The 110640-nt window shown below is 68.8% G+C and carries 109 protein-coding genes and 11 pseudogenes; 61 read left to right on the top strand and 59 right to left on the bottom strand.

Annotated elements, in window-relative coordinates:
* The coding region (locus AQJ84_RS39385; protein WP_225889269.1) for a methylmalonyl-CoA mutase family protein at nucleotides 1–679 on the top strand (679 nt) is incomplete at its 5' end.
* A 30-nt stretch (nucleotides 680–709) separates the two neighbouring features.
* The gene (locus AQJ84_RS39380; RefSeq protein ID WP_030045772.1) at nucleotides 710–1132 is read left to right on the top strand and encodes a cobalamin B12-binding domain-containing protein; all 423 of its coding nucleotides are present in this window, start codon (nucleotides 710–712) and stop codon (nucleotides 1130–1132) included.
* Between the two features lie 195 nt (nucleotides 1133–1327).
* On the opposite strand, the gene AQJ84_RS39375 is transcribed toward AQJ84_RS39380, so the two are convergent.
* The 4 genes from AQJ84_RS39375 to AQJ84_RS39360 form a co-directional block, all read right to left on the bottom strand.
* The gene (locus AQJ84_RS39375; RefSeq protein ID WP_078632507.1) at nucleotides 1328–1777 is read right to left on the bottom strand and encodes a pyridoxamine 5'-phosphate oxidase family protein; all 450 of its coding nucleotides are present in this window, start codon (nucleotides 1775–1777) and stop codon (nucleotides 1328–1330) included.
* Nucleotides 1778–1840: 63 nt separating this feature from the next.
* On the bottom strand, nucleotides 1841–3331 hold the full coding sequence (locus AQJ84_RS39370; protein WP_053192203.1) for an MFS transporter: 1491 nt from the start codon (nucleotides 3329–3331) through the stop codon (nucleotides 1841–1843).
* A 97-nt stretch (nucleotides 3332–3428) separates the two neighbouring features.
* A complete protein-coding gene (locus AQJ84_RS39365) occupies nucleotides 3429–3914 on the bottom strand; it encodes a MarR family winged helix-turn-helix transcriptional regulator (protein ID WP_030045774.1) in 486 nt (161 codons plus the stop codon).
* A 126-nt stretch (nucleotides 3915–4040) separates the two neighbouring features.
* Entirely contained in the window at nucleotides 4041–4976 is a 936-nt protein-coding gene (locus AQJ84_RS39360) for an SDR family oxidoreductase (RefSeq protein ID WP_053192219.1), read from the bottom strand.
* Nucleotides 4977–5403: 427 nt separating this feature from the next.
* On the opposite strand from AQJ84_RS39360, the gene AQJ84_RS39355 reads away from it, so the two are divergent.
* Nucleotides 5404–5619: a hypothetical protein gene (locus tag AQJ84_RS39355; RefSeq protein ID WP_030045775.1), complete on the top strand. Its 216-nt coding sequence runs from the start codon at nucleotides 5404–5406 to the stop codon at nucleotides 5617–5619.
* Nucleotides 5620–5763: 144 nt separating this feature from the next.
* Here the strand turns inward: AQJ84_RS39355 and AQJ84_RS41855 are convergent.
* The 3 genes and pseudogenes from AQJ84_RS41855 to AQJ84_RS39345 form a co-directional block, all read right to left on the bottom strand.
* Nucleotides 5764–6057 (bottom strand): annotated as a pseudogene (locus tag AQJ84_RS41855) (alpha-L-arabinofuranosidase C-terminal domain-containing protein); the annotation flags it as partial.
* A 189-nt stretch (nucleotides 6058–6246) separates the two neighbouring features.
* Entirely contained in the window at nucleotides 6247–7050 is an 804-nt protein-coding gene (locus AQJ84_RS39350) for a maleylpyruvate isomerase family mycothiol-dependent enzyme (protein WP_053192205.1), read from the bottom strand.
* A gap of 123 nt (nucleotides 7051–7173) precedes the next feature.
* Nucleotides 7174–7971: an amidohydrolase family protein gene (locus AQJ84_RS39345; protein ID WP_053192207.1), complete on the bottom strand. Its 798-nt coding sequence runs from the start codon at nucleotides 7969–7971 to the stop codon at nucleotides 7174–7176.
* 122 nt (nucleotides 7972–8093) lie between these two features.
* Here AQJ84_RS39345 and AQJ84_RS45205 point away from each other — a divergent pair, with 122 nt between their 5' ends.
* Both AQJ84_RS45205 and AQJ84_RS39340 read left to right on the top strand, forming a co-directional pair.
* Nucleotides 8094–8252, top strand: a complete 159-nt coding sequence (locus tag AQJ84_RS45205) for a GntR family transcriptional regulator (RefSeq protein WP_404818006.1) — start codon at nucleotides 8094–8096, stop codon at nucleotides 8250–8252.
* Nucleotides 8249–8773 (top strand): GntR family transcriptional regulator, encoded by a 525-nt coding sequence (locus AQJ84_RS39340; protein WP_374935419.1) that lies wholly within the window; start codon nucleotides 8249–8251, stop codon nucleotides 8771–8773. The genes AQJ84_RS45205 and AQJ84_RS39340 overlap by 4 nt, the downstream gene beginning before the upstream one ends.
* Nucleotides 8774–9340: 567 nt before the next feature.
* Here AQJ84_RS39340 and AQJ84_RS39335 read toward each other — a convergent pair.
* From AQJ84_RS39335 to AQJ84_RS39320, 4 genes are all read right to left on the bottom strand, one after another.
* Nucleotides 9341–10351, bottom strand: coding sequence for a transporter (locus tag AQJ84_RS39335; protein WP_030045778.1), 1011 nt, complete (start codon nucleotides 10349–10351; stop codon nucleotides 9341–9343).
* On the bottom strand, nucleotides 10348–11244 hold the full coding sequence (locus tag AQJ84_RS39330; RefSeq protein ID WP_030045779.1) for an ABC transporter ATP-binding protein: 897 nt from the start codon (nucleotides 11242–11244) through the stop codon (nucleotides 10348–10350). The genes AQJ84_RS39335 and AQJ84_RS39330 overlap by 4 nt, the downstream gene beginning before the upstream one ends.
* The gene (locus AQJ84_RS39325; RefSeq protein ID WP_030045780.1) at nucleotides 11241–11645 is read right to left on the bottom strand and encodes a GntR family transcriptional regulator; all 405 of its coding nucleotides are present in this window, start codon (nucleotides 11643–11645) and stop codon (nucleotides 11241–11243) included. The genes AQJ84_RS39330 and AQJ84_RS39325 overlap by 4 nt, the downstream gene beginning before the upstream one ends.
* Nucleotides 11646–11861: 216 nt before the next feature.
* Nucleotides 11862–12128 carry a transposase gene (locus tag AQJ84_RS39320; protein WP_107082769.1) on the bottom strand — a complete coding sequence of 89 codons (267 nt, stop codon included), beginning with the start codon at nucleotides 12126–12128 and terminating at the stop codon, nucleotides 11862–11864.
* A gap of 20 nt (nucleotides 12129–12148) precedes the next feature.
* Here AQJ84_RS39320 and AQJ84_RS43330 point away from each other — a divergent pair, with 20 nt between their 5' ends.
* Nucleotides 12149–13651 (top strand): hypothetical protein, encoded by a 1503-nt coding sequence (locus tag AQJ84_RS43330; protein ID WP_053192209.1) that lies wholly within the window; start codon nucleotides 12149–12151, stop codon nucleotides 13649–13651.
* A 228-nt stretch (nucleotides 13652–13879) separates the two neighbouring features.
* Here the strand turns inward: AQJ84_RS43330 and AQJ84_RS45290 are convergent.
* Nucleotides 13880–14151: pseudogene (locus AQJ84_RS45290) on the bottom strand (IS630 family transposase); the annotation flags it as partial.
* Nucleotides 14152–14531: 380 nt separating this feature from the next.
* On the opposite strand from AQJ84_RS45290, the gene AQJ84_RS39310 reads away from it, so the two are divergent.
* Nucleotides 14532–15878 carry an FG-GAP and VCBS repeat-containing protein gene (locus tag AQJ84_RS39310; RefSeq protein ID WP_053192211.1) on the top strand — a complete coding sequence of 449 codons (1347 nt, stop codon included), beginning with the start codon at nucleotides 14532–14534 and terminating at the stop codon, nucleotides 15876–15878.
* 85 nt (nucleotides 15879–15963) lie between these two features.
* Here AQJ84_RS39310 and AQJ84_RS39305 read toward each other — a convergent pair.
* Nucleotides 15964–17667, bottom strand: a pseudogene (locus tag AQJ84_RS39305) (hypothetical protein); the annotation flags it as partial.
* 126 nt (nucleotides 17668–17793) lie between these two features.
* On the bottom strand, nucleotides 17794–18381 hold the full coding sequence (locus AQJ84_RS39300; protein WP_030039896.1) for a TetR/AcrR family transcriptional regulator: 588 nt from the start codon (nucleotides 18379–18381) through the stop codon (nucleotides 17794–17796).
* An 81-nt stretch (nucleotides 18382–18462) separates the two neighbouring features.
* On the opposite strand from AQJ84_RS39300, the gene AQJ84_RS39295 reads away from it, so the two are divergent.
* Both AQJ84_RS39295 and AQJ84_RS39290 read left to right on the top strand, forming a co-directional pair.
* Nucleotides 18463–19680: an FAD-dependent monooxygenase gene (locus AQJ84_RS39295; protein WP_030039897.1), complete on the top strand. Its 1218-nt coding sequence runs from the start codon at nucleotides 18463–18465 to the stop codon at nucleotides 19678–19680.
* Entirely contained in the window at nucleotides 19677–20153 is a 477-nt protein-coding gene (locus AQJ84_RS39290; protein WP_030039898.1) for an LIC_13387 family protein, read from the top strand. The genes AQJ84_RS39295 and AQJ84_RS39290 overlap by 4 nt, the downstream gene beginning before the upstream one ends.
* Before the next feature lie 323 nt (nucleotides 20154–20476).
* Here the strand turns inward: AQJ84_RS39290 and AQJ84_RS41845 are convergent, their stop codons facing one another.
* Nucleotides 20477–20677, bottom strand: coding sequence for a DUF1737 domain-containing protein (locus tag AQJ84_RS41845; RefSeq protein ID WP_079022712.1), 201 nt, complete (start codon nucleotides 20675–20677; stop codon nucleotides 20477–20479).
* Between the two features lie 216 nt (nucleotides 20678–20893).
* Here AQJ84_RS41845 and AQJ84_RS39285 point away from each other — a divergent pair, with 216 nt between their 5' ends.
* Nucleotides 20894–21394 carry a hypothetical protein gene (locus AQJ84_RS39285; RefSeq protein WP_030039899.1) on the top strand — a complete coding sequence of 167 codons (501 nt, stop codon included), beginning with the start codon at nucleotides 20894–20896 and terminating at the stop codon, nucleotides 21392–21394.
* A gap of 281 nt (nucleotides 21395–21675) precedes the next feature.
* Nucleotides 21676–21828, top strand: a complete 153-nt coding sequence (locus tag AQJ84_RS44620) for a hypothetical protein (RefSeq protein ID WP_225877206.1) — start codon at nucleotides 21676–21678, stop codon at nucleotides 21826–21828.
* 265 nt (nucleotides 21829–22093) lie between these two features.
* Here the strand turns inward: AQJ84_RS44620 and AQJ84_RS39280 are convergent, their stop codons facing one another.
* Nucleotides 22094–22528, bottom strand: coding sequence for a MarR family winged helix-turn-helix transcriptional regulator (locus AQJ84_RS39280; protein WP_107082770.1), 435 nt, complete (start codon nucleotides 22526–22528; stop codon nucleotides 22094–22096).
* 72 nt (nucleotides 22529–22600) lie between these two features.
* Between AQJ84_RS39280 and AQJ84_RS39275 the strand changes: the two genes are divergently transcribed.
* From AQJ84_RS39275 to AQJ84_RS44600, 7 genes are all read left to right on the top strand, one after another.
* Complete coding sequence (locus AQJ84_RS39275; RefSeq protein WP_051869800.1) at nucleotides 22601–23455, top strand: SDR family NAD(P)-dependent oxidoreductase; 855 nt, start codon at nucleotides 22601–22603, stop codon at nucleotides 23453–23455.
* A gap of 231 nt (nucleotides 23456–23686) precedes the next feature.
* Nucleotides 23687–24178, top strand: a complete 492-nt coding sequence (locus AQJ84_RS39270) for a hypothetical protein (RefSeq protein WP_030039902.1) — start codon at nucleotides 23687–23689, stop codon at nucleotides 24176–24178.
* A 64-nt stretch (nucleotides 24179–24242) separates the two neighbouring features.
* Nucleotides 24243–24896, top strand: a complete 654-nt coding sequence (locus AQJ84_RS44615; RefSeq protein ID WP_445585618.1) for an IS701 family transposase — start codon at nucleotides 24243–24245, stop codon at nucleotides 24894–24896.
* Nucleotides 24897–25450: 554 nt separating this feature from the next.
* Nucleotides 25451–25690: a hypothetical protein gene (locus AQJ84_RS44610; RefSeq protein WP_225877207.1), complete on the top strand. Its 240-nt coding sequence runs from the start codon at nucleotides 25451–25453 to the stop codon at nucleotides 25688–25690.
* 162 nt (nucleotides 25691–25852) lie between these two features.
* Nucleotides 25853–26143, top strand: coding sequence for a transposase (locus AQJ84_RS44870; RefSeq protein WP_063753089.1), 291 nt, complete (start codon nucleotides 25853–25855; stop codon nucleotides 26141–26143).
* Nucleotides 26064–26366, top strand: coding sequence for a transposase (locus AQJ84_RS44605; RefSeq protein WP_259294356.1), 303 nt, complete (start codon nucleotides 26064–26066; stop codon nucleotides 26364–26366). The genes AQJ84_RS44870 and AQJ84_RS44605 overlap by 80 nt, the downstream gene beginning before the upstream one ends.
* 104 nt (nucleotides 26367–26470) lie before the next feature.
* Nucleotides 26471–26845 carry a transposase gene (locus tag AQJ84_RS44600; protein WP_225877208.1) on the top strand — a complete coding sequence of 125 codons (375 nt, stop codon included), beginning with the start codon at nucleotides 26471–26473 and terminating at the stop codon, nucleotides 26843–26845.
* Between the two features lie 56 nt (nucleotides 26846–26901).
* On the opposite strand, the gene AQJ84_RS43815 is transcribed toward AQJ84_RS44600, so the two are convergent.
* Nucleotides 26902–27426, bottom strand: coding sequence for a hypothetical protein (locus AQJ84_RS43815; RefSeq protein WP_051869802.1), 525 nt, complete (start codon nucleotides 27424–27426; stop codon nucleotides 26902–26904).
* Between the two features lie 164 nt (nucleotides 27427–27590).
* A pseudogene (locus AQJ84_RS45285) lies at nucleotides 27591–27677 on the bottom strand (IS21-like element helper ATPase IstB); the annotation flags it as partial.
* 156 nt (nucleotides 27678–27833) lie between these two features.
* Here AQJ84_RS45285 and AQJ84_RS39245 point away from each other — a divergent pair.
* Nucleotides 27834–28589 (top strand): class I SAM-dependent methyltransferase, encoded by a 756-nt coding sequence (locus AQJ84_RS39245; RefSeq protein ID WP_030039905.1) that lies wholly within the window; start codon nucleotides 27834–27836, stop codon nucleotides 28587–28589.
* A 74-nt stretch (nucleotides 28590–28663) separates the two neighbouring features.
* Here the strand turns inward: AQJ84_RS39245 and AQJ84_RS39240 are convergent, their stop codons facing one another.
* The 4 genes and pseudogenes from AQJ84_RS39240 to AQJ84_RS39225 form a co-directional block, all read right to left on the bottom strand.
* On the bottom strand, nucleotides 28664–28987 hold the full coding sequence (locus AQJ84_RS39240; RefSeq protein WP_030039907.1) for a hypothetical protein: 324 nt from the start codon (nucleotides 28985–28987) through the stop codon (nucleotides 28664–28666).
* A 106-nt stretch (nucleotides 28988–29093) separates the two neighbouring features.
* Nucleotides 29094–30540 (bottom strand): annotated as a pseudogene (locus tag AQJ84_RS41825) (NF041680 family putative transposase).
* Nucleotides 30541–30752: 212 nt separating this feature from the next.
* Nucleotides 30753–31613: an alpha/beta fold hydrolase gene (locus tag AQJ84_RS39230; protein ID WP_225877209.1), complete on the bottom strand. Its 861-nt coding sequence runs from the start codon at nucleotides 31611–31613 to the stop codon at nucleotides 30753–30755.
* Between the two features lie 98 nt (nucleotides 31614–31711).
* Nucleotides 31712–32095: an AQJ64_40280 family protein gene (locus AQJ84_RS39225; RefSeq protein WP_030039910.1), complete on the bottom strand. Its 384-nt coding sequence runs from the start codon at nucleotides 32093–32095 to the stop codon at nucleotides 31712–31714.
* 113 nt (nucleotides 32096–32208) lie between these two features.
* Between AQJ84_RS39225 and AQJ84_RS39220 the strand changes: the two genes are divergently transcribed.
* The 3 genes from AQJ84_RS39220 (at nucleotide 32209) to AQJ84_RS40345 (ending at nucleotide 33992) form a co-directional block, all read left to right on the top strand.
* Nucleotides 32209–32811, top strand: a complete 603-nt coding sequence (locus AQJ84_RS39220; protein ID WP_051869803.1) for a phage/plasmid primase, P4 family — start codon at nucleotides 32209–32211, stop codon at nucleotides 32809–32811.
* A complete protein-coding gene (locus tag AQJ84_RS41820; RefSeq protein ID WP_159042804.1) occupies nucleotides 32778–33095 on the top strand; it encodes a pentapeptide repeat-containing protein in 318 nt (105 codons plus the stop codon). Before AQJ84_RS39220 ends, AQJ84_RS41820 begins: the two co-directional genes overlap by 34 nt.
* 369 nt (nucleotides 33096–33464) lie before the next feature.
* The gene (locus AQJ84_RS40345; protein ID WP_225889272.1) at nucleotides 33465–33992 is read left to right on the top strand and encodes a hypothetical protein; all 528 of its coding nucleotides are present in this window, start codon (nucleotides 33465–33467) and stop codon (nucleotides 33990–33992) included.
* A gap of 1039 nt (nucleotides 33993–35031) precedes the next feature.
* On the opposite strand, the gene AQJ84_RS39210 is transcribed toward AQJ84_RS40345, so the two are convergent.
* Nucleotides 35032–36792: a S8 family peptidase gene (locus AQJ84_RS39210; RefSeq protein ID WP_030039914.1), complete on the bottom strand. Its 1761-nt coding sequence runs from the start codon at nucleotides 36790–36792 to the stop codon at nucleotides 35032–35034.
* A gap of 866 nt (nucleotides 36793–37658) precedes the next feature.
* Here AQJ84_RS39210 and AQJ84_RS43690 point away from each other — a divergent pair.
* A complete protein-coding gene (locus tag AQJ84_RS43690; protein ID WP_164873057.1) occupies nucleotides 37659–37958 on the top strand; it encodes a hypothetical protein in 300 nt (99 codons plus the stop codon).
* 154 nt (nucleotides 37959–38112) lie between these two features.
* Here AQJ84_RS43690 and AQJ84_RS39200 read toward each other — a convergent pair whose 3' ends face one another.
* Entirely contained in the window at nucleotides 38113–39159 is a 1047-nt protein-coding gene (locus tag AQJ84_RS39200; RefSeq protein WP_078631828.1) for an AraC family transcriptional regulator, read from the bottom strand.
* On the opposite strand from AQJ84_RS39200, the gene AQJ84_RS39195 reads away from it, so the two are divergent.
* The 5 genes from AQJ84_RS39195 (at nucleotide 39149) to AQJ84_RS39175 (ending at nucleotide 44567) form a co-directional block, all read left to right on the top strand.
* Nucleotides 39149–40213, top strand: a complete 1065-nt coding sequence (locus AQJ84_RS39195) for a helix-turn-helix transcriptional regulator (protein ID WP_198536355.1) — start codon at nucleotides 39149–39151, stop codon at nucleotides 40211–40213. The genes AQJ84_RS39200 and AQJ84_RS39195 overlap by 11 nt on opposite strands.
* Before the next feature lie 173 nt (nucleotides 40214–40386).
* Nucleotides 40387–41292, top strand: a complete 906-nt coding sequence (locus tag AQJ84_RS39190; protein WP_030039919.1) for an alpha/beta hydrolase — start codon at nucleotides 40387–40389, stop codon at nucleotides 41290–41292.
* Between the two features lie 80 nt (nucleotides 41293–41372).
* A complete protein-coding gene (locus AQJ84_RS39185; RefSeq protein WP_030039920.1) occupies nucleotides 41373–41813 on the top strand; it encodes a tautomerase family protein in 441 nt (146 codons plus the stop codon).
* A 328-nt stretch (nucleotides 41814–42141) separates the two neighbouring features.
* Nucleotides 42142–43026 carry an MBL fold metallo-hydrolase gene (locus tag AQJ84_RS39180; RefSeq protein WP_030039921.1) on the top strand — a complete coding sequence of 295 codons (885 nt, stop codon included), beginning with the start codon at nucleotides 42142–42144 and terminating at the stop codon, nucleotides 43024–43026.
* The gene (locus tag AQJ84_RS39175; RefSeq protein WP_225889267.1) at nucleotides 43023–44567 is read left to right on the top strand and encodes a class I adenylate-forming enzyme family protein; all 1545 of its coding nucleotides are present in this window, start codon (nucleotides 43023–43025) and stop codon (nucleotides 44565–44567) included. Before AQJ84_RS39180 ends, AQJ84_RS39175 begins: the two co-directional genes overlap by 4 nt.
* Before the next feature lie 520 nt (nucleotides 44568–45087).
* On the opposite strand, the gene AQJ84_RS39170 is transcribed toward AQJ84_RS39175, so the two are convergent.
* Genes AQJ84_RS39170 through AQJ84_RS39155 form a run of 4 tightly spaced genes read right to left on the bottom strand, consistent with a single transcriptional unit; the run spans nucleotide 45088 to nucleotide 48450 of the window.
* A complete protein-coding gene (locus tag AQJ84_RS39170; RefSeq protein ID WP_030039923.1) occupies nucleotides 45088–45714 on the bottom strand; it encodes a TetR family transcriptional regulator in 627 nt (208 codons plus the stop codon).
* A gap of 35 nt (nucleotides 45715–45749) precedes the next feature.
* The gene (locus AQJ84_RS39165) at nucleotides 45750–46508 is read right to left on the bottom strand and encodes an SDR family NAD(P)-dependent oxidoreductase (protein WP_053192213.1); all 759 of its coding nucleotides are present in this window, start codon (nucleotides 46506–46508) and stop codon (nucleotides 45750–45752) included.
* A 16-nt stretch (nucleotides 46509–46524) separates the two neighbouring features.
* Nucleotides 46525–47262, bottom strand: a complete 738-nt coding sequence (locus AQJ84_RS39160; protein WP_030039925.1) for an SDR family oxidoreductase — start codon at nucleotides 47260–47262, stop codon at nucleotides 46525–46527.
* Between the two features lie 42 nt (nucleotides 47263–47304).
* The gene (locus tag AQJ84_RS39155) at nucleotides 47305–48450 is read right to left on the bottom strand and encodes an acyl-CoA dehydrogenase family protein (protein WP_030039926.1); all 1146 of its coding nucleotides are present in this window, start codon (nucleotides 48448–48450) and stop codon (nucleotides 47305–47307) included.
* 324 nt (nucleotides 48451–48774) lie between these two features.
* On the opposite strand from AQJ84_RS39155, the gene AQJ84_RS39150 reads away from it, so the two are divergent.
* Together AQJ84_RS39150 and AQJ84_RS39145 are read left to right on the top strand one after the other, a co-directional pair.
* Nucleotides 48775–49992: an acetyl-CoA C-acetyltransferase gene (locus tag AQJ84_RS39150; RefSeq protein WP_030039927.1), complete on the top strand. Its 1218-nt coding sequence runs from the start codon at nucleotides 48775–48777 to the stop codon at nucleotides 49990–49992.
* Nucleotides 49993–50543: 551 nt separating this feature from the next.
* Nucleotides 50544–52124, top strand: coding sequence for a DUF2716 domain-containing protein (locus AQJ84_RS39145; RefSeq protein ID WP_128092246.1), 1581 nt, complete (start codon nucleotides 50544–50546; stop codon nucleotides 52122–52124).
* A gap of 235 nt (nucleotides 52125–52359) precedes the next feature.
* Here the strand turns inward: AQJ84_RS39145 and AQJ84_RS39140 are convergent, their stop codons facing one another.
* A complete protein-coding gene (locus AQJ84_RS39140) occupies nucleotides 52360–54123 on the bottom strand; it encodes a hydroxysqualene dehydroxylase (RefSeq protein WP_030039929.1) in 1764 nt (587 codons plus the stop codon).
* Nucleotides 54124–54442: 319 nt separating this feature from the next.
* On the opposite strand from AQJ84_RS39140, the gene AQJ84_RS39135 reads away from it, so the two are divergent.
* The 4 genes from AQJ84_RS39135 to AQJ84_RS39120 are packed head-to-tail and all read left to right on the top strand — an operon-like array spanning nucleotide 54443 to nucleotide 60256.
* The gene (locus AQJ84_RS39135) at nucleotides 54443–55732 is read left to right on the top strand and encodes a glycosyltransferase (protein WP_030039930.1); all 1290 of its coding nucleotides are present in this window, start codon (nucleotides 54443–54445) and stop codon (nucleotides 55730–55732) included.
* 17 nt (nucleotides 55733–55749) lie between these two features.
* Nucleotides 55750–57945 (top strand): ArnT family glycosyltransferase, encoded by a 2196-nt coding sequence (locus AQJ84_RS39130; RefSeq protein ID WP_030039931.1) that lies wholly within the window; start codon nucleotides 55750–55752, stop codon nucleotides 57943–57945.
* A gap of 50 nt (nucleotides 57946–57995) precedes the next feature.
* Nucleotides 57996–58739, top strand: a complete 744-nt coding sequence (locus AQJ84_RS39125) for a response regulator transcription factor (RefSeq protein ID WP_030039932.1) — start codon at nucleotides 57996–57998, stop codon at nucleotides 58737–58739.
* Nucleotides 58736–60256 carry a HAMP domain-containing sensor histidine kinase gene (locus tag AQJ84_RS39120; RefSeq protein ID WP_053192215.1) on the top strand — a complete coding sequence of 507 codons (1521 nt, stop codon included), beginning with the start codon at nucleotides 58736–58738 and terminating at the stop codon, nucleotides 60254–60256. Before AQJ84_RS39125 ends, AQJ84_RS39120 begins: the two co-directional genes overlap by 4 nt.
* 131 nt (nucleotides 60257–60387) lie before the next feature.
* On the opposite strand, the gene AQJ84_RS39115 is transcribed toward AQJ84_RS39120, so the two are convergent.
* Nucleotides 60388–61449: a hypothetical protein gene (locus tag AQJ84_RS39115; protein ID WP_128092247.1), complete on the bottom strand. Its 1062-nt coding sequence runs from the start codon at nucleotides 61447–61449 to the stop codon at nucleotides 60388–60390.
* Nucleotides 61450–61801: 352 nt separating this feature from the next.
* Here AQJ84_RS39115 and AQJ84_RS39110 point away from each other — a divergent pair, with 352 nt between their 5' ends.
* Both AQJ84_RS39110 and AQJ84_RS39105 read left to right on the top strand, forming a co-directional pair.
* Entirely contained in the window at nucleotides 61802–62206 is a 405-nt protein-coding gene (locus AQJ84_RS39110) for an imine reductase family protein (protein ID WP_030039934.1), read from the top strand.
* A 50-nt stretch (nucleotides 62207–62256) separates the two neighbouring features.
* Entirely contained in the window at nucleotides 62257–62925 is a 669-nt protein-coding gene (locus AQJ84_RS39105; RefSeq protein ID WP_051869809.1) for a class I SAM-dependent methyltransferase, read from the top strand.
* A 118-nt stretch (nucleotides 62926–63043) separates the two neighbouring features.
* Here AQJ84_RS39105 and AQJ84_RS39100 read toward each other — a convergent pair.
* Together AQJ84_RS39100 and AQJ84_RS39095 are read right to left on the bottom strand one after the other, a co-directional pair.
* Nucleotides 63044–63382 (bottom strand): annotated as a pseudogene (locus AQJ84_RS39100) (YciI family protein); the annotation flags it as partial.
* On the bottom strand, nucleotides 63381–64289 hold the full coding sequence (locus AQJ84_RS39095) for a helix-turn-helix domain-containing protein (protein WP_053192217.1): 909 nt from the start codon (nucleotides 64287–64289) through the stop codon (nucleotides 63381–63383). The pseudogene AQJ84_RS39100 and the gene AQJ84_RS39095, both read right to left, overlap by 2 nt.
* Before the next feature lie 299 nt (nucleotides 64290–64588).
* Here AQJ84_RS39095 and AQJ84_RS44595 point away from each other — a divergent pair, with 299 nt between their 5' ends.
* From AQJ84_RS44595 to AQJ84_RS43325, 9 genes are all read left to right on the top strand, one after another.
* Nucleotides 64589–64738, top strand: coding sequence for a zinc-binding dehydrogenase (locus tag AQJ84_RS44595; protein ID WP_079022713.1), 150 nt, complete (start codon nucleotides 64589–64591; stop codon nucleotides 64736–64738).
* Between the two features lie 188 nt (nucleotides 64739–64926).
* Nucleotides 64927–65388 (top strand): ester cyclase, encoded by a 462-nt coding sequence (locus AQJ84_RS39090; protein WP_030039937.1) that lies wholly within the window; start codon nucleotides 64927–64929, stop codon nucleotides 65386–65388.
* A 600-nt stretch (nucleotides 65389–65988) separates the two neighbouring features.
* Nucleotides 65989–66564: a TetR/AcrR family transcriptional regulator gene (locus tag AQJ84_RS39085; protein ID WP_030039938.1), complete on the top strand. Its 576-nt coding sequence runs from the start codon at nucleotides 65989–65991 to the stop codon at nucleotides 66562–66564.
* The gene (locus AQJ84_RS39080; protein WP_030039939.1) at nucleotides 66564–68009 is read left to right on the top strand and encodes an MFS transporter; all 1446 of its coding nucleotides are present in this window, start codon (nucleotides 66564–66566) and stop codon (nucleotides 68007–68009) included. Before AQJ84_RS39085 ends, AQJ84_RS39080 begins: the two co-directional genes overlap by 1 nt.
* A 290-nt stretch (nucleotides 68010–68299) precedes the next feature.
* On the top strand, nucleotides 68300–68716 hold the full coding sequence (locus AQJ84_RS39075) for a DUF6281 family protein (protein WP_063753091.1): 417 nt from the start codon (nucleotides 68300–68302) through the stop codon (nucleotides 68714–68716).
* Nucleotides 68717–69233: 517 nt separating this feature from the next.
* A complete protein-coding gene (locus tag AQJ84_RS39070) occupies nucleotides 69234–69716 on the top strand; it encodes a GNAT family N-acetyltransferase (RefSeq protein ID WP_051869811.1) in 483 nt (160 codons plus the stop codon).
* Between the two features lie 325 nt (nucleotides 69717–70041).
* Nucleotides 70042–70584, top strand: coding sequence for a DUF6461 domain-containing protein (locus tag AQJ84_RS39065; protein WP_374935421.1), 543 nt, complete (start codon nucleotides 70042–70044; stop codon nucleotides 70582–70584).
* 322 nt (nucleotides 70585–70906) lie between these two features.
* Nucleotides 70907–71245 carry a hypothetical protein gene (locus AQJ84_RS39060; protein ID WP_037802911.1) on the top strand — a complete coding sequence of 113 codons (339 nt, stop codon included), beginning with the start codon at nucleotides 70907–70909 and terminating at the stop codon, nucleotides 71243–71245.
* A gap of 148 nt (nucleotides 71246–71393) precedes the next feature.
* Nucleotides 71394–71657: a hypothetical protein gene (locus AQJ84_RS43325; protein WP_128092420.1), complete on the top strand. Its 264-nt coding sequence runs from the start codon at nucleotides 71394–71396 to the stop codon at nucleotides 71655–71657.
* A gap of 73 nt (nucleotides 71658–71730) precedes the next feature.
* On the opposite strand, the gene AQJ84_RS39055 is transcribed toward AQJ84_RS43325, so the two are convergent.
* The 3 genes from AQJ84_RS39055 to AQJ84_RS39045 all read right to left on the bottom strand — a co-directional run bounded on the left by AQJ84_RS39055 (nucleotide 71731) and on the right by AQJ84_RS39045 (nucleotide 75314).
* On the bottom strand, nucleotides 71731–72528 hold the full coding sequence (locus AQJ84_RS39055; RefSeq protein WP_030045913.1) for a hypothetical protein: 798 nt from the start codon (nucleotides 72526–72528) through the stop codon (nucleotides 71731–71733).
* A gap of 124 nt (nucleotides 72529–72652) precedes the next feature.
* Nucleotides 72653–73171, bottom strand: coding sequence for a hypothetical protein (locus AQJ84_RS39050; protein WP_030045912.1), 519 nt, complete (start codon nucleotides 73169–73171; stop codon nucleotides 72653–72655).
* A gap of 622 nt (nucleotides 73172–73793) precedes the next feature.
* On the bottom strand, nucleotides 73794–75314 hold the full coding sequence (locus tag AQJ84_RS39045; RefSeq protein ID WP_053193170.1) for an alpha/beta hydrolase: 1521 nt from the start codon (nucleotides 75312–75314) through the stop codon (nucleotides 73794–73796).
* 184 nt (nucleotides 75315–75498) lie between these two features.
* Here AQJ84_RS39045 and AQJ84_RS39040 point away from each other — a divergent pair, with 184 nt between their 5' ends.
* Nucleotides 75499–76380: a helix-turn-helix domain-containing protein gene (locus tag AQJ84_RS39040; RefSeq protein WP_259294373.1), complete on the top strand. Its 882-nt coding sequence runs from the start codon at nucleotides 75499–75501 to the stop codon at nucleotides 76378–76380.
* A 166-nt stretch (nucleotides 76381–76546) separates the two neighbouring features.
* On the opposite strand, the gene AQJ84_RS39035 is transcribed toward AQJ84_RS39040, so the two are convergent.
* From AQJ84_RS39035 to AQJ84_RS39025, 4 genes and pseudogenes are all read right to left on the bottom strand, one after another.
* Nucleotides 76547–77686: a GDSL-type esterase/lipase family protein gene (locus tag AQJ84_RS39035; protein ID WP_053193180.1), complete on the bottom strand. Its 1140-nt coding sequence runs from the start codon at nucleotides 77684–77686 to the stop codon at nucleotides 76547–76549.
* 115 nt (nucleotides 77687–77801) lie between these two features.
* Nucleotides 77802–78350, bottom strand: coding sequence for a YciI family protein (locus tag AQJ84_RS39030; protein ID WP_030042918.1), 549 nt, complete (start codon nucleotides 78348–78350; stop codon nucleotides 77802–77804).
* Nucleotides 78351–78400: 50 nt separating this feature from the next.
* A pseudogene (locus AQJ84_RS45200) lies at nucleotides 78401–78643 on the bottom strand (aldo/keto reductase); the annotation flags it as partial.
* A 388-nt stretch (nucleotides 78644–79031) separates the two neighbouring features.
* Nucleotides 79032–79217: pseudogene (locus tag AQJ84_RS39025) on the bottom strand (nitroreductase/quinone reductase family protein); the annotation flags it as partial.
* Between the two features lie 361 nt (nucleotides 79218–79578).
* Here AQJ84_RS39025 and AQJ84_RS39020 point away from each other — a divergent pair.
* The 3 genes from AQJ84_RS39020 to AQJ84_RS39005 all read left to right on the top strand — a co-directional run bounded on the left by AQJ84_RS39020 (nucleotide 79579) and on the right by AQJ84_RS39005 (nucleotide 81301).
* Nucleotides 79579–80046 carry a hypothetical protein gene (locus tag AQJ84_RS39020; RefSeq protein WP_030042919.1) on the top strand — a complete coding sequence of 156 codons (468 nt, stop codon included), beginning with the start codon at nucleotides 79579–79581 and terminating at the stop codon, nucleotides 80044–80046.
* An 18-nt stretch (nucleotides 80047–80064) separates the two neighbouring features.
* Nucleotides 80065–80864, top strand: a protein-coding gene (locus tag AQJ84_RS39010; RefSeq protein ID WP_169807757.1) for an IS5 family transposase whose coding sequence is annotated in 2 segments (ribosomal slippage) — nucleotides 80065–80404 and nucleotides 80404–80864 — 801 coding nt in all. Because the reading frame shifts where the segments join, the coding sequence is not laid out codon by codon here.
* 161 nt (nucleotides 80865–81025) lie between these two features.
* Nucleotides 81026–81301, top strand: coding sequence for a hypothetical protein (locus AQJ84_RS39005; protein ID WP_030042921.1), 276 nt, complete (start codon nucleotides 81026–81028; stop codon nucleotides 81299–81301).
* A 580-nt stretch (nucleotides 81302–81881) separates the two neighbouring features.
* Here the strand turns inward: AQJ84_RS39005 and AQJ84_RS39000 are convergent.
* From AQJ84_RS39000 to AQJ84_RS38985, 5 genes are all read right to left on the bottom strand, one after another.
* A complete protein-coding gene (locus AQJ84_RS39000) occupies nucleotides 81882–82346 on the bottom strand; it encodes a hypothetical protein (protein WP_030042922.1) in 465 nt (154 codons plus the stop codon).
* 2 nt (nucleotides 82347–82348) lie between these two features.
* Nucleotides 82349–82846 carry a hypothetical protein gene (locus AQJ84_RS38995; protein WP_030042923.1) on the bottom strand — a complete coding sequence of 166 codons (498 nt, stop codon included), beginning with the start codon at nucleotides 82844–82846 and terminating at the stop codon, nucleotides 82349–82351.
* Between the two features lie 27 nt (nucleotides 82847–82873).
* On the bottom strand, nucleotides 82874–84184 hold the full coding sequence (locus tag AQJ84_RS38990; protein WP_225877365.1) for a hypothetical protein: 1311 nt from the start codon (nucleotides 84182–84184) through the stop codon (nucleotides 82874–82876).
* A 98-nt stretch (nucleotides 84185–84282) separates the two neighbouring features.
* On the bottom strand, nucleotides 84283–84711 hold the full coding sequence (locus tag AQJ84_RS41790) for a hypothetical protein (protein ID WP_078632218.1): 429 nt from the start codon (nucleotides 84709–84711) through the stop codon (nucleotides 84283–84285).
* Between the two features lie 229 nt (nucleotides 84712–84940).
* Nucleotides 84941–85291, bottom strand: coding sequence for a DUF4333 domain-containing protein (locus tag AQJ84_RS38985; protein ID WP_030042925.1), 351 nt, complete (start codon nucleotides 85289–85291; stop codon nucleotides 84941–84943).
* Between the two features lie 125 nt (nucleotides 85292–85416).
* Between AQJ84_RS38985 and AQJ84_RS44865 the strand changes: the two genes are divergently transcribed.
* The 3 genes from AQJ84_RS44865 (at nucleotide 85417) to AQJ84_RS38980 (ending at nucleotide 89481) form a co-directional block, all read left to right on the top strand.
* Nucleotides 85417–85548, top strand: a complete 132-nt coding sequence (locus AQJ84_RS44865; protein ID WP_259294374.1) for a hypothetical protein — start codon at nucleotides 85417–85419, stop codon at nucleotides 85546–85548.
* Between the two features lie 134 nt (nucleotides 85549–85682).
* Nucleotides 85683–85877: a hypothetical protein gene (locus AQJ84_RS41785; protein WP_078632220.1), complete on the top strand. Its 195-nt coding sequence runs from the start codon at nucleotides 85683–85685 to the stop codon at nucleotides 85875–85877.
* 247 nt (nucleotides 85878–86124) lie between these two features.
* Nucleotides 86125–89481, top strand: a complete 3357-nt coding sequence (locus tag AQJ84_RS38980; RefSeq protein WP_157875027.1) for a S8 family serine peptidase — start codon at nucleotides 86125–86127, stop codon at nucleotides 89479–89481.
* A 289-nt stretch (nucleotides 89482–89770) separates the two neighbouring features.
* On the opposite strand, the gene AQJ84_RS38975 is transcribed toward AQJ84_RS38980, so the two are convergent.
* On the bottom strand, nucleotides 89771–90121 hold the full coding sequence (locus AQJ84_RS38975; RefSeq protein WP_030042927.1) for a winged helix-turn-helix transcriptional regulator: 351 nt from the start codon (nucleotides 90119–90121) through the stop codon (nucleotides 89771–89773).
* A gap of 190 nt (nucleotides 90122–90311) precedes the next feature.
* On the opposite strand from AQJ84_RS38975, the gene AQJ84_RS38970 reads away from it, so the two are divergent.
* Complete coding sequence (locus tag AQJ84_RS38970) at nucleotides 90312–91181, top strand: NAD(P)-dependent oxidoreductase (protein WP_159042803.1); 870 nt, start codon at nucleotides 90312–90314, stop codon at nucleotides 91179–91181.
* A gap of 47 nt (nucleotides 91182–91228) precedes the next feature.
* Here the strand turns inward: AQJ84_RS38970 and AQJ84_RS44580 are convergent.
* Nucleotides 91229–91345, bottom strand: a pseudogene (locus AQJ84_RS44580) (SAM-dependent methyltransferase); the annotation flags it as partial.
* Between the two features lie 217 nt (nucleotides 91346–91562).
* On the opposite strand from AQJ84_RS44580, the gene AQJ84_RS38965 reads away from it, so the two are divergent.
* The gene (locus tag AQJ84_RS38965; protein WP_053193178.1) at nucleotides 91563–92546 is read left to right on the top strand and encodes a BtrH N-terminal domain-containing protein; all 984 of its coding nucleotides are present in this window, start codon (nucleotides 91563–91565) and stop codon (nucleotides 92544–92546) included.
* Between the two features lie 260 nt (nucleotides 92547–92806).
* Here the strand turns inward: AQJ84_RS38965 and AQJ84_RS38960 are convergent, their stop codons facing one another.
* Nucleotides 92807–93232: a hypothetical protein gene (locus AQJ84_RS38960; protein ID WP_030042930.1), complete on the bottom strand. Its 426-nt coding sequence runs from the start codon at nucleotides 93230–93232 to the stop codon at nucleotides 92807–92809.
* A gap of 358 nt (nucleotides 93233–93590) precedes the next feature.
* Here AQJ84_RS38960 and AQJ84_RS38955 point away from each other — a divergent pair, with 358 nt between their 5' ends.
* Nucleotides 93591–94202: a TetR/AcrR family transcriptional regulator gene (locus tag AQJ84_RS38955; protein WP_030042931.1), complete on the top strand. Its 612-nt coding sequence runs from the start codon at nucleotides 93591–93593 to the stop codon at nucleotides 94200–94202.
* The gene (locus tag AQJ84_RS41775; RefSeq protein ID WP_037803776.1) at nucleotides 94199–94417 is read left to right on the top strand and encodes a DUF6069 family protein; all 219 of its coding nucleotides are present in this window, start codon (nucleotides 94199–94201) and stop codon (nucleotides 94415–94417) included. The genes AQJ84_RS38955 and AQJ84_RS41775 overlap by 4 nt, the downstream gene beginning before the upstream one ends.
* Before the next feature lie 638 nt (nucleotides 94418–95055).
* On the opposite strand, the gene AQJ84_RS38945 is transcribed toward AQJ84_RS41775, so the two are convergent.
* Complete coding sequence (locus tag AQJ84_RS38945) at nucleotides 95056–95733, bottom strand: response regulator transcription factor (protein WP_198536406.1); 678 nt, start codon at nucleotides 95731–95733, stop codon at nucleotides 95056–95058.
* Nucleotides 95730–96983, bottom strand: a complete 1254-nt coding sequence (locus tag AQJ84_RS38940) for a sensor histidine kinase (protein WP_051870128.1) — start codon at nucleotides 96981–96983, stop codon at nucleotides 95730–95732. The genes AQJ84_RS38945 and AQJ84_RS38940 overlap by 4 nt, the downstream gene beginning before the upstream one ends.
* Before the next feature lie 125 nt (nucleotides 96984–97108).
* On the opposite strand from AQJ84_RS38940, the gene AQJ84_RS38935 reads away from it, so the two are divergent.
* The 3 genes from AQJ84_RS38935 to AQJ84_RS38925 are packed head-to-tail and all read left to right on the top strand — an operon-like array spanning nucleotide 97109 to nucleotide 100448.
* Complete coding sequence (locus tag AQJ84_RS38935; RefSeq protein ID WP_030042937.1) at nucleotides 97109–98056, top strand: ATP-binding cassette domain-containing protein; 948 nt, start codon at nucleotides 97109–97111, stop codon at nucleotides 98054–98056.
* Nucleotides 98053–99615, top strand: coding sequence for an ABC transporter permease subunit (locus AQJ84_RS38930; RefSeq protein ID WP_030042938.1), 1563 nt, complete (start codon nucleotides 98053–98055; stop codon nucleotides 99613–99615). Before AQJ84_RS38935 ends, AQJ84_RS38930 begins: the two co-directional genes overlap by 4 nt.
* Entirely contained in the window at nucleotides 99612–100448 is an 837-nt protein-coding gene (locus AQJ84_RS38925) for an ABC transporter permease subunit (RefSeq protein ID WP_107082853.1), read from the top strand. Before AQJ84_RS38930 ends, AQJ84_RS38925 begins: the two co-directional genes overlap by 4 nt.
* Before the next feature lie 47 nt (nucleotides 100449–100495).
* On the opposite strand, the gene AQJ84_RS45195 is transcribed toward AQJ84_RS38925, so the two are convergent.
* The 4 genes and pseudogenes from AQJ84_RS45195 to AQJ84_RS38915 all read right to left on the bottom strand — a co-directional run bounded on the left by AQJ84_RS45195 (nucleotide 100496) and on the right by AQJ84_RS38915 (nucleotide 103360).
* Complete coding sequence (locus tag AQJ84_RS45195; protein WP_225877367.1) at nucleotides 100496–100582, bottom strand: TniB family NTP-binding protein; 87 nt, start codon at nucleotides 100580–100582, stop codon at nucleotides 100496–100498.
* A 138-nt stretch (nucleotides 100583–100720) separates the two neighbouring features.
* Nucleotides 100721–100839 (bottom strand): annotated as a pseudogene (locus AQJ84_RS43320) (hypothetical protein); the annotation flags it as partial.
* A gap of 174 nt (nucleotides 100840–101013) precedes the next feature.
* The gene (locus AQJ84_RS38920) at nucleotides 101014–102039 is read right to left on the bottom strand and encodes a hypothetical protein (protein ID WP_030042940.1); all 1026 of its coding nucleotides are present in this window, start codon (nucleotides 102037–102039) and stop codon (nucleotides 101014–101016) included.
* 481 nt (nucleotides 102040–102520) lie between these two features.
* Nucleotides 102521–103360 (bottom strand): alpha/beta fold hydrolase, encoded by an 840-nt coding sequence (locus AQJ84_RS38915; RefSeq protein WP_030042941.1) that lies wholly within the window; start codon nucleotides 103358–103360, stop codon nucleotides 102521–102523.
* Between the two features lie 68 nt (nucleotides 103361–103428).
* Between AQJ84_RS38915 and AQJ84_RS44575 the strand changes: the two are divergent.
* Nucleotides 103429–103662, top strand: a pseudogene (locus tag AQJ84_RS44575) (TetR family transcriptional regulator); the annotation flags it as partial.
* Between the two features lie 215 nt (nucleotides 103663–103877).
* On the opposite strand, the gene AQJ84_RS44570 reads toward AQJ84_RS44575, so the two are convergent.
* A complete protein-coding gene (locus AQJ84_RS44570; RefSeq protein WP_310591799.1) occupies nucleotides 103878–104525 on the bottom strand; it encodes a helix-turn-helix domain-containing protein in 648 nt (215 codons plus the stop codon).
* A gap of 1075 nt (nucleotides 104526–105600) precedes the next feature.
* Nucleotides 105601–106188, bottom strand: a complete 588-nt coding sequence (locus AQJ84_RS38905; protein WP_059198913.1) for a TetR/AcrR family transcriptional regulator — start codon at nucleotides 106186–106188, stop codon at nucleotides 105601–105603.
* Between the two features lie 166 nt (nucleotides 106189–106354).
* Between AQJ84_RS38905 and AQJ84_RS38900 the strand changes: the two genes are divergently transcribed.
* Nucleotides 106355–107068 carry an SDR family oxidoreductase gene (locus AQJ84_RS38900; RefSeq protein ID WP_030042945.1) on the top strand — a complete coding sequence of 238 codons (714 nt, stop codon included), beginning with the start codon at nucleotides 106355–106357 and terminating at the stop codon, nucleotides 107066–107068.
* Nucleotides 107069–107634: 566 nt separating this feature from the next.
* Here the strand turns inward: AQJ84_RS38900 and AQJ84_RS38890 are convergent.
* The 4 genes from AQJ84_RS38890 to AQJ84_RS38875 all read right to left on the bottom strand — a co-directional run.
* Nucleotides 107635–108468 carry an enoyl-CoA hydratase/isomerase family protein gene (locus tag AQJ84_RS38890; RefSeq protein WP_030042946.1) on the bottom strand — a complete coding sequence of 278 codons (834 nt, stop codon included), beginning with the start codon at nucleotides 108466–108468 and terminating at the stop codon, nucleotides 107635–107637.
* Between the two features lie 138 nt (nucleotides 108469–108606).
* Nucleotides 108607–109413, bottom strand: coding sequence for a hypothetical protein (locus tag AQJ84_RS38885; RefSeq protein ID WP_051870130.1), 807 nt, complete (start codon nucleotides 109411–109413; stop codon nucleotides 108607–108609).
* A 31-nt stretch (nucleotides 109414–109444) separates the two neighbouring features.
* Entirely contained in the window at nucleotides 109445–110311 is an 867-nt protein-coding gene (locus AQJ84_RS38880; RefSeq protein ID WP_030042948.1) for an alpha/beta fold hydrolase, read from the bottom strand.
* Nucleotides 110312–110377: 66 nt separating this feature from the next.
* A partial coding sequence (locus tag AQJ84_RS38875; protein WP_159042779.1) for a zinc-binding dehydrogenase occupies nucleotides 110378–110640 on the bottom strand: 263 nt, incomplete at its 5' end.

Here is a 110640-nt window from a genome sequence, read left to right as displayed (position 1 = left end):
CGTCCAGCTGACGGCGCAGCAGCCGGAGGTCAACCTGGTCCGCGTCGCCGTCCAGGGTCTGGCGGCGGTCCTGGGCGGCACCCAGTCCCTGCACACCAACTCCTTCGACGAGGCCATCGCCCTGCCCACCGACAAGAGTGCCCGCCTCGCCCTGCGCACCCAGCAGGTCCTGGCCTACGAGACCGACGTGACGGCCACCGTCGACCCGTTCGCCGGCTCCTACGTCATCGAGAAGATGACCGACGACGTGGAGGCGGCGGCCGTCGCGCTGATGGCGAGGGTCGAGGACATGGGCGGCGCGGTCGCGGCGATCGAGCACGGCTTCCAGAAAGGCGAGATCGAACGCAGCGCCTACCGGGTCGCCCAGGAGACCGACTCCGGCGAGCGGGTCGTGGTCGGCGTCAACCGCTACCAGCTCGACGAGGAGGAACCGTACGAGCCACTGCGCGTCGACCCCGCCATCGAGGCCCAGCAGGCCGAACGCCTCGCCAGGCTCCGCGCGGAGCGCGACCAGGCCGCGGTGGACACGGCGCTCAACGCCCTGAAGAAGGCCGCCCAGGGCGAGGACAACGTCCTCTACCCGATGAAGGACGCACTACGGGCCCGCGCCACCGTCGGCGAGGTCTGCAACGCGCTGCGCGAGGTCTGGGGGACCTACGTCCCGTCCGACGCGTTCTGACCGAGCCTGCCCGAAAGGAAGACCTCAGCCGTGACAACCCCCCTTCGCATAGTGATCGCAAAACCGGGCCTGGACGGACACGACCGAGGAGCAAAGGTCGTCGCTCGTGCCCTCCGGGACGCGGGTATCGAAGTCATCTACACGGGGCTGCACCAGACGCCTCAGCAGATCGTCGATACAGCTCTTCAGGAAGACGCGCACGGAATCGGACTGTCGGTGCTCTCGGGGGCGCACTTGACGCTCTTCGAGGAAGTGACGTCAGCACTCCGAAGGGCGGAGGCCACGGACATCACGCTCTTCGGGGGTGGCATCATCCCTGAAGCGGACATCCCGGCCCTCCGTGCTCTCGGTACGGCGGCCGTGTTCACCCCCGGTGTCGCGACCAGCGACATCGTCGCCTGGATCAAGAGCCACGTCAGTTGCTCGGACAACCCGCACGTACGGCCGGCATAGGTTCGTGCGCACATTTGAGGGCGCCCTTCTGGGAGGGCGCCCTCTTCGCGAGCTTGGTGCAGATGCAGCTCGCCGTAGCCACGCGGCGAACGTGGTCAGGTCCGCGGCGGCCCTACCGCGGGGCAGGCCGTCCTCGGGTGCAGGGGGTCGTCGACCGGGGGTCGTCGCCGTGCCACGTATGGGCAGTTCTCGTCCTCAGTTCTCGGCGGGGATATCCAGGGCGGTCCCGTACAGGCGGGAGACGCGGATCAGGATCACCACGCGACGGTCGGGCAGCGGCTGCTCGCCGGGGGCCGCCTCGTCTGCCGGGTCCACTATCTCCGCCTCGCCCTCGGCCACGGCGAACGACCAGACGTCCGGGCCGCTGACGTGCAGTGAGGTGTGCGGGTCGCGGCGCAGTTGGCGGACCTTGAGGCGGTCGGCGGTGGAGGAGACGCGCAGTACGCGCTCCTCGGCGTTCCAGTCGTAGAGGACGGTCGACAGGTGCGGGTGGCCGGTGCTTCTGACGCTCGCGAGTACGCCGAACTGCTGCTGCCGCAGCAACTGGGAGAGCTCCTGGTCGGTGAGCACCCGGGGGGCCGGGCCGTCGTTCTCGGTGGTGCTGGTGGTGCTGGTGGTGCTCTCGGTGGCGGTGTTCTCACTCATGAGGATCAGCCTTTCGAGGTTCGAGGTTCGGGGCTTGGGGTTCGGTGTGGGGGAGAGGGCGGGTCAGACGGCTGCGGCGCGGGAGGGAACCGGTCTGTCGGCGGCCTGCTCCTGGGCGGCCTGCCGATCGGGGCGGCGCAGCATCGTGAAGGCGACGGCGAAGGCGATGACCAGGAGCCCCGCGCCTGCCGCGAAGGCGAGCCGGTAGCCGCCGGTCAGTGCCTCGGCCGCCGTCAGGCCGTCCGACGCGAGGCTCTCGGTGCGGGAGGCGGCCAGGGTGGACAGGACCGCGACGCCCAAGGCCATGCCGATCTGCTGCGTGGTGTTGAACAGGCCGGATGCGAGACCGGCGTCCTCCTCGTTCGCGCCGGACATACCGAGTGTGGTCAGCGCCGGAAGCGCGAGACCGAACCCCGCGGCGAGCAGCATGACCGGAAGGAGGTCGACGGCGTAACTGGCCCGGACGGGGACGCGCGCCAGGAGGGCTAGGGCGCCGACGAGGAGCACGATGCCCGCCAGCAGGACGTTGCGCTCGCCGAAGCGGGCGTTGAGACGGGCGGAGACGCCCAGGGAGACGGCACCGATGACGGCGGCTGCCGGGAGCATCGCGAGGCCGGTCTCCGCGGCGCCGTATCCGAGCACCTTCTGGAGGTACAGGGCGACGAGGATCTGGAAGGAGAAGAGTGCGGCGACCATCAGGATCTGGACCAGGTTGGCGGCGGAGACGCTGCGCGAGCGGAAGATCCGCAGCGGCATCAGCGGGTTCTTCGCGGTGGCCTGACGGACGAGGAACGCGGCGAGCAGTGCGGCGGCGAGGGCGCCGAAGCCGAGGGTGCGGCCCGAGGTCCAGCCGTACTCCTCGACCTTGACGACGGTGTAGATGCCGAGCATCAGACCGGCGGTGACCAGAACCGCGCCGAAGACGTCCGCGCCCGCTTTGAGGCCCAGACCGACGTCACCGGGCAGGACGCGGACCGCGATCGCTAGGACGGCGATGCCGATCGGCAGGTTGATGAAGAAGATCCAGTGCCAGTTGAGCGCGTCGGTGAGTACTCCGCCCAGGACCTGTCCGATGGACGCGCCCGCCGCGCCGGTGAAGCTGAAGACGGCGATGGCCTTTGCGCGCTCCCTGGGCTCGGTGAACAGCGTCACGAGGATGCCCAGGCTGACGGCGGAGGCCATCGCGCTGCCGATGCCCTGGAGGAAGCGGGCGGCGATCAGTACGGCGGGCGAGGTGGCCACGCCGGCCAGCAGTGAGGCGGCGGTGAAGACGGTGGTGCCGGCCAGGAACATGCGCCTACGACCGATCAGGTCGCCGAGCCGGCCGGCCAGCAGGAGCAGGCTGCCGAACGCGATGAGGTAGGCGTTGACGACCCAGCTGAGGCCGGCGGGGGTGAACCCCAGGTCGTTCTGGATGGCCGGCATCGCCACGGTCACGATGGAGCCGTCGAGGATGATCATCAGCATCCCGGTGGCGATGACTCCGAGGGCGAGTCGGCGTGAGCGCGCGGCTGGAGAAGCGGGCGACGGCGCGGAGTCGGATGCGGCAAGCATGCGGTCTCTCCTGTCAGTTGGGGCGACAGGAGAGACCGTAGCAGATGGTTTTGTTGCAGACTATTTCTTTCGGTCTTACTTTTGGCTCCGCCCCCGCCTACCTGGACTGGCGCGCCCGACGGGCGGTGCGCGGGGCCTCGACAGGGGTCGCCAGTCCGTCGTCGACCAGGCGATTCAGGGCCCGCAGGAGGGACTCCCTGTCCGCCTCGGAAAGCGTGGTCAGGGCGTCGCGATGCACGCGGTCGACGATCTTCTGGCTCTGCTCGGCGATGCGGGCGCCCTGGGCGGTGACGGCGATGATCCGGGCCCGCCGATCCGTACTGGACGGGCGGCGCTCGGCCAGGCCCGCCTTCTCCAGAGCGTCCACCGTGACGACCATCGTGGTCTTGTCCATGTCGCCGATCTCGGCGAGCTGGATCTGGGTGCGCTCCTCCTCCAGGGCGTGGACGAGCACGCAGTGCATGCGGGCGGTCAGACCGATCTCGGCGAGGGCGGCAGACATCTTGCTCCGCAGGACGTGACTGGTGTGGTCGAGGAGGAACGACAGGTCCGGTTCGGTGCGCGCGGGCGTCATGGCGGTCATGTCTGCCAGCGTAGAGCAAATAGATCCGAGGTGGATTATCCAGAAGAGACCTTAATCCTGAGGGGTCTGACTCCTGGACCGCTCACCGGCCGCGGTTGCCGCCGCGGCCAGTCAGTGGTCTGCCCGTCACCGATACCCGGTCGCGTCCGCGGGCTTGCCGGCGTCGTCGACCTCGACCAGGTAGCGCCAGCAGTCCGGACGTGAGCCGTCGAGGTCGGTGAAGCCGTATTCCTGTGCGAGTTGCCCGCTGGACAACGACTGGCCGTTCCAGCGGGAAACATCGGCGTCGCCGGAAAGTGCCACGACCGCGCGTCCGACGTACGCCGGGCTCTCCGAGATGCAGAAGTGCGGCACCGTGGTCAGAGCGTCGCGCCAGTTGTCCTCGGTGACGCCGAACGTGTCGAGCATCATCTCCGAACGCAGCCAGCCCGGGGTGAGCGCCACCGCCGTTCCCCCGTGCGGCTTCAGCTCGTGTGCGAGCACGAACGCCATGCGCAGCACGCTGTTCTTGACCAGGTCGAAGAAGTACGAGTTGCGGTAGTTCAGTCCGTTGTATGTCGCGGTGCCGTCGGTCATCTCGACCACGAGGCCGCCCGGTTGCCGCACCAGCAAGGGAAGCAGGAAATGGCTGGTGATCGCGTGGGTCTCCACGCCCAGTCGGAGCAGCCGCAGTCCGTTGTCGAGGTCGTGCTCCCATACCGGCTTGTCGAACTCGAACAGCCGCTCGCCGCCCCAGACGTTGTTGACCAGCACGTCGAGCCGCCCCTGCTCGGCGTCGATGCGCTCGGCCAGCGCGTGGACCTGGTCGGGCACAAGGTGGTCGGTCGGCACCGCGATGCCGGTTCCGCCCGCAGCGGTGACGAGTTCCGCGGTCTCCTCGAACGTCTCGGCCCGGTCGTACTCCGAGCGTCGTTCCCGAGTCGTACGGCCGGTGACATAGACCGTCGCACCCGCCGCGCCGAGTTGGACGGCGATGCCGCGCCCGGCGCCCCGCGTGGCCCCTGCAACCAGCGCGATCTTTCCCTGGAGGTCCGGTGTCGATGTGTCGAGCAGCAGTCCCATGAAAGTCCTTTCTCTCAGTACGACCCGGTCCGCGCCCGCCTCGACGCCGACCGGTGACACCATGCTCACTCCAAAACCCGACAGCTTGTGTCCTATTTCTTCATTCGTCTCGCGGACGCCATCGAAAGCGGCCCCAGTCGGATGCCGCGCACAGCGTCGGCGAGGTGATCCGGACAGTAGGCGGGTCAGCCGGCAGGAACCGCCTCCTACGTCCTGTCGGTCTGCCTGGAGCTATGCGGCGGCGAGTTGGGGGGCTTCCGGAACGCCCGGGGTGCTCTATGCCGTCGACCGGTCACCGCTGCGCAGGCGCACGAGGCACTCGCCCAGGCGTACCCCTCGGTAGCCTCGTGCCTGATCAGCCTACGAGCGCCACGCGACTGGCCCATCACATCGCGCACCACGCCTCCACTGCTCGCAGGCTGGACGCATGGCGTCCGACAGGCCTGTCGTCGTGTACCCGCCTGCCGGAGACGGCGGACGGCGCGTGCGTGTTGGCGACCACTTCGTCGGCATCGCATACGGCCTCCTCGACATCACCGCCTACCTCCAAGAAGCCGGCCTCCAGGACTGGGACAAGATGGACGTGGTTCGATCCGCGTTCATCGAGTGGCGCGGCGGAGGGCCAGAGGTGTGGGAGCCCTGAGCGGCTTGCCGCTGCCCAGCCTCCCTCAGCTCCGCGCGGTCGCGCCTACCGTTCAGGCGTCTGCGGGCCAGTGTCATCACTCAGGAGGAGTGAGAATCAGCCGACGGGGCACGCAGAACTGCTGGAGCACAGGGAGCCGCCGATTCAAGCCCTCAGCCGCCATGCGAGTGGCGTAGGTGTCGTCCTCCGCTGCGCAGCCGGTGGCCGCGGCCATGTCCGTCGCCGCAGGTGGACCGTGAATCGTCCGGTCGGGGGAGCCCGGGACCGGTGCGAGCTCTCCGCCCACGGGACCACAGCAGAGGCCGGTGAACTCGGCACCGGCATCGGCAGCCACTGGGTACGGTCGCGTTTGGCGAGCAGCGGGGCGTAGGAGGCCATCCGGACGACGTCGCCGCTGCGTTTCATGGCGGCCATGTAGAGGGCCTCGGCGAGAGCGCTGCGGCCGTCGTTGCGTCAGCTGCCGTACTCGCCGATGTACAGGTGCGGCCCCGCGTCTTCCGTAAAGAGAGCTGGTCATAAACCGAGGAGCCCCCCCGTTGTCCTGCGGCTGCTCGTCGGTGGTCATCGTGCCGCAGCATGCGGTGTCACGGCGCTGCCATGGCTTGGGTCAGGTAGGGGCCGCGATGCTCAGAAGAGGACCCGGGCCGCAATCAGAGCCGCCGCGGCCTCTCCGTCGCCCGCGAACGTCAGCTCACCCCGCGCCGGCCGACCCGAGAGGTGGCGGGCGAAGTCCAGAGCGTCGGCCCGCAGCGTGACCACGGGCGGACCGCTGCCGAGCCTGTACAGGCCACCGGCCGGGCCCGAAAGCTCCAGCAGACAGGACGGCCCCGTCCAGCCAAGTGCCAGATCCAACAGGACCTGGCGCATGATCTCGCTGTCGTGCCCGTCCAGGGTCAACTCGACACCGGTGGCGTCACTGATATCGATGCGGTGCATCCAGGTGTCGCGGGCGATGAGAACGCTGTTCATATACTCGACGGAGTCCTCGGGAAGCGCCTTCGCCTCCGGGAAGATCATGCTGGTGCGGAGCCGACGCCGTACCGGAATGGGCACATGGGCCAGTGAGCGCACTGCCTTCGGGGCGATGCGAGCGAACTCCGCGACCAGTCGCTCTCCCGGGGCCTGTCCACGATCTTCGACCTGGCTTTCGTTGTGGCCGTCGAGCGCGCCCAACTCGGGATGCGTGCGACGGGCCCGCCGAACTCGCGTGACCATGAGCCAGGGCTTGGGCAGCTCCTCGAACTGGCCGATCTCGTGGGCGACCATGTCCCGGACGGTCCAGCCGGTGCACGCGGTCGGCATCGACCACGCCCCGGAGTCCAACGAGCCCATCATCGCGAGTGAGGCTCGTACCTCGGCGTCGTTGACCGTGCGTGCCCGAGCCGCGGAAGTCCGGGGAATGTCCCTGGCGGAGACAGCAGGCGTGGTCATACCGCACCTCCTCGACCCCCTCATCAAAGGCTACAAGGCACCCACGCCGACGGCACGTACAGGCCTGCAGGGGAGCAGCCGAAGGCAAAGCGGCTCTGGTGACGGTGTCCCGGGCAGCAGTGGTCAGGCGGCTGCCGCGACGGCTTCGCGGTGGCGTTGTGCGGCTGCGGGGAAGAGGTCGAAGGCGCGGTGGCCGAGTGCGTCGACTTCTTCCGGTGTGAGGACGTGGGAGTTCCTGAGTGCGTCGATGTTGCGCCTCATGTTGCTCTCGTTCGAGCAGGGGACTCCGGCGTCGGCGCCGTAGACGATGTGGTCGTGGGGCACCATCGTGACCGCTGCGGCGAGGTTGGCGTCTGTGCCTGCCGCGGCCGTATCGAGGTAGAGCTTCGCCAGGTCGGCGCGGATGTCCTCGGCTGTCAGGCCGAGTGGGTTGAACACGTACTCCTCCGCCCCGAGCAGCCCGAGACGACCGGAGAGCGCGGGCAGGGCGCCGCCGCGGTGGGCGAGGACGACCGTGAGGCGGGGATACCGGCGGAAGAATCCCGTGTACAGGAGGTACACGATGGTCCGGGTGGTCTCGAACGGCAATTCGACCAGGACGGCGGTCTGCCGGAACGTGGGCGGTACGGCGCTCGGATGGATGAACAGCACGGCCGAGCGCCGGTCGAGTTCCTCCCACACCGGCGCCAGACGCGGGTCACCGAGCGGGACTCCTGACCGACGGGTGGTCAGCAGGTAGCCGTCCGGGTGTGTTTCCGTGTCGCCTCGCGCGATCTCGGTCAGGGCCGCGTCCGGGTCGTCGGTGGGCAGGCCGGCGAGCAGGCCGAAGCGGCCAGGGTGGTCGGCGACGAGTTGGGCTCCGTGGTCGTTCCAGGCGCGCAGTTGCGGTAGTGGGGAATCGACTGGTACCGGGCTGAGCATCTGCACGGCGATACCGAGGCGGTCCTATTTCTACTCCAGCAGCTTTTCCCTGGTGCAGTAACTTGCCAACCGCCCCCTGGGAATGACCAACTGCCGCAGACAGGACAACCGGAGGATCATCCATGCCCCGAGAGGCGCCGTACCTCGCCACAGCCGACGTGGTGCGCGCACGGATTATGGCGGGGGAGTGGGGGATCGGGGAGCGCCTGCCGTCCAGGGCACGGCTTGCCGTGGAATACGGGGTCGGACGCAACGTCATGCAGCGGGCCATGGATCGTTGATCGTCGACGGTCTGCTCGAAGGGCGCGCCGGCTCGGGCACGTACGTCCGCATGCCGCGCGAACGCCTGCGCCTGGTCCGCTCGCGGCACCGCGAACGCCGGGAGGGCGCTCCCCCCTGGCCCGACAGGAGGGAACGGGGCAGGGCCGACGCCTGGGACGCACACAGCCAGGTGCGCGTCCCCGTTCCCGAGGCAATCGCCGAGCGGCTCGCGATCAGTCCCGGCGACCTCTGCGTCACCACCCACTACGAGTTCCTCGCCGGCGGGCAACCCGTCCAGCTCTCCGAGTCCTGGGAGCCGATGGCCATCACGGATGGAACGCCGATTGTGCTGCCCGAGATGGGTCCCCTGGCGGGAAAGGGGGTGGTCGAGCGCATGTGCTCCATCGGCGTGGTCATCTCGACTGTGGTCGAGGTACCGCGCCCGGCTCGTGCCACCCAGGCGCAGGCGAAATCTTGGGTGGAGCCTCGGGCTCTGTGTTCGGAGCCACAGGCACACTGTGGATCGGTGCGGCCGGTATGACGCTGAGCGTCATTCCCAACTTGCTGTCACCGCTTCGAACCATGCGCACGGTGCCCATGGAGAAGGCCCCGAGTTCGCGCATGGAGGCATCGCACATGGCTGACAAACAATCGCGTACGCATGACGGGTAGGGCCAAGAGGGCGTGACTCGCACATGAAGTTCGCGCGGTCGAGGGGGATGATGCGGCGGACGAAGCTCATTCGCCGACAGCCGCGGTCCCACTGGCGTTCTCCTCGGAGACCGGTCCGCCACCACCGCGCAGCCAGGCGTTGGACGTGTCGGTGGGTGACCCGCCGTTGGCCGTGCGGGTGAACCGATCGACGCGGCGCCCATCGCCCTTGTGAAGCGTGGGGCCCGGACAGACCGGACCCCGCACAAGAGGGTGCTCACGATCCCTCGTACATCGTGCTTGGTGCCTGTGTCTGATCCAGTCATGCCAAGACTGGCCTCCTCGTGTTCGATGACACGTGATGCTGTGAAACACCGCGAGGGGCAGCCGGATGATCCCGGCTGCCCCTCGCACCTGCTTCAGCGGTCCGGCGTCGCGCTCCGGACCTGCTGCCTGGTCAGGTCAGGCGTCGGCGGATCCACCAAGCGCAGAACCCGGTCAAGGCCAGGGCGAGGCCGAGGTAGAGCCCTGTCTCGGACCATTGAAGGGCCCAGAAGTTCCCGGCGGGCTGGTACGTCACCTGCTGCTTGTAGCCCAGGGCACCGAGGTCGGCGACGCAGCGGTCGACCTGCTGCAGGGTGGGCGGGCCCGACTCGGTGTGCAGGCAGTCGGCGAAGGACGACGGCACGGGGGTCGGCTGACCGGCGGCGTTCAGCGTCTGCTGGGAGGTGACCCAGGCCCCGGGCACTTCTTCGAGGTGCGCCACGATCTGCCTGGCGCCGTCCTGGATGCTGATGGGGGCGCCGTCGGCCTCGATGGGCACGGTAGTCCGGTCTGCGGCGGCCAGGTGGGCCCGGATCCACATCGGCACGACGGTCTGGACGGCGGCGTAGAGGGCGAACGTGGTGGCCATCGCGGGCAGGGCGCGGCGGATGACGAGGCCGAGGGCGACGCCCAGGACGAAGGCGAAGGCGGCATGGGCCATGGGGACGACACCCCGTGCGGCGAAGGCCACGGGGTCGAGCCGCGGGAAGTACGTGTCCGTCGCGCCACCGCCGTTGACAGCCCGGTCGATGGGGCTGCTCCACCAGCTCACCGCGAGGCTCGTCAGTCCGGCAGCGGTCATGGAGGCCGCCGCACCAAGGCCCAGCTTGGTCGCCAGCCAGCGGGTGCGGGTGACGCCCTGGTTCCAAGCGAGGTAGTGGGTGCCGGTCTCCAGTTCACGAGAGATAAGCGGTGCGCCCCAGAACATCCCGATGGCCGCCGGCACGGCGAGCACGACCAGCAGTCCGGTGTAGTAGAGGGTCTGGTCCGCACTGGAGACCTGGTCCACCAGGCTGCTGCCGGCCGTCCGGTAGAGGTCGGCCAGCTGCGGGCCGGTGACCGCCAGGGTGGCGGCGAGGGCAGCCACCGCGGCGAACATCACGGCGGCCTGGGTGCGGAACTGGCGCCAGGTCAGCCAGGTCATCGGAGGACCTCCAGTGCCGGTCGGGTGTCACGTACCGCATCGGCGGGCCGGGTCATGTAGGCCAGGACGATGTCTTCCAGACCGAGCGGGCTGACGGTCCAGGACGGATCGTGGACCGCGGTGTCGGTGCGTACCAGGAGGGTGGTCTGCCGTTCGGTGTGGCTGGCGGTGATGATGTGCTGACCGGCCGGGAGCGTGTCCGGGTCCCGGCGCGGTCCGGTGAGCCGGTGGTGGCAGGCGACCAGGTCGTCGATGTCGCCGGCCACCTGCACCAGGGAGTCGACCAGGACGATGACGTAGTCGCAGGCCCGCTCCACGTCGGAGACCAGATGGGAGGAGAGCACGACGCTCAGCTCGTGTTCGGCGACGGCTTCCATCAGGTCCTGCATGAACTCCCGTCGGGCGAGGGGGTCGAGGGCGGCGACCGGCTCGTCGAGGATGAGCAGTTCGGGGCGTTTGGCGATGCCCAGGGTGAGGGCGAGCTGCGCGCGCTGGCCGCCGGACAGCTTCCCGGCCTTCTGTTTGAGGTCCAGGCCGAGCCGCCGGATCCGGTCACGGGCCAGGACGTCGTCCCAGCCGGGGTTGAGGCGGGCACCCAGCCGCAGGTGATCGGCGATGCTCAAGGCGGCATAGGTCGGGGTGTCCTGGGCGACGAAGCCGACCTTGGCCAGCTGCGCGGGGCCGGTGGCGGGAGGGCCGCCGCACACCTCGATGGTGCCCGCGGTCGGCGTCAGCATCCCGGAGGCCAGGTTCAACAGGGTGGATTTGCCCGCCCCGTTGGGCCCGACCAGCCCGACGACCCGCCCGGCGGGCACGTCCAGGTCGCAGTTCTGCAGCGCCCAGCGCTGCTTGTATCTCTTGCCCAGGGCCTGGGCCCGTAAGACAGCGCTCACGCTACGTCCTCTCCAGCGGCGGTCCGAAAGGTGTTCATGAACAGGGCCTCGATGGACTCCTCATCGAGCCCGGCCAGGCGGGCCTTGGCCAGCCAGCGCCGCAGGTCCTTCTGGAGCGGGCCGTGCGCGGCGAGCGAGGCGTCGGCCAGCGTCCGGGTCACGAACGTCCCCACCCCCGGCCGGGCAGCCACCAGTCCCTGGTGCTCCAACTCCCGGTACGCCTTGAGCACGGTGTTCGGGTTGACCGCCATCTGCCTGGCCACCTCCTTGACCGTGGGGAGCCGGTCCCCCTCCTCCAGCAAGCCCAACCGCAGCGCGTGCCGCACCTGCTGGACCAGCTGCTGGTACGGAGACAGACCAGACCGGCCGTTCAGGTGGAACTCAATCACTGGTTCCTCCATTTATCTAGTTGCCTAGTACTTTAGCTTCCTGGCGTGGTGTTCGGTCAACGGGGAAGGTGCGGCATCGACCGAAACCGATGGAGGAACGGAGTGGGAGGGCATCGGAGAACCGAGGCGGGCTCAGGCCGCTTGTGCGACCGGAGCCCACGTCGCGCCCTGTGGGGCAGGGCGGCTCGAGCGACGGGTCAGGCGTCGAGTCATGAGGGTGATGGCAGCTCATGTGATCAGCGATTCGCTCACCTCAGGGAGACGTTCGTGGTCGCGGCAGTGCCGACGGGTACGCATGATCCACGACCAAGACCGCTCCACCACCCACCGTCGCGGGAGAACAACGAAGCCCTTGGCGCCCGGCGGACGGCGAACGGTCTTGACGGTGATGTCGAGGTACTTCTTTGCCCAGGGCACCAGCTGGTTCTTGGCGTAGGCGGAGTCGGCCCAGACGATGGCGATCCCCGGGTGCAGCAGCGCGAGCGCGTATGCCATCTGGTCGAAAGCTGTTGCCCATGGAACGGCCGGTTCTGCCGTTACAGAAGTTCGCTTGGCTGGTGCGGGCGATCCGCACGTTTCACCAGGATCCAAAGATCAAAGAAACAACTGGTTTCACCGCGGCCCTCAACCGTCACCTGGAAGAGGAGCTGAAACCCGCCACGATCAACCGCCTGGAGAGCGGCAGTGCGGACTTCACGATCGAACGGTGCATGGCCTACGAGAAAGTGCTCGGGTTGGATTCCCTGGATCTTGTCGACTGCTATGTGTATGCCAGCCGGGCGCAGGGCCACATTCCCAAGACGTCGTCAGCGCGGGTGAGTGAGGCGGCGGGTGCAGAGGTTGAGCTGCTCTGGCGCCTGGCCGAGAACGAGTCTCTGACGTCCCCGCAGTGGCTGCGGCTCGCCCACCTCTACCGCAATCGTCCCGACGTGCTGGCCAGTCCCCGCATCCGCGAATGCTTCCTTCACAGGCTTCTGGACAGGGCCGGTGAGAGCTTCGAAAAGGAGGAACGCCTTGTGCGCGAAGTCCTCATCACGGTCGGCGCTGACGTCCTGCCGATCCTTCGGGAGAGGTTGCGGACGGAACCTCTGCGGTACTTCACCACGTGCGAGGCCGCGGGATTCATGACGGGCGAGCAGAGCCGCCAGTTCCTGATCGACCTCGCTCTTGGGATGCGTGACGGGGCGGTGACGGCGACACTGCTCGAGCCCTTGCGCCGTAGGCTTCACGCTGACGGGGTGGGGCCTGAGGGCATGCAGCGCCAGGCGCCTGCGTTCAGGGACTATGCGCTCAGGGTTCTGGACGACACCGACGAGTTCTTCACCGCTCGGGAGGAAGCGCTGTCCTTCCTACGCTGGGGGCGCTTCGCCCTCTCACCGCGGGAGCGTGCCCGCATGGGTGAGATTCGTGAGGACCTCCAGCAGTTGCGGCTGGTGTGCGGCGAGACCTACCGCCGGGACCTTGTCGCCGAGGTGGGGGAGCGCTTCGCCAGGGACCTGTCCGCCTCTGCTTTGGCAGGTCCGGGGACGCCGCTGGCAGTGCCGGGCGTGCGGACCTTCATTCATGACGGCCTCTTCTCGGCTGAGAGGGTCGACCGGCTGACCGCGTCTGTCCTCGTCGGGCCCTGGCAGCTGAGCGGGGTGCTGGGCACTTCCCTGGGTTCAGTGGTCAGTCAGAGTGTCGACAAAAATGACTACGGCGTGCAACGGGCAGCCGTCCGGTTCCTCACGAAGCTCACCCGACCCGAGGCCTTGGAGCCGATCCGCGCCATGGGCTGGTCACAGGTACGCGACGACAGTGTCCGACTCACCATCGGATGGGCACTAGGCGCAGGCTCTCAGGAGCGCGACTGCGCCCTGCTTCGCCACCTCGGCCAATCGGCCACGACCACGGCCACGCGCCGGGTTGTGGCGCTGTCCGCCGCCCGGCTCGGAGCATGGCCCCTTCTTGAGGATCTGGCCAAGACCTGGGACTCTGTCGCCGCCGGGGAAGCACAGCGGCTCATCGGCCAGCAGTGAGGCACGAGAAGCCTCAACCGACCGAGTGAACCCCCATCACTCCAGCCCAGCACGCTGATCAGCGTCGCTACCGCCCCGCGAACATGGCCCCGGAGCCTTCTTGCTGAAGTCGTTGGGCGTCGACCTCGGCGACACCCAAGGGGTTCGGCCGGCCTGCGTTCGCAGGACGAGTGGTGGTCACAACCACGTGACCGCACGCCAGTTCTACCCTCGCAAGCTGCGCGAACGGAGCCAGTCGGCGTTACCCCGAAGAACGCCCTCCAGAGCGCGACCAGGTGCATGTGCAGGTTGTCCCACACCAGAACGATCGGTCCGCCGAGCTGTGTACGGGCGCGGATGACCAGGTCGCGATAGTCCTTCCAGCCGAAGCCCTTCGGCTCCTCCTTGCGGCCCCGGTGCGCGCGGGTCGCGTAGATCAGACGGGACCGCTCACCAGCCCCGTAGCAGGTCATGCCTGCCATCGACACACGGCCCGATCCCCGTCCGCGCACCCGGATGACCATGTAGAGGATCTCGTTGAGAGCGTCGATCGCCGGGGATACCTTCGGGTCGCCGCACTCGCGGGTTCCCTCCCAAGCTGCGTCGCGACATAGTCGCGGGTCTTGGGATGTAGATCTCCACGGCCCTCACGTTCGGCTTCCCTTAGTGCGCGGTGAGCCATTGAGCAAGCGTGCCCGCGCTGAGCCAGTGGTAGAGCCTGGGATGTCTGTACTGGACCGGGCGGGCTACTGCCGTCGACGGCCACCGAAACAAGGCTCCGCCGCCTGCAACCTTTCCCCCCGTCCGACTGTCTCCTGATCATCAACCGCTCCTGTCTCTGGGGTCTCTGAGACATCAATCGGCACAGGAGCGGTCGCACGGAATCATCAGGAGACACTTCATGCGCATTCGCCCCGCAGCCTGCGCGGCACTCCTCGTGGCGTCCCTCGCCCCCGTCCTCACGGCACCTCCCGCCAGCGCGGCGGCGGCCAAGTACGCGGACGACTTCAACGGCGACGGCTACCGCGACTACGCCAGCTACACCTACGAGCAGTACAGCAAGGGCGGCGGCGTCCGGATCACCTTCGGTACCGCCTCCGGACCCGGCACCCAGACCCAGTTGATCACCCAGGACAGCCCCGGTGTCCCCGGCGCCGACGAGACGGAGGACCAGTTCGGCGACGTCCGGGTGCCCGCCGACTTCAACGCCGACGGATACGGGGACCTCGCCGTGTCGGTGTCGCGCGAGGACGTCGACGGCCGCACGGACGAGGGCGGCGTCGTCATCCTCTGGGGAAGCGCGACCGGCCTCTCGGGTGGCACCGCGATCCCCAACGCCGGCGCCAAGGTTTCGAACGCCCGCTTCGGCCGCGACCTCGCCGCCGGGGACTTCAACGGGGACGGCAAGAAGGACCTGGCCGCGATCAGCGGGAGCAAGGCCTACGTCTACCGCAGTATCACGCGCACCGGTGTGGCAGGCTCGGTCACCAGCCACGACAAGACGACGAGATTCGCGCCCACGTCCCTGGTCTCGGGCAACATGAACGGGGACTCCAAGACCGATCTGGTGATCATCGGGATCACCGACGAGCCCGACAACTTCGGCACGGACGCGTGGTTCGTCAAGGGCGGCTCCCCGCTCAGCGCGGGCAAGACCCTGCGCCTCGTCACGAACTACGGCGACCCCAGCGAGGCGGTGATCGCCGACTTCAACAAGGACGGATACGGGGACCTCGCGGCGGGCAGCCAGATGTACAACAACTACCAGGGCCGGGTGTCCATCTGGTACGGCTCCTCCACCGGCCCCGCCACCGCCGTCCGTATCACGCAGGCCACCACCAACGTCGCCGGCACCCCAGAGTCCGGCGACTCGTTCGGCTCCTCCGTCTCGGCCGCCGACATCAACGGCGACGGCTACAAGGACCTCGCGATCGGCGTCTACGGAGAGAAGATCAGCCAGGAGACGACCGAGGGCGGCGTCCACGTCCTGCGCGGCAGCGCGAGCGGGATCACCGGCACCAACTCCCAGTGGCTCGCCCGCAACACCGCCGGCGTCCCCGGCGACGTCGCATGGAACGACTGCTTCGGCGACCCGGTCCGCCTCCGCGACACCAACCGCGACGGCAAGGCCGACCTCTACATCGGCGCCATCAACGGCTCGCTGCGCTTGCCCGGCACGTCGTCCGGCGTCACCACGAACGGTGTGACCGACGCCGACACCGAACTCATCTGGGGCATGCTCCAGTAGGCCCGGCCTCCCGCCCAGCTGCCTGGGGTTCGCCTTGTTCGTACGAGTGCGGCCGCGTCGTTTGCTCGCGCAGTTCCCCGCGCCCCTACGGCTTGTCGAGCACCGTCCCCGTCAGCACCGGCCTGCCGGGCAGCGGCTCGGCTCTGCTGTCGGTCAGCGCGAGGCGCATCGACTCGGTCGGCTCGGCCACCTGGTCCCGCACGATCGGCACGTCGAAGTCCACGCCGGTGCTCCCGGGCGGGATGTTGACCCAAACCCACAGTTTCGCGTCGGACAGCGGCCGCTCGGGGTCGGGCACGTCACCGGACGAGTCCTTGAGCCACTGCGGGTCCACGTCCTTGGTGGACAGCTCGGCGCCCTCGGTGACCGGAAGCTCCCGCACCGGCACCCAGTTGTCCACCGCCGTGGGCGCGTCCACGACAGCCGCCAGGTCAGCGTCTCTCCCTCGGTCACCCGGTCCCGCGACCGGCGACAGAGTGATCACCGGCTCGGGGTCGTCGTTCTCGACGGTGAGCCCTCCCCGGTACTTGCCGACGACGGCGTTGCGGACGGCCTTGACGGCGATGTCGTGCTCAACGTCGTCGCCGTAGGCCGTGTCGCCCTTCACCTCGACCGGCACATCGATCGCGTCGCTGCCGGGCCGTACGGTCACGAGGCGGTGCTCGGCCCGGACGCTGTCGGGTCGAGGACGTACACGCGGACCTGCCCGATGCCGTGCCCGGAGATCTCGACCGGAATCCGGTAGGTGCGGGTGCCCGAGTCGCCCTCCTTGACGATCGTGCGGCCCACGTCGACACGCGGCAGCGCGGCCGCCTCCACCGTCGGAGTGCCGGGCGCCCAGCCCCAGGCGTCCATCAGCCAGGCCCGCCCGGACTGCGAACGGGGCCTCAACTCAAGGGACTTGACATGCCTGAGATCGAGCCCGGCCCGGGTCGCGGCCGACAGCGGGACGCGCAGCTCCTGAGCCCAGTAGGAGGCGGTGATCGCGGAGCCCGGGAGCCCGTCCACCCGGACCGAGCCCAGCTTCACCCGGCGGTCGGAGGAGTCGGTGACGGACACGTCGAACTTCGTGCCGGTCGTGTTCGGCGGTACGAAGACCCGGAGCGCGAGCTTCTGGGAGTCGCGCAGGGAGAGTGGCTCGGCCGGAGTGATACGCGCGGACCACTTCAGGTCCACCGCGCTGCGGCCAATCTCCTGTTCCCTCCCACGACGTGAAGTGCGGTGACGATCCGAGGGTTTCCGGGTCCAGACAGGCCACGGCCGGGTCGGGGTCGATCGCCGAGCACAACCGGGCGCCGGTCACCTTCGCCCCGCCGTCCGGAAGGAAACCACCGCTGCGGCGGCCGCCGACCGCGTGGGTCAGCACCCGGGCCGGGTCCGCGGACGGGGCTCGCTTGCCGGAACCGTCGAGCAGCGGACGCACTCGATCGTCGCCGGCGAGGAAGAGCCGGGCCGCGGTGGCGATGTACGTGGCGCCCGCCTTGTGCTGCTGGGCGGCGGTCAGCCGGGTCGCGGCACCCGGCGTACACACCGGGTCCGGCTGCTCCGGGTCGGTCCTTGAGTCGTCCCTGGCCGGTGCGACGGCCTCGCCCGGGGTCCACTCGCTGTTGAAGTAGTTGTGGTTGGCGCCGACCATGTACACCGCGCTGTGCAGCGCGCTGCTCTTGCCGGTCCCGCGCGTCCCGTCGACGAAGTCCTCACCCTGCAGGTCCGACACGTCGCCGTCGCAGCCCGGCAACAGCGTCACGGACGGCACGTCGGCGACCTGGTTCTGGCCGAAGATCGTCGGTCGCCAAGCCCCGCCCGGTGCCGCAACGAGGCGCGCGAGTTCCTCGAGGAGACGGGAGTCGACGCGACTCCAGACGACCCGGCGTCAGGCCGAGCACGTCCTCACGCCAGCGGAACTGGACTTAGGTCAGGTCGAAAGCGCGGCTTCGAGCATCCGCCGGACCACTGTGGTCAGCTCGGTCACATCGGGCAACGGGCGGGTCGCGGCCAGCGCGCCGGCGAGCTGGTCGTACAGCAGGCCGTCGGTCCAGGCGACGAGCAGATCCGCTGCCGGCGCTGGACGAGGAGCCCCGAGCGCTGCCAGCAGGGCGGTGGCCCTGGACCGTGCGGCGAGGCCGGCGGTCTGCAGGTCGGCACGCAGCTCCGGCCGACGGGTTGCCTCCAGGCTGAGTTCGAAGCGGGCGAGCTGGCGGTCGCGCGCCGCCGTCAGCCAGTGGTGCAGCAGTGCGGCCAGCGCGCCTGCGGCGGAGTCCAAGTCCGAGGGGCGCCCGTGGTCCGCTTCCCAGCGATCCGCGTCGGCGACCGAGAGTTCGGCCAGGCGAAGGTAACAGGCGCTGATCAGAGCGCTGCGGGTGCGGAAGTAGTACGACGTGCTGCCGGCCGGCAGGCCCGCGGCGGCGTCGACCGCGCGATGGGTCAGGCCGCGCAGCCCGGCGGTGGCCACGGTGCTGATGGCGGCATCGGCGATCAGGTCCCGGCGGTCAGGGATGGACATACCCGCACTCTACAGATGTAGAGTGCGGGTATGTCGCCTCTACAGGTGTAGAGGCGGCAGGGATGGAGGGAGGCAGTCGACATGGGTGCTCGTCATGCTGTTGTGGCCGGAGCCGGAATCGGGGGCTTGACCGCGGCGGTGGGCCTGAGCCGCCGCGGATGGCGCGTCACCGTGTGCGAACGGGCCTCCGCACTCACGGGCATCGGCGCCGGCATCGTGCTCGCCCCGAACGCGCTGCGCGCCCTGGACTCGATCGGCCTGGGCCCCGACCTGTGGGCGGGTGACGCTCTGCCCGGTCGGGTAGGGCTGCGTACGCCCGACGGCACTTGGCTGAGTCGTTCCGACAGCGGCGCGGTGTCCGCCCGCTACGGGCTCTCCGCGCGCGCAGTGCACCGCGGCTTCCTGATCGACGCTCTCGCGGCCGCCCTGCCGGCCGGCGTCGTGCGCCTCGGCGTATCGGTGACCGGTGTGGACGACGCGGGGGACACCGTGGTCGTGCGTACGTCGACAGGCGACCTGCGCGCCGACGTCGTACTGGCGGCGGACGGCATTCGCAGCGTGCTCCGCGGACAACTCTTCCCCGCTCACCGCGGGCTGCGTCACGCCGGTGAAGCCGGATGGCGAGCGGTGCTTCCCGGTGCGGGCCTGCCTGCCCAGCAGGCTGCCGAAACGTGGGGGCGGGGCCAGAGGTTCGGCGTCGTTCCACTCGCCGATGGCCGCATCTACGTCTACGCAACCGCCGTTTCCGGCCCCGGCGCGAGGCCGGAAACCGATCATCACGTGGAGCTGACCCGGCGCTTCGGCGCGTGGCACGATCCGATACCCGCACTGCTGGACCGGCTGAACCAGCGGGACCCGGACCCTGTTGACATCCTCCACCATGACTTCCACGAACTCGCCGCGCCTCTGCCCCGGATGCACGTCGGCCGGGTGGCCCTGCTCGGCGACGCCGCCCACGCGATGACCCCCAACATGGGCCAAGGCGGCTGCCAGGCCATCGAGGACGCCGTAGTCGCGGCGCATCTCCTCGCGCCCGCCGACGACGTGCCGGCCGCGCTCGCCGCCTATACGAGGGCCAGACACCGGCGGACCACCAGGATCAGCCACCGCTCCCGGCGCATCGGCGAACTCGCCCGGTTCTCCCACCCGCTTGCCGTGTCCATCCGGAACCTGGCCGTACGAGCCATGCCGGAAGCGCTGTCGCTGAGAGCCCTGGACACGGTCCTGGGCTGGCAACCACCATCCGACCCCGCCCCGGCCAGGGCCTCCGCCCCCGTCAACGTCACGGAGCAACAGTGAAGACCAACGTCACGTCCCGCCCCCTCCGCCGGGCGAACTCCGTCCGACCCTTCACGGTCGGCGCCTACGGCTTCGTCTTCCTGGGGGTCGGCCACCTCGCCCTCTCCGCCGCTTCAGCGTTGGCCACCCAGACCCCCCAACAGCGTGAAACCGACACCGTCATGCGGGAGTCCACCTTCACCCTGCTGGGTCTGGAACGCACGGTCCTCGATGTCTTCAACGGCATCAGCATCGCCATGGCCCTCTTCATCATCGCCAGTGGCCTCCTGATCCTCGTCGCCGTCCGGCACGCCCCCGCCCTCGTCCAGCGCCGCACCGCCTTCGGACGGATCACCCTCACCCTCTCCCTGGCCGCCTTGGCGATCTCCGTTCTCCTGCTGCCCCCGCCGCCGATCGCCGTCCTCACCATCACCAGCTACGCCTTCGCCCTGTCCCTGCGCAGGGCGGTACCCGCTGCTCGCGCGAGCTCGTGAGGAGACGCAGGCCATGAGGAATGTTCGGGTGGTCCGCTCTCCCGTTTCCGCCTGAGAGGCCGTCAAAGGGCGAAGTAGTGACAATGCCGTGGACCGGATAGATCAAGAGGCTGTGCCGCGCGGCTGCCACCGGACTGATCCTTACCGGGACGGTGCCCGCCGTCGTGACCGCAACCCGGCGCAGCAGCCGCACTGGGCAACACCAGTCGATGCTTGGACCCGGTTGCGGCGGCGCGCCGCGGGCCCCCGCCACGTCGCTCGCGCGCGCCGACTCACCCAACCCATGCGGGCCTTCTCGCGTCGAGGGCCGGTCACGACCGCCGCTACTCCCGAGGTGGCTCGGGCAGTGATGGCCAGACCACCGCCTGGGCGATGATGACGCGTTCACCGTTGAAGGTGACGGCAGGTCCTTCGTGCAGTTCGTAGCCAAGACCAATGGCTTCGCTCACACGTCGGCAGAACTCGGCGTCGTCCGGGCCGGTCAGGACTCGGTAGACAGGCAGTCCGTGTGGTGGTGTGCTCATGAGGAGAAGGATCTCAAACCCACCCGTCAACCGCGCCGCCGAGCCTGCTTGCCCTGAACGCAGTCGTTTCCCAGGCCGTTACACCGCTCGTTTGACAGACCTGATCACCCACCTGGTCAGAGTGCCGTCGGCCGAGGATTCGAAAGGAGATTGACGCCGGCCGCTACTCCAGGACACTGATGGGGCGGATACCGGTCCGATGAAGGGTGACTGCGTGTGGGAAGTCTGTTGAAAGGCGTCTCCGGCGTCCGCTGGGGGGAACTGCGCGATGCACGGCAACTCCCCGCCGGGGACATCCCGCCTCTGCTCTCCCGGATCGCGTACGGGGGCGAGGACACGGCCCGCCTCGGGATCGATGAACTCGGCGACCTCGTCTGCGCTTTGGGGTTCGTTGTCGGCGAGGCGACGGCCTCCACGGTCCCATTCCTTCTGGAACTGGCCGGGGCCCCGCAAGTACCCTGCAAGGCCGAGTTGTTGGAACTGCTGGAGAGCATCTACCGGACTGAACAATGGCACTCCTCGGCCGCAGCGGCCGGTGTCCCGAAGCGCACGAGCTTCCACGAGCAGCCGCCCTGGGAGATCGCCTGCAGGGTGGCCGTACGCGCAGGCCGGCCGATCATCGAGGGCCTCGCCTCGTCAGTGCGACCGGAAGAGACCGAACCAGCACGAAAGCTGCTGCGGACGATGGACGAGGTGCCCCCTTTTCCTAAGATCTGAGCGGTGTTACGAGTCCCCGAGCAATCAGCTTCGTTGATGGAAGTGAGCACGACACAGCTCGAAGATCGTTTGCGGGACAAAGCTTGGAGGGCTCGAGCTGGGCCGAACGGAAACATCCCGACCGGGTGCCTACACCTTCTTCGAACAGTGCCAGCACCGCATGGCCTGCGCGCGCTGCGACTTCTACACCTCAGGGGGATGGCCGAGCATCTTCTGCAGGTTCTCCTTTGCCTCCAGGAGCTGGCCCTTGCTGGACGCCTCCGGGCGACGAACGCGCCGCAGTGGACGACGGGCAAGCCGCACTCGACCAGCTACTGGAGCGACTCACCGACATCCCCACGCCGGCCGGGCCGACTCCCCGGCAGATCGGAATCCCAGCCCTGGCCACCCTGTTGCCGGTCATCGAGATCAACCGGAAACCGACCGAGCAGTAGTACTCAGCGGCCCAGTCTGTGTCGGACGTAATCCGGGTGGGCCGCACCGACCTCGATGCCGTTCTCGTCGAGGCCGTTGACGATCCGCAGGCAGTCGCCGGCGAAGACGAATCAAAGCGTGGCGCGGACTGGCCACTCGATACGACAAGACACCCGAGAGCTACCTGGCCGGACTCCAACTACGCGGCGCGGTCATCTGGCTCCGAAGCCTCCGGCTCGCGACATGATCTGCAGCAGGGTCATGCAGAGGCGTTGCATCGCAAGCTCAGCGGTCTCGCTCGATCGCCTGGACGCAGCGGGCCAGCAGGGCGCGGAGAATGTCTTGTTCCTCGGCGGTGAACTCGTCTGCGAGGCGGCGTTCGATGCGCACCGCCTCGGTATCGGCAGCAGTAAGAGCGTGCTGGCCGGCCTCGGTGAGCCGGGTCTCGAGGACCCTCTGGTGCCACGGGTGCGCCGTCCGCTCGATAAGGCCGCGTGTCTGCAGGGTCTTGAGTACCCCGGTCATGGCCTGCGGGGTGACCAAGCAGTCGCGGGCCAGCGCGGCAGCGGAGATCCCGGGGCGCTGGGCGAGGGCCAACAGGGCGGCGTACTGGGCGACGGTCAGGTCAGCCGTGCGCACGGCGCTGCTCTTGGCGGTCATCAGTGCCTGCTCGGCCCGTTTGATGTCCAGGCCGAGCCGGACCTGCGGCAGCATCTCCATGCGTTCAGCTTACCGACCCTTGAGATGAATCAAGACTGGAATATAAATAAAGGCCTTGATATAGCTGCAGGCATGCATGAACACACAGCTACTCCGGGCGACCTGTGCGGAAAGACGATCCTGCTGACCGGGGCCACCCAGGGGATGGGGCTCCACCTCGCCCTCCTCCTGGCAGCCCGCGGCGCCACGCTGCTGCTCCACGGACGCGACCAGCAGCGGCTTGCAACGGCCACCGACAAGGTACGGGCGCAGGCCCCGGAAGTCTCGGTGCGTACCTACCGGGCCGACCTGGCTGACCTTGAGCAGGTGAGCGCGCTGGCCGACGCCGTCCTCGCCGCCGAGCCACGGCTCGACGTACTGGTCAACAACGCCGCCGTGGGCGGTGGCATCGACCCGACCGTTCGGCAGACAAGCCGCCAGGGCCACGAACTGCGGTTCGCCGTCAACCACCTGGCGCCTTACGTTCTCACCCGCCGGCTTCTCCCGCTCCTGGTCGCCTCGGCGCCCTCGCGGGTGGTCAACGTCGCCTCCGCTGGGCAGGTGCCCATCCATTTCGACGACGTGATGCTGGAGCGCGACTACAACGGAGTGCACGCATACTGCCGTAGCAAACTAGCCCTGATCATGGTCACCTTCGACCTGGCAGCCGAGTCGGCGCCCCACCAGGTCACCGTCAACGCACTGCACCCAGCACACCTGATGGACACCTCCATGGTCCGGCAGAGCGGCTTCACCCCCGCCACAAGCCTCGACGACGGTGCTCAGCCGACGCTACGTCTCATCGCTGACCCAAACCTGGAGAACACCACAGGACAGTACCTCGACCGATACGACGACCAGCCCGCACACCCACAGGCATACGATGCGCAGGCCCGCGCCCGGCTGGCAGCACTCACCACGAACCTGACCGAACCGTTCCTTGCATGAGTGCTTCTACGCCGACAACGCGAGCCGCTCCCCAACCCCAGCGATCAAAACAACCCGCCGCGGCATCCCGCGACGACGAACCGAGTCACCGAGCATCAAGGAGAAGCATCAACCCAAGATACGATCCTCACGCTCCGAGGGCCTGCTGATCCCAACCAGGAACACTGCCTAGTACTCCAGCCATAGATCGTGATCATGGATACGGAGGCTGCTCGCCGGTAGCCTGCCTGGGTGGCTGAGATCTGGGGCGAAGAGCAGTTGATCGCGGACGGCTTCGAGCGTGTGTACGTCGAGTTGGAGTGGTACGACGGCCCGTGGGCCGGCCTTGCTGACATCGACGGGAAGCCTCACTACTTCGAGATGCACGTCTACGACCACAGCCATGAAGTCGATGAGTACCAGGTCTGGCCTGCAAGCGAGGCGGTGGCGGAGCTGGAGCGCGAGCAGTGGGCGATCTACGCCAGGTGGTATGAGCGCCAGCAGGCGGGCGAGGTCGGACAGGAGAGCCATCCGGGCCACGGCGGGGTCGACGCCCGCTATGACGAGCTGGAGCTGCTGTTGGCGCCGCACCGCTTGGCGCCGGACGGCGCCCGTCGGCTCGTGTGTGAGCTGCGGTTCGTTGCCGGTGTCGACGTTCGCTACCGAGTCGAGGGACCCGACTACTGGCTTCGGTGGCGTCCGAGGCCGCCGTTGATCATGGGGTGTTGTGTGGACAACCAATGATCACGCGGCGGCCTCGGACGCCGGCGTAGTGCCTGCCCACTGGCAGGAGGCATTCGAAGGACTGATGAGCCGGATCGCCGGCCGGTTCTCCGAGTTGAACCCCGTCGCCGGGTGCGGCGGTTGGTCTCCGGGCTGCTGTCGGACCCTGCCGAGGAAGAACTGCTGGACCCTGGCCGAGCACGCGGGCGATGCCACTCCGGACGGCATGCAGCACCTGCTCCACCGGGCGAAATGGGACGCCGACGCGATTCGTGACGACATACGCGCCTACGTGGTCCCGCACCTGCGCGACACCGAGGCGGTGCTCGTGGTCGACGAGACGGGCGATTTGACGAAGGGCACCGCGACCGTCGGCGTCCAGCGTCAGTACACCGGCACGGCCGGCCGAGTCGAGAACGCCCAGGTCGCCGTTTATCTCGTGTACTCCGCCGCCCGCGGACACGCCGCCATCGACCGAGCCCTGTATGTGCCGCGCTCGTGGACCGAGGCACCGGACCGCTGCCGGAGCGCGGGCATCCCCGACGGCCTGGCTTTCGCCACCAAGCCCCAGCTTGCCGCCCGCATGGTCGAGCGTGCCTTGGACGCGGGAGCACCCGCGCGCTGGGTCCGCCGCTGGACCTCCTGGCACCGCTGGACCACCCTCGCCAATCCGCCCACGCCTTCCTCGTCTGCACTGCAGCCGCCGAACGCCGCGACCGACCCGCCCCCGACGGCCTGATCCCCATAACCGGCAACGAGATCCAGCACCTGTTCGCGGCATTGATCCGCCCAGACCTCGACCTTGCACACCGCCTGCGCTGGTCACACTGGCGACGTCGGCATCAAGCCCGCGCCCGCCAGTGCCACTACCGACATCAAGCGGCCGTCCAGCCATGAAGATCACGATCTACGGCTGGAGTACCAGACCGCGTATGCACCGGAACCTGCCAACGAGCCCAGCTCGGTTAGAGATCCGCAAGGCGGCACTCGTGGACACAACGCCAGCATCGAGGCCAGCGCTGCTCAGAGCCCGGGATCAGTAACACGCACTAAGCTTGTCTCTTAACCTCTGAGACTGTTGGCTTTGACCGTGAATGCTGACGTCGTTCGGCCGAGAAAGTTGACGGCGGTTCGTGGCCTCGGGCCGACTGGATGTTCGTGAATTCTGGGTTCTGGCACGGATCTTGGGGAGCGGTCACGGAGTGTTACCCCGATCGTCGATCGTGAGGAGTCGGGTTCGCGTGAGACCGCGTACGCCTTGGCCTTGGACGGTCAGAATTGACGCTCCCTCAGGTGCCTGTCGACAGCTGCTGCGGTCGGTTGTGGACGGTGATGGTGCTGGTCATGCAGACCGATGCACCGTTCTGGGACTCGCTGGTGTTCGATGGAATCGACGAGGTGGATGTCGAGGCGGTCACGGCCGCGTTGGGCACGGTCGAGGTGGTGGCGAAAGGCCGCCCGGCCGGGGCGGCATGTCCGGACTGCGGCTGCTTCTCAGACCGAGTCCACGACCGTTACCAGCGCAGGCTGTAGGATCTTCCACTCGCTGAGCAGGGCCTGGCCATCCGGCTGACGGTCCGACGCTTCATCTGCGGGTCGGCGGACTGCCCGCGCCGAACGTTCGCCGAACCGTTCTCCCAGCTGACCGCCCCGTACGCACGGTTCACCACGCGGCTCAACCACGCCCTGGAGCGAGTGGGGCTCGCCCTGGCGGGGCGGGCCGGCGCCCGGCTGGCGGCCCAGCTGGGCTTCGGCGCCGGAAGGATGACCTTGTTACGCAGGGTCATGGCATTGCCTGATCCGCAGTTCAGCACGCCGCGGGTGCTGGGCGTGGACGACTTTGCGATCCGCCGCGGCCAGACCTACTCCACCGTCTTGACCAGCGTCGACGACCACCACGTGGTCGATGTGCTCTCGACACGTGAAGCCGGGCCACTGGCCGCCTGGCTGGTCCGCCATCCACGGCCTGGAGATCATCTGCCGTGATCGGGCGGGCGCATACGCCGAGGGCGCCCGGCGCGGCGCCCCCGACGCTCTGCAGGTCGCCGACCGGTTCCACCTGTGGCAGGGCCTCGGCCGAGCCGTGGAGACCTGCGTCGCCACCCACCGCGACTGCCTGCGCAACCCGTCGCCCAACGGCATGCCACCGCATTGGAACGGCGATTCGCCGAGGGATGCACCAGCGTCACCCGACTTCACGGCGAGCTGATAGCCGAGCAAGCTCCTGTCACCTACGGCATGGTCCGCGCGCACATCGCCACTTTGCGCGGGGCTCCATCCGCGGCGCCGCCCCGGCCGCCGACGGTGCGGCAGGTGACCGGCTGGATCACCCGGCACCCCGCGGCCCTGACCGAGGAAGACCGCGCTGGCCTGAAGGAGGTCCTGGCGCGCTGCCCCAAGCTGGACAAGGCCGGCGAACATGTCCGCGACTTCGGCGAGATGCTCACCGACCGCCTCGGCTCCATGCTCCCCACCTGGATCGACGCCGTCGACGCCAGCCAGCTACCCGGTCTCACCGGCTTCGCACTCCACCTGCTCCGAGACCTCGACGCCGTGACAGCCGGGCTCACCCTCGACTGGAGCTCCGGCGGCATCGAGGGTGCCGTCAACCGCATCAAGAAGATCAAGCGGCAGCTCTACGGCCGAGCCGGATTCGAACTACTCCGCAAGATGATCCTGCTTCAGTGACTCTCCGGGATTGCGACCCCAGATGTTTCGGCAGAAACACCTTCTGCCCCCACTCGTCAGAAGCGCGGCCCGACACTGGGATGTGAGACCAAGGCACAGGCCGCGATCTGCAGTTGCGCTTTCCATGCCGCCTCGTCGAGCCCCAGCGTGTACTCGATGCAGCACGCGCATGGCGGGAGTAGCGCCACGAATGCCTGCTCCTCGGCGGTCTCGACCTCCATCTCCGACCACTCGTCCGATGCCAACTCGGCAAGATCCACCTCCCCGGCGCTGAATCGCGCGGCCAGCCTGCGCAGTGCGTATCGTCGGGCCACGTGGTGATCGGGCAGAATGATCCCCAATTCTTCAAGAGCTTGCTCGAATGTGTCACGGATGTCCCGGGGGTCCGCATGACGCGGCAGACCGGCGAGCTCGCACAGGGTCGGCGTGTCCATTCCCATTGCGAGTGCCTGGGCAGCGGTCATCGGCAGGTCTTCCGGACACACCTGATCCGCCTGATACAACCACGCTGCCTCCACCAGGGGCGGATAAGCGCTGCGGTCAGGGCTGTCGGGTTCGGATGTGTCGTCTATCGCTGCCATGATTCATACGATGCCAGCATGGCTCGCGAGAGTGCCCGGAAATTTCGACTGTCCCGGCAAACCGCCCACGGGATGACCCAACCCATGCGGTTGCCCCGGTGACGCTCCGCGACCGCTCCCCAAGGTCTGTGCCAGAACCGAATTCTGACGGTAGTCCGGATGGCTTGGCGGGCGAGTTCGCGGCTGTGAGCGTGGCGGTAGGACTCGGTGCCGGTCTCGAGGATGTTGCCGCCGAAGGTGAGCCGGTCGACGAACAGCTAGCCAGCCGGTGACATCCACTCAGACGGACAACTGACAACCCACAAACACCGTCAGAGCCATCGTCGCGAAAACCATTGGTTCCCGGCTTGCTCCGCTGATGGACTGACGTCCTACCGTGAGTCTGCCGCGTGACGGAGGTAGTGGTTGTGACAGGCTATGACGTGCTTGCCGAGGTGTACGAATGGCTCATCTCGGATGCAAAGTTGCCCCCAGCCGAGTTCGCTGCGTCGTTCGACGACGTCCTCAATCTCCTGCCGTCGAACGCTCACGTCCTCGACTGCTCGTGCGGAACCGGACAGTTGGCGGTTGGCCTCGCCGGTCGTGGCATGCAGGTTGTCGCAACTGACGCCAGCGAGGCGATGGTTCGTCGGACTGCAGAGTTGTCTGAGGAGTTCGGGACATCCGTCCGGGCCGTACGGGCGAACTGGGAAGAGTTGCCCGACCATTTCCAGGACAGCACGTTCGACATGGTGTTCTGCGTTGGCAACTCGCTTCACCATGCCGCGGGCGCGACAGGCAGGGGCGCTGCTCTGGAGTCGATGTCACGGCTTCTGCGCCCCGGCGGGCGCTTGGTACTCACATCCCGCACTTGGGAACTCGTGAGGGCCAGATGTTCCCGGCTGGAGATCAGTGACCGACTCGTCCGCCGGAACGGTCGCGATGCCGTCGTGGTCTACCGCTGGGAGATTGCGCCGCATTGGGAGGAGGAGCACCACATCGAGATTGCGATCGCGCAAGTTGATGCGACCGGGTTGGTTCTTGTCCGCTCGGAACTGCTGTCCTGCTGGCCCTACCGGTACGAGGAACTCGAAGTCGAGCTGCACCGGGTCGGACTCCGAACGGAACTGAGCACGTTCGATCTTGAGGCCGAGAACTACATGGTGGTCGCGAGCAAGGTATGAACACCGGACTCTCAGTCCCTGGCCGGACCGCGCGGTTGCTCGCAGGACGCTTGCGCCCTCTCATCGGTGCGGGTTCAAGTGGTCAACGCAACGCCTCGGACGAGGAGTGCTCGTCGATCAGACGGCGGTAGATCCGGGGTGACGGTGTGGCGCTGTTTCCTGGTCGCGTCCAGAACAATGAGCAGGATCTCGTCGATCAGCAGCGTGAACGGATCCAGCTTCGACGGCCGCGCCGAAGCGGTTGTCGTGCGTGCCTGCGGCCAAGCCGAGGTCAGGGCCTTGTTGACCGTGCTCCAGATGACGCCGTACTTGCACTGCAACGCCCGGTTCGACATGCCATCGCGGGAGTCGCGCCGCAGCGCGGCGTACAACTCGACCTTCGACTGGCCAGGCGGCATCGGGGGAGCTCCTTTACTGAGCACATCCAGCTTGACACCGCAACCCCGATGGTGACGTCAGAATCCGCGAACATCTTTCTGGGCCATCACCTGGTGCCGTCAGCTTTCACGAACAACTGACGCCACCAACCACCGACAGAACCAGGCTGTCGCGCTCGATGATGCTCTCGGGTCCTCTGGTCGTCTTCCCGACGTCACAGCGGGGTGCGGGGCGGCGATTCTTGGCGCCAAGCGGCCTTCCAGGTCCGGATGTTGATGGTTTCGGTGCACGGGCCGGACAGGCCGGGTGCGGGCGGAGGTTCCGAAACCCTCGGCGGAGACGGGCCGGGGTGAGTCGTGCGGGCTCGGCTGGCCTCTCCCAGGGCCGACGGAGATCCGCCGCGGCTTCGCGGGTGAGCCGGAGTTGGGTGTGGGCGGCGATCACGAGCCACGTCCAGCGCTCGCCGGCTTCGGGGGAGTGGAGCTTCGGCCGGGTCCATCCGAGGGTCTGCTTCATCAGCCGGAAGGTGTGCTCCAGGTCGAATCTCCTCAGGAACGCCTGCCAGCGCACATCGATGCCCTCGCCGGTCAGGCCGGTGGCAGAGGACCACAACCAGACAGGCAGCGGGTCCTCGCCGTCCGGGCAGGCGGTCGACCTGGAGTCGGATCAACGTGACCTCAACGGTGGGGAGTTCACCGGTGTGCTCGATCCATGCGGAGCGGGTGGTCAGCCTCGGGTGGATGCGGTCCCAGGCCATCGCGCGGGCGGTGCCGTACCGGTCGGTGACCTGGACCGTCGCCGCATCCGGCTCGCCCCGGGTTTCCGGCTTGGCAAAGCGGAACTCCTTGCCGTGCTTCGGCGGTCGCCCGCCGTGGGGATAGGACAGGGCGTACTCCTGGGGCGAGGGCGTCGGCCGTCGCATGACGCGGTCGGAGCGCATCCGTCCCAGGACCTCGACCGGGAGGCCGTCGAGGAGGTGGGCCATGCGCGGGGCGTCGTAGCCGGCGTCGAAGACGACCAGGATGTCGCGGTCACCCGCGTGCCAGCGGCCCATCTCGATCAGATCCACGACCACCCGGCGGACCTGAGCGGCGGTGACCTCGGCGACGTCGTGGTCCGGCCCGAGACGCACGGCGTCCAGGAGTTGGCACCACGACGTCCGGCCCGATTCCAAAGCGCGACGAAAGAGTACGGCCAGCCGGGCACGAACTGATCCGAGGACCGTCCGCTGCGGCCGTAGACGTGACAGAACAGACGATCCGCGCTGGTCGGCGCGTCCGGGCGCAGCCAGTTGCTCACTTCGACCGCGAGGACCAGGCGGCCGTCGGCTGCCTGCGGCATGGGCAGGCCGGCCAGCACCTGCCGCAGCCGGGGCGCGTCCACGTTTCCGCTGTTGAGTGCGTCGTACATCGCGCCGTGGCCGCGCCGGTGCTCAGCCACCAGCGTCAGATCGACCGGGCGCCGTCACCGGTCCGTCCGCGCACAGCCACGCGTCGGCGAGGTCGAACAGTTCGTCCCCGCGCGCGGTCAGGCAGTCGAATAAGTCCTCCCGGAAGCGTGTCGCTTTCGCGATCGCCTCGGAACAAGAGCAGGCAGCAAACTCACCTTCAACGGCCTTCGTCGTGGTCGTGTGTGTCCTTGGTCGGAGCACATGATCAGACGAAGGCCGCCTCAGCATCCGGCGAACACCCAGGTGAGCGGCCTGGTTCGAGGACCATATCGACACCGGCCCTGTCGCGGTGCCGGCAGCGTGGGATGAGGCCGACCGGCAATCCGGTCGAAGCCCTATGAGCCCAGCGTGCCTTGCACGAATCGGCGAAGGTGCGCACGCACGGTGTTGGGCTGCTCCAACCAGGGCTCGTGCCCAGCGTCTTCGACGCGCCTAAGCGGAAGATCGAGCCTGAGCGCGAGTGATTCAAGAGCTGACACTGGGCGGGGATCGTCGACCCCACCGAGAAGCTCCGCCCGCGCGGGCAGGCATGCGCGCAGTTCGGCAAGATGCTCACCGAGCGGGTCCGCGCGCCCTGCCGCGCCAAGCTCGCTGTTCATAGCCCAGTTGACGGGGCGCCGCCGCCGGGCACCCTGCGCGGCCCAGTGCCACCCCCGTTCGGGATCGGCATGGTCGGTGAACCAGGCCAGTGTGAGCAGCTCGACTTCCTGCTCCTCCGTGCGGTGCGGCAACTCCTCCAATGCGTGGAGCCGCTCCAGCTGCGCTGCGGACATGCGGCGGCCTCGCTCCGCTCGGTCCCCGGTACGCCAATCACCGACGAACGGCCCGCACATCAGAAGCATCGCGGCAACCCGGTCAGGATGCGTCAGGCAGAACCGGCTCGCCAGGTCAGTGCCGTAGGAGTGCCCGATCAGCACAGCTCTGGGCACGTCCCATGCGTCGAGCAGCTCGGCGAGATCGTCGACATGCCGGGCGAAGGAATGGCGCCCCCGCCACGGGGATTGACCCGTGCCCCGCTGGTCGTACCTGTACACAGGCGCGAGGTCCGCGACCATGGGGGCGACATCGCCCAGATAATCCGGCAGACCTGGACCGCCATGGAGCATGACCACGGCCGGCCGCCGAGTCGTGTCCCCCAGCGCCATCCAACGTAACTGCGCCTCGTCGGTCATCGACGTGAGGCCCTGCGTCTCCATCAAGGTCACCGCGGAGAACCTACCGGTGTCACTGAGGCTCCGCCAAAGGTTAAAGAGCAAGCCAAGCACTCGCGCAAGCTGTCCGAGCAGGCTGTGGGTCAGCTGATGGGAGGAAGGCCCCACGCGTCCTGGAGAGCTGTCTTCACGTCCTTCCCGAGAACCACGTGCGTCATGGCGCCTGGCAGGGTGGGCAGCTCAGCCCAGTGAGTCACGGTTTCAGCACTGGCAAGACCGTAGGGCAAACGGACGATCCCGTCGAAGTCGACGAAGCAGTCCCTGTGCTCTGCCCCGTCCTCACTCCAGTGCCGAGTCGTGAAGTACATCGGCCGCACCAGCCAGAATTCCTCACCCAACGTCGCATCGGACTCGGCGACGCTGTCAGCCGGGTACCGACCCGTGATCGCTGCTGCCACGGGTGTACCGCTCCGAGGCAGTCTCTCGCGTGCGTCCACCCACGTCACCACGGTGTTCAGATTCGTCATCTCCACCTTCGTTCAGGCACTCGGCAAGGCGTCTTCTGCCCATATGCCGACCCATCGGCAAGGGCGCTGCGTCGACCTCTTCACCCAGCAAGACCGCTCGGCGTTCGCGAAGGTTGCTTGAGACGACCACCCGCGACTTCCACTCCCGCGCAACCAGCGTCGCCCTCCAGCAGACCGAGACCCCGCGCTGGCACCGCTTCCTGCACGACGCCTTCGGCGACGACCCCGAAGGCCGCGAAATGATCGGCTTCCTGCATCTGCTGCTCGGCTACTCCATCACTGGCGACGTCGGCGCCCAGGTCCTGCCCCTCCTCCACGGCCACGGCAAGAACGGCAAGAGCGTCCTTCTGGACGTCATGATCCAGATCCTGGGGGACTACGCCGACGCCGCCCCGCCAGGCTTCCTGATGGACCGCGGCGCGTTCTCCGAGCACTCCACCGGGCTCACCGAACTCCACGGCCGCCGGCTCATCGTCTGCAGCGAGCTCAACCTCAACGACAAGTTCGACGAAGCAAGGGTCAAGCTCCTGACCGGCGGTGAGAAGATCAAGGCCCGCAGGATGGGGTGTGCGGCGTGGCAGAGCCTTCAGGCGGGTGCCGGTCAGGTGCCATTGTCGTATGAGGATCACCGCTCGCCGCGGGCAGTGCCGACTTGCGGGAGGCCACGTTTGAGGGAGCCAACTTGGCCCGCGCCATCATGGTCGATGCTGACCTGAGCGGCGCTTTCTTGGCCTCAGCCAACCTGCAGGGAGCGCGGCTCAGCGCCGCCGACAAGCGCCTGGCGGATGAACTCGGATCCGAAGACGTGGGTAAGCATGCGTCCTTGAGGAGGGCCGATCTGTCCGGAGCCGATCTCAGAGGGGCGGACCTGCGGGAAGTCGACCTGAGCGGCGCGGACCTGACCCGGGCTGACCTGCGGGGAGCCAAACTCAGCGGCGTGAAGCTGACCGGAGCAACGCTCACCGCCGTACGTGGACTACAGCGCTCACCGGAACCGTAGACATCCCCTCGCCGCCGCGAGCTGCACAGCCATACCCAGGTGCGCCGTGAAGCCAATGGACCGCCTGGGCGCGGGTCCACCGGCGGCTCGGGTGGTGACGAGCTGGCCGCCCTGGAGGCGGTGGGCGGGCTCATGAGCTGCGGGTATACCTCATCGGCGATGGGACACACCCATAGAGGTGGCTCAGACACGCCTCAGTACTGAGCGGACGGCCGACCCCCACACCCGACCTCGGCGACGTCCCAGGAAGTGTCACTGCTCGCGAGCAGCTGCTGGCCTTGACCTTGCCGAGACCGGTGCGACGTCCGTGAGTAGGATGCGGGCATGTACATGGGGGGCCGCAGGCTCAGATTCACAGCGGTGTCGGCGATGGTCGTACTGGCCCTGACCGGCTTCTCGTCGGGCCGTGGCCAAGGAAACAGCAGCAAGGAAAGCAGTGACGGGGGCGGTTGCAGCAGCTCCAGCCAGGACCACGGAAGTTCGACGCGGGGCGGCAGGGACCCGCTCGGCAGTTCGTCCAGCGGCTCGCGCAGCAGTGAATCGCATGGCTCCGGTACGAGTACCAATGACAGGGGTGGCAGTTCACAGCCCACACCCACGGCGTCCAGCAGTACCGCCCAGCCCCTGAAGGACGGCACCGCCGTGCTCGTGCAATGCGCAACCACGGAGGACCCGTACGCGACCGTCGAGATCAGGAATCCGAACGGACGCGACGCCCTCTTCACCGTGAAAGTCAACTTCAAGGACGAGCACGGTTACCCCTTGTTCGACACTGGCGATCAGGTGTCGGTCCCCGCGAAGGACAAGACAACGTACCGGGTGGCCGTTGCCAGTTCGGGGCGTGTGGGCATGATCGAACGGTGTGAGGTCGATCCCAGAGCTGCTGCCGTCCGGTGACGGGAGACAGGCCCAGTCCCGGCAAAGGATGACCGAAGCCGGTTAGCAGACGAGCCAGCCGACCCGGACGAGAGTCACTGCCATCGATACCTCTCCCGAGGCGCGGGCGAAGATCGGACTGCGCCGTCCGCCACGCGCGACCACCCTGGGCCGCCTGCTGTCACGTCTGGACGGCGACGCCCTCGACGACGCCGTGGGCGCCTGTCGGGGCCAAGACCAGTCGGCAACCTGCCCGGAGCGCGCGGAACACCTGGTGGAGTCCGTAGTCGTAGCTCATCGGAAGGCACGAGAAAACCGTGTCGTCCGAGCGCTTGGTCGGCGAACTCCTGGGCGAGCTCACCCGGTTGGATCTGGGCGTGGGGGGCCTGCGACGCGGCGGGTCTGGACGAGGCTTGGGCCGACGGCATCCTGCCCGACCTGGGATCAGTACGGGCCTACGAGTTATGTGCGAGTGGTGGGCTTTGCCCCGGGGCTTGGTCGAAACCGTGCGCGGAACTCGGTGCCCCGGCTCCCTCGCATTTGGCCTCCTTGCCGGTGGGCGTCCTGGGCGGCGTTTTTGCGGCTTGCTTATAGCGGCACTGGAGTCCTCCCGAATCATGGGTGAGGAAAATGCCGCGTGCAGGGTCACTCGCGGGCGCCCAGCAGGAGTTGGTGCGCAAGGCGTAGGCCTCCCGCGGCGAGGCCGCCCCCCCCGGCGGTCCTGGCCGGGACGGTGGCCCGCCGCTCGAGCCGGCCGGCACTCCTCGGGGCTGCGTTCGCGCTGCCCGTACGGTCAGCCCGGACACAGCCCTGCAGCTCGTCAGGGAGGCGCACGGTGAGCTGGACACCGGCTCCAGGCCGTCCGCGGCCTTCCTGGACGCCTCCGGCATGGTGGCCCCAACCGCGGCGTACACCGCCGCCGGGGCCCATACGCCCGCTGCCCGCCCAGTAGTTCGCAGCCCTGGGCCGAACAGACCGCAGCCCGCCTTGTCCGCGGCCGCGGGGCGGGGAGCTGTCGCGGCGCTGTGCGTGCTGTACGCGGGCGTTGCCCGGCCCTGCGCTAGAAGGTCAGGTTCGTGGCGTCGATCTTGCCTGTGTCGGAGGCGGCGTTGTCGTTGACGCGCAGCTTCCAGGTGCCGTTCGCGACCTCCGAGGAGGCGTTCACGGTGTAGGTCTGGGCAATGTTGTCGGCGCTGCCGCCAGCGTGGTTGTGCAGCGTGTAGACGGTGCCGTCCGGCGCCACCAGGTCGACTTTCAGGTCACCGATGTAGGTGTGCTTGATGTCCACACCCACCTTGAGGGTGGCCGGGGCGTTGCCAGTCACACCGGTTACGGCGATCGGGCTCTCCACGGTCGCGTTGTCGTTGATGGCGAAGTCCGCGAGATTCTCGAAGTACTTGCCGGTCGGCGGGGTGGTCCCGACGGCCTTGAGGGCGTCGACCTGTCCTTCGCCGAAGAACGAGTTGTTGGCCGTCGTGCCCGTGCAGCGGTTGTCCGAGGGGCAGGCGATGTCGTTGGCCTGCTCGGCCAGCTTGGCGCGGAGCTGCGCCGGGGTGATGCCCGGGTTGGCACTGGCGATGAGTGCCGCCACACCAGCCACGTGCGGGGTGGCCATCGAGGTGCCGCTCTTGCTGCCGTAGCCGCCGCCGGGGACGGTGGAGTACACGTTGCTGCCCGGCGCCGCGACATCGATGACGCCCTGACCGTAGTTGGAGAACGAGGCCTTGGTGACGCCAGTGCCGTTGGCCGCGACCGTGACCACGCCCGGCAGCTCGGTCGGGATGTCGAGGCAGGCGTTGGTGATGGTGCGGGTGACCGGCGTCGAGTCGTTCGGGCTCGCGGAGTCGGTCGTCTTGTGGGCGAGGTCGTAGTTCTCGTTGCCCGCGGCGGCGATCTGGAGGGAGCCCTTGCCCTCGGCGTACTCCTGGGCGCGCTTGACGCCCTCGATGATGGCGGCCTGGTCGATGTTGTCCGGGCAGTTGAACTGCCACGGGTCCGTGTAATAGCTGTTATTGGTGACCTTGAAGCCGTGGTCACCGGCCCAGACGAAGCCGCAGATGGTGTTCTCGGCGAAGAAGAAGGAGTTGCCCGGCTCGGCGACCCGGACCGCGGCGATCTTCACCCCGGGTGCCACGCCGACGACGCCCTTGCCGTTCTTGGCCGCGGCGATGGTGCCCGCTACGTGGGTGCCGTGCGTGTCGACGTCCCGCCACGCGCCGGCACGAGTGTCGGGCTTGCCGTAGGCGCAGGAGACCGAGTCGGCCGCGTCGAAGTTGGGCGCCAGGTCCTGGTGCTGGTCGTCCACACCGGTGTCCAGGACGCCGACCGTGACGGAAGCGGAGCCTGGGTGCACGGCCCAGGCATGGTCGGCCTTGATCTGGCTCATGTCGGCCCGGACCGGTTCTCCGGCCGGGGTCGAGGCCTGGGCCGGATTGGCAGGGAGTGCCGGGTTGTAGGCGTCGGCCGGGACGTCCGAGGTACGCGTGGCGCCCACGTGCTGCACGCCGGCGACGTCGCGCATGGCGGCGGCGAATCCGCTGGACGCCGCGTGGGCGACGATCACGCCGATGGCGTCGAAGTTCGAGAAGACGGTGCCGCCGTTGGCCGTGATCGCCGAGCGGACCGCCGAACTGTCACCGGGGGCGGTGATCACGAGGTAGGCACGCGTCCCGGCCACCCAGGTCGCACTCTGGGATGCCGGCATGGCGGCAGGGGTGTGGGCCTTGGCGGCCAGCGCGGTGGAGGGGACGACGGGGAGCGTGCCCGCGAGGGCTCCCGGGGAGCCGAACGCGAGGGCGGCACCGATCGTGGCCGCCAGCACCAGCGTGCGTCCAGGGCGGCTGGATATGTGGGGTATCAATGCGTCCTCCGGAAACGGCCCGGCCGTGCTGAGGGCACCGGCCGGGCCGTACGAAACGAGTAGTGGATGCAAGATGTCAGGTGCATGCTCCTGTACGGAAGTACCTTTCCGTGCACGGACGTTATAGAGGCATGGCTGAAAAGAGACGCACTCCGGGCATCGAGGGTCGGGATCCACCGAGAGGTCGGCGACGTCGACCGCGCCCTGCCACGTCGCCGGCCTGTTGCTTGCCGTGCTGCCCGTACCAGAGCGCCGGACCCGCGCGGCGGCCGACACCGCCCGCGCCCTGGTGGCCGTCGGCGACGTACTGCCCTCTCGTGCCGGTCGAATCGCCGAGCAAATGGCCGGCGTTCCCGGACCTGGGGTACAGCGTTTCGGGAGCCATCTCGCCGTACCCTCTGAGCTGCTGAAACGGACATTCGTTCAAGCCCTGACGCGGGCCTGCGACACCATCGTCGTCACCAAGAACACCTTCTGCTGTCCATGCCGTGAGCAGCTGAGAGCCTCAGACCAGCAGACGGACACCTTCGCCGCCGTCTACCGTCCAATTCGCCAGCGCAGCTTTCCCGGCATGGTCACCGTCCGGTGCTCCATCACCCGCGAGGGCGTGCAATGCGTCCGCCCACGTCACTGCAAGGGCATGTGCGCCACCCACTTCAACGCCTGGAAACACCACGCCGCCAAAGGCACTGAGAAAGCCTGGCTGCGGGAGCGCGCCCAGCCCTTGACCCACGGCCTTCCCTGCCAGGTTCCCGCCTGCCCCAGCCCGTCCTACAACTCCCGGGCTGCTCACAGGCCCACTGCTTGACGTCGAGGGGGTGTCGGCGGTGTCTGCCGAAGAGACCACCGTCGCGGTGGAGGCCGAAGGCAAGGAAGCGTCTGCTGCTGTGTCCGCGCTCGACAACCAGCGGATTTTGAACGTGCTCCAGGACCGACCGGACCGTGAGCCGGGGCGACTGCTGGCAGGGAAGCGGCGTGGCGCCTTGCTGAGGCTCTCGGCGGCCTCCAGCGCCGCAGCCGCACGGGCCGCCGTCTCCCGCAGACCCTCCACCCGCTCGCGGGCGGCCGTTTCCCGTGCCTCCAGCAACCCCAGCATCGACGCCACCGCGCACCCCTCGACGATCTAGCGGAAACAGAACGTCGAGACCATCCCTCAATCCGACCGCTGCCGGTGCCCCTTGTACGACGGCGACGCGCTCCTCACAGACGATCCCCCTCCACCATGATCAACCCGGAGATCATTCCACTCGCTCAGCCAACGTGACAGCACCCGGAGCACGCTCAGTCGGTGAGGGCGGACTGACCTTTCGGTTCCAGTCCTTCGCGTCGTAGCCTGGAAGGTGACGTGTCGAACCACCGACGTACCGCACGAGTGAGGCTGGACTGTTCCTGCATCCCCAGGCTGGCCGCGATCTGCGAGAAGGACAGGTCGGTCCTCGTGATCAAGTCCAGGGCCTGACTCCTGCGTACACGATCGACGACGCCGGAGAAGGTCGTGCCCTCCTTGGACAGGGACCGCTGCAGCGAACGCGGGTGAAGACTCAGCAGGCGCGCGATCTTCGACAGGTCCGGACCGCTGGATCCGAGCTGTTCGCTGAGAATTGCTGCGACCAGGTCCGACATGGGCACGTGCTGGTGACCGAAGTGCGTTTCGAGATGGTCCATCGCGATGTCGTGAAGCAGGTCGTCGCCGCCCCTGACCGGTGTCGAGAACAGGTGGCTCGGGACACGCAGGGCCGCGCTCGGACAGTCGAATCTGACCTCGGCCCCGAAGTACGCCCGGTAGGAGCTTTCCTGTGCCAGGCGAGGGTGTGGCAGCAGGACCGAACGCAGTCCGTAGGGTGCGTCGCCGTGGAGCAGCGTCAGGACTCGGTGGACGATCCCGATGCCGTAGTCGATCGCCTGTGGTGAGGCGCTGATGCCCGTGGTCGTGTAGCGGAGGCCGACCACACCGGGACTTCCCAGCGGATCGTCGGTTTCCTTGAGTGAGAGGGCCGGGCTGTAGACGAACAGGTACCGGCTCGCGCACTCGACGGCCTCGCCGATCGTGCGTGAGTTCTCCATGGCGATCGCCAGCGGCCCCAGCACATGCAGATCCTGCTGCGCCGCCATCCTCAACCCGAGGTCCGGAAGCGCGAATCGGCGGGCCGTTTCCTCGAGAACGCGCTCGACCAGTCGGAGACTGGCGAACGAGTTGCCCTCGGCGATCCTCGCCTCGTCGAAGCCGTATGCCGCGAGGAGTTCCGGGCCCGAGCCGCCGATCTCGGTGACGAGCGCGGAGAGCCCCTGCAGGGCAGAGCACCGGACAGGAAGATCGGTGTCACGCAAGGACAAATCCTTGTCGCCTCAGGGCAAGTACCGGAATGTTTCAACGGAGCAAACTACACGTTACGACCGAGAGGACAGCCTCTACCGAGCTGGAGCCGAAGTGACTGTCGCCCCACCCATGCTAAGCCCCGCCGGCCTGCTGACACCCGAAGAGCTGGACGTCCGCTGGAGGCTCGCCGTCCGCGACCGCCTTGCCTCCATGGACCTGCGGCTCACCGGGCCGGTCAAGCGCCTCGGATCCGCTGAGGAACTGGACCTCGGAGACCTTCTCATCACCGACTGGGTGTGCCCGCAGGTCGAAGGGACCCGAGGCAGAAACGCAGTGCGTCAGGACGACGACGCGCTTCTGCTCCTCGCCGCCAACGCCGGCCGGCAGATCATCGAGACCGCTGACGAGACCGTCGTCCTGCGACCGGGAACGGTTCTCATCATGAGCACCCGCACCACCGGGCGGTTCGTCATCCCCGATCACCTGACGAAACGAACGGTCCGGGTGCCCATGAGCGCCCTGTCCCCGTTCAACACGGGGGGCGGTGCACCCGGTTGCCTGCTCCTGGACACGGCTCAGAGCCCTTTGGTCAACCTCCTCCACGGCTTCCTCATGAGCCTGGACCGGCACATCGCGCGGATGTCCGCGGCGGAGGTCGAGGGAGCGCGCAACTCCCTCCTCGTCCTCATCGCCAGCATGATCCGTGCGAGTCGCCCCCACATCGGCGACGACGAGTTTCTCCAGCTGTTCCGACGGCGGCTGGAAGACTGGATCATCGCCCATCTCTCCGGTGGACCGATCAGAGTCGCCGACCTCGCCACCGCCCACAGCGTTTCTCCGAGGACGGTGCACCGGGCCTTCGCGTCGACCGGGGACACCGTCGGGGCGGTCATCCGCATGCACCGCCTGGCAGCGGCCAGGGGCGACCTCGTGAACACGAGCCTCTCCATTGCCGCGATCGCGCACCGGTGGGGCTTCTGCGACGCGAGCCACTTCGGACGGGAGTTCCGTCGGGAGTTCTCGCTGTCGCCCGGCGACTACCGGGAAGCCCACGGATGCGCCTGACCGTCTCCTCGTAGGCCGTGGCACACCCGTACCACCCTGCGGCGCGATCCTTCTAGGAGCCCGCCCGGGTCTTCGTGGATTCTGGGCCCGACACCAGTACTCGCGAGTGTCGGATCACTCCGAGCGAACCTCCACACGACCGACGGACCGTCGCAAGCGAATCGGAAGATCATATGAATCGAGAAGACATCGAGTTCCCGGGCGAGGGCGGCGTCACCCTCCGGGGCTGGTTCTATCCGGCCAGGAACACCAGCACGCCGGCACCGGTCGTGGTCCTGGCGCACGGGCTCTCCTGCGTCAAGGAGATGCACCTCGACGACTATGCCGTGGTCTTCTCCGAAGCCGGCCTCAACGTGCTCGCCTACGATCACCGGAACTTCGGCGACAGTGAGGGAACTCCCCGCCAGGAGGTCGACCCGGTCCTGCAGTACCGGGATTTCCGGAACGCGATCACCTACGCCACCACCCGCCCCGAAGTGAACGCGTCGAAGATCGGCATCTGGGGCTCCAGCTTCTCCGGTGGACACGTCCTCATGGTCGCGGCGATCGACAAGAGGGTGAAGGCCGTCGTCTCCCAGGTGCCGTTCATCACGGGTCCGCGCACCCTGAGCCGGGCGATCCGGCCGGACTTCATCCCGGTCTTCCGTGCGATCCAGGAGGGCGACCGACTCAACCGGTTCACCGGTGGAGAGCCCGCCATGGTCCCGGTCGTCGCGGCCGACCCCACGGCGCAGGCCGTGATGCCCGCGGTCGACGCCTACGAGTGGTTCATCAAGACGTCGGCGGACCGGGCGCCCAACTGGAAGAACGAGCTGACGGCTCGAAGCATGGAGATGGTGACCGAGTACGCCCCGGGTACCTTCATCAGCCGCATCGCGCCGACCCCGCTCCTGATGATCGTGGCCGACAACGACACGGTGGCACCGTTCGAGTTGGCCCTCGACGCGTACGAGGAGGCCCGGGAGCCGAAGCAGATCATCGTCAAGCAGGGCGGCCACTTCGACTTCTACAGCGGCCCCGGCTTCGACGAGCTCTCCGCAGCCGCACGGGACCACTTCGTCAAGCACCTCCGGGGCTGAACCCCCCTCCTGCGCCCCTTCTGAGCCGCATCGACGAGCCACACCTCTCCCGTCACCGATCCATCCATCAAGGAGCCGCAATGCCGTACTGGGAGATCTTCACCCCCGAGAGCGCCTTCACCCCGCAGGACAAGGAACAGCTGTCCCAGAGGATCACCTCGCTCTACACGGACTACGCCTATGACCTGCCGAAGTTCTACGTCGTCGTCCTGTTCAAGGACATGCCGGCGGACACCATGTACGTCGGTGGCAAGGCGAACAACAACTTCATACGGATCCGCGTGGACCACATCGCCCGGCAGATGGACGATCCCGAGATGCGGTTCCTGTGCATGGAGGTCATCGAGGAGAAGCTGGCGCCGTTCGTGAAGGACCGCGGCTACGACTGGGAGGTCCACATCGACGAGACCCCCATGGACCTGTGGCGCGTCGAGGGCCTCGTTCCGCCTCCGCCGGAGTCCGACGTGGAGAAGCTCTGGGCCAAGGAGAACCGTCCCGTCCCCTACGAGCTGACCGGCTGACCCTCTGACCGAGGTCCCGAGGCACCGTTGGGGTCCTGTCCACCGTGCGGGCCCCGGGACCTCATCCATCTCCGGATCCCGGAGGGCGACCTGGGAGTCGGGGACAGGATTCCCCATATCGACCTGCCGAACGGCGCGTCGCGCCGACCATCGCGATCACTCCGGCACTCCGCGCTGCCGCGGTGGTGCTTCAGAGCGACGTGGCGCTCGCATACCAGCGCTCGGCGCACTCGTTCCATGAGTCGCCGAGCGTGCGTTCATCCCGTGACTTCGCCGCCGACGTGCGCAAGGCCGCGTCGGCCGACAACACCGCAACCGGAGGTACCTCGTGACCACTGCCCCCCACTCCTCGCCTGCCCCGCCCATCCGCGCCACGGTCTTCGTCGGTCGCTGGCCGAATGTCCCGGCCGAGGAGTTTCCCGGCGTACCGAACGGCACCTTCTCGCCCACCACGGCCACGCTCGTGAGCGGCGCCACCGAGGTGGTCCTGATCGACGCGCTCTACCTCAAGGATGACGTCCGCGACCTCGGTGACCTGATCGAGCGCACCGGCAAGAAGCTCACGACGATCTACATCACCCATGATCACGCCGATCACTACCTGGGCTTCGGACCGCTCCTGGAGCGGTTCCCGGAGGCGAAGGCCGTGGCGCTGCCCCACGTGGTCGAGTCCATGAAGCAGACCATGCAGCTTCAGATCGAGCAGTGGGGCATGTTGTTCGGCGACTCCTGCATCATGGCGGGGCCGCTTCCGGAGCCACTCGAAGGAAGCACGCTGTACGTCGACGGATCTCCCCTGCACATCATCGAGGTGAAGCAGGCCGACATCCATCCCACGAGCATCGTGCACATCCCCGAGATCGACGTCGTCGTGGCCGGTGACTCCATCTACAACGAGATCCATCCCATGCTCGGCCTGTCGACGCCCGACGAGTGGCAGGACTGGCTCGAGACCGTCGACACCGTGGAGAGCCTCCGCCCGCGCATGATCGTGTCCGGACACCGCAGGCCCGACGGCGACGACTACGCGGTCGAGACCATGATCGCCCAGACCCGCGCCTACATCCAGGACTTCGCGGCCGCCTCCGGGGTCGCGAAGGACGCCGAAGAACTGGTGGCCACCATGGTGGAGAAGTACCCGCACCACGGCAACGTCTGGACGCTCCAGTTCTCCGCCGGCGAGGCGATCGCGAAGCGCGACGCCGCTGAGTGACCGAGCCTGTCACCCGAAGTCCGCACTGCTGCCTTCGCGTTGAAACGCGCCACACCACGATAGGTGACCTCACCATGCATTTCGCCTCTCTGCCCGACCGTCGCGCCGCATCCACTCCGGACGGGCCCGCGGTCGCCGACGGGCGTCATTCGCTCACCAATGCCCAGTTCCTGACCCGTGTCCGGGCTGCCGCTCGGCACCTTCAGGACCTTGGGATCGGTACCGGCGATGTCGTGGCGCTCAAGCTGAGGAACCGCGTCGAGTTCGTTTTTCTGCTGTTCGGGGCCTGGCGGCTCGGCGCGACCGTCACCCCGGTCAATCCGAGCCTGACCGAGGGTGAGGTCGCACGGCAGCTCCACGACTCGGGCGCACGCCTGCTGGTCGTCGAGGACGGCACGACCGCTGCGGGCGTCACCACGCTGGCCGTCGACGACCTGGACGGGGAGGCGGTGGGGCCGGGTCCGACGCCGCAGCCGGACTCGACCGCGCCGGCACTCCTGATCTACACCAGCGGAACGACGGGCGTACCGAAGGGCGTGATGCTCGACCACTCCAACATCGACGCAATGGCGGCGATGGGGTGCCAGGTGATCGAGACCGGGCAGACCGACCGCTGCTTGCTGATCCTGCCGCTCTTCCACGTCAACGCCATCGTGATCAGCGTGCTCATGCCGCTGGTCGCAGGCGGCAGCGTCTTCATCACCGACCGGTTCGACCCCAAGACCTTCTTCGATCTCGTCGAGCGGGAGCGACCCACCTACTTCAGTGCCGTGCCCACGGTCTACAACATCCTCGAGGCGCTGCCGGCCGACGTTCGACCCGACACGTCCTCGCTGCGATACGGCACGTGCGGTGCGGCACCCGCCTCCGCCGAGTTGCCGATCCGATTCGAGGCCCGGTACGGATTCCCCATCATCGAGGGGTACGGGCTGTCCGAAGGAACCTGCTTTTCCACCGTGAACCCCGTCGCGGGTCCGCGCCGCGCAGGCACCGTGGGGGTTGTCGTCCCGGGGCAGGAGCTCCGGATCGTCGACGAGCAGGGCAACGAGCTGGCGACCGGCATGGATGGTGAGGTCATCGTGCGTGGCCCCAACGTCATGCGTGGCTATCTCGGCAGGCCGGAAGACACGGCCAAGACGATCGTGGACGGCTGGCTGTACACGGGCGACGTGGGCCACCTGGACGCGGACGGCTACCTGACCCTGGTCGGGCGATCGAAAGACATGATCATCCGTGGTGGCGAGAACATCTACCCCAAGGAGATCGAGGACGTCCTCACAACTGACCCGTCTGTCCTGGAGGCCGCCGTCATCGGTGTGCCTGACGACAGGTGGGGAGAGGTGGTGGTCGCCTACGTCCAGCCGCGACCTGGTACGACTGTCGATCCCGAGGCCCTGGAAGCGCTGACTGCGCGACACCTCAGTGGCTACAAGCGGCCGACGTCATTCCTGGTGGTCGACGCCATCCCCAAGAACGCTGTCGGCAAGATAGACAAGCCCTCGTTGCGGGCCGCTCACGCCGCGGCCCTGTCATCCCACTGACCGCGGGCAGTTCCCCGGTCATCGAGGGCTCGCCCTCTTCGGAGGTCGGGTGACGTGAGGGGCGAGATTCCCTCCCGCCGCCCGGCTGGGCGAGTATCTGGCGAACGGTTCCCTGTCCCGCGCCACGTCCGACCGCCGCAACCCACCACGGCCTGCGCGACCGACGACCCTGCCTGCATCCTGGCAGCGCACCTCGGCCATCGCGACGCCCACGACGGGACGGCGTGGAGGCGGTCAGGAGCCCGGCTCACGCAGACTGAGCGCATGCGCGCCGGTGAGACCCCCGGCAGAACTTCGGCCACCGTCGACGCACGATCGGACTGACGGCGCACCGGAGCGCCGAGCGCCGCCGGGAGGCGTGGGTGCGAACTGCCGGAGCGAGGCAGAGGCACCCAGGGAGGTCCGGCGGGCCGACCATCCCCAACTCGACATCCGGGTGCTCGACTTCGTCGGGAAATCGGGGCGCCCGTGGCTGACCGAGCACGACATGGCCGTGCTCGGAGAGAGCCGACGTCGTTTGTCAGCCTGCGGTCGCGGACCGGTGGTCGGTGCCCAGCATGGCCAGCACCAGCGTCGCGTAGCGACGGCCGAGGCTGACGGGAGTGTGCTGACCGCCGGGGGCGTACCAGCGGCTGACGTCGACGCCGAGGGATAGCACCGCCAGCGCGACACCGTCCGGGTCCTCGGTGCGGAACGCCCCGGACGCGATGCCCGCCGCGATCTCGTCGAGCACCACTTCCTCGGTGCGGCGGCGCAGCCGGAGGATCTCGTCACGGTGATCCGGCGCGAGTGCGCCCAGCTCGTACTGGACGACGCGGGCCAGCAGGTGGTGGCGGGCGTGCCAGGCGGTGTAGTCGTGAACCAGCGCCCGTACCCGACCTACCGGCGTCACCTCCTCCCACAGGGCGCGTTCCACTGCGGTCAGTGCGCTGCGGTGGCCGGCGAGGCTGATCGCGTAGAGGAGGTCTTCTTTCGTGCGGTGGTGTGCGTAGACGGCCGCCGGGCTCATCCCGGCGGCTGCGGCGATGTCGCGGGTGGAGGCGCCGTGGTAGCCGCGGGCGGCGAAGGCCGTGAGGGCCGCCTCGAGGATGCGCCGGGAGCCGGGGCCGGCCTCGCCCCACAGGTCGTCGGTTGCGCTGGTCGTCACGCGCCCATTCTCGCTGATCACGTCTGTCGGTCTGCTCAGCTGATGACGAGGCCGCCGTCGACGGTGAGGGTGGTGCCGGTGACGTAGCTGGAGGCGTCGGAGGCGAGGAAGACCACGGCGGCGGCGAGTTCCTCGGGTTCGCCGGTGCGGGGAAGCGGGATGCGGCGGACGATGTCGTCGATGATGTCTGCGTCCTGACGGGCGGTCATTTCGGAGGCGAAGTAGCCGGGGGCGAGGGCGTTGACACGGATGTTCTTGCGGCTGCTCCACTGGGCGGCCAGGTCGCGGGTGAGACCGAGCAGGCCGGCCTTTGAGGAGGAGTAGCCGGCCTGCGGCAGGCCGGTGTTGACCAGGCCGAGGACGCTGGCGATGTTGACGATGGAACCGCCGCCGCTCATCACTCGGGCTGCCGCCTTGGCCATCCAGTAGGCACCCATGAGGTTGGTGTCGATGATGCGCCGGAAGTGCTCCGGTGCCTCGCGGCTGGCCGGGACCGCGTCGGCGACTCCGGCGTTGTTGACCAGGACGCCGACGTGGCCGAAGTCCGCGGCGGCCGCCGCGACCGCGTGGCAGTCGTCGGGTGAGGCGACGTCGGCCTTGACGCACAGGGCGCGGCGGCCCGTGGCCTCGACGAGGCGGGCGGTGTCGGCGAGCCGGTCGGTGCGTCGGGCGGCCAGGACGACGTCGGCCCCGGCTTCGGCGAGGGCCTGGGCGAAGGCGACGCCGAGGCCGGAGGAAGCGCCGGTGACGATGGCGACGCGGTCGTCGAGGCGGAAGCGGTCGAGGATGTTCACAGGAGCTCCAGAGAGGTCAGATGGACAGGCCGCCGTCGACGGGCAGCACGGCACCGGTGATGTAGCCGGCCTCCTCCGAGGCGAGGAAGGCGACAGCCGCGCACATCTCGCTCGGGTCTCCGAAGCGGCCCATCGGGATGCCGGCGGTCAGCTCGGCGCGCTTCTCGGCGGGGACGGAAGAGACCATGCGGGTCTCCGCGTTGGGGGAGATGGCGTTCACGGTGACGCCGAAGCGGGCGAGCTCTTTGGCGGCGGTGCGGGTGAAGCCGATGATCCCGGCTTTGGCGGTGGCGTAGTTGGCCTGGCCGATGTTGCCGTGCAGGCCGGAGTAGGAGGTGACGTTGACGACCCGGCCATAGCCCTGGGCGCGGAAGTGGGGGACGCACGCCCGGGTGAACCGGAAGGTGCCGCCCGTGTGGACGGCCAGGACGGCGTCCCAGTCGTCGTCGGTGAGCTTCCACAGGACGCCGTCGCGCAGGATCCCGGCGTTGTTGACCAGGACGTCGACGCGGCCGGTCTCGGCCAGCGCGGTGGCGACGACACGCTCCGCGTCAGTGCTGGAGGTGACGTCCGCGGCCACCCACAGAGTGTCCAACTCCTTCGCCGCCGCGCGGAGTTCGTCCTCGTCTCGGTCGACCAGGACCACGTCCGCGCCTGAAGTGCGCAGGTGCCGGCCGAGTTCGAGGCCGATTCCGCGGGCCGCGCCGGTGACGATCACGGTGTGGCCGGTGAAGTCGAAGCTGAGGTTGCCCACCGGGCGCTCCAATCCGGGTAGTGATGTCCGTGCCCAAGGGCCTTACAGGCCCAGGTCGCGGCCGATGAGTTCCTTCATGATTTCGTTCGAGCCGGCCCAGATCTTGGTGACACGGGCGTCCTGCCAGGCCCGGGCGACCCGGTATTCGTTCATGTAGCCGTACCCGCCGTGCAGTTGGACGCAGGCGTCGAGGACCTCGTTCTGCACCTGGGCGGTCCACCACTTGGCCTTGGCCGCGTCCACCGCCGAGAGCCGTCCCTGGACGTGGGCGGCGACGCACTGGTCGACGAAGGCCTGGGTCACCTCGATCTGGGTGACCATCTCGGCCAACCGGAACTTGTTGTACTGGAAGGAGCCGACGGACTGGCCGAAGGCCTTCCGCTCCTTCACGTACTCCAGCGTCTCGTCCAGGATCTGCGCGGCGTGGGCCAGGTTGAGCACGGCGGCACCGATCCGTTCCTGCGGGAGCCGCTCCATCATGTGGATGAAGCCGCGGTCGACTTCGCCGATGACGTTGGCGCCCGGGACGCGCACGTCGTGGAAGAACAGCTCGGCGGTGTCGGCTTCGTGCTGACCGACCTTGTCCAGCTTGAGCCCGCGCTCGAAACCGGGCATGTCCGTCTCGACGGCGAACAGCGTGATGCCTTTGGCGCCCTTCTCCGGGCTGGTGCGAGCGGCGACGACCACGAGGTCGGCGCCGAAGCCGTTGGTGATGAAGGTCTTGGAGCCGTTGAGGGTCCAGTCCTCCCCGTCGCGCACGGCCGTGGTCCGCAGGGCCGCGAGATCGGAACCCGCCGAGGGCTCGGTCATACCGATCGCGGTGACCAGCTCGCCCGCGCAGAACCGCGGCAGCCAGCGCTCGCGCTGCTCCTCGGTGGTCAGCTCGACCAGATAAGGGGCGACGACCTCGCAGTGGATGGTGAACGAGGAGGCGAATGCCACCGACAGCCTGGCGAATTCCTCGTGCAGAACCGCGGTGAAGCGATAGTCGCCCGCCTCGCCGCCGCCGTACTGCTCCGGTATCAGCAGCCCGAGCAGTCCTTGCTGCCCAGCGGCCTTCCACGCGGCTCGGTCGATCGCCCGCTGCTGGATGAATTCCTCCTGGCGCGGCCGTAGCTCGCGCTCCACGAATGCCCGGACGGAGGTCCGGAAGGCCTCATGGTCGGCATCGAAGACAGTACGGCGCACAGGAGCTCCTCGTCGCTCGCCGGAAAGAGGAAGTACGAAGCACGAAGTGAGAAGTAGGAAGTAAGCGAGTGCATAGTAACTATGCGAGTGCTTAGTTTTCTTGGATGGGTCGATTCCGTCAACCCTGTCTGCGGGGTAGGCGGCCATGAGGACGAAACGGGCATGGGTCGTCTGGCGCGGACGTACCACGGCGAGGCGCGATCGTCCTAGGGAGTACCTGCTCCGAGTAACTAAATTGCTGGCGTCATCCCTGTTTCTGCCGGAGCTTGAGAGCCGCTCGCCCGGACAGAACCCACCGCCGGATCTCCGAGGAAGAGCACTCAGATGCCCGAAGCCGTGATTGTGTCCTACGCCCGCTCGCCGATAGGGCGGGCGTTCAAGGGGGCGCTGAAGGAGATGCGCAGCGACGATCTCGCCACCCAGGTGATCGCCGCGGCGCTCGCCAAGGTCCCGGGACTCGACCCCGGCGAGATCGGAGACCTGATCCTCGGCTGCGGACTGCCCGGTGGCGAACAAGGCTTCAACCTGGCACGCAACGTCGCGGTCCAACTGGGTTACGACAAGCTGCCGGGTACCACGGTGACCCGCTACTGCTCGTCGTCGTTGCAGACGACGCGGATGGCCTTCCACGCGATCAAGGCGGGCGAAGGTTCGGCCTACATCTCGGCGGGCACAGAGGCCGTGTCCCGGTATGTCAACGGCACCTCGGACTCCTGGCCGGACACGCAGAATCCCGCGTTCGGGGTCGCTCGGGCCCGCTCGGCCGCCAGGCAGGAGAGCCACGAGGCGTGGACCGATCCTCGCGAGTCGGGACTGGTGCCCGACGTGTACATCACCATGGGTGAAACCGCGGAGAACGTTGCCTCCCTCACGGGCATCGGTCGCGAAGAGCAGGACCGGTGGGCGGTTCGTTCGCAGCACCGAGCCGAGGAGGCCATCGGGCGCGGCCACTTCCGCAAGGAGATCACCCCGATCACCCTGCCCGACGGGTCGATCGTGACCGTGGACGACTGCCCGCGGCCCGGCGCGACGCTCGACGCGGTCTCCGCGCTCAAGCCGGTCTTCCGTGAGAAGGGCTCCGTCACCGCCGGCAACTCGTGCCCGCTCAACGACGGAGCGGCGGCACTCGTCATCATGTCTGATGTCCGGGCGCGTGAACTGGGCCTGCAGCCGCTGGCCCGCATCATCTCCACCGGCGTGACCGCTCTCTCACCGGAGATCATGGGCCTCGGACCCGTCGAGGCCACCCGTCAGGCACTCGACCACGCAGGCTTGACCATCAGCGAGGTTGATCTCGTCGAGATCAACGAAGCATTCGCCGTGCAGGTGCTCGGCTCTGCGCGGGCGCTGCAGATCGACGAGGACAAACTCAACGTTTCGGGCGGAGCCATCGCGTTGGGCCACCCCTATGGGATGACCGGAGCGCGCATCACCGGATCGCTCATCAATAACCTTCAGGCCCATGACAAAGAGATCGGCCTGGAGACGATGTGCGTCGGCGGCGGGCAGGGCATGGCCATGCTGATCGAGCGGCTCGCCTAGGGCGTAGCCGTAGCCCGTCGGTCTCGGCAAGCAGTTCTTCGACGGCCGGCCGACGAGGCGTGCTGCGCGCGCCTTCGACTTCGTCATCCGCAGTGCCTCCGCGTCTGATCCATGGGGACAGTCGGTGCCGACGTCGCCCGCGGCGCCTCCGGCCGGTGGCGCCACCCCCGCACGTCGGCACCGCGCTCGCCCCGACCCCTCCCACAGTCCTCAGCAGTGCGCCGCTTCTCATCAGGCCGTCAGTGAAGGCGGGGCCGAGGGCGAGAGCCGGCTGCTACTGGGGGAACGGCCGCCGAGCTCGTGCGCTCATGCCCGAACGCCCGATCGCTCCCTGACCCGGACACCGAACAGCGCAGGCGCGCGCCCGCCACGCCCGCGCCGCGAAGGCCCTGGACGTACGAGTCGAGCCGGGCGGGGAGTTCTGGGGTTGGGCCGGGCGCACCCTGGGTGCCCCGGCAACCAACCAACTCGGCGAACCCACGGGGGCACAGCACTCGACCGTTCAGGGGCCGGTCACAGCGCTCTATCACAGCGCTCGGTCACAACCCGGCTTGACCACCTGGTTCCGTTGGCGGGTTTCGGCAACTGCGGCTCGGCCCAGGCTTGGGATCGGTCTTCGCCCGGCGACGTCGCCCCTCCGCAGGAAAAAGGAGTGGCTCGCGCCCATCGACGTCCCGATAATCAGCGTGGTCGTGAACATGGGGCATGGCCGGCTTGAGGAATCGACGTACGGGGTGGACGCGCTGCTGACGGTGTACGACGAGCAAGTGCGGGGACATGTGCCGGAGCGGGCACCCACGGGGGCCGTGGTCGAGCAAGACGGACCTGTCCTTCGGACCCATTACGGCACCCACGGGACGGTCCGCCACACGCCACTGCCCGCCAAGACCACACCGACGGAGGTAGCGGAGCTGATCCGTCGGTTGCAGTCGGCTTTCGCGGTGCGGGGCGAACCGGTCGAGTGGCGTACCTATAGCCATGACTTGGTTGCCCTGGGCGAGCCGCTGTGCGCCGCTGGTTTCACAGCGGTGGGTCCGGAGAGGACGCTGCTCCTTGCCGACCTCGATGACGTGACGGTCGGCACGGGCGCCGTGGCCCCGCCCAAGGGAATGCGTGTGCGTCGGCTGGACCACGGCCACCACCGCGAGCAAGAGCTGGCTCGCTTCGCCGAGGCCGGCGGGCCCTACGCGCGCTCTCTCGCGGACGTTCGCGAGGATCACGGGAACTCGCTGGACTGGGCCTTGAACGTCCTGCTTCTGGAAGCGGAAGCCCGGCTCGTAGGCGTCGGCTGGGCGGAGGCTGTCGGGTCGACGGAATTCGTGGCCGTGCGCGGGATGACCGGTCCGCATACCGAGTTCCTGCCCGACTGGATCCGGTGGGCCCGCGACAGCCGATCTCTCCACCTGGGCGGCGGTCCGCCGCGAGAGGCACCGGACCGTCGCTACCTCATGGCCGAGGCGCCCGACGGTGCGATCCGTGACGCCCTCCTGGCGGTCGGCTTCAGGGCCGCGTCGACCGTCCGCAGTTATGCCTGGACCCCGGCTGGTCCGCCGCCGGCCGCAACCCGCCCCGTTTCCATGCTGATCGACGACCGGGATCACGACGCCCTGTGCGAGGAGTTCAAGGCCCGCTTCGCCTTCAAGCCCAGCTACACCTACTACCCCGCCATCGAGGAGCCGCCCGACTCCGTCACCTGGCACGTCGGGGACGTCACCGACACGCGCCACAAGTATCGGCTCATGCGCAACCTTCCGGACGATCACCGTGTCGCGCGCCTCCAGAAAGCCGTCGAACGCGGCTTGCGCGCTTGCGTCCGCCCCGGTGAGCAGCTCTACTCGGTCAGCTGGTGGCACCAGGGCTACCGCTTCGACCCGGCCCGAGTCGGAGGCGCCGGCCGGCCGACGTGGCCGGGCGCCGCCTGTTGGGAGGGCGAGTACTACAAACTCCTCACCCGCGACCTGCGCATGGGCACCTTCTGGCACCCATGGGAGGAGTCCTTGTGCGTCTTCGGCGCCGAGCTCCTGGCCGAGGTCGAGCACGACCTCACGGCCATCCTCGGCACGGTGATGCGGCGCGGCGGCCGCAACACCGGCAACGTCTGGACATTCGAATCGCGCAGCGACCCCGCGTGAAGGGCTGTTCGACCACACCGGCGTCGGCTGCTCGGCGACCTGTCCGCGCAGGGCCGTGACCCCGGGGCGACCCGCGGCCCGCCGTGGGTCACCATCCCGACCCGCCGACCACCGGTTCGCCGCCCGGACACCCGCCGAACGCGGAGTCGCCGCCGGCCGTCGCCGACGACTGAGCCACGGCGGGGATCGCGAGGTCGCTTCGCGCGACGACGCCAGCAGGGGCTGAAAAGTACTGTCAACCGATGTCGAAGAGATTCGGCAGGCGGAGGTGGTAGCGGGTGCGGTCGTGGCGTTTGATCGCATCGAACTCGACGGCCCGGTACAGCGGGGTGATGGTGCATCGCTCGGCGGTCGAACCGATCTTGTCCAACAGGGCGTTGACGGCCTGCCGGGCCGAGGTGTTGGCGCCTTCCATGGTGGCCAGGTCGATGGGCACGGCCACGTAGTCGCCGGACAGGAAGAGGTTGGGGATCTTCGTCGCCGAGCGTGGACGGTGGTGAAAGGTCCCCGTCGGGTGGATGAGCAGCTGTTCCTCGTTGACCGGGTTCGGAGTGCCGAGTCCGGTGACGGCCGGATCGAGGAACCAGGACTGCAGCACGGAGTCCTTCAGGACCGTACGGCCGCTGTCGTTGAGCGCCGCCTTCAACTGCGCCCACACCTCGCGGGCGACTTCGGTGCGGGTGCACTGCTTGGCCGTCTTGCCGTACAGGATGCCCGGCTGGTCCCACTCGGAGATGTCGACGGACAGGCAGTCCGCCACCGTCCCGTCACCGAAGTCGGCGGGGAAGTCGTGACCCGGCCAGTGCTGGGCCTGGGCGATCGCGGTGAGCGACCAGGGGGAGTCGATGAGGTCCAGATGGCCGTGCAGGATCGGCGTACGTTCGGTCAGATAGAACTGAATGCCGGTCATCCAGTCCGTCTCCAGCCGGTCGCACTCTGCCAGTTGAGGATCGGCGGCGCGCACGCCGGAGTTCCAGGTGCGGCGGGCGTGCTCGACCGGCATGGCCGAGATGTAGTGGTCGGCGGTGACGGTCCGGCGGGCACCCCCCGGTTCCTCCAGGACGGCCCCGGCGATCCGGCCCGCGTCCAGAGTGAGGTCCCGTACGGTCCAGCCGATGTGGAACTCGACCCCGAGTGACGTCAGATAGGTCACCCAGGGGTCGATCCAGGCCTCGTTGGTGGGTGCGTTGAGGATCCGGTCCAGCGGTCCGTCCGCGCCCCGCCCCAGGAGGTTGAAGGCGAAGGCCTCCAGCAGCGTGCCGACCGTACGGGTGCTGGCCTCCTCCGCCTTGGTGGCCACGATGTTGCGGGTGATGCCGACGGCGAGGATCCGTTGGTAGTCATACGACATCTGCCCGGCCCGTACGAACTCCCACCACGGCATCTGCTCCCAGGCGTCGTCGCGGCGCTCGTCACAACTGGTGAGGAAGACCAGGAAGCGGTTGGCGAAGTAGAGGGCCTCGTGGAAAGGGAGGTTGAAGGCGGTGTCCAGGACTGAGGTGATGGCCCGGCGGATCTCGTCGGGGGTGAGCTCTGCCGGGCTGTTGTCCGGCCAGGGAAGCGGGATCCGGATGTCCTCGCGGCCGCCCGACCGGGCGAACAGCATCTCCTTGGGGGCGACGAGGTTGTCGTGGACGCCGTTGGGGTTGCCGGGGAACGGGATGCGCCGCATGGTGTCGGGCAGGTTGTGATAGATCCCCGGGATGAAGCGGAAACCGTGCTCTCCGGGCAGGGGGTCGCGGCCGCCCGTGCCGCTCCCCGGCACGTCCATGCTGCGGGCCTTGCCGCCCAGCGCCTTGCGTTCGTAGACCGCGACCCGGAATCCGCGTTCGGCGAGCTCGTGCGCCGCCGTGAGGCCGGCGACACCCCCGCCCAGTACGGCCACGCTCTGCTGCGCGGCGCCGCTCCGGGCCGCGGCCTGCTGGGGCGTTCCGAGCGCGACTCCGCCGCCCGCGGCCGCGGCCGTACTCAGGAACCCTCTGCGTGTGGTGCCGCTCATCGCCACCCCTTACCTCCGGTAACCGTTGGCGCACGAGGATAGGAGTGGCGCACCGATCTCGGAAGGTGACCGACGGAGCGGGGGTCACTTTGGCTTGATGCCGCATCGCCTCGACGCCACCCGACGTCATGCCGTGCAGGAGACGTGGCGTTGCCGTTTCGCAGGGAGCGTGGGAGCGCTTTCAGTCATTGATCTGACTCCCCGTCAGTTCTCGGTGTTCTCCCTCCGCCCCCACAGGCGGGACGGCAACAGTGAGGCCGCGGCCCTGACGCAGGGCCCGTGAGCCGCAGTCTGCCGTCCCCTCATGCCTGAGGAAGCCATGACTCCCACCCCCCACCTCACCGACATCGCCGCCCGCATGGAGCGGCCGGCCCCATTCCAGCCCGTCGACCGTTCCCTTCACCCGGACGCCGGTACCGCGACGGTGGACATCGTCGTGCCGGTCTACAACGAGGAACGCGCCCTGCCCGGGTGCCTGCGCACCCTCCACGCGCGTCTGTCGGAGGGTTTCCCCTTTCCCTGGCGGATCACGGTCGCCGACAACGCCAGCAACGACGAGACCCTCGCCACCGCCCACCGGCTCGTCGACGAACTGCCCGGGGTCGGCGTCGTCCACCTGGACCGCAAAGGACGCGGGCTGGCCCTGCGCACCGTCTGGGGCGCCAGCGACGCGGACATCGTGGCGTACATGGACGTGGACCTGTCCACCGGCCTCGACGGGCTGCTGCCACTGGTCGCCCCGCTGGCCAGCGGCCACTCCGACCTCGCGATCGGCTCCCGGTTGGCACCCGGCGCGCGCACGGTGCGCGGGCCGCGCCGCGAGTTCGTCTCCCGCTGCTACAACGGCATCATCCGGCTCACCCACCAAGTCCGCTTCACCGACGCCCAGTGCGGATTCAAGGCGGCCCGCACCGAGGTACTCCGGCCGCTGCTGAAGGTGACCCGCGACGACGCGTGGTTCTTCGACACCGAACTGCTCCTGCTGGCCGAGCACAACGGGCTGCGCGTCCACGAGGTGCCGGTCGACTGGGTCGAGGACGTCGACACCCGGGTGGACGTGGTGAGCACCGCCACGGACGATCTGCGGGGCCTGTGGCGCATGGCGCGCCTCAAGGCCTCCGGCGGTGCCCGCGTCGCCGTACGACCGCGCCCCGCACCGGCCGCCGAGCACCCCGACGCCGTCCTCGCACCCGCCACACGACGTGGCGTGCTGTCGTGGGAGGTCGGCTGTTTCCTCGCGATCGGCGTCGTCTCCACGGTCGGGCAGGCCCTGCTGTACTGGCTGTTGCGCGGCTGGTGGACCCCCGCCGTCGCCAACCTGGTCTCGCTGTGCGTCCTCACCGTCCTCAACACCGAGGCGAACCGGCGCCTCACCTTCCGGTACTCCACCACCCCGCCCGCCCGTGCCCACCTCGGCGCCGGGGGCCTGTTCGTCCTCGGCTACCTGGTCACCTCCGGGGCGGTGCTGTGGTTCAAGTGGCTCGATCCCGGTGCCTCACCGGCTGCCGAGACCGCGGTCCTCGCCGCGGCGTCCGTCGCCGTGACCGGCGTGCGCTTCGCCGTCCTGCGGCTGGCCGTCTTCGCCGGCCCCCGCGGCCGTACCCGCTGACGAGAGCGAATCCAGACATGAGCAACTACGCGCACATCACGTCTGTACCGGCGGCTTCGGCCGACGCCGGCAGGCACACCTCCGTCCGCTCACTGCCCGCCTGGGCGGCGCCCGCGGCACTGGGCGCCGTCCTGGTGCTCGCGGCGGTCCTGTACGGATGGGCCCTGGGTTCCCTGGGGTGGGGGAACAGCTACTACTCGGCGGCCGTGAAGTCGATGGGGAAGAGCTGGACCAACTTCCTCTTCGGTTCCTTCGACCAGGCCGGCGTGGTCACGGTCGACAAGCCTCCGGCCGCACTGTGGCCGCAGGTGATCAGCAGCAAGGTCTTCGGGATGCACGGGTGGGCACTGATACTGCCGCAGATGCTGGAAGGAGTGGCCGCGGTGCTGGTGCTGCACCGCACCGTGCGGCGCTGGGCGGGGGAGGGCGCGGCGCTGGTCGCCGCCCTGGTCCTCACTCTCACGCCCATCACCGTGGCCATCAACCGGGACAACAACCCCGACACGCTGCTGGTCCTGCTGCTCGTGTCCGCGGCGTACGCGCTGACCCGCGCGTCGCAGGCGGAGGGCAGGGCCGCGACCTGGTGGCTGTGCGCGAGCGGCTTCCTGATCGGGTGCGGATTTCTTACCAAGATGCTCGCCGCCTGGATGGTCATCCCCGCGTTCGCCGTCGCCTGGCTCGTGGGAGGAAGCGGCGCCTGGATACCGCGAGTGCGGCGTCTGCTGGGCGCGGGAGCCATCCTGGCGGCGTCCTCCTTGTGGTGGGTCGCCATGGTCGCCCTGTGGCCGGGCGACCATCCCTACATCGGCGGCAGCGAGGACGGCTCGGCCTGGGACCTCGTGATCGGCTACAACGGGCTGGGACGGGTCTTCGGCTCCAGTGACGGCACGCCCCAGGGCATGGGAGGCGGCGGCGGGTTCGCCGGCGGGTTCGGCGGTCAGTCCGGCCTTGGCCGGATGTTCGACGAGCAGGTGGGCGGTCAGATCAGCTGGCTGCTGCCGCTGTGCGCGCTGGCTCTCGCAGTCGCCGTAGCCGTGGCGGTGCTGAGCCGACGGGGGAAGCTGCCCGCCTCCGCCCTGCTGCCGGCCTCCGGCTGGCTGTTGTGGGGAACCTGGCTGGTGGTCTGCGCCGCCGTGTTCTCGACCCAGAAGGGTATCTTCCACCCTTACTACACCACTCAACTCGCCCCGGCCATCGCCGCCTTGTGCGGCGGGCTGACGGCCGGCCTGGTCCGCGTGCACCGTGCGGGCCAGCGCTGGGCGCCCCTGGTGGGCGTGGCCGGGGTCGCGGTGAGCGTGGTCTGGGCGGTGGTCTTGGTCCGACGTGAACCCGACTGGAACGGCTGGCTGGTGTGGCCGGTGCTGCTGGTGGGCTGCGCCGCCGTCGTCCTGCTGGTGCTGTCACGACGGCACGGCCGGTTGCTGACGGCTGCCATGGGCGCGGCGGTGGCGTCGGTTCTGGTGGCTCCGGGAGCCTGGGCGATGAGCGTGCCCGGTTCCACCAGCATGGGCGGCTCCAACCCGACGGCCGGTCCGCAGACACTCGGCTTCGGCGGAGGCGGCGGCATGCCCCGGCCGGGTGGGAACGGAGGCCTCCCGTCGGGCATGCCGTCCGGGATGCCGTCGAACATGCCCGGCCTACCCGACGCCGACGGATCCTCTGGCCGCTCCGGTGAACCCTCGTCCGGCGGAATGCCTTCAGGGATGCCGTCCGGCATGCCCACGGGGGGAGCGAACGGCATGCCCGGTGGCGGCTCGGGAAGTGCCCCGGGCGGGCGCGGCGGCTTCGGCGGCGGGGAACTCACCGCCGACCAGCGCAAGATCCTCAAGTACGCCGTCGAGCACGCGCCCGACGCACGCATCAAGCTCGCCGTCGAGGGCGGCGCCCTGTCCGCCAGCGCCTTCATCCTGGGCACCGACGAGACCGTCATCGGCATGGGCGGCTTCACGAACAGCGACAACGCGCCGTCGGTGGCCCGGCTGAAGGAGTGGACCGAGAACGGCGAACTACGCTACATCCTGGGTTCCGACACCAACGGCGGCGGCCGGCCGGGCCTGTCAGGCGGATACGCCGAGCAGCGCTCCGACTGGATCGCCGACAACTGCACGAAGGTTGCGGCGTCGTCGTACGGCGGCACGTCCTCCCAGCAGGACGACGGCGGTGCGACGGGAATCATGGGAGGCAACGTGCTCTACGACTGCGCCGCCAGGTAACCCGGGCCCAAGCGAGCGCCGCCAGACGGCAGAACGGATCAACAGACGTCATGACCGAGCAGCCCGCAGCCGCGGGGTCGGGACATCGCCTCCTCGTGGTCGAGGACGAGCCCAGTATCCGCACCCTGCTGGAGGCGACGCTTCGCCTGACCGGATACGAGGTGAGCAGCACCGACACCGGCCAGTCGGCCCTCCTGGAGGTCGAGCGCCTGGAACCGCACCTGGTGCTGCTCGACGTCATGCTGCCCGACCTGGACGGTTTCGAGGTGACCCGCAGGCTGCGGGCGGCGGGCAACGACTGTCCGATCCTGTTCCTGACCGCCCGTACCGGCACCGACGACCGCGTCAGCGGCCTGAGGGTCGGCGGAGACGACTACGTATCCAAACCGTTCAACCTCGAGGAGGTCCTGCTGCGCATCGAGGCCATCCTGCGCCGAACGGCCCCGGCCGTCACGGCGCAGACCGCTTCGAGTGTCCTGAGCTACGCCGACCTGGAACTCGACGAGGGGGCCCACGAAGTGCACCGCGCGGGGCAGTACATCGCGCTGTCACCCACCGAGTTCAAGCTCCTGGCCTACCTCCTGGAGAACGCGGGGCAGGTGGTGACCAAGGCCCAGATCCTCGACCACGTCTGGACCTACGACTTCGCTGGTGACGCACGGATCATCGAGACGTACGTCCGCTACCTGCGCAGGAAGATCGACTGCTTCGATCCACCGCTCATCCAGACCGTGCGCGGTGTCGGCTACAGCCTGCGTCTCTCCCGCGACCACGGAGGGACGTCGCGGCAGTGACCCACCTCCTGCCACGGCCGCCCGGATCACTGAGGCGACGCCTTGTCCTCGGCGTCACCGTCCTCGCCACCGCGGCGGTTCTGGCCTCCCAGGCCATCGGCTACGTGGCGCTTCGATCCTGGCTGCTGGACCGTGTCGACGAGCAGCTCGTCGGGTTCCACCCACCGGCACCGGCCTTCTACGACGCCGTCGACGGCACACTCCCTGCGGCGGGGGACCGCCCGGACGTGCTGCCCTCGGATTTCCACGTCTACTTCTACGACGCCTCCGGGCACCGTCTGAACGACTCCCTCGGATCCGCGGCGACGCCAGGACCTCGGTTGGCCGATGACGTTCAGGACCTCGGCCTGCGGGACGGGCACCCGGAAACCGTGCGTGCCCTGAGCGGTGACGGCCGCTGGCGAGCACTGCTCACACCCGGCCCGGAGGGGATGAGCGCGGTGGTCACCCTGCCGCTCGACACCGTCGACGGCGCCGCCTCGAAGACCTTGTGGCTGAACGCGGTTCTGCTGGCCGTCACGATCGTCGCCCTGCTCGCCCTGGGCCGATGGGTGGTCCGGCTGGGCCTGTTGCCCTTGACCAGGATGGAAAGCACGGCCCAGGACATCACGGCGGGCCGGCTCAACCTGCGCTTGCCCGACACCGATGCGCGTACCGAGATCGGACGGCTCGGCCGGGTCCTGAACTCCATGCTCGACCGCCTGCAGAAGGCGCTGCTGGCCCGTGAGGCGTCCGAGGCCCGGCTGCGTCGGTTCGTCGCCGACGCCGGGCACGAACTGCGCACCCCGCTGACCGCCATCCAGGGCTACGCCCAACTCGCACTGCGCCCGGAGCGGCGCCCGGCGCGGGAACTGCAGGAGGCCAACCGGTTCATCGCCCAGAACGCGGAACGCATGAGTCTGTTGGTCGACGACCTCCAGCTGCTCGCCACACTGGACAAGGAACCCTCCTATCGGATGGAGCGGGTCGACCTGCTGTCCCTGGCGGCGGACGCCGTCAGCGCGTCCGCCGTCCACAGTGCGTCCCACCCCGTTGACCTCGGCCCGCTGCACACCCCGGCCGATCCCACCGGCGCCGAGGCGCTCGACGTGGTGGAGACGGTCGGCGACCCGCACCGGTTGCGGCAGATCTTGGAGAACCTGCTCTCCAACGCGCGCATCCACACCCCGCCGGGCACCCGCGTCCACGTCCGCGTCGGCTCGAGCGAGGCGGGTCCCGGAACCGGCGGCACTGACCGACCCGGACGCAGCACGGCTTCGCCGCCCCTGCCGAAGGGCCTGCCGATCAGCGTGATCGAGGTGGCGGACGAAGGGCCGGGCCTCGAACCCGTCGACGCCGAGCTCGTCTTCGAGCGCTTCTACCGCGCCGACCCCGCCCGCTCCCGCCTCCACGGCGGCAGCGGCCTTGGCCTGGCCATCGCCGCGACCATTGCCGAGGGCCACGGCGGCCGCCTCGAACTCGACACGTCGCCCGGCCACGGCTGCACCTTCCGCCTGGCCCTGCCCGCAGCCGACTGAGACCAGGAACCCCGCTGATCTCGCCGAACGCAGGGACGAGGACGGGCGGACGCCGCACAGCCAAGGCGACCGGGGATCGTCACAGCGATCGGCGCGTGAGCGGACGGGTGCGAAAAGCCTGCCCCCTTCGGTTACGAGAAGGCCCAGGCGAGCGTCACGTTCAGCCGTTGCTCCACCATGGTGATATCGCACATCAAGGCTCGCCGGCCGCCCTGCGAGACGCCGGCCCACAGCAGACCGACGGCGTCGTGCGAACCGGACTGCAGGACGACCGAACCGGAGTCGCCACCCCGGGCGAAGATTCCGTCCGGGCATTCCGCCGGGTTGAAGAAGATTTCGTACTGGTTGGCCATCGCGTACAGGTGCCCGTCCGGTGGGCTGCCGCTCTTCCACCACACGGCCGGCGCCATGCCGATGATCTGGCCTCCCGTGGGGCCCGTCTGCGAGCCGCGTTTGCGGACGAACATCTTCACCGCAGGCGCGAGCGTTTGAGAGACGGCGCCGAAGCCGTCGGCGATCTCGTTGGAGAACGTTCGGCCCTGCTGCGCGGCCTCGTCCAGAGCGATGATGGAGGCGTCGACCTGCCGGCCCAACCAGAGCGTTCCCCCGGCCGGGGTCGGGATTGTCTGCGTCACGGGGGAGTCGAAGGCGATCACCCGCCCCAGACTGTCGGTCAGGTCCGGAGTGGAACCGATGGGCATCGGCGGCGCGGTGGGCTGGAAGACCCGGGCTCCGGTGTCGCCGGAGACGTGATGGCAGGTCAGGCCGGCCAGCGTGCTGTCCTCATTGCGCAGGACCACCGCCCCGAGCGTGCCTGACGCCATAGGGGCCTGCTCGATCTGTGCCCCGCCCACGAGCGGGTCGTGTCGACTGGTGTCAGGCGTGAACAGCGGTTCGATCGGGAACTCGACGACGCACACCGGCAGGCCCGCGATCTGCGTGGGCAGCTCGGGCGCAGCCGTGGCATCGTCGACGTAGACCCGCACAGCCAGCTCGTCGAAGAACTCCTCGTTCTCCTCGCGCAAGCCCAGCCCCACGCCGTTGACGCCTTGCAGGGAGGTCAGCTCGAGGGCCGGAACCTCCAGCGCGGTGATCAGTTCTTGTGGGATCTCCATGGTGAGCCTCCCGAACCGGGATAGTTGAACCAGCCCGAGCTGTGCAGGGCTTCGCGGGCTGCGCGCCGGTATCCACACAGCGGAGAGTCGCAGCGCTCGCGGGAGTCGTTCACGACGAGCCGAACGTTGACCCTGCCTTCGAATGGAACCTCGATGCGCAGTGCCACCTCTGTCGCTCTGCTACGGGAGATGGGTCCCTGAGGTGGCCGGACCTGCACGCCGTTCGCTTGGATCATCACTTCGTCGGTCAGTGAGTCCTGAGGCTCCTGGCAGCGCAAACTCGTCAACGCATCCGCTGCCCTGAGTCCGGGCGATGCTGTTGTCGCCGTCCAGGACGGCTGAGCCTGAGTCGCACACCGGCCAGTGCGGGAAGGTGTCGCCCATCCAGTCTGACAGCCGCTGAGGCCACACACCACTGGAGGGAACGGCGTTGACGTACTCCGGCCCGCCGTTGCTGATGCCCGAGGCGAGTGCAGACTCCCGCACAGAGCGGCCGCGCCGCGGTGACGGCCACCTCGGGGGCGGGATCATGGCCGTCCCGGAGGCCATCGGCACGGCCGACGCCGTGCTCGCCTACAGCGGGCCGCGCCTACCGGGCTACGCGCACCCGGTAGACGACGGCATCCACCCGGCCCACGACGGCACAATCGACACCCACCTGGCGGCGATGGCGCACGTGGTGGAGGAGAGCGAGTCGCCTCGTGTCAGCACCGAGCACCGAGCGCCGAGGCTCGTCCAGGCGTCGGCTGAGCGAGCGGCGACCGCCGGGCACCGCGTCGGCGGATACGTGGCGTTCTGGCTAGGGTCGTGCTGCTCACCGCGCCGGAGGCGGTGAGGAAGACGAGGGCACCGTCCTCGTCCCGTCTACCGGAAGGCACACAGACCATGAGCAGCCAAGGCGACCGCTGGGCGAAACTGACAGGCGGACAAGCCGGAGAGGACTACGCCCGGCGGTTTGCGCGGCTCGCTGAATCAGGCCACGACATCCACGGCGAGGCCGCCTTCTGCGACGCGCTGCTGACACCTGCCGCCCGGGTACTCGACGCCGGCTGCGGCACCGGGCGGATCGCGATCCGTCTCGCGGAGCTGGGTCACCGCTGCACGGGCGTGGACGTGGACCGCTCCATGCTCGCCGTCGCCCGCCGCGACGCCCCCACGCAGGAGTGGCTCCACGGTGACTTGGCACACCTGGACAGCCTCGGTCTGGAACCCGGCTTCGACCTGGCGCTCGCCGCGGGAAACGTCATCCCCTTGCTGGCTCCCGGTACCGAACCTGCTGTTGTGCGGCAACTTGCCGCCGTATTGCGCGCCGGGGGACTGCTGATCACCGGCATGGGACTGGACGCGGAACACCTGCCGCTGCCGGAACCGACAGTGACGCTGACGGAGTTCGACCACTGGTGCACGGAGGCCGGACTGACGCTGCGGCAGCGCTTCGCAACCTGGGACGGTGACCCTTACCGTCCAGGCGGCGGCTACGCCGTCAGCGTGCATTCCCGTCCAGAGGGCGTGGATCCCCGTGGGTTCAGGGAAACCGAAGGTCCTTCAGCGTGAACCCACGGGTCCACCTGTGTGGGGCAGGCCGATGCATCCGCGGGTTCGGGTGAAACACAAGGATGCTGAGCGATCCGAGGAGGTTCGGCGGTGACGTCGGCCTGGATGTTCTCGGTCATCACGACCGCCCACCGAACTGCCAGTCGGGCACCCGAGGGCGGCGTACCGGCCCGGGGTCAGGATGGTGCGTGCCGTGTCCGGGTCCGGCCCCCGGACCCACGCCGCCGTCCCCAGCCAGGTGGCGCTGTGGTCGGACAACCGCGGGCCCGTAGGCGACCGGCTCGTCCCGGTCGCGCGGCACCGCGAGGCGGGCGGCCTGCCCCGTGCCGAGGCCGAGCACCAGGTACCGGGTGCCGCAGGTCCGGCCGCCGGGGAAGTCCCGCATGGTGCGCCCCGGCATGGTGAGCCACCGTCGCAGCAGCACGTCCCGGGAGACGCCGGCCTGATGGTTCGGTTCAGGTCTGATCCGCGGTGCGCAGGGCCCGCGCCAACCATTCCAGCTCCTCGGTCGCGTCGGGTGACGAATCCTGCCCGCGCACACGGGCAACGAGCCTGCGGTAGTGCTCCGCTCCTGCCTCGATCCCGGCCTCCAGACTGCGCAGCACGGCGGCCCGATCGGCGTCACCGAACAGCTCGGACAGAACCTCGGCCGCTGCCGGCCCCTCGGGAGAGACCCCGCCATTTCTGACCTCCGCGACGGTCTGCACGATCTGCCTGGCCCACCAGATGGACGCCCCGGGGGGACGGCGCTGTCCCGGTACGGGCGTGTTGAGCTGCATCCATGTGCGCAACCGGGCGCAAAATCCGGGGTCCCGCACCAGGTCGGCCAGTTCGATCCAGGCGTCGACCTGCTCAGGTGTGGGATCGTCGGGCAATTCGATGCTGAAGGTGCGCAGGCGGTCACGCAGGCTCGGGTCGTCGAGGCCGCCGAACACCTCCTCTTTGAACTCGTCGATGATCTGTGTGCGCTCGGCGGCGGAAAGCCGCGCCAACCGGTTCATCAGTGCTGTCTCCTCAACGGTCGAACCACGTTTCGCCACGGTGGACAGGACGGCCCGGCTCACCTTGAGTGAGCGGATCTGCGCGTCGAGTGCGGCCACGTGCGCGTCGGCGACCTCGGCGACTGTGGTGCGGCCGCTGAGGACGCGGCACACGTCGTCGAGCCCGAGGCCCAGCTCCCGCAGGGTGCGGACCAGCTCGACGCGGGCCACGGACTCGGCGGCGTACAGCCGGTAGCCGCCCGCGGAGCGGGCCACAGGCGGCACCGCCCCCTCGTCCGACCAGAAGCGCAGGGTACGCACCGGAACCCCGGTGCGGTGCGCGAGCCGGCCAATGGTGAGCACTTCGGGGCGTTCGTCGTCCATGAGTAGGATCCTGAACCCTCCGGCGGCTGGAGACTCAAGCGCCTCAGTGCGACATCCAGCATTTCGGCTACCCGGAGACCTTTCAGATGACCCGGACGGCGTTGTCCGTAGCGAGTACTGGAGCGGCCTGCGACACGGCCCCGCCGTACAGGGGTGGGCTACCCAGGCCGACGTCGACACGACGCAGGATTCTGTGGAGGCAACCGTGACAGCTGAGGGACCCCTCCCGAGTCGCCTCGATCGCCGACCCCGAGGTCACACGGCTCGGCGGACACCAGGTGTGGACCCGGCCCGGTCCCATGGACCTCACCGCCCTCGCGTCTCTCGCCGACGCAGGCAGGCGCACGGTGCACATCGACCGTGTGCTGCCACTGGCCGAGACCGTCGATGCCCTCCGCCTCAGCCAGACCGGACGGGTCCGCGGCAAGATCGTGCTGGACATCGGGTGACTCCATCCGCCGCCCTGCCTCGCACCAAGCACAGCCTGGGGATGCGAGCGGGGACCTCCACCGCGCACGGGCAAGGGTCCCGCCCGGTGGCGACCGATTTCGTTTGACACGGCTCGGCATCCACCCTTTCAATCATCTGCGTCACGCAGATGATGCGTGGCGCAGGTTATATCCCAAAGGAGAACACTGTGAGCACCCTGCCCACCGACCGGATGCGGGAGCTGTACGGCCTCTGGTCCGAGTTGTGGCGCGGCGACTTCGGCCATGCCCATGAAATCCTCGACCCCGACTTCGTCGTGCATCAGGCACGACCAGACGGCAGCGACTCGGAAGCGATGAAGGGTCCCGCGCGACTGCTTCCCGAGATCGAGCAGACGATGGCGGCGTTCGGCGACATCGCCATCACCGTAGACGTCGGGCCGATCATCCAGGGCGATCTGATCGCGGCAAGGTGGACGATGCGCGCCCACTACACAGGTGGCCTTGACCACGCCACCGCGCCGGTCGGTACCGCAATCGCCTTCAGCGGCCACGACATCCTGCGGGTTTCCGGCGGCAGGTTCGTCGAGTACTGGACCTGCACCGACGTGCTGGCCGGTCTTGCCCAGCTCGGCGCTGTCTCCGGGCCCAACGGCCCGGCTCGGCCGTGACAGCAGGCGCATGGTCGAGTCTTACGGCGCCATGAACTGTCCGATGTCCCGCCGCCCGCACTCACACCGGCACGGCCGGCGGGACGGGACGTGCCCGTGCGGTGTGACCGCACCCAGTTCACGGCGTGATGGAGGCAATACGCGTGTCTCGCATCGGACCGGGACGTCCGCGTGGACGGCCCGCCCAGGTGCTGGGCGACAGGGGATTCGGCTCGAAGGCGATCCGCACCTGGCTGCAGCGCCGCGGAATCGCGCACCATCCCCGAGAGGGTCGATCAGGTCTCCAACCAAGCCGGCCTGGCGCGGCAGTCGGGGCGAGCGCCCACCGGCTTCGGCCGTGAGCTCCACAAGCAGCGCAACGGGGTGGAACGTTGCTTCAACCAGCTGAAGCAACGGCCCGGCAGGCGCCCTCGTTCGCAGGCCCATGTCGCGCGCACGCCCGGCGGAGTGTGACCCGGTACGAGACCCGGGGCGCGTCGATGGATCCCGTCCTGTGGTTGCAGGTCGGCGACCTGGTGACGGGGACTCTGCGTCCTGGAGAGGGCGGGCGACCACGCCATGCCAGTAGACACTGTCTACCTTCCTTGGTAGACAGTGTCTATGAGCGAGCCGAAGGCGGGGCTGCGGTCCCGACTGGTAGATGTCGGGGTCGAGTTGGTGACGACGGAGGGTGTGCAGGCGCTCTCCCTGCGGGAGATCGCGCGGCGGGCGGGCGTGTCGCACGGGGCACCGCGCCGCTACTTCCCGACCCACCTGGAGTTGTTGTCGGCCATCGCGCGCCGGGGGTTCGAGGAGTTGGCGGGGAAGGGGGTCGCGGCGCTCGGGGACGACACGGCGAGCCCGCGTGAACAGATCGCGACGCTGGGGCGCGTGTATCTCGACTTCGCGCTCACGCACCGGGGCATGCACGAGTTGATGTTCCGCCACGACTTGCTCGAGAGCAACGAGTTGGGTTTGCGGGACGTCAGCATGCCGATCTTCTCCCTGCTGGTGGATCTCGTCGGACGGGCCCGGCCCGAGGCCGACGCCCCCCTCGTCGCGGGCGCACTGCTGGCGAACCTGTACGGCATCGCCCAGCTGTGGACGTGGGGCAGCCTCCAACTCGCCACGGACGCCGCAGACTTCGCCCCCTTGCTCGACACCGCACTGGAGGCCCACCTGGGGAGGGGGGAGTGATGACGGCGTCCACGACGGAGGCCGGCGTCGACCGGGGCGGTCCGACACCCGCGCCGCACCGCCGCCTCACGCTCGCCAACAGTGTGCTCGGTGCCGTGATCGTCGCCCTCGACGGGACGGTACTGACGATCGCCCAGCCCACCCTGCGGCGCGATCTCGACGCCTCCCTCACCGAGGTCCAGTGGACCAGTACCGGCTATCTGATCGGGGTGGCCGGGCTGTTGGTGTTCGCGGGGCGGATCGGCGACCGGTTCGGGCATCAACGGGTCTTTGCCTGGGGTGCGTTGGGGTTCGGTGCGGCCTCGGCGGGGATCGGGTTCGCACCGGAAGTGGGCTGGGTGATCGGGCTGCGGGTCGTCCAAGGCGTCTTCGGAGCGCTGTTGCAGCCCGCCACGCTCGGGATGTTGCGGGCCGCCTTCCCGCCCGACCGGCTGGGGATGCCCATCGCGCTGCGGACCAGTGCCATCGGGGTCGCGGCCGCGGCCGGTCCCCTGGTCGGCGGTGTGCTCGTCGCCCGACTGGGCTGGCGGGCGGTGTTCTTCCTCAACGTCGTACCGGCGCTGGTCATGGGACTCCTGGCGCTGGCGGTGCGTCCCCCGGAGACGGAGCGAACGAGGCGGGAGCCCGGGCCCCGGCTCGATCTGCCCGGCGCCGCGCTGCTCGCTGTCGCCCTGGCGGCATTCGTGCACACGCTGGTCGGGGTGCCGGAGCACGGCTGGACGGCCACCGGAGCGGTCGGCCTGCTGATCGCGGCCGTCACGGCCGGCGCCCTCGTCCGCCATGAACGGCGTACCCCCGACCCGCTGTTGCCGCCGGCCTTGCTGGGTACGGCGACGGCGAGTGCGGCGCTCGGGGTGCTGGTGGCCGCGTCGGCCGCGATGCTCGGCGCACTGTTCGTGTGCAGCTTCGTCCTCCAGGACGTCCTCGGCATGAACCCGCTGCGCACCAGTCTCGTAGCACTGCCCGGCGGCGTGATGATGGTGCTCGGCGCGCCACTGTCGGCCGTACTACTGCGCCGATGGGGCGCCCGTCCCACCGCCCTCGCGGGGACCGCGCTGCTCACCACCGGGGTGCTGGCGCTGTCGCGGCTCGGCCCCGGGGCGTCGACGGTGCTGATCGGTGGCGGGTTCCTGCTGCTGGGGGCGGGTTTCGGCGCGTTGATGGTCACCGCGACCGCCGTCTTCGTACGACATGCGCCGCCGGAGTCCGCCGGGGTGGCGGGCGGACTCCAGCAGACCGCGATGAACGTCGGCCCAACGCTGGGAGTGGCGGCCGCGACCACGTTGATGCCTCTCGGCACGGGCCCCGCGCTCCTGGTCCTGGCCGGCGTGGCCGCGCTCGGTGCTCCTCTCGCCGCACGCCTGCCCCGACCCGCCATTCCCGCGAGGGATGGAACGCGATCGGTACGGAACGATGAAGACAAGAAGGACGAACGCGAGCCGTAACCCGGGCCACCGGACAGAACCACCATGGACGGCTGCACCGAGGGGTCGAGTCGCGCAAGGCCGGTCTCGCCCCGAAGACCCTGGCCCGCCTGGACGAGTAACTCGTGGCCGTTGGGGAGCTCGCGGAACTGGGTGACCGCCGTAACGGCGTAGAGATCGCTGCCGGCCACAGCGGCAGTGCACGGCCGGTGGCGCAGGGAGTGAGCGGAATCCGAACCTTTCCGGACCCCGGCACGTCTTCGTTCCATATCCACTGATCCGGAGCAGGCGCTCCAGGAGGAGGCGTACCGATGAAGGCGTTATACGGAAGACGCGGACCCGCGTGGGCCATGCTGGCGGGGAGCCTCGTCTCGCTGTCCGTGGGTTGCACGTCGGTGTCGTCGTCGGACGACGGCGACAGCGCGCGGCCCGCGCCGTCCTGCGCGTACGTCGTCGACTACGACGGCCGCAGTTACCTGGGCCGGGGGGAGACCGACGTCCCTGTGGGGAAGTCGCTCGGCAGCGCCACCCGCCAGGCATGCGACGACACGCCGGGCGACGGCGACGACGGGGAGGGCCCGGCCTTGATGACCGCCTTCGCCGTGCGGGGAGTGGACCCGGCAGTCGCCATCGCGGTGGCCGAGGACACCGACGCGTACCGCCTCGTCGTCGCCGACGGCGTCGAGGAGCTCCCGCCCGAGCTCGAGAAGGTGACCGACCGCTCCTGAGGCCGGGGCCGAACAAGGTCCGGGCTGAACGTATGCCCCTCTCGATTGGTCCGGTTCATGAGCATGGTGTCTCAGCTGGACTGGTCAGGGGGAGGGGGCTGATGGCGCTGTCCGTGCCGTAGAAGCGGCACTGGTCGCACAGGGCGTCGATCTCGGCGTTGTCTGCCTCGCTCAGTTGCGCATCCAGCGGGTCGCTGGTGCCAGTGAAGCGTCCGGCGGCGGACGGCGCCGAGCACCGCGGTGCGTTGGTCGCACACTGCGTGCCTGCTTCGACCGCTTCAGTGACGTACCTGCGGCGTCCCGGGCGCTGGGCATTCATCCCGCACCTTCCGGTACCGGATGCGGCAGCTTCGTGAGGTGTGCGGCAGCGGGCTGGACAATCCGGATGCCGGTGGTCGGCTCGCTCGGGGAGGTTGCCGCCATGACCGGGAGGGGGACCCCGCCCGGTACACAGACGGCGGCGCCGTCGCCCCCACCCACCGCGCAAGCACACTTCCGGATGCGTAATACTCCCCGTATGCAGCCGCGTATTACCTTCACGCCCGGGACGACCGCCGTGCGACAGGCCGTCGCCCGGGACGCCAAACGGCTCACGCGGCTCGTGCGCGGCTCGCGCGCCTACGAGGGCCCGTGGGCGGCGATGGTCGCGGGCTACCGCGTCGGTCCCGACTACATCGAAGCTCACCGGGTCTTCGTGGCCTTTGACACCGATGATCCCGCGAACCGGGTGCTCGGCTTCTACTCGCTGGTCCTCGCGCCGCCGGAGCTGGACCTGCTCTTCGTCGCCGACGGGTCGCAGGGCCGCGGCATCGGGCGGCTGCTCGTCGAGCACATGAAGTCCGAGGCGCGCGCGGCCGGGCTGGACCGTGTCCGCGTCGTGTCGCATCCTCCGGCCGAGGGGTTCTACCGCAGCGTGGGCGCGCTGCTCACCGGGACCGTCTCCGCGAACCCGCCCGCGGTGGCGTGGGACCGGCCCGAGCTGGAGTTCTTGATCCCGTAACCGCAGACGGTGCCTCCCCCCTCCCCGCGGGAGCGCCCCTTCTCGCGCCAGTCCGCCGGGCGCAACGGCTTCTGGGTCCTTCCGTCCTTGTCTCCGCTCCAGGAGGAGCCCGGGGGACCGCTCGGCATGAACGGTCCACGGGATACACACCTCGCACGAGCAGATGCCGCCCGAGGATCTGCTCGACGTCGTGGTGCCACATCGAGGTGTAGCCCCGCGCCCCCGTGCCCTGTGCAGCTCCCGCCGTCCCTCCGCCTCTCAAAAGGGACCATTCTCAAGCTGACACGGATCCGGCACATCTCCTTGGAGCTGCTTCGACGGTGGCCTGGGGATCGCGGCGCAGTGCGTGGAGACGCTCTCGAAGGGCAGCCGGGTCGTGGCGCACTCGACCAACGGCGGCAAGCCCATCCACCTCTTCCACTGGTTCGAGGACGGTGAGCTCCGTACGACGTTCGAGGGCCCCTCGTCGCGTGACGGCAACACCCCCGATGAACTGGTCCCCCTGCTGCGGGAAGTCGGCTTCCCTCTGACCTCGGAGGGAGAGCACGACGAGAGCGCCCCGGACGTCGACCGGAAGGCGGCGGTCCTTGCTCTGGCCGAGAGACTCACCGGCATACGCGTCACCGAATCCCTGATCCGGGACGCTACGTACGAGCTGGGACTCGTCCCCGAACAGCCCGCCGAGGAGTGGACCAGCGTGGTCGTCGACATCACCGATGCCCCCAGGGAGCGCCTGCACAGGGGATGGACCTACGAGGAGATGGCGACGGCGTCGGACCGCGTACGGGCGGAGGCGAACGCGCCGGTCGTGATCACCTACAACGAGCCGCCGACCAGGGATCGTTCGGAGCACGAGACAGATGAGTAGCGAGCGAGCGCGTGGAAGGTGCCCCGGCGTACGCGCCGCCCTGGCTCTGCTTCCCCTCGTTGAGTTGTTCGGCAAGGCGAAGTTGCGAAGCAGGGGTGCGCTGTCCGAGAGGGGTACGGGTCGCGCCGTCATCACGGGATTGTCGGCCTGTGCAGGACCCGGGGCAGTCCCGGCGGCAACGGCGCGCGTCCTTACACTTGCGACTGGCGGATGAGCTGCCGATGCCGCCGTCCGTGTGGTGTGAGGCCCGTAGTGCAACCGGCCAGTGCCCGGACCGCCTCCTGGCATGCAAGACCGGTACCCCTCACGCGAGGAGATCCTCTTGACTGCCACAGCCTCCGAGTCCGCCGCCCCGCAGGCCTTCTTCGACCCTTACGCCTGTGACGTGCCCAGCACCCCGTACTGGGAGCCGGCGCCGCAGTCCAAGCAGGACGACTACCTGCTGCCGCCCCCGAACCCCGCCCAGCGCCTCGACATCGCGGTCGGCCCGCGTGACCGGCGGCGCCTGGACCTGCACGCAGCCCTCACAACGGCCGGCGTCCCACCCCAACTCGAGGACCGGGAAGCCATCGACCACCTCAGCGCCCTGCCCGACAGCATCAACACCACCATCCAGCGCTGGATCCAGCACACCACACAAGCCTGGTCCACCGCCTACTAGGCCAACGGCCCCACGGCGCGGAGGAACCGGATCGCGTGGTGTGAGTCCCTCCGCTCACCATGCAACGGGCCCGCCCCCCGGCGGGCCTGCGGCCTCAGCCTCGTGGGCGGCGTGCCGCGGCATCGACTCACGCGCCGTCGTCCCCTGCATGCGGCCCGCCGTCGCGACCGTCCGCTGCGCCTTTCCCCGGCACGCTCTGGACGGCGCCGAAGCCAGGGCCCGCTCTTCTCGATCGGTGGTCCGCCTCGGGTTGTTGCTGCGCCGTCGCGGCCAGGTAACCCGTGCTCTGACGCTGCAGTTCGCCGGCGGCAGGTCGGGGGAGAGGACCTACCGCCTGGCGGAACTGTCCGCCCACGACGACGATCTGCGCCTTCTCGTCGACCAGTTGACGGCCTGCATCGCGGCCGGCTGACCGGGTTGGTGTTGAAGGGGGAGGGGGGAGGACCTGGTCGACACCGACCAGGCCGCTCCGCCCAGCTGATGTCTCAGAACGTGAGCACCGGTCGAGCGGAGAAGTCCTCGTACATGTCTTCCCCGTCTGGTCCGTACACGAACTCGACCATGGACGGGTTGCGGTTGGCGGTGGCCAGGGGCAGCCAGGCCAGCAGGTGGCCGTAGCCGCCGCACACCGACTCGCCCCCGTCGCCGCCGTGGACCGCAGTGACATCGCTCGTTAGTTCCGTGCGATAGGTGTCGTAGGCGATATGCAGGCCGAAGGCGTTCAGCTGGTTCTGCGGGCCGACGTGATCCCCATAGGGGATCCGGTCGAGGGGACAGTCGTTACCCCACCGGAACAGGGTGTCTGCCCCGGCTCCACAAGCGTGTTCCCACTCGTCGGAGCTCGGCATCCGTAGGCCACGGGCTGATAGAACATCCAGCATGTCCGCAGGAGGTTCAGTCAGATTCTCGTCCTCCACGGCCATGAGGACTGTGGCCAGGTGGACGCTCCGGCGGGCGCTGAGTTCCCGCGCGAGATGGGCCCGCAGATCCGGTCCGTAGCCGAAGCCCTGCTCCAGGCTCTCGGCGTAGTCGGCGGCCTGCTCCGGGGTCGGCTGCCAGTTGTCGAGATCAAAACCCAGGGACACCGGGCCTCCGGGTATCAGAGCGAATTCCTGCCCGTTCCGCTCGATTCGGACGCGGTGCAACGGAGCACCGAGGTGCTCCGTGGTCTCGACGAGCGTCACCCGGCCGCCCACCTGGTCGGCGGCTTCCTGGGCGGTGCGGCGGGCGGTGAGCGGGTCGAAGGTTCGCCATTGGTGGAGAGTGAGATCAGTGAGTGACATGGGCGGCAGTGTGGCACGTGGGGCTGACACAGCACCGCGACGGCTGGCAGCGGACAACTGCCGGTCAACGGCTCCCCTACTTGTGGTCCATAGGTGACTAGGGGCGGATGCCCCGGTGGTCGGCTCAGTCGTCGGCTGCGACAACGAGCGTGATCTGCCCAGCCGAGCGGTCGATGAGCACGAACTCGTGGAAGTAGTCGTGTACACGTCCCCAGTCGTGAATCGCCTCATCACCGAGCTCGCCGAGGTAGTAGATGCCATCGGCTGCGGCCAGGCGGTCGAACACCTCCCGCTGCAAATCGGCCTCCAGCTCGGTGGGCACGTCCCAGCGTAAATCCACCCACTCCCGCAAGATGTGCACGGCCTTCTCCTGGCTGATGGGTTCGTAGAGGTCGGGAGTGATCAACCGCAACCAATACGGTCCATGCCGGAGCCCCTCCGGCAACACTCCACCACCTGCATAATCGTCCCGGAACTGCTCATGCCCAATCAGTGCCGCGAGCAGTTCTCTCTCATCCACGGACTCCGCAGAGAATCGGAGCTTCTTGATGTCGACCCACCGAAAGGCGTGCTCCTTCGGATCCGGCATGTGGTGCCGAAAGTTGATGAAGGCGCTTCCCTCGTGGGCTAGCCCGTTGTCCATGGCGTCAGCCTAGAAGGCAGGCACAGAGACCCGTCGACACACTGGACAGGCCCTACCATCCGGCGTTGGTCGCAGCCGCGATCTCCGGCCCGTCTGGCCGCCGCCGACCCGCGCCGATGAGCCATCCAACCGGGGTCCGCGCCACCATGTTCGCGACGTGTCACGGCTGCGAGTCAGCGGACCTGGCTCAGAAAGGTACGGCCAGACCGGCCTCTCGTAGCTGGACCAGGGCTCTGCTCATACACTCTGCGGCTGAGGCCCCATCGGCCCTCATCCCGCCTGACAGCGGTCCACCACCAGCGGCGAAGGTCCAGGCTGGCCGACCTGCCCTCAGCCGCTCCGCGTCGACCCGGATCATTGCCCCCACACCCTGCTCACCGAGCCATTCCAGAATCAGCAGCGTCGCGTCCTCGACTCCCTGATCTGGGTCGAGCTTGGGCCACCGCCCCGTTGCTTTGGTCATGACCAAACTCTACGTAGCGTTGCCGGATGGCTGGCCACGAGTCGTCGGGCGAGCGATCTAAGGACCGAGCTGAGTCCTACCCTGCCCCGAACCGTCACCAGCGGGCCCCACAACCTCGGAACTTCCGCCGGCGGTGCGGGGCACGGCGCAGCAGGTGCGTCAGGCGGTCAGGTGGGCCACCACAGAACGCATCGCGTGGCACAGGGCTGAGCGAACCTCTTCGGGCGCATCGAGGGTCTCGAAGCCGTGGTGGCCGTTCGGGACGTCGACCAGATCCAGGTGCGCCCCGCAGTTCTTGGCCGCGGTCACGAACGCCTCCACCGTGGCGGCGATCTCGGGTGACTCTCGCCCTGCACGGAGGAGGACGACGGGCAGGGCGCCTGCGTGCGCGACCGCCCGGACGGGGCGGAACCGGCTGCCGGTCAGCCCCCAGTTGGGCAGCGGCGCCAGGACCGGGTAGGACGCGGCCAGGCAGCGCAGCCAGGTCGGGGGCTCGGCCAACCAGTCCGAAGTGAGCAGGCCGCCACCGGAGAAGAACCACAGGGCGACCCGGCTGGCGTCCACCCGCGGATCGGCCCGCACCAGTTCCACCGCGGCGGTGACGTCCGCGGCGGCGCGCTCGTAGTCGGCGACGTCGTGCAGTCGGTGGTCCAGGGTCACGCCGACCATGCCCTCGGCGGCCGCCAGGCGGGCGTACCCGACCAGGGTCGGCCAGTCGCGCGGGGTCGGACGGGCCCCGGCGGGCACCGGACCGCCGTGCACGAAGATCACAGCCGGTCGTGGGCCCTCGGAGTCGGGGACGTACAGGTCGACATGCCCCCTGCGCTCCCGGGGTTGCTCGGGCACGTCCAGCGGGAACGGGCGCAGATGGGCGGGCGGTGCGCCGACGCCGACCGGTCGCAGGCGGTGCCCCTCGCCGGCCGCGGCCCGCAGCAGGACGTCCGCCAGAGCGGCGGGGCAGGACAGCATCGGCCAGTGACCAGTGGGCAGTTCGAAGAAGGTGACCTGAGGGTCGGTCAGGGCCGCCATCGCGGGGTCGCCGAAGTCGACGAGCCGTTGCACCAGGTCGACGCTGACGCCGTTTCGTGTGCACAGCACCCCGGTGGTGGGCACCGCGGCAACCGCTCCGGACAGCCGCAGCGGCTGGAGCAGGGTGCCCAGCGGCTGCGGCGCCGCAAGGGCGGTGAGCTGGTCCAGTGCCGGGCCGGGTACGCCGGCGGTACTGCCCCAGCGCTGCCACTCGTCACGGGTCGGCGGCGCCAACTCACCCTCACCTTGACCGTGTTGGACCCGGTCAGCCAGCTGCGCGCGCAGGGCCCGGTCCGGTACGGAGGCCAGGGCCGGGACGCCGTTCTGCGGCATCCCGCAGTCCAGGTACACGACGCGGGCGACGCTCTGCGGCCGCCGGTCGGCGGCGCCGAGCACCGGATGGATGCCGTAGTCGTGACCGACGAGCACGATCTCCCGGCCGGGCGCCGCGCCCACCGCGTCGATCACCGCGATCACGTCCGCGATGTGCGTCTCCAGATCGACGCGGGTTGACGTGGCGGGGCGGCCGGCGTCGACTCCGGTGAGCAGGACCGGGTGAACCTCGCTGCCCGCCGCGGCCAGTCGCGCGGCCGTCTCCCGCCACACATGGGCACCGGTGAACGCGCCCGCCACCATTATGAATACGGTCATGGCTCTCTCCTCGGATCGGTCACATGACGTCACGCCGGTCGCGTACGCCGTGGTCCGCCGACCAGGGCGTACGCCCGGCCTGCATGTGCCGGTACCGTAGGAACTCCCCCAGAGGGAGGTTCAACTGTCGTCGCACGAGGATTACTGGAGCATCGGCGAGCTTGCCGAGCGCGCGGGTGTCACCGTGAAAACCGTCCGCTTCTACTCCAACCGGGGTCTGTTGCCCGAGGCCTCCCGCAGCGGTGGCGGGCATCGCCGGTACGGCCCCGAGACGCTGGACCGGCTGCGGCTGATCCGCTCCCTTCGGGCCCTCGACCTGCCGCTGCCTGAGGTGCGCCGGGTGCTTGAGGACGAGGGCGCACCGGGCCGTGTGTTGGAGGACGCCGTCGAGGGCCGCCTACGCGAGCTGGGCAGTGAGCTGAAGGCGCTGCGCTGGCGGGAGGCGGCGCTCCGGCTGGTGCGGGAGTGCCCGCCCGCGGAGCAGGCAGACCGGCTGCGACTGATCGGCACAGTCAGTCTTCCGCCGAACACGGCGCCGCTGGCCCGGTTCTGGCGTGCCTGGCTGCCGCCGCGGATGCCGGCCCGGGTGATGTCGGCGTTCCTGGAGTTGGCCGTTCCGCAGCCGCCCGACGAGCCGGACCCGGCGCAGGTGCTCGCCTTCACCCGGCTGCACGCGATGATGACGGCTCCTTGCCCGACCGGCCGGCAGCCTCAGCCGGAGGTGCACCAGGTGGCCGGCGCCCGCGGGGCGGCCGTGCTGTACACGGGCCTCGCCGAGGCGTACGAGCTGGCGGGCCCGCAGCTGCGCCGTACCCGGGATCCGTACCCGGGTGAGGCACTGGACGCCTACGTGGCGGCGTACGCGAGCGCGTACGGCAGCCGGGACACCCGACAGTTCCGCCGCCTGCTGGCCGCGCGGCTCGCGAGTGGGCCACGTCTGGACCAGTACTGGGAGCTGACGGCCGTGGTAATCACGCCGCCGGGCGGCCGGCCGGAGCCGACCCCGGGCTCGGCGGACGATTGGCTGCGCGCGGCACTGGAGCGGGACAACGTCGGTGCGGCGTAGGTCGCGGGGGACGCGGAAGGGCGACCGTCGACCAGATCCGGCGAAATCATGGCCGCATACCCTGACCCGCTGACCCGCTGACCCGCTGACCCGCTGACCCGCTGACCCGCTGACCCGCTGACCCGCTGACCGCAACACCGGGCGCAGGATGTGGAGTCCCCCTCACTCAGCGGAAGGGACCGTCGGGCGCGAAGGCATGGGCTGCGAAGCGCTTGCCCATTCGACGGTATGCGGCGGCGGTGGGGTGAAGGCCGTCGGCCAGGTCATCTGTCTCGTCCGGGCCGAGCAGCTCGCGTCCGTCGAGATAGTGGAGGTGGGGATCAGACGTCTGTCGTGCCGCCGCTATCCGGGCCAGCTCGGCACGGACCACCGCCAGCGACAATGCCCCGCGGGCCACATCGGCCGGGTCGCCCAGGGCGGTGAGCCTCCCGTCCGGGCCGGTCGTGGTCGGACCGGGGGCCTCCTCCAGGGCCGGACAGCTCACCGGTGAGACCAACAGCAGCGGGGTGTCCGGGTGTCCATCCCGGATCGTGTCCAGGAACCCGTGTACCGCCGGGCCGAACGTCCGCAGCCGGAAGGCGGACAGGCTCACGATGTTGATGCCCACCTTGAGGCTGATCAGGTCGGCGGGCGTATCGCGGATCGTCCGGGCGACATAGGGATCCAGTAGCGCGTTGCCCGCCTGGCTGAGGTTGATCACCTCCACCCCTCCGAGCGCGGCTGCCACCACCGGCCAGGTCCCGGTCGGACCGTCAGCCTCGATGCAGTGGCTGATGGAACTTCCGTGGTGTACCCAGCGGCGCCGCCCGTCCGGCAGCGGTGCCAGCACCTCGCCGTCAGCGCGCAGTGCCACCAGTTCCGTCGGGGTCTGCTGTGGCAGCCACAACTCGACGCGCTTCATGTCGGCCGGCAGCCCGGAGAACCGTACGGTCCCTGGCTCGCCCGGGATGAGGCGCTGTACGGCCCCGGGGCCCGCCATCCGCAGCACGTTGCCCACCGGCGCCTGCTGACGCCCGGCCAAGGCGCCGTCCACCAGCAACTCCAGCATCCCGGTCGGGCGAGGGTGGGGGTCGGAGTCCAGCTGGCCGGTGGAGGTGAGTACCTCAAACTCCAATGCGCGCGCGTCAGTGCGGAACACCAGCCGCACCCCCGAAGGCATCACGGTCACCCCGTAGACCGACGGGTCCTGGTACTGCTCCTTGGTCCACGCGGGCAACCGGCGCGGCATCACCCCTGCCTGTGTGGTCTCCAGGTCCAGCGCACCCCGGAACTCCACGGGCCCGCCCACCAGTGGAACCGCTTGCAGCGCCACCGTCACCGCTCCTGTCCGCGGTCAGTGTGTTCCGGAGATGACGTCAACCCGGTGCCTTCGTGCCCGGTGCCTTCGTGCCCCGTGCCTTCGTGCCCCGTGCCCTCGTGGCTCATCGGCGCCCGCCGAACTCCCAGTCGTGGACTTCGATGGCCGCGTACCGGTCCGGAGTCAGGACGGCTCGTGCCGTGTCCGGATCGGGGGCCCTGAGCAGCACCGCCGTACCCAGCCAGGTGTCGCCGTCGTCGGACAGCAGCGGCCCGTACGCGACCAGTCCCTCCCGGTCGAGTGGCAGGGCAAGGTCGGCGGCCGGGCCCTCGCCGAGGCCGAGGACCAGATACCGGTTGCCACCGGTCCGGCCACCGGGGAAGTCCCACATGGTGCGCCCCAGCACGTTGCGCCACCGCCGCAGCAGCACGTCCCGGTACGCGCCGGCCTGGTAGTTGGGCTCGTCGAAGGCGAACGCGCGGGCGGCGGCGGGATCGGGCAGGTCGACGATGTGCACGCTACCGGTGGGTGTTTCACCGTCATCGGCGAAGGTCGGGCCGCGAGCGATCAGCTCCTTCGCGTACCGGTCCATGTAGGACCAGTGCTCCTCCAGCAACTCCTCGCGTAACGCGAGGGAGCCGGGCCGATCACGGTGGTAGCAGAAGAACTCCATGACCACGGACCCTTCCTCATCAAGGGCACCATCTCAACTGGCTTTCGGCGACGATGGCCCCGCGCTCCGGACGAGCCGGCATTCCGTGCCTTGCCGACAATTTCCTCGCTGTGGAAGGGGCCGTAGATCTCGGCGGTGTCGATGTGGGTGACTCCGAGTTCCAGGGCTCGGTGGATGGTGCGGATCGATTCGGCGTCATCGAGCCCGCCACCCGTGGTGTACATGCCGGCCATGGTCATGGCTCCCAGCCCGATGCGAGAGACATCGAGCCCGCCCAGTGATACGTACTTCATCAGGTACTCCTTCGTGACGGCCGTCAGGCCGGTCGGTGGATTCGAGTAGTGGGCTGCGCCATCAGTCGGCGGACCGTGCTTGGGCGATCCGCGTGCTGGCGACGCGGGCGCCGTTGCCCGGTAGCGGGTCGGAGCCGTATGCGCACCCGGCGGCCGCCGGCCTCGGCCGGGGCGTGGTGCTCAGGCGTGGGTCTCGTCGTGGGCCAGGCTGCCGGGGACATCGATGCCGCGGTCGTCCGTGACGTGCAGGCAGGCTGCTTCGTCCAGGCAGGCCGGGCGCGCACTGGCCGGCCACGGGGATTCGAGCTGATCGCCGTCAGGTGGGGTCCGACGCTGGTGTTGCCACCACCAGGCGGCGGAGGATCCACGGGCTGAACCGGCTGCCGGGTCAGTGCTCGTGGGCCGCCGGCTCCAGAACGAGGACCGGGATCTCACGGTCCGTGTTCTTCTGGTACTCGGTGTAGTCGGGGAACGCCGCGACAGCCCGGGCCCACCACAGGGCCTTCTGGTCCCCGCTCACCTCGCGTGCCAGCATGTCCTGGCGCACCGGGCCGTCCTGTAGCTCGACCCGGGGTTACGCGGCGTGAGTGCCAGCCGGCTGAGGTGGCATCCTGTAGGCGCAATATTCGCCGAGCGGGGCGACGATATGCCACGTCCCGCGACCTCACCGTCGAGGCCGAGGCCGACGGGCCGAATTTCGCCATCGGCGACCCGCCTGCGGCGTCCCGCGTGACGATCACGCCAGGATGCGATGTCGCAGCAAGCGGGCCCCGGCCGCGCTCTCCATGCAGGTCAGGCAAACGCTCAACTGTTAGTTCCGGGAAATGACCAGGCCAAACGACGTGGCGCCGGGCCAAGTAAGACGTCATCTCATTTGGTGCGTCTGTGCGACGATTCGTCGACCAGTGGGAAGTCGTGAGCGAGGGCGAAGACCGATGGAGTACGTCAATCTCGATGCGCAGGTCGGTGACCTGTCGGGGGTCTTGGACCCGGCTCGCTACCTGAGCCACCTGCCCTTGATCTCCTGTGACCTGCCGCCAGGCGCCCGGGCTTTCGCCACGGACGCGGACCACTACGACTTCCGCAGCAGGCGATGTGTGAAGGATTTGACGCTTCGGGCCGTCCGGGGTGCCGGCCGTGAGGAGATGGAGGTCGAGTTCCAGCACAACTGCTGGAAGCACGACCAGGACCTGCTGATCCGCTACGCGGGGGTGTCCGGCATCATCATCGATCCCGCCGACGAGGACCGGGGAGCGGACCTCGGGGCTGTGATTCTCGACGAGATTTTGCCGCACAGGGACGGCTGCAGCCACGAGATCGCCTGTTGGTACGGCACCCTCACCCTTGTCTGCCGTGATCTCCAGGCGACCTGGATTGGGACTATCTGCTCGAGCGAGTCGTAGGCGCGACAGGTCAGGGGGATTGTTGAGCGGCTGGTGCCGGATGAGCTGTGGGAGCTGTTCCGGCGGGTGGTGCCGGAGGCGCCGTCGCGGCCTCAGGGCGGTGGTCGGCGTCGTCATGGGGACCGGGAGGTGCTGGCGGCGATCGTGTTCGTGGCCACGTCGGGCTGCACGTGGCAGCAACTGCCGACAGCATCTTTCGGGCTGTCAGGGGCGACGGCTCATCGGCGGTTCAGCGAGTGGTCGAAGGCCCGGCTGTGGGCCAAGCTCCACCGCCTGGTGCTCGACGAGCTCGGCGCTCGCGGAGAGCTGGACTGGACCCGCTGCGCGATCGACTCAGTGAACATGCGGGCCTTGAAAAGGGGGACCTGACAGGTCCGAATCCTGTGGACCGGGGCAAGTACGGCTCGAAGATCTATCTGGTCACCGAGCGGACCGGTCTGCCCATATCCGTCGGAATCTCGGGCGCGAACCTGCACGACAGCCAAGCCCTGATCCCCTTGGTCAAGGGCATACCGCCGATCCGCTCCCGCCGCGGACGCAGACGCCGCAAGCCGGACAAGCTCCACGCGGACAAGGGCTATGACTACCCCCACCTGCGGCGATGGTTACGCGGACGCGGCATCACTCACCGCATCGCCCGCAAAGGGATCGAGCTCTCACAGCGACTGGGCCGCTACCGCTGGACCATCGAACGCACCATGGCTTGGCTCGTCGGCTGCCGCCGCCTCCACCGCCGCTACGAACGCAAAGCCGACCACTTCCTCGCCTTCACCAGCATCGCCTGCACCCTCATCTGCTACCGCAGGCTCGCCAAATGAGATGACGTCTAAGTCGGGGCATGGCAGACCTCCGCAACAGCCCCGAACAGCATCAGGCTACGCGACAACCACCCGCGTCACATATCCACGCGAAAGTGATGAATAGGTGTGGCCGATGCGAGGAACACGGGCAAACAACCCCCTCGCGAACGGAGCACAGCATGGTCATCAAGAAGATGCACGACATGGGCATCCGCAGCGAACACGCCTACATGGCCGCCCTCGGCAGCATCGGCCTCTCCATCGCCAGCTGGATGGGCAGCCTCACCATGGAACCCGGCGCCGGCATCGCCCGCGCCGACAGGTGGGGGATCTTCGTGGGCCAGTGGGCACCCACCTTCTTCGGGCTCGGCGTCGCCCTCTCCCACTACGAGCAGCAAGACGGCACCCTCACCGCCACCGTCCACGAACTCCGTGAGCAGAGGCAGGCCGGCTGACCACGCACGGGCGCCCCTCCCATCCAGTGCGAGGGGCGCAACCGTGACACGATCAGCCCACCCCGCAAGGCCCCAAGCCGCACCCACGCGACCGTAGAGCCATTTCGTCTGACAGGCCCGTGGGTCGTATACCCGCCCATCCAAGAGCGCATCCGTGCTGCATGGCGGGGCATCGTTTACGTGCTGTGCAAGAGCGTGGTGCTGCAATGATGCAGTCCTGCCGTGCTGGTGGGGGACAGATGCAACAACTCTGCGCCGCAGGCCGAGGTTTTTGAGGGCAACGCCGATCGGCTCCTCAGTCCGGCCGCGACGGGACACAATGACGTGGCCAGCGGCGGCGTAGCGTTCAGCGGTCGACGGGGCGCCTACGCAGGGGTGGTCCGGGCGGGACGCGACCACGAGCCGGTCGGCACCGAGCGTTTCATGGTTGATCTCCGGCGGGACCGGCATGGTCGAGCCCATCTCCAGATCTCGAACAGCTGCTGACCGGAAGGCGCCAGCCCGGGCCGGCCAACTCGACCCCTACCAGCCTCACGTGGACAGTTTGTGCCGAGGTACACGCCAACGCCATCCTGGCCGGTCAGAAGCGGAACATGCCCCGGTAGGTCCATCCGGAGCCGAGGACCGCTTCTCGCAGGGGGTCCGTCATCTCCCGCGTGTCAAAGCGAAACGACTCGACCTTGCGCCGACGGCCGTCGGGTTCCTCCTTGGTCTCCCACTGCCGGTACACCGCGGGCGCGTGCCCCCGTCCGTACTGCGCTTGGGCGTTGCCGGCGGAACGGTTCTCCCACCGTTCGTCGAGGAAGCGCACCTCTTGCTTGTCCGGGACCAGGCGCATCCGGGTCTTGAGTCTCACGCCCACCCGCGGAATCTGGCACTCCGCGACCAGGTCGGCTTTCTCGGCTGGGAGAGCTTCCCGTACGCGGTATGGCACGTCCGGCCCGTTGAGCGCGAGCAGCGCGGCCCGGACATCCCCGCTCGACAGCGGCGCGACACCGCTGTCGGGGTGCTGGGTGCCGGTCAGTTTGTCCCAAAGACGGCCCATCTCTAGACCTCCTCCCCGGTGTCCGGGCGAACCGTGCGGACGAAGTCCTGAAAGGCTCCCAGGACGGCGTCGTGCTGGGCCGCCGTGGCGGTCAGAGCCAGCCGGATCACCGCGCGCTTGTGTGGATCCCCGATGTCGGACAGGGACAAGTACACCTGTGACTGGACGAGGTCGCGGCGCGTGTCGTCGACGACGGTGGAGAAGGTCAGCCGCTGGGTGAGGGCGGGCGCGTCAGCGGAGCCGACCTCGCGGCGGTGCGACACCGTCACCGACTCGGCGACCTCGCGCAGGCGCTCCACCGAACTGTTCGCCAGATCGACCAGCGTGACCGCGTCCGGCGGTATCTCGCCGTCGATCGTGATGTTCGCGGCGAACCCGGCATCCGGCTGCGGATGCACCGCAGCGAAGGCCACGTTCGCGGCCTCGAACCCTTCCGGCTGAGCCGGGAGCCAGCCCTGTGGCAGGCGGAACTCGATGGGCGTCGGCAGTGTCGTGGGCATGTGGGCCCTCCTTTCAGGGGGAGTAGATCAGAACCAGTCGGTGACGTTGTCCTTGACGGAGCCGACGCCCTCCCCGATCGCATCGGCCGCGTCGCCGACGGTCTTGCTCAGTTTGTCCGGATCGAGAGTGATCTCGACTCCCACCGAGCCCCCGAGGATGGGGGAGACGCCGGCCTCACCGCCAAGGTGGAACGTTCCGTCGTCGTCCTTCTTGTAGCCCCACCAGGCCTCCGCACCGGGACCGGCCCATCCCTCGGCCGATGCGCCGAGGCCGATGCCGGCGACCTCCCCGCCACCGGCGATGGTTCCTTTTGCCCCGGCGAATGCCTTGGCGCCGACGGTGACCTCCTCTTTGGTCACCTTGGCGTTGACCCCCGCCTCGGCGCCGGCGAAGCCCTCGGCCCGGCCGTAGACACCGGCGTAGGGCCCGTACTCGCCACGGATTTCGGTCAGCGCCCGCAGCCCTGCGGAGGCCTCGGCCTTGCCGACGATGCCCTTGTCGTTGAATCCGTAGTTCGCGGTGGCTCTGACTCCTCCGTAGACGTCGCCTATCCCGGAAAGCTTCCAGTCTCCGTTGGTCAGTGTCTTGTCCGCGGTCGCGTGGAAGAGGTCGGCGTATACCTTGACCGATCCCTCCTTGCCGTACTTGGGGTCGGAGGTGATGGTGACTCCGACATCGGGCCCTGTCAGTTTGGCGTTGCCCTCCGACTTCCACCCGTTGGTCTGCGTGCGGGAGTCCTTGGCGGCCGCCGCCGCTTCGGCTTCGTACTTCTCGATGTCGCCCTGTGCCTGGCCGTTGAAGCCGGTGAGGGTGCCGTCGTTGAAGTTGGAGTCGATCACTACTGCCGAGAGGGCGATCTCGACGCCGGTGTCGGCTTCGCCGAAATCCTTGACCAACTGGTCGATTCGCGACTGCCAGGAGACGACAGCTGTGCGTACGGACTGCTGATAGTCGGGGTCGTGATGCAGGGCAGTGCGCTCACCGTCGCTGAGCTTTGCGGTGTCGTAGGAGACCACGCCCTGGTCCGAGACCGCCATGCCGGCCTCGACGGCGTCCGCTCGGGCCGACTCCAGCTGCTTGCGTAGTTCCGTGAACTGTGTGTGAGCGTCGCGCAGTAGCGAGGCCACCGCCTTGGCCTCGACCTGGGCGTTCTGGAACTCCGTGTGAGTGGTGGCGAAGCGACGGCCGGCGGCGTCCGCGCTCAGCCCTCTCCAGGTCTGGCCCATGGAGATCCCGTAGACGTCGCGCTTGTAGGCGATCTCCTGCTTGTGCAATTCCTTTGCCATCCCGTCCCAGCGACCCGCGGCCGCGGTGAGCGTGGACAGGTCTGTCGTCATGGCCTCGTGATACGTCGGCATGGGCTCCCCGTTGTTCTTGCCGTAGCGACCTGGCAGTTGGAGACGCTGTTCATTGCTGAGCGCTCCATCCGGTCCGGTCAGTACCCGTCGATCACCGACGTCGAGCGCACACTCGCCCCTGTTTGGATATCCGTGCCCTGCAACTCGGTGTTGGCACTCCGCAACGCTGCCTTGTCCGACGCGAGTCGGTTCATCAGGTTTTGGACCTGCTCACCCCACGTTTGGTGTGCCTTCTTCAATGCTCCCGATGTGAGCCATCCGACACGGAACTCCCTGACGGCCTCGGCGGTCTCCGCGTCCGCCCAGTCGCCGGCCTTGCGGGTTTCGGGCTCTATGTGATCCTCAATGGCCCTTGCCGCGGCCTTTTTCTCACTCGGCGAGGAAGCGAGATCTCTCTGCCCTCCGCCGGTTGACCCTCCGAGGTCGGCCGGCAGCTGATTCAGTCGCGTCCCGACGGGCTGCCCCGCCGGATTGCTCGCTATGTGTCCTGGTTCCGGCCCTGCCATGCCACTCCCCGTGTGTTGCCGTACAGCACAGGCATGCGTGGCGACCCCGTGCCAATTACCAAGCCGTACGATAGCGCCCCGCACCATGCGTCTCATGGGTCTCTGCCTTGGTCTGACAGGAGATCAGGCCCGCGTATCGCAGTCGTGCTCAGGCCTCTGAAGATGCCGACATGGATAACCCCTGGCCAGGAGGAAGTGTCGGGTGCCCTGATGCAGACGGGCGCGGTGATCAGTTCGGAGCCGGGGAAGCCGTGCCGTCCGCCTCAAAGTCGAAGTTGATCTGGTCACCGTCGACAGAGGTCACCTTGACCGACACGCCCAAGGTGCTGCCGTCACCCGCCGTGAGCTTGCACCGGGTGGTGGTTCCTACCTTGCCGGCGAGGTCCTCGGGGCAGGTGATGTCCGGCTCTGGCTGGCCCGTTGTGGCGGCGAGCTTTTCAGCGAGTGTGGTCGCCAGCTTTTCCGAGGACATTTTCGGCGTCGACCCCACGCTGACCGAGGCCGAGCAGCCGACGAGCAGCACGCCGACCGCTACGGAACTGAGGATCAAAGTTGCTGCGGACAACCGCGTTGCTGCCATGAAGGGCCTCCGGTCTGCAAGATCATGACAAGAAGAGGCAGGAAGCATATCGGGGACGCCCTGAGCGTTGCCCGTACGGCCGCCAAGCACCATCCCGCGCCGACAGGCCGAGAGGACGCCCGATCATGCTGCCCGTCTCTCGGTCCGGTCTCCTTGACGACGGCGACATCGCCTCAGCCGAGATGACCGCCCTCCTGCGCGAGAACGGCACCACCGACCGCGAGGTCTTCCAGGCGAGAAGGGACGTCAGCCGGTAACGCGCCCCGCATGGAAGCGGGTCGGGCACCTCAGCCGAACGATCCAGCAGCCCTTAGGGCACAGAACGCACTCCGGCGGCGGGACCCACGGCCAGACGGGACACGACGAACGGGCACCGAGGGCAGGGGAGTTGATGGAGCAACACCACCAGCCTGGCGCTGCCGAGTTGTGCCGGGATGTCGCCGCCCATCAGGTTCGTAGCCGGAGGGGTCTCGCGATGATGAACCTGTGCTGCGTCACCCTCGCACTGGCCGCCGGAACGATGCTGCTCATGCCGCGGCGTCAGCCGCCCATCCCCGAGGATGTGCCTCTCAAGGAAGCGGCGTGACCGTGGACGGTCGGCCGGCCGTCCCGTCACTGAACGGACACTCTTGCAGGCCAGGGCATCGAGCGCGGACCATGCCAAGCCGGTACACCGTCTGCCGGCTCGGGGCGAGCATCAACAGAGGTCGCCGCTAAGGGAGTTCGTTTCCCTCCTCTCGGCCAATACGCGAGCGCCGCCGAGAACCGAACACGTCACCCGCGCGTGATAACGGAGAACGCTTTGGCATGCACACGAGGGCGGGGGAACGCGAGTGGGATCCACAGCACGAGCGAGAACGGCGGCACTGGCCGCCGTGATGGCCGGGGCGCTGGTCACGGGGGCGGTATCGGCAGGCGGCCAGCCGGCGCAAGCCGTCGGCTCCGCCGCACATGACGGGGCGAAGGCGCCGGGGAAGGCGAAGCCACCGGCGACCGTCACGTTGATCACCGGCGACCGCGTGGCTGTCGGCGCTGACGGCCGGGTAGTTCGGCTCGTGCGCGGCAAGGGCCGCGAGGGGATCGGCTTCTCGGTGCGGCGCGAGGCCGACCACACGTACGTCGTCCCGCAGGACGCCCTGCGGCAGGTCGCCGACGGCGTGCTCGAACGGCGGTTGTTCGACGTCGCGCAGCTCGTCAGGGACGGGTACGACGACGCGCACCGCACGACACTGCCGCTGATCGTCGGCTACCGGAACGACGGCGCCGGAGCAAAGGCCTTCGCCGCCGGCCGCGACCCGTTCGCGAAGGTGGCCGTCCGGGAGCGCCGTACGCTGCCCGCGGTCGACGGTGAGGCCTTCGAGGCGCCGAAGAGCGGGACTCCGGCCCTCTGGGCGGCCGTCACCGGCCGCTCTCCGGCCCGTACGGCAAGCGGCACGGCCGCCACCGCACGGCCCGTCGCCCATGTCTGGCTGGACGCGAAGGTCCGGGCCGCCCTGGCCGAGAGCGTGCCGCAGATCGGCGCGCCCACCATGTGGAAGTCGGGCTACACCGGCAAGGGCATCAAGGTGGCGGTCCTGGACACGGGCGTGGACCAGACCCACCCGGACCTCAAGGGCGTCGAGACGGCGCAGAAGAACTTCAGCACGTCCTCCGACACCAAGGACCGCTACGGGCACGGGACACACGTCGCCTCCATCCTCGCCGGGAGCGGTGCGAAGTCAGGAGGCCTGTACAAGGGTGTGGCGCCCGACGTGCGGCTGCTGGACGGCAAGGTCCTGGCCGATGACGGCAGCGGAAGCATGTCGGACGTCGTCTCCGGCATGCAGTGGGCCGTCGACCAGGGCGCGAAGGTCGTCAACCTGAGTCTGGGTTTCCTCGACACCCCGGGTGACGACCCGCTGGAGGCGGCCGTCGCCCGGCTCTCCGGCAAAGCCTTGTTCGTTGTGTCCGCGGGCAACGAGGGCGACGGACCCAGTACGGTCAAGTCGCCCGGCAGCGCCCCCGCAGCGCTCACCGTCGGCGCGGTGGACAAGCAGGACGCGATCGCCGACTTCTCCAGCCGAGGCCCGAGCCTCGACGGCCGGCCCAAGCCGGACATCACCGGCCCCGGTGTGGACATCACCGCCGCCCTGACGACGCAGAGCGAGCAGCCCTCGAGCGAGGGCTACGTGTCGCAATCCGGCACGTCGATGGCCGCCCCGCACGTCGCGGGCGCCGCCGCCCTGGTGCTCCAGCAGCACCCGGACTGGAACGGGGCCCGACTGAAGGCGCTCCTGACCGGTTCGGCCAAGCCCAACCCGCTGCTGAACGCCCACCAGCAGGGCGCGGGCCGGGTGGACCTGGAGCGCGCCGCCACGGCGCTGGTCGTCTCCGAGCCGGGCTCCCTCGGCTTCGGCACGCACGCCTGGCCGCACACCGACGACAAGCCGGCCGCCAAGACCCTCACCTACCGCAACTACGGCACCCAGGCCGTCACCCTGAGGCTGACCGCCTCCGGGACCGACCCCTCGGGCCGCCCCGTCCCGGCCGGCATGTTCAGCGTCAAGGACTCCCAGCTCACCGTGCCGGCCGGTGGCAGTGCGAAGACCACCGTCACCGCCGACACCCGCAAGGGCGCCATCGACGGCATCTTCGGCGGCACCGTTTTGGCGTCGGGCGACGGCCAGCAGGTGCGCACCGGCCTCGTGGTCGAACGGGAGGTGGAGTCGTACGACGTCACCGTGCGGCACATCGACGCCGACGGGGCGAACCCGGCCACCTACGCGACGACGATCAACCCCGTCAACGGGGGCGGCCATCGCGTGGAGCTCCCGTACAGCGCGAACGGCACGGTGGTCCAGCGGCTGCCCAAGGGCTCCTACCAGCTGGACAGTCTGGTCTTCGCCGAGGACAACGAGTTGAGCTTCTTCGTCCAGCCGGTCCTGGAAGTGAACAAAAACGTCGCGGTCACCCTCGACTCCCGCAAGGCGAAACCGTTCGCCGTGAAGGCCCCGGATCCGGCCGCGAAGCTCGTCACCTCCATCGTCGGTTACTACGACGATGCCGCGGGGTCCAACTCCTGGTCCACCAACGGGGTGCCGCCGATCCGCACCGCCGCCCTCGGCCCGGCGTCCGACACGATGCGGGCCCAGTTCAACGGCGTGTGGAAGACGCCCGGCGCGGCCGGCAAGAACGTTGACTACCGGCTCGCCTTCAACCGCAAGGGGAGCTTCTTCACCGGCCTCACCCGCACCGTCACCCGGGCCGAGGTCGCCGAGGTGAAGCTCAACTTCGGCGCCTCCGTGACCGGAGCCAAGGGCCAGGTCCACATCACGCCGCTGGACGAGGACGGGAGGAGCATCGGCATAGGCGAACCGCCGGAGCAGACCCTGCCGAAGGCCACCACGCACTACCTCAGCACGGCCGGCGTGCGCTGGTCCTGGAGGGCCTCGCAGCTCAACGCCCGCAGCGAGGTGCGCATGGTCTACACGAAGGAGGAGGTGACCTACAAGCCGGGCTCCCGTCACACGCTGAGCTTCAACACCGGTGTGGTCGGCCCCAATCTCGCGGCGGGCAGCCCGCACCAGCAGGGCGCCGAACGGATGGGTGACACCATTCTCGCGATGATCCCGCTGTTCAACGACGGCGGAGGCAACCCGGGGTCCTCGATGCTCACCAGCGGGTTCACCCGGCTGGAATCCGGTGGACGGATCCTCGGGGAGGGCCCGGCCACGGACTGGCTGAGCGTCGAAGTCCCCGCCGCCTTCGCCGCGTACCGTCTGACGGTCGAGGGGAGCCGCTCCACCGCGGACACCTCCACCAGCACGAAGGTGGCAGGGGTGTGGACGTTCACCTCGGCCCGGCCGACGTCCGACGGCACGACCAGGCTGCCGCTGTCGACGGTGCGGCTCGCGCCGAAGCTGAGCCTGCGTGGGACGGCTCCGGCGGGCGGCACTCTCACGGTGCCGCTGAAGCTGAGTGGTCCGGCCGCCGCGGCCGGGCAGGTCGCCGCGCTGACCGTGAAGGTCTCCTACGACGGCGGCCGGACCTGGAAGCCGCTCACGGTGGCGACCGACGCGAAGGGGGCGCGCTCGGTGAGCGTGAAGCACCCGGCGACCGCCAAGGCCGCGTCCTTCCGGGTGGACCTGAAGGACAAGGGCGGCAACACCGTGCGCGAGACGATCACTAACGCCTACCGGCTCGCTCCGTGAGGTCCCTACGCCGGTGACCGCTGCCCGGCGCCGGTGAACTCTCCGGCCTGGTTCCCACGCTGCGGGGACCAGGCCGGATCCACGTCCGCTCGACCGGCATGCACTACCGGGCGTGGCGGTTGCCTTCCTCACCCAGCCGGACGGCCATCGGCTCCACAGATTTCCGCTGCCCGTCCGGCAGCAGCCCCGGCACTGGCCCACTTCATCACCACCAAGCCGTGGAAGCCGGCGCATGTGCGAGCCCAACTCGTATGGAAGACGGCCTCGACGGGGTCGGGCCTCTGGCGGCCTACGCGCGCGATGTGGCCTCACGCTGAGCGTGGATGGTCGGCATGTGGCGCTGCCCCCAGGCACTGAGCGGCGACAGCGCGTCATTCAGCTCCACGCCGCGCTCGGTGAGGGAGTACTCCACCCTGGGTGGGACCTCGCGGTACACCTCGCGGTGCACGATGCCGTCCGCCTCCAGTTCGCGCAGCTGCTGGATCAGCATCTTCTCGCTGACGCCGGGCAGTTCACGGCGCAACTCTCCGGTACGGCGGCGGCCCTCGTGCAGGGCCCACAGGATCAGGCCCTTCCACTTGCCGCCGACAACGTCCATGGCCGCGTCGATACCGCAGATGTACGGCCGATGCTTGGCCATGGTCCCAACGTCCCTTCAATGCTTACCAATTGGTGAGTACCACACAGAATAGTGGGTACTTGCCGAGCCTGGCTGCCCGGGAAAGCATCGAGGCCGTGAACACCCGTCAAGAGGACCGTGCGCGCAGGCGACGCGGCCGACGGGCCACGCTTTCTCGAGACAGGAGCACTCCATGAGTAATACGTCACCCGTGACCGTCCTTGGACTCGGAGACATGGGCCGGGCCCTGGCCGCAGCGTTCCTCGCCGAGGAGCGGGCGACCACTGTCTGGAACCGCACCGCCGCCAAGGCCGATGAGCTGATCTCGCTGGGTGCCGTGCGCGCCGACTCGGTCGCCGAGGCGGTGACCGGAAGCCCTTTGGTGGTGGTCTGCCTGCTGGACTACGGCGTCGTGCGGGAGACCTTGGAGCCGGTGGCTGGGCAGCTGCGCGGCAGGACGGTCGTCAACCTCACCAACGGCACTCCGTCACAGGCGGCCGAGATGGCCGCCTGGGTGACGGGGCACGGCGGAGACTACCTGGACGGCGGCATCATGGCCGTGCCGACGACTGTGGCGACCCCAGAAGCGTTCATCCTCTACAGCGGCGAGCAGCGGATCTTCGACACGTACCGTGGGGTGCTCGGGGAACTCGGCTCGGCTAGGTACCTGGGCGACGACATCGGCCTGGCCTCCCTCTACGACCTGGCACTGCTGAGCGGCATGCACCTCATGTTCGACGGGTTCCACCACGCCGTCGCCATGGCCACCTCGCAGGAGGGAGGCAGCGCGTTCGGCTTCACGGAACTGCTGGTGCCCTGGCTGACGAACATGGCGCGCCTGCTGCCCGCCTTCGCCGCGGAGGTCGACGCCGACCTGACCACGGCGGCGGAGCCCCGGCTCACCCAGGGCCTCGACGTCCAGGTCTCCGGGCTGGCCAACATCATGGACGCGGCCAGGGACGCCGGTGTCAGCACCACGCCGCTGGAGTCCTCCATGGCCGCACTCGAGGCCCTGCTCGCGCATGGGCACAAGGTATGGAGCGCCCCGGCTTCGGTACGGCAGCTCAGGACAGCTCCCTAGTGCTCTGACCACATACGTTCACCGGCTTGGGCGACCGTGAGGTGGGTCAGCATCGCGCGTGACAGCGGGTCCATCGCGGCTGGGGGCGGGACGCGTTCGACGTGATCGGCGGCGACCGTGTCGTACGACTCGCGAACGGCGGTCAGAAAGGAGGGCTCAGCCACGCGGGCGGCCCCAGACCAGAGAACTGGCAGGCCGTGTCACGACCTTGAGTTGACCTGCGCGACATCCACCGCTGTAGACACAGGGCCGTCACCCACTCCGGTGATCGTGTCCGATCAGTCCTGGCTAGGCCTTGTCCGGCGGACCATGCCTGGGACGCAATAGTCTGGCCCACCCATGTGCGGTGTTGTCGTCTGGTGGGGGAGGAGAATCAGTGGCATGGCCATGGTGAAGGACATCGATGTTCGCGGTATGCAGCACTGCGAGACGACGACGCTGGGCGTGCTGTTGCGCCATGAGGGACTCGACTTGTCCGAGCCCATGCTGTTCGGGCTCGGCTCCGGGTTGTCCTTCATCTACTGGGACAGCAAAGGCATGGGCTTTCCCTTCCTGGGAGGCAGGATCAAGCCGTTCGAGCTCACCAGGAACCTGACCGCCGTACTCGGGCTTCGGCTGCTGGTCGAGGAGACCACCTCCCCGCGCAAGGCATGGCAGAACGTGGCTGCACCCATCGACGCCGGTCGGCCGGTCGGCCTTCAGCTCGACAGTTACCACCTGGACTACTTCAGCACCAAAGTGCACTTCGGCGGGCACGTCGTGGCCATGTACGGCTACGACGAACAGGACGCCTACCTGGTGGACACCCACCCGCAGGGCGGAGCCGTCTCGACCAGCCTCGCCGGCCTTGCCAGGGCCAGAGCCGAGCGCGGCCCCATGACCGCCAGGCACCGCTCCTTCACCATCACAGCGCCGAGCAACCTGACGTCCCCGCAGGACCGGATCATCCCCGCGATCAAGACCTGCGCCCACACCTTCCTGAACCCGCCCATCGCGAACCTGGGCCACCGGGGCATCGAGAAGACCGCCAAGCAAGTGCCGAAGTGGCTGCAGCGCAGCGACAATCCGGGGGAGGACCTGCCACGGGCCGCCGTCCTCATGGAGATGGCCGGCACCGGCGGCGCGCTGTTCCGCAATCTCTACCGGGACTTCCTCGCAGAGTGCGCCCAGTTGATCGACAGCAGCCACCTGCGCATCGGCCACAGCCTGTATGCCGAGGCCGCCGCCCTCTGGACGCAGGTGGCCGCACTCATCGCGACAGCAGGCGAATCCGGTGACGCGAAGAACCTCATGCAGGCCGGCTCCGTCCTCAGCGAACTCGCGCGCATCGAACGCGATGCGATGCATGCACTCAGCATGCTTTAGGAGGCATGTCCGGCGGGTCGTGTGCGAAGCCGGAGTCGGATCGAGGCAGCGGTGACGGTGTTGCCATGGAAGGCGTGGGTGCGCTTTGCAGAACCTCGGGCGGCCCGAACGTCAGGAGCTCTCGTCCGCCCGTACCGAGCGGACGAGGAAACCAGCCGCGCGGTGGAGTTCGCCCCCCGATCCTGCGCCGCAGCGACACCCTCGCTGAGCACCTAGGGGTCGAAACCATGGTCCGGAGATGCGCGTTGATCCCTTCCCGGTCAGCAGTTGCGGATCGACCAGACCGGCTCCCAGTCCACGTCGGGTGTGTCCGTGCTGACCGGGAAGGTCTGGATCACGTTGCCGTTCTGACCGTAGGTCGTCGCCTGGGCGTTGTCGGTCTGGCTGTTCACCACCTCGCCCGTGCCGTGCCAGTTCGACAGGTAGTAGCGGTTGCAGTCGTACAGGAAGAAGACCCGCCACTGGTTGACCGTGGGGTCCCAGACGCCGGCGCAGAAGTTCCCCGTGTCACAGCCGACGTGGCTGCCGGAGGGCACCAGCTGCGAGGGGGCGGCCGGTGAGACCGTCGGTGAGACGGCGGACGTGGCGGACGACGCCGCCTGGGCCGGACCGGAGGCCAAGACGGAGGAGGCCAGCACCAGGGTCATGGTGCCGACCGCGCCGAGGAGGGATCGCTGGGGACGCATGGGGTGTTGTAGCTCCTGTGGGTGTCGAGCGATGGGTGTGAGGGCGGGGGGATGCCGGTCGTGGCGGCCGACGGCCGACGGGAGCGCGTGCGCGGGGATGCTCTGCGAGATCGGGCTGTTTCGGACTGACAGAGGTGGTGCGCACAGCAACCTAGAGGGCAGCCGGCCCCGACGGTCCCTGACAGATGTCAGGGGACAGCACCGAGTCCGGGACGACAGAGCAACGCGGCAGGTACTCCAGCCGTGGCAGTGGATTTTGGGTTGCCATCGACAAGCAGCCGATCACAGGAAGGAAAACTTAGCGGAGTGAGGACTCACTCATTGACGGAGTGAGTCCTCACTCCGTAGTCTCGTACTCATGACAGCACCCAAGGAGAACCAGACCACCCGCCGCCGCGCCCCCGGCATGTCGCCGGAGCAGCGCCGCGCAATGATCATCCAGACCGCGATCCCGCTGATCGCCGAGTACGGCGCCGCGGTGACGACCGCGAAGATCGCCCGCGCCGCCGGCATCGGCGAGGGAACGATCTTCCGGGTCTTCGCCGACAAGGACGAGCTGCTGCAGGCATGCATGGCCGAGGCGCTTTCCCCCGAGCACGCGGTCCGCGAGCTCGACGCGATAGACCTGTCCCAGCCGCTGCCCGACCGGCTCGCGGAGGCGGCCGAGGCACTGCAGGCGCACCTGTCCAGGATGGGCGCGATCGCCGGCTCGCTGGGGCATCGCGGCGGCAAGCACCCCGGCACGGTGCGCGGCGCGGGCCGCAACGAGTCGACGACACGTATCCGCACGGCCCTCGCGGAGCTGCTGGAGCCGGACAAGGCCACCCTGCGCCGGCCGCCGGAGCAGATCGCGGCCCTCTTCTTCGGGCTGCTCTTCACCCAGCCGCGTACCGAGGACGAGCCCGACCTGACCTCGCAGGAGCTGGTGGAGGTCTTCCTGCACGGGGCGCTCTCGGTGGGCGCGAAGTGAGCGAGCGAAGAAGGCGCCTTGGGGTTACGGCCCTGGCCGTTCTGGCCCCCGTCCTGGTGTGGCTGGTCGCGGACCCACTGCTGGGGCACCAACTGCGGATCGCCGACGGAGAGCAGACGCTCGACATCGGTGCCGTGCCCGTGGCGGCCGTCGCGCTGCTCGCGTCGCTCTCCGGCTGGCTACTGCTGCGACTGGTGTGCGAGCAACCTCCATGAAGAGCGCATCACCCAGGCACTCTGAGATCTGGCGGACCCTACCCCCACCGAGGTCAGGACGATCCTGAACGACCTCGGCTACATCGACGACCGCATCCACGCCCTAAAGCAGGCCGGTAGGACCACGCGGTTCTTTCTCGACCTGCGCGACCAAGGCGGACGGCTCTGCTTGGACGGCTCGGCGGCCGGCGAGAAGACCATCGTCGACAAGTGCGTAGCACCCGCGACCGGCCCGTTCGCGCCTGGAGAATGGAAAGAGTGACCATCGCGATCTCCCATAGCCCGTCCGGAACAATCCAACTCCACGTAGCCCGCCCCAGGCAGCAAGCGCGAGCGGATCGAGATGAGTCTCAGGCAGGTACCCGACGCCGCGATGCCCCAGGTCACGCAACACCTCCTGGAACAGAGCCATCTCTACGTGAGTCCCTCGCGGCGCTACCGGCTCGAGGACCTGCTGTGGGAAGAGGACGCACCGCCCGAGATACCCAAGAAGGCCCGCCGTGAACTGGCGCGCGCCCTCGACCTGGGCGTCATCAGGGACCGGTGGTGTCAGTATCCGAAGTCGGCTGCGCAGATGACTGGAGTCGGGTGCACTGAGCACGGCCTCCGCTCGCGGGCCGCCGGCCCCTGGCGGCTGCTCAGTCGGGTGGGACGGCTGGGTCCATGATCCGATACCCCACGCCAGGTGTGGTGGCGATGACCGGAGGGTCGCCGAGTTTGCGGCGTAGGCGGCTGATGGTCACCGTGACGGTGTTGGTGAACGGGTCGGCGTGTTCGTCCCAGACCTGCTCGAGGAGGTTCTCCGTGCTGAGGAAGGCGGGGCTCGCGTTCAGGAGGGCTTCGAGTACCGCGAATTCCTTGACGGAGAGGTCGAGTTGGTGGCCGTCGCGGCTGACGGTGCGGCGCATCGGGTCGAGTTCGATGCCCGCCGTGCTCAAGGTGCGGGACCGGGCGGCGGGGCGGCGGCGGGCCAGTGCGCGGATGCGCAGGACGAGTTCGGGAAAGTGGAAGGGCTTGGCGAGGTAGTCGTCGGCGCCCAGGGTGAGGCCGCTGACGCGGTCGCCGGGTGAGTCGGCGGCGGTCAGCATCAGGACCATCACGCGGCCGTCCCGCTCGATGATCATCTGGCAGAGGGTGTCGCCGTGGATGCCTGGCAGGTCGCGGTCGAGCACGACGACGTCGTACGCGTTGACGTCCAGCTTGGCCGCGGCGTCGAGCCCGTCGTGGGCCACGTCTACGGCCATGCCCTGGTCGCGCAGTCCCTCGGCGATGACTTCGGCGAGGGGGCGGGCGTCCTCGACCACCAGGACCCTCAACGCGCCACGCCCGTCTCGGTGTCAGGGGTTTCCGCCGTCGCCCTGCCGTCCGTACGGGGGAGGGTGATGGTGACGCGGAGGCCGCCGTCGGGGCGGGCGCGCAGGTCCAGGGTGCCGTGGTGGGCCTGGGTGATGGCCGCGACGATGGAGAGGCCGAGGCCGCTGCCCTGGCCGGTGCCGGTCCGGTCGGCGCCAAGGCGGCGGAAGGGCTGCGCGAGGTCCGCCACCCGCCGCTGATCGAGGACCGGTCCGCTGGACTCGACGACGAGGGACACTGCGCCTGCGTCGTCTCCTTCGGCCCGTACCGCGACACTGATCCAGCCCCCGGGGTCGTTGTGCGCGATCGCGTTGTCGACCACGTTGTCGGCCACGCGGCGCAGCAGCGTCTGGCTGCCCCACACCCACGCGGAGTCGTCGATCCGGTTTTCACGCACGGTCAGTCCCTTGGCCGTGATGTCCTTTGCCCGTCCGGTCAGGGCGGTCAGCGCGAGTTGGCCGAGGGCGTGACGCGCCGAGTCGGTGAACTCGCCGTGCTGGGTGCGAGCCAGGACGAGGAAACTCTCCAGCAGCCGGTCCACCTGGTCGAGTTCGGCGCGCATCCGGGCGGCCAGCGTGGCCGTGGTCTCTGGTACCGGGCCCGGCTTGGCGAGGGCCACGTCCAGGGAGGCCCGCATCGTGGTGAGCGGGGTGCGCAGCTCGTGGGAGGCGTTGGCGACGAAGAGTCGCTGGGCGTCGAAGGAGCCCTCCAGGCGGCCGAGGAGGTCGTCGATGGTGTCGGCGAGGTCCTTCACCTCGTCGCCGGGGCCGCCGATGGCCAGGCGTTCGTGCAGGCTGTCGGCGGTGATCCGGCGGGTGGCCGCTGTCATCACGCGCAGCGGGCGCAGCACCCGGCCGGCGACGAACCAGCCGAGGCCGACCGAGATAACCGCCATGACGCCGAGGGCGATGGCGGAGCCGATCAGGATCTGCCGGGACTGGGTGTCGTGCGCCTGGGCCAGCTGCTGCTCCAGCTCGTCGATGCGGCCCTGGGCCTGTGCCGCCGTGGCGGGCTGATCGGTGCCGCCGTCGGGGGCGGTCTGGCTGGAGCGGGATCCGCCGGATGCCACCACGGCCGCGATGGCGAGCAGCGCCGTTCCCGACAGCAGGAACAGAGTCACGTACAAGGCGGTGAAGCGGGTGCGGGCAGTGCCACGGCGCAGGCCGAGCCGGACAGCCAGGCCCGCGAGCCGCCGGGGCGGACCCCATTTCATCCGCATGCTCCCCTCTCGCCACCGCATCAGGACACGTACCAGGCCAGGCTAAGCCGAGGCGCCTAACAACGAGATGACAGTGACTGTTCGACCCCTGTAACTCGCTCCGTCACAGGGTGGGGGCCATGAGCGATGAGAGTACGACGGCGACGATCGAGGTCATCGGTCTGCGTAAACGCTTCGGGCCACAGCTGGCCCTGGACGGTATGACGTTCACCGTGCGGCCCGGACGGGTGACCGGCTTCGTCGGCCCGAACGGCGCGGGCAAGTCCACCACCATGCGCGTGATCCTGGGCCTTGACGCGGCTGAGGAGGGAAAGGCCCTGGTCGACGGGGTGCCTTACCGCACCCTGCGTCGCCCGCTTCGGCATCTGGGGGCACTGCTCGACGCCTCCGCGCTGCAGCCGAGCCGCACCGCCCGTAACCACCTGCTGTGGCTGGCCCACTCACAGGGCGTGTCGGCCCGGCGGGTGGACGAGGTCATCGATCAGGCAGGCCTGGGCACGGCGGCCCGGCGTAAGGCCGGAGGCTTCTCGCTGGGCATGCGCCAGCGCCTGGGGATCGCGGCGGCGCTGCTCGGTGACCCGCCGGTGGTCATGCTGGACGAGCCGTTCAACGGCCTGGACCCTGACGGCATCGTGTGGATGCGCGGCTTCCTGTCGTCGTTGGCCCGGCAGGGCCGCGCCGTCCTGGTCTCCAGTCACCTGATGAGCGAACTCGAAGACACCGCGGACCATCTCGTGGTGATCGGCCGCGGCCGGGTCGTCGCGGACACCAGCGTGTCCGAGCTGCTCGCCGAGGCGTCCGGCGGCCGGGTCACCCTGCGTACCTCCGCGCCTCCGCGCGCCGCCCAGGTCCTGCACGGTGCGGGCGCCACCGTTCTCGCCACCGGCCCCGACACCCTCGGCGTCGCGGGCTTGCCCGACGAGGAGATCGTGGCCCTGCTCGCCCGGAACGGGGTGCCGTTCTCCCAGGTGTCCGCGCACCGGGCGACGCTCGAAGAGGCGTACATGGAGCTCACCCGGGACGCGGTGGAGTACCGGGGCATCCCGGCGGGGGAGGCTACGCGATGACCGCCACCGTCACCCCTCGTCCCCCGGCCACGAGGCGCGCTGAGCAGAGTGGGTTCCTCAGGACGCTGCACGCAGAGTGGACGAAGTTCCGTACGGTACGTGGCTGGGTCCTCGCCATGGCGGGGGCGCTCCTGGTGACGATCGTGGTCGGCCTGCTCGGCACGGCCGCCCCCGCCCCCGGCGGGGGCGGCGCCGACTCCGCCTCGTACCCGAAGGGACCCGGCGGCGAGGCCGTCAACGACAGCTTCTACTTCGTCCACAAGACGCTCACCGGCGACGGCACCCTCACCGTTCCCCTGCGGTCGCTGACTGGTGTGGCCGACACCGGGACCGGCAAGACGGCCCAGGGCGCCCAGCCCTGGGCGAAGGCCGGGATCATCGTGAAGGAAAGCCTCACCCAGGGAGCCCCGTACGCGGCGGTCATGGCCACCGGCGGCCACGGTGTGCGCATGCAGTACGACTACACGCACGATACGGCGGGCCCTTCCGGCAAGGTCTCCCAGGAGTCCCCGCGGTGGCTGCGCCTGGTCCGCTCCGGCGATATCCTCACCGGTTCCTCCTCCACCGACGGCTCCCACTGGACCGAGGTCGGCCATGCGAAGCTGCCGAGGCTTGCGCGCACCGTGCAGGCCGGGCTCTTCGCCACGTCACCGCAGGCGAAGCAGGACACCGCGGCGGGCACGGGCTTCAGCCCCGCCGTGGCCACCGGCACCTTCGGCCGCCCCGTCCTCACCGGCGGCTGGTCTCAGAGCGCGTGGAGCGGCACACAGGTGGGCGGCGACGCGGGCACCTCCGGCAGCTACACGAGCACCACCAAGGGCGGCTTCACCCAGACCGACGGCGGCGGGTTCACCGTGACCGGGGCCGGTGACATCGCACCGGTCGTCGGCGGGCCCGTCATGGGCGTCGGCTTCTCCGTCGAGAACTTCCTCGTCGGCACCTTCGCCGGGCTGATCGTGGTGATCGCCGTGGGCACGGTGTTCATCACCGGCGAGTACCGGCGCGGTCTGCTGCGTACGACCATGGCGGCAACTCCTTTGCGGGGCCGGGTGCTTGGTGCCAAGGCGCTGGTGGCCGGGGGCGTCGCGTTCGTCATCGGCCTGGTGGCCGCCGCGATCGCCATTCCCATCGGGGAACGCGGCGCGCGCGGCAGGGGCTTCCATGTCTTCCCCGTCACGTCGGCGACCGAAGTGCGCGTCGTGGTCGGCACCGGCCTGCTCTGCGCAGCCGCCGCTGTGCTCGCTCTCGGCGTCGGTGCCCTGCTGCGGCGCAGCGGCACGGCGGTCGCCCTGGTCATCGCGTCGATCGTGCTGCCCTTCCTGCTTGCCACCTCCGGCGTACTGCCCCCGGGCGTCTCGGAGTGGCTGCTGCGGGTGACCCCGGCTGCGGGCTTCGCCATCCAGCAGACCCTGCCGCAGTACGCGCAGGTGCTCAGCGTGTACGAGCCGTCGACCGGCTACTACCCGTTGGCGCCATGGGCCGGCCTCGCCGTGCTGTGCGGATACGCCGCGCTCGCCTTCGGTCTGGCCGTGGTGCGGCTGCGCGGGAGGGACGTATGAGTCTCCTGAGAAGTGCACGACTCACGAGCACGGCGGACGGCGCGTGGCGAGGGGGCTTCGGCCGCGCCCTGCGCGCGGAGTGGACGAAGCTGCGCACCGCAGGGGACATGGGCAGGTTGCTCCTGCTCGCCGTCGTGCTGACCGTGGCCGTCGGCTGCGGCACCGCCAAGGCCGTGAAGTGCCCGGATGCAGGGTGCGGCCAGGACGCTGTCAAGCTCGCCCTGACCGGCGTCACCGTCGGGCAGGCGGTCATCGCCGTCTTGGCGGTGCTGGCCGTCAGCGGCGAGTACGGCACCGGGATGATCCGCACCACGCTCACGGCGGTGCCGAACCGGCTCACCGTCCTCACCGCCAAGGCGACGGTCCTCACCACGGTCGTCCTGGCCTCCGGGACGGCTGCCGTCCTGGCCTCCCTTCTCGTCGGCCGCTACATCCTGCCCGGCAACGGATTCACCGAGGCGCACGGCTATGCCCCGCTGTCCCTGGCCGACGGCTCGACCCTGCGCGCGGCCGTGGGCTCGGTCCTCTACCTCGTCCTGATCGCCCTGATCGGTCTCGGCTTGGCGACGGCGGTGCGGGAGGCGGCGACCGCCATCGGGATCGTGCTCGGGCTGCTCTATCTCTTCCCCGTCGTCACCCAGGTGGTCGACGACCCGGAGTGGCAGCGCCACCTCCAGCAGATCTCGCCCATGTCCGCCGGACTCGCGGTCCAAGCCACCGTCCATCTGCACGAGCTGCCCATCGGCCCATGGGCCGGCCTGGGCGTGCTCGCCACGTGGGCCGCGGCCGCGCTGCTGGTCGGCAGCCTGCTGCTGCACAGGCGCGACGCGTAGCCGAATCGAGCCGACAGCGGGCACGGTCGCTTCGGGCCCCAACGACTTCAGGCGTCGGCGCGGATGGCGAGGTAGGCGTCCCGGATGCCGACGCCGACCAGCGGGATGCGCAGTTCGTTGCCCAGATAGCGCAGCAGGTTTCAAGAACTCGCGGCTTGAGCGCGTCGCTGTAGTACTGCACGCGGTCGATCACGAACCCCGACCGTGACAAGGTCCGGCGGACTACGGGCAGGAAGTCCACCAGGAACGCGGTCTCGTTGGTCACGGTCACCGGCGGTCCGCTCCCGCCCGAACCGCTTGATGATCGCGTCATGACCTCCGGGCGCCGCTCCGACTCCACATCGAGGTCGATGTCCGGCAGCGACGTGCGGCGCTGGCTCAGGAAACGTTCTTCACCGAACGGCGAGCTCACCGGGACGCGCTCAACCTGGGGCGATGCGTCGTGGCAGGGATGGCCTGCTTCCTTCTCGGATGTCGGGCCGCAGGTAGGCACCCTGAGCCTCGCGGCCACCCGGCGTCACGGCATGCCCGCACCGTGACGCCCCGGCTGCACGCTGCGGACGGGCTACGTCATCAACTCGATGTGCGGATGCTCGGGCTCCGCCAGGCAGACGAACAGGTGCTGCCGGTAGCCGCTGCCTATCTGGACACCGGTCGCGTTGTAGCCGCGGTGGCCGGGGTACGGTCCAGCACCTGGGTGGGGGTGCGGAGACCAGCTGTTCCCGGCGTCGTCCCCCTCCTCGAACGTGGCGACGGTCATCAGGATTTCCATGCCGGTGCCGCACTCGGAGCAGGGCTGCGAGCTGGGGTCGGTGGAGTTCCAAGCGGGCCAGCCGCCGACCTTCCAGCCGGGTGCGTTGGACAGCACACAGTCGTAGTACGTGTCCGGGTCCATGTCTTCCTCTGCTGCCTGCGGCACGCTCCACTGCTTGAGCTGCTCCCGCAGTTCTTCGCTCAGCTCCAGATGGTCGGGGTACTCGGTGATCTGCTCCGGTTCGAGCACGCACGGTTCCGGTAGATAGCCGTCGAACTGCACTGCGGGCGGCTCGGGGGGCGTGTCCAGAACGTCGGTGACGGCGGCTGCCGAACGCCAGAAGAGCAGGGTCCTGGGCATGATCGGATGATCGAAGGGGCACCACAGAACCTGCAGCAGGTCCTTGCCCTCCGGCGGGCTCAGATCGGGCACATCCCGTACGTACAGCTGCGCGACGGGCAGCATCGCTATGGGGCCGTCGTAGGCCTGGACCGCCAGCCTCACCGGATACGTCCGAGGGGGTCGGATCCGCTCGAGAGTCTCCCGTTCCTCCGGAGTCAGGTCCCGGCCGTGCGAGGCGGCGAAGATCCGTCGTTCCAGCCGCAGATCCGCCGGGGACTGGGCTGGGTTGATGCCATCCACCACATGCGGTTCCTCGCAGTGCGGCCACGGCTCCTCGGCGGGCCACAGCAGCGGGCCGCCGATCGAGCTGTCGTGCCACGTCGGCGCCCCAGGGCGGGGATGCAGGCGGGTCGCCGTGCGGGCCAGCGGAGCCAGTTGGGGAAAGACCGCGGCAACGTCGATCGGCCGTGGCGGAGTGACAGGAGTGACATTCATGGCCGCAATCTTGCCAATCGCCTCTGACAACGGCCCTCGTGGCCGCGAAGAGCTCCGGCACGGGCGTCACCCGGGAGAGCGCTACCGCCGGTCCGTTGCCGGCAGGACCCCACGATCGAGCGGATCGCCGCCCAGTGGCTGGAACTCAGGCGCTCTTCGTCGTGGTCACCGACGGCGCGGCCGACGCCCACGTCTTCCACGCCCGCGGGGCACGTATCAGCCGTCCCGGCCGGAAGGTCGCGGTGAAGTGGACACCGTGGGAGCGGGCACGGCAGCCGGGCGATGGCGCACCCCGCCTCGATCGCGCAGGATGCGCCTACCTCAGCCAGCCGCTCCGGCGGCCGGGGTCCGGCCTGCCGGAACCTCGCGCAGCTGGTCAAGACGGCGAAGTCGGCGACGGTCCGTTGGCCGGACTGTTTTCCGTTTCGACCACGGTCATCACGGACCAGGCGTCAGCGACTGCACCGAAGCCCTGCAGGCGTTACTCGTCGAGGAACTGAATGGCGTGCTTCAGGAACCGCTCGGGATACTGGAACTGCGCTCCATGCCCGGCATCGGGGTAGATCAGTAGCTGAGCGTTGGGGATGTTCTGAGCGAGGTGCCAGGAGTTGATCGAGGCGATCATCACGTCGTTCTCGCCGTTGAGGACCAGCGTCGGCTGGGTGATCGCGTTCAGGTGGGCGTAGGGGTTCTCGCCCGGCAGCGGTTCCGCGTAGGCGACGGTCGCTTCGAACTGCGCCTGTGCGACCGCGGGCGAGCTCGGCGGGTCCTGGTCCGCCCGCTGGTGGCGGCGCTCCCAGAAGGCCTTGCCTGCTTGCTTCGCGGCTTCCGAGCGGCCGAAGAACAGGAAGAGGAAGTCCTCCAGGGTGGGGACCGGGTTCAGGGCGTACTGAGGCACCTGGGGGTCACTTGTCGGGTCCCCGCCGCGGAGGCCGGTGCCAAGTAGGAGGAGCTTGCGCACCAGCTGGGGATGGCGCAGCGTGACCTCCTGCACCTGGTAGCCGCCGAGCGAGAAGCCGAGCAGGTCGACCTGCTCCAGCCCCAGCGCCCGGATGACCGCAGCGATGTCGTCGGCCATGTCCTCCATCCGGTTGCGCGGTGTGCCCGATGACGAGGCGATGCCCCGCCCGTTGAACAGGATGACCTCACGGCCTTCGGCCAGGCCGTCGGTGAGCAGCGGGTCCCAGTTGTCCATCCCCCCGCGGAAGTGCTGGACCAGGAAGATCGGGACGCCCGAGGGCTTGCCCCAGCGCCGGTAGGCGAACCGGTCGCCGTCGACCTCGATGTACTGAGTCGGTGCGGTCACATGTGTGTCACTCATGGCCTGGGCCTTTCTGGAGGGGGTGAGCAATACGATGACGGTCATCATCTAAAAAGTCAACCGCTTTGATGTCGATCGACATCTATGTATGCTGGACCGTCGAGCGTCGACCGAGGAAGGGACGGCTGGACATGCGGGTCACCAAGGCACAGGCAGAGCAGAACCGTGCCCACATCGTCGCGACAGCCGCCAGGCTGTTCCGTGAGCGCGGGTATGACGGTGTCGGCGTGGCAGATTTGATGGCAGCCGCCGGGTTCACCCACGGCGGGTTCTACAAGCACTTCCGCTCCAAGGCCGACCTGATGGCCGAAGCGTCCGCGAGCGGGCTCTCACAGACCGCGGCACGGACAGAAGGCCTGGACCCCGCCGAGTTCGTCGAGCGCTACGTCTCCCGGGAACATCGCGACGGGCGCGGTGACGGCTGCACCATCGCGGCCCTCGGCGGCGACGCCGCACGCCAGCCGGCGGACATCAAAACAGAGTTCGCAGCCGGGATCGAGAACCTGCTGACGGCCCTTCAGCCCCAAAGCGATACGCCGGGGGATGCGGACCAGCGCGCGGCCCGCACGATGGTGATCGACATGCTCGCCCACTCGGTCGGAGCGGTCATGTTGTCGCGGGCATGCCCGGATGGTTCTCCGCTGGCGGACGAAATCCTCGATGCCTGCCGCAAGGAGATTCTCGCGTCACTGGCACACCACAACAGCGAACAGCCGGCGGTAAGGAGTCCAGAAACCTGACGCAGCCGACCGACGCAAGCCCAACTCAGTACCATGAGCAGCACGAGGCCGGCTCCCGGTCGCCGCAGTACGAACACCGGTAGGACCACCCCGCCGCCCTTTCGGGCGATCTTCTTCAACGCGCGGTCCAGGCGCGGGGCGCGGGCGGCCAGCAGGCCCACGACCTCGCGCACCCACCGGCTCACGGTGGTGCGGTGCACCCCGTTCCCGCCGGCCAGATCGCCGGGCCGCTGGTCACAGCGCAGCACCGCCAGCACGATGCCGGCGATCTTCCCGGCGGGCAGCGTCCGCCACCACGAGGCGATCTTCTTCAGGCGGCCGCGTATCAGGCCGGCGAGATAGTTCAAGGTCGCGCCCGACGGCGGCAGGCGGGCGGTGTAGACAAGGGCGTCAGGGCCCTCGGTGACACCGTTGTTCTTCTTCACGCCAAACTCAACTGCCGCCGGGGGCCCGCCCGTTACGGCCTGCCCGCGCAGTTGCGAGCGTACGGTGAACCGCCCGTCGGGCCGCTTGTGCAGCCAGCCGCGGTCGACGAGCTTGGTCATCTTCGCCCGCAAAGGCTCCAGCTTGCCGCGCACCGAGGCATCCAGGCCCAGCCGCTCACTGACCGCCCTGACCTGCACCGGCCCGTCGGCCTCCCGCACGATCGCCAGGATCTTGCGGTAGTCGCCGGGCGGAGTGCCCTCGTCGGCCGTGTCGCTGCGGTGCGGGATGAGCAGGACAACGGCGGGCGCCAGTTCTCCGTACCCTTCCGGATCGGGACAGCGGGCGCACTGCCCGCCCGGCCACCTTCACCGGTACCGGAGCGACAGGATCGGCCGCCTCGGCGTCGGCGTGGGCCTGCTCGGCCAGGCGGTTCAACACCCGCTCGGCGATCACCAGTTCGTCCCGCTCGACCTCGACCTCCTGAAGCTGCTTGGTCAACTGCTCGGCGAGGGCGTCCAGTTCGCTAGGGCTCGGAGCCAGTCGGGCGGGTGACGGCGCGTGGTGTGGTCCAGGCGATGACGGCTCGGGGGTGTTGTAGCACGCGCTGGTGGGTGTGGTGCGCGGCGGCGAGTTCGGACACGCCTTGGGTGTGGACGGTGGAGGTGAGTCGTAGATCGGGAGGGGCTTGTTGGTGGCGCGGGCGCATCAGCCGGTGCAGTGACGGGTGGCGCCACGCGGAGTCGGTGGCGCCGTTCCGGGGGCCTTGACCTACTCCACGAGGGCGCCGCGTGCGGTGGCGTGATCGCTGCGCTGACCGCACCACACGGGCTCCGACCCGGACTGCTGGGAACAGGGGCTGTGGGAGTGGGACCCGACGCCACATAGGTGGGCAATCTCCGGAATCCCAGCAGCACGCGCTGGCGGTAGCCCTCCGGCCGGCCGCCCCACCCGTCCAGTCATGCCGGTGCGGGCGGCAACGGCCGGATGACCTGCCATTTGGGGATTCGGGCCATGCCGCAGCCGAGGGCTACCCGGATGGTCGCCTGGGCCTGAGGCTGAGGCTGGGGACGCGCTTCAGCGAGGCAGCAGGACGTCGACCTGCCTGCGGATGTCCTGCACGATCTCCTCGACGCTCAAGGCGAGGTTCACGCTCGCCGCCATGCTGAGGAACATCACGGCGGACACGATGTGTGCCAGTGTCGCGGCGTCGCCCTCTGTGACCCGTTCGTCTCGGCGCAGGACGGCGGCGACGGTCTCCTCGGTCTGCGCGACGATGGCCAGTGCCGCGCCGTGCCGGGGCTCCTCGGGGTCGCCGAAGACCATCTCTCGCAGGTAGGTGCGTCCGTTGTCGATCTGGATGCGGTTGCACTCGACGATCGGCCGGACGATCGCGAGCACCGCGTCCAGCACGCCTGGGATGGCCTCGGCGTCCGCCCGGCCCTGCTCAAGTGCTTCGACGTACTTGGCGTTCTGGACAAGGAGGAGGAGTTCGCCCTTGGTCTTGGCATAAAGGAACAGGGTCCCGGTGCCGATGTCGGCCTTGTCCGCGATCTGCTGGGTCGTGACCTCATCGACGCCGTGTTCGGCGAACAGTTCACTGGCGGCAGCGACGATGCGGTCGAGTTTCTCCTGCTTGTTCCGCTCGCGCCGTCCGACAGGCATGGCGGTGTCCTCCAGGAATAGATTCTGACTGTAATCAGTTATGATTGTACTCGGTATCGTGTGAGCTCGACTGTGGCTCCGCTCATTCTCCCATCGCGGGGCGGCGTGTCGTTGCTCCACCCGTGCGCAGCCACGAACCTCGCATCCCCCTTGGAAGAAGGAACCCATGCCCTCCCTCGATGGAGCAGTCGTCCTCGTCACCGGCGCCAATGGCGGTATCGGCACCCACTTCGTCCACGACGCACTGGCTCGCGGCGCCGTCAAGGTCTACGCCACCGCCCGTTCCCCCCGCGCCTGGGACGATGAACGCATCGTCCCCCTGACCCTTGACGTCACCGACCGCGCGTCGATCGACGCGGCCGTCGCCGCCGCGGCGGATGTCACCGTGCTCGTCAACAACGCGGGCGCCCTCCCGCCGAGCGCGAGCCTGCTGGACGTCACCGAGGCGGACATCCGGGCGAACATGGAGACGAACTTCTTCGGACCGGTCTTCCTCGCCCGCGCCTTCGCACCGGTCCTCGCCGCCAAGAAGGGCTCAATCCTCATCGACGTGCACTCCGTTGCCAGCTGGTATGCCTTCGGCGGCGCCTACAGCGCGTCCAAGGCCGCGCTGTGGTCGGCCACCAACTCGCTGCGCATCGAGTTCGCACCCATGGGCGTCCACGTGACGGGTGTGCACATGGGCTACGTCGACACCGGTATGGCCGCGCACGCTGACGGACCCAAGATGCTGCCGACACAGCTGGTGACGACGGTCTACGACGCCGTCGAGGCCGGAGAACACGAGGTCCTGGCCGACGAGTTGACCAAGGGGGTCAAGGCGGCTCTGAGCGGCCCGGTCGAGGCGCTTTACCCGGACCTGCACAGCACGGACGCCTGAGCTTGTTCTTCGGGCCCGACGTGATCTCTTCATGTCGGGCCCTTGTGATCCATGGCGTTCGAACAGTCGGCCGGCCGGTGTCGAGAAGGCGTGCGACGTCGCGGCCGTCGGACCGTGGATGACATCGGCGGTCGATCCGGCAGCAGCCCGATCAGCAGCGGGGCACCCCACCGCCGTGGCGGCAGACCATCGCGGCTGTCGGGCCACGAGCTCAGGCGGTGCCAGGCACCGCGAGTTCGGCCCGGTCGGTTCGGTGAAGCTTGGTCAGGCCATGCTCGGCACGCACTCGTCCGCGCATCATCCGGTGTAGTTCGTCCAGCGACCGCCGGGGCACTTCCCCCGCCACCACTCGCAGCAGTGTCGGCGGGTACAGGCAGCGCCACTGGGTGGTGAGTCCTGACCAATCGGCCCGTGGCCCGGAGAGGGCGCCGACGCGTTCGAATTCGCCCGCGATGTTGGTGCGCCGGTCGACCACGGTGCCGAAGACGTCGGAGATCAGGTGGGCCCCGCGGCAAAGGAGGACGGACGCGGCATCGGCTGCGTCCGTGCTCGTTTTCTGGTGGGTGTCAGCGTTGCTGATTGGCGATGCCGATGTAGTGCCCGAGACGGTACTCGAAGTCGATGCCGGCCTGTTCGACGACGGCCTGCGTGCCTGCGGCCCGGGTGAGGAAACCGGGGAGGGTGAGGGAGTGGGTGAACTCGCCGTACGCGGCGACCAGGTCCGCGTCCGGGGGCAGGGATGCCCGGTTGATCTGGGCTTTGGCCGAGGCGAGTGAGGTGCGGTCGAAGGAGGCGAGCCGGGCGGCGACGGTGCCGACGAAGGCGTCGAGTTCGCTGTCGGGGAGTGCGCGGGTGACCCAGCCCCAGCGTTCGGCGGTGTCGGCGTCGTAGTCGTCGCTGGTGAGGATGGCTTCCAGGGCGCGGTCGCGTCCGATGGCCCGGGGCAGGCGTTCGGTGCCGCCACCGCCGGGGAGCAGTCCGCTGCCGACCTCGGGCTGTCCGAAGATCGCCTTCTCGCGACTGGCGTAGCGCAGATCGAGGGCGAGGGCGAGCTCGTTCCCGCCGCCGCGGGTGCGTCCCCGGATGGCCGCGATGGTGATGTAGGGCGCTTTGGAGAGTTCCAGGACCAGATTCGTCCATGCCGGCACCGCGTCCGGGTCCTCGGGGGCGGGGAAGTCGGCGGCGGCGGCCAGGTCGAAGTGGTTGTAGAAGAAGTCGGGGGTGGCGCTGTCGAACAGCACGACCTGGATGTCCGGGTCGGTGGCCAGTTCGGTGACGATCTCGATGAGGCGCAGGACTGTCTCGCCGGTGATGAGGTTGACGGGCGGGTTGGCGAAGGTGATCTTCGCGATCTGCGGTGAGGTGCGCTCGTAGTGGATGGTGCTCTGCTGCTCGCTCATGGCTGGCTCCAGATGCGTGGTGGGTAACAGATGGGTGGTGGGTAACAGATGGCGGCGGGGGCGTGAGGAGGGCCAGGAAGCCGGGGCGGATGGATTGCCGAGCAGATCCGGTGGTCCCGCTTTCCGTCTGCGCGCTGCTCACTCCTGGTAGCGCGGGAGGATGTCGCCGTTCTTGACGTAGGTGAGGGTGGCGTTGACGTCGTAGGCGTGGATCGCGGAGACCTGCGGTGCCAGCCGGTTGGACAGGTCCTCGATCGCGTTGCCGGTGAAGAAGGCGTCCCGTGCTGCGGTGTCGGTGAACCCGAGGCTGACCGAGGCGTGGAAGTGCTGGTCGTGGGGGTTGTCGTGGGCGACGTCCGGGGTGTCCCAGAGCTTTTCGATCCAGGGCAGGAACGTCTGCGTGCGCAGTTCCTTCAGCACTCCGGTTTCGGCGAGCGCGGGGGCGAGCTGCTCGTTGACGAACTTCCGGAAGGCGCCGGCGCCGACCCCGTCTCTGCGGCGAAGGTAGATCAGCGCGCGGGCACCGACAGTCTGTCCGGGGCCTGCGACGTCGTACCAGCGGGATGAGTTCGGCGGGCCGGCGTAGAGCAGGGTGCGGCGGAACACGTTGATCTCGTCGGCGTAGGCCAGCTTCGTCTGCTCGCGCCCTTTCAGGGGTGCAAGCACCGATTGGAAGGTGACTTCCGCGACGCCGTCGATCTTCCGGTCGGCGGGGATCGCGGTCTGGACTCCATCGATGGCCGGCCACAGGCCCGTGTTGTGCTCGGCGAGGTGGATCTGCCGGTACTCCTCCAGGCCCGGGGTGGCGGAGATGATCCCTGAGTGCGGGCCCTTCCAGTGGTCCATGCCGGTCTGGCGGGGCTGGTCGGTGCGCACCCACAGCAGGATCGAGGAGGTGAGAGGCTTCTTCACTTCCAGGGGCGCGGCGGCCGGTGACGTGCTCATGGTGTTGCCCTTTTTCCTGGTCAGGTGGTGGTCATCGGGCCAGGAAATCGACCGCTACGGGGGCGAATTCCTGGTGGTACTGGAAGATGCCGCCGTGCCCGGAGTCGGGGTAGATGATCAGTTCGCTGCCCTTGATACGCCGGTGCAGGTCCTCCGACAGGACCGACGGCACCATGCGGTCGTTGTCGCCGTTGGCGATCAGGGTGGGCTGCGTGATCGACGACAGGTCGTCGGGGGCGGAGCGCCCCCACTTCTTGATCGCCTTCAGCTGCGTCTGGAACGCCTTGGTCTTGATCTCCGCGTCGCGGTCGACAGTGCGCTCCTTGAGCCGGTTGACGAACGCGCGCCCGGCGGCCTTGCCGGTGGCATTGCGGTTGAAGAACAGGAACTCCTTGGGGTCCGAACGGGTCAAGGTGGCGCGCAGGATGTCCCAGTAGGTGATTCTGGCGACCTTGTCCATGTCCTTGCCGCCCTTGGGCCCGGTGCCGGTGAGGACCAGCTTGCGGACGAGGTCGGGGTGCTTCACCACCAGGGCCTGAGCGACCATGCCGCCGAGGGAGAAGGAGAAGACGTCGATCTTGTCGTACCCGAGCGCCTTGATGAAGGTGTAGGCGTCGTCGGCCATCGCCTCGACACTGTCCGGCACCTGACCGGTGGATGCCCCGACACCGCGGTTGTCGAAGGCGATGACGTGACGGCCTTTCGCGATGGGATCGATGATGCGGGGGTCCCAGTTGTCCAGGGTCGCGGCGAGGTGGACGAAGAAGACGACGGGGATGCCGCCCTTCGGTCCCAGCTCGCGGTATGCGTAGCTGACGCCACCGGCGCTGACGGTGCGGGCCGGGGCCTTCGCATAGGACGTGATGACGGCTTCGTTCGGGATGTCGGTGTTGCTCATGACGGATTCTCCTCGTGTGTTTTGGGTCGCTGTGCGTTCTGTGTCGCCCGTCGCGGTTGCGGCGGGTCAGCTGAGGCCGATGACGGACTTGCCGCGGATGCCGCCCTGGGACAGGGACTGCAGCGCCTGCGGGGTCTGGTCGAAGCCGAACACCTTTCCCACGACCGGGCGCACCACGCCCTGGTCGACGAGGGTGGTGATCTGGCGGAGCTGGTCGCCGTTGGCGCGCATGAACAGGAACTCGTACGTCACGCCGAGCTTCTTGGCCTGCCTGCGGATCTTGCCGCTCAGGGCTGCGACCGCCAGGCGCATCAGCGGGTTCAGGCCTG

Origin of the sequence: Streptomyces resistomycificus (genome assembly GCF_001514265.1) — a bacterium.
Taxonomy (GTDB): Bacteria; Actinomycetota; Actinomycetes; order Streptomycetales; family Streptomycetaceae; genus Streptomyces; species Streptomyces resistomycificus.
The sequence above is the reverse complement of the archived record's forward strand: the minus strand, read 5'-3'. Positions and strand labels throughout refer to the sequence as shown.

What these genes read in the sequence shown, in the direction of transcription:
- AQJ84_RS38920 (WP_030042940.1), bottom strand. Translation starts at nt 102,039, where the DNA reads ATGAATGTCACTCCTGTCACTCCGCCACGGCCGATCGACGTTGCCGCG.
- AQJ84_RS39000 (WP_030042922.1), bottom strand. Translation starts at nt 82,346, where the DNA reads ATGGGCCGTCTTTGGGACAAACTGACCGGCACCCAGCACCCCGACAGC.
- AQJ84_RS39230 (WP_225877209.1), bottom strand. Translation starts at nt 31,613, where the DNA reads ATGGAGACGCAGGGCCTCACGTCGATGACCGACGAGGCGCAGTTACGT.
- AQJ84_RS39355 (WP_030045775.1), top strand. Translation starts at nt 5,404, where the DNA reads ATGGCGTCCGACAGGCCTGTCGTCGTGTACCCGCCTGCCGGAGACGGC.
- AQJ84_RS38985 (WP_030042925.1), bottom strand. Translation starts at nt 85,291, where the DNA reads ATGGCAGCAACGCGGTTGTCCGCAGCAACTTTGATCCTCAGTTCCGTA.
- AQJ84_RS39105 (WP_051869809.1), top strand. Translation starts at nt 62,257, where the DNA reads ATGAGCAGCCAAGGCGACCGCTGGGCGAAACTGACAGGCGGACAAGCC.
- AQJ84_RS39135 (WP_030039930.1), top strand. Translation starts at nt 54,443, where the DNA reads ATGACTCCCACCCCCCACCTCACCGACATCGCCGCCCGCATGGAGCGG.
- AQJ84_RS39310 (WP_053192211.1), top strand. Translation starts at nt 14,532, where the DNA reads ATGCGCATTCGCCCCGCAGCCTGCGCGGCACTCCTCGTGGCGTCCCTC.
- AQJ84_RS38995 (WP_030042923.1), bottom strand. Translation starts at nt 82,846, where the DNA reads ATGCCCACGACACTGCCGACGCCCATCGAGTTCCGCCTGCCACAGGGC.
- AQJ84_RS39300 (WP_030039896.1), bottom strand. Translation starts at nt 18,381, where the DNA reads ATGTCCATCCCTGACCGCCGGGACCTGATCGCCGATGCCGCCATCAGC.
- AQJ84_RS39130 (WP_030039931.1), top strand. Translation starts at nt 55,750, where the DNA reads ATGAGCAACTACGCGCACATCACGTCTGTACCGGCGGCTTCGGCCGAC.
- AQJ84_RS39280 (WP_107082770.1), bottom strand. Translation starts at nt 22,528, where the DNA reads ATGGAGATGCTGCCGCAGGTCCGGCTCGGCCTGGACATCAAACGGGCC.
- AQJ84_RS39085 (WP_030039938.1), top strand. Translation starts at nt 65,989, where the DNA reads ATGAGCGAGCCGAAGGCGGGGCTGCGGTCCCGACTGGTAGATGTCGGG.
- AQJ84_RS38890 (WP_030042946.1), bottom strand. Translation starts at nt 108,468, where the DNA reads ATGAGCGAGCAGCAGAGCACCATCCACTACGAGCGCACCTCACCGCAG.
- AQJ84_RS38935 (WP_030042937.1), top strand. Translation starts at nt 97,109, where the DNA reads ATGAGCGATGAGAGTACGACGGCGACGATCGAGGTCATCGGTCTGCGT.
- AQJ84_RS43330 (WP_053192209.1), top strand. Translation starts at nt 12,149, where the DNA reads ATGGAACGGCCGGTTCTGCCGTTACAGAAGTTCGCTTGGCTGGTGCGG.
- AQJ84_RS38880 (WP_030042948.1), bottom strand. Translation starts at nt 110,311, where the DNA reads ATGAGCAACACCGACATCCCGAACGAAGCCGTCATCACGTCCTATGCG.
- AQJ84_RS39320 (WP_107082769.1), bottom strand. Translation starts at nt 12,128, where the DNA reads ATGGCATACGCGCTCGCGCTGCTGCACCCGGGGATCGCCATCGTCTGG.
- AQJ84_RS38915 (WP_030042941.1), bottom strand. Translation starts at nt 103,360, where the DNA reads ATGAGTGACACACATGTGACCGCACCGACTCAGTACATCGAGGTCGAC.
- AQJ84_RS38905 (WP_059198913.1), bottom strand. Translation starts at nt 106,188, where the DNA reads ATGCCTGTCGGACGGCGCGAGCGGAACAAGCAGGAGAAACTCGACCGC.
- AQJ84_RS39295 (WP_030039897.1), top strand. Translation starts at nt 18,463, where the DNA reads ATGGGTGCTCGTCATGCTGTTGTGGCCGGAGCCGGAATCGGGGGCTTG.
- AQJ84_RS41790 (WP_078632218.1), bottom strand. Translation starts at nt 84,711, where the DNA reads ATGGCAGGGCCGGAACCAGGACACATAGCGAGCAATCCGGCGGGGCAG.
- AQJ84_RS43815 (WP_051869802.1), bottom strand. Translation starts at nt 27,426, where the DNA reads ATGGCAGCGATAGACGACACATCCGAACCCGACAGCCCTGACCGCAGC.
- AQJ84_RS38940 (WP_051870128.1), bottom strand. Translation starts at nt 96,983, where the DNA reads ATGAAATGGGGTCCGCCCCGGCGGCTCGCGGGCCTGGCTGTCCGGCTC.
- AQJ84_RS44595 (WP_079022713.1), top strand. Translation starts at nt 64,589, where the DNA reads ATGGACCTCACCGCCCTCGCGTCTCTCGCCGACGCAGGCAGGCGCACG.
- AQJ84_RS39325 (WP_030045780.1), bottom strand. Translation starts at nt 11,645, where the DNA reads ATGGAGGAACCAGTGATTGAGTTCCACCTGAACGGCCGGTCTGGTCTG.
- AQJ84_RS40345 (WP_225889272.1), top strand. Translation starts at nt 33,465, where the DNA reads ATGGTCGTACTGGCCCTGACCGGCTTCTCGTCGGGCCGTGGCCAAGGA.
- AQJ84_RS39055 (WP_030045913.1), bottom strand. Translation starts at nt 72,528, where the DNA reads ATGTCACTCACTGATCTCACTCTCCACCAATGGCGAACCTTCGACCCG.
- AQJ84_RS39140 (WP_030039929.1), bottom strand. Translation starts at nt 54,123, where the DNA reads ATGAGCGGCACCACACGCAGAGGGTTCCTGAGTACGGCCGCGGCCGCG.
- AQJ84_RS38885 (WP_051870130.1), bottom strand. Translation starts at nt 109,413, where the DNA reads ATGAGCACGTCACCGGCCGCCGCGCCCCTGGAAGTGAAGAAGCCTCTC.
- AQJ84_RS39375 (WP_078632507.1), bottom strand. Translation starts at nt 1,777, where the DNA reads ATGAGTGAGAACACCGCCACCGAGAGCACCACCAGCACCACCAGCACC.
- AQJ84_RS39225 (WP_030039910.1), bottom strand. Translation starts at nt 32,095, where the DNA reads ATGACGAATCTGAACACCGTGGTGACGTGGGTGGACGCACGCGAGAGA.
- AQJ84_RS39350 (WP_053192205.1), bottom strand. Translation starts at nt 7,050, where the DNA reads ATGACCACGCCTGCTGTCTCCGCCAGGGACATTCCCCGGACTTCCGCG.
- AQJ84_RS39045 (WP_053193170.1), bottom strand. Translation starts at nt 75,314, where the DNA reads ATGACCGTATTCATAATGGTGGCGGGCGCGTTCACCGGTGCCCATGTG.
- AQJ84_RS39030 (WP_030042918.1), bottom strand. Translation starts at nt 78,350, where the DNA reads ATGGAGTTCTTCTGCTACCACCGTGATCGGCCCGGCTCCCTCGCGTTA.
- AQJ84_RS38925 (WP_107082853.1), top strand. Translation starts at nt 99,612, where the DNA reads ATGAGTCTCCTGAGAAGTGCACGACTCACGAGCACGGCGGACGGCGCG.
- AQJ84_RS45205 (WP_404818006.1), top strand. Translation starts at nt 8,094, where the DNA reads ATGCCCCGAGAGGCGCCGTACCTCGCCACAGCCGACGTGGTGCGCGCA.
- AQJ84_RS39365 (WP_030045774.1), bottom strand. Translation starts at nt 3,914, where the DNA reads ATGACCGCCATGACGCCCGCGCGCACCGAACCGGACCTGTCGTTCCTC.
- AQJ84_RS39335 (WP_030045778.1), bottom strand. Translation starts at nt 10,351, where the DNA reads ATGACCTGGCTGACCTGGCGCCAGTTCCGCACCCAGGCCGCCGTGATG.
- AQJ84_RS39125 (WP_030039932.1), top strand. Translation starts at nt 57,996, where the DNA reads ATGACCGAGCAGCCCGCAGCCGCGGGGTCGGGACATCGCCTCCTCGTG.
- AQJ84_RS39275 (WP_051869800.1), top strand. Translation starts at nt 22,601, where the DNA reads ATGCATGAACACACAGCTACTCCGGGCGACCTGTGCGGAAAGACGATC.
- AQJ84_RS39050 (WP_030045912.1), bottom strand. Translation starts at nt 73,171, where the DNA reads ATGGACAACGGGCTAGCCCACGAGGGAAGCGCCTTCATCAACTTTCGG.
- AQJ84_RS38965 (WP_053193178.1), top strand. Translation starts at nt 91,563, where the DNA reads ATGGCCATGGTGAAGGACATCGATGTTCGCGGTATGCAGCACTGCGAG.
- AQJ84_RS38955 (WP_030042931.1), top strand. Translation starts at nt 93,591, where the DNA reads ATGACAGCACCCAAGGAGAACCAGACCACCCGCCGCCGCGCCCCCGGC.
- AQJ84_RS38975 (WP_030042927.1), bottom strand. Translation starts at nt 90,121, where the DNA reads ATGGCCAAGCATCGGCCGTACATCTGCGGTATCGACGCGGCCATGGAC.
- AQJ84_RS39070 (WP_051869811.1), top strand. Translation starts at nt 69,234, where the DNA reads ATGCAGCCGCGTATTACCTTCACGCCCGGGACGACCGCCGTGCGACAG.
- AQJ84_RS39080 (WP_030039939.1), top strand. Translation starts at nt 66,564, where the DNA reads ATGACGGCGTCCACGACGGAGGCCGGCGTCGACCGGGGCGGTCCGACA.
- AQJ84_RS39345 (WP_053192207.1), bottom strand. Translation starts at nt 7,971, where the DNA reads ATGCTCAGCCCGGTACCAGTCGATTCCCCACTACCGCAACTGCGCGCC.
- AQJ84_RS39190 (WP_030039919.1), top strand. Translation starts at nt 40,387, where the DNA reads ATGAATCGAGAAGACATCGAGTTCCCGGGCGAGGGCGGCGTCACCCTC.
- AQJ84_RS39370 (WP_053192203.1), bottom strand. Translation starts at nt 3,331, where the DNA reads ATGCTTGCCGCATCCGACTCCGCGCCGTCGCCCGCTTCTCCAGCCGCG.
- AQJ84_RS43325 (WP_128092420.1), top strand. Translation starts at nt 71,394, where the DNA reads ATGCGGCCCGCCGTCGCGACCGTCCGCTGCGCCTTTCCCCGGCACGCT.
- AQJ84_RS39185 (WP_030039920.1), top strand. Translation starts at nt 41,373, where the DNA reads ATGCCGTACTGGGAGATCTTCACCCCCGAGAGCGCCTTCACCCCGCAG.
- AQJ84_RS39075 (WP_063753091.1), top strand. Translation starts at nt 68,300, where the DNA reads ATGAAGGCGTTATACGGAAGACGCGGACCCGCGTGGGCCATGCTGGCG.
- AQJ84_RS39360 (WP_053192219.1), bottom strand. Translation starts at nt 4,976, where the DNA reads ATGGGACTGCTGCTCGACACATCGACACCGGACCTCCAGGGAAAGATC.
- AQJ84_RS44605 (WP_259294356.1), top strand. Translation starts at nt 26,064, where the DNA reads ATGTGCTCTCGACACGTGAAGCCGGGCCACTGGCCGCCTGGCTGGTCC.
- AQJ84_RS38960 (WP_030042930.1), bottom strand. Translation starts at nt 93,232, where the DNA reads ATGCGTCCCCAGCGATCCCTCCTCGGCGCGGTCGGCACCATGACCCTG.
- AQJ84_RS39095 (WP_053192217.1), bottom strand. Translation starts at nt 64,289, where the DNA reads ATGGACGACGAACGCCCCGAAGTGCTCACCATTGGCCGGCTCGCGCAC.
- AQJ84_RS44615 (WP_445585618.1), top strand. Translation starts at nt 24,243, where the DNA reads ATGAGCCGGATCGCCGGCCGGTTCTCCGAGTTGAACCCCGTCGCCGGG.
- AQJ84_RS44865 (WP_259294374.1), top strand. Translation starts at nt 85,417, where the DNA reads ATGCTGCCCGTCTCTCGGTCCGGTCTCCTTGACGACGGCGACATCGCC.
- AQJ84_RS38930 (WP_030042938.1), top strand. Translation starts at nt 98,053, where the DNA reads ATGACCGCCACCGTCACCCCTCGTCCCCCGGCCACGAGGCGCGCTGAG.
- AQJ84_RS38900 (WP_030042945.1), top strand. Translation starts at nt 106,355, where the DNA reads ATGCCCTCCCTCGATGGAGCAGTCGTCCTCGTCACCGGCGCCAATGGC.
- AQJ84_RS41845 (WP_079022712.1), bottom strand. Translation starts at nt 20,677, where the DNA reads ATGAGCACACCACCACACGGACTGCCTGTCTACCGAGTCCTGACCGGC.
- AQJ84_RS39150 (WP_030039927.1), top strand. Translation starts at nt 48,775, where the DNA reads ATGCCCGAAGCCGTGATTGTGTCCTACGCCCGCTCGCCGATAGGGCGG.
- AQJ84_RS39005 (WP_030042921.1), top strand. Translation starts at nt 81,026, where the DNA reads ATGGTCATCAAGAAGATGCACGACATGGGCATCCGCAGCGAACACGCC.
- AQJ84_RS39240 (WP_030039907.1), bottom strand. Translation starts at nt 28,987, where the DNA reads ATGCCGCCTGGCCAGTCGAAGGTCGAGTTGTACGCCGCGCTGCGGCGC.
- AQJ84_RS41785 (WP_078632220.1), top strand. Translation starts at nt 85,683, where the DNA reads ATGGAGCAACACCACCAGCCTGGCGCTGCCGAGTTGTGCCGGGATGTC.
- AQJ84_RS38990 (WP_225877365.1), bottom strand. Translation starts at nt 84,184, where the DNA reads ATGACGACAGACCTGTCCACGCTCACCGCGGCCGCGGGTCGCTGGGAC.
- AQJ84_RS39020 (WP_030042919.1), top strand. Translation starts at nt 79,579, where the DNA reads ATGGAGTACGTCAATCTCGATGCGCAGGTCGGTGACCTGTCGGGGGTC.